Source organism: Nonomuraea sp. NPDC051941, assembly GCF_044593615.1.
The window spans coordinates 112,818-225,133 of sequence record NZ_JBIUCF010000012.1; the positions used below are offsets into that span (position 1 = coordinate 112,818).

A 112,316-nucleotide genomic window follows, 5' to 3' on the forward strand; every position below is an offset into this window, starting at 1 on the left:
ACGCTCAAACGCAGCGGCGACGCCGTTCCCGCCCGATTGCGGGCGGAGCTGAGCGGGAGCACGTCAGGGACGCGCCGCCGCTTCCTGCTCGGCGCCGCCCGCTCCGGGGGACACGGGCACCCGCGCGGTCCGCGGATCCGCGGGCATCGGCCGGTGGATCGGCACACGCGCCTCTGAAGGATGGGGCGGGCCGGCTCACAGGGCCATGAGGTGGAGCCCGGCCGCCCCTGGCGCATACCGCAGCCGCTTCTCCAGGCAGACCACCGCGCCGTGCTCGTGCCTGTTGACGAACCGGATGTCGTCGGCGAGCGCGCGCATGATCAGCAGTCCGCGCCCGTGCTCGGAGCCCGGCTCGGGGTTGATGATCTTGTTCGGGTCGAAGCCCTCTCCGTTGTCGATGACCTTGATGACGCACCGGTCATCGAGCACGGACGCGCTGACCGTGTAGTCGTCGCTTGGCTCCGCGTGCCTGATCACGTTGGAACACGCCTCGGTGAGCATGAGTTCGATGTCGTCACGGATCTGCGGATCGACGCCGAGGGAACGCAGCGTGCCGTCCAGCATCTTCCTTATCAGGGGGACGCTCGCCGCATCCCTGGGCAGTCGGAGCGCTATCGTGGCCTCCATTCGGGGCCTCCTCCTTCCGTCCGGATGCGTGCTCAGTCCCCTTCCCCCGTTACGGTGCGTCAATCGTCCCGTCAGAGGTCCGGAGTCCGGAAGCTATGGCTCCAGCAGGCGCATGGCGACCTCCAGGGAGGCCTTGTCGACCTCGTCCTCGGACAGCCGGCCCTCCTCGATCATCCATTTCCCCGCGTGTATCGCGAACAGCGCCGTCGCCCGGCTGACGCGCTCGACGGGCGTGGCGCCGGGCTCGTTCAGCTCGGCCACGAGCTCCATCATCAGCTCGCGGGTCTTGGTGAGCGTCGGATGGTCACGCAGGGCGGTCTGGTTGCGCTCCAGGAACCTGGCCACCCCGATGTGCTGGGTCCGCCTGATCCCCGCGGCGTAGCGCTCGACCAGCTCGCGCCGCGTCTCCGGCGTCTTCGGCCGGCTCCGGGCCCAGGCGAGGAGCTCCTCGAGCTCGACCAGCCGGTTGCCGACCAGGCTCGTGACGATGTCGTCCTTCGTCTTGAAGTGGTAGTACAGGGCGGCCTTCGTCACTCCGAGCTCCTCGGCGATCTCCCGCAGTGACGTCGCCTCGTATCCCTGCTCGGTGAACAGCCGGAGCGCGATCTCCTGAATCCGGGTCCGAGTGTCTTCCCGCACTTCACACCTTTTCGACTTGACGGCCGGCAAGTAAGTATCTACCTTATTCTATGCTTGCCGGGCGGCAAGTAAGCAAGATCCAAAATGCAAATGGGGGGTGTCTGGTGGCGGAGGCAGTCGGACGACGCCGTGAGGTCATGGTCGTTCTGCCTGGACTGATGTTAGCCATGGTCCTGGCGATGCTCGACAACATGATCGTGGGCACGGCCATGCCGCGCATCGTCGGGGAGCTCGGCGGTCTGACGCATCTGTCGTGGGTCGTCACGGCGTACGTGCTGGGCACGACCGTGTCGACGCCGATCTGGGGCAAGATCGGCGACCTGTACGGTCGCAAGACCATCTTCATCATCTCGATCGTCATCTTCATGGTCGGCTCCGCGCTCTGCGGTATGGCGGGCTCGTCGCTGCTCGGCGGGCCGGAGGGTGGCATGGCCGAGCTGATCGCGTTCCGCGCGATCCAGGGGCTCGGCGCGGGGGGCCTGATCGTGAACGTCATGGCGATCATCGGCGACCTGGTGCCGCCCCGCGAGCGCGGCGAGTACCAGGGCATCATGGCCGGCGTCATGTCGCTGGCGATGATCGCGGGCCCGCTGGTCGGCGGCTTCATCACCGACAACATCGACTGGCGCTGGGCCTTCTACGTCAACCTGCCGATCGGCGCGATCGCGCTGGCCATGATCGTGACGCAGCTGCACCTGCCGAAGCTGCGCAACAAGGTGCGCATCGACTGGGCGGGCGCGGGCCTGCTGTCCGTCGGCATCACCGCCCTGGTGCTCATCACGACCTGGGGCGGCAACGAGTACGCCTGGGGCTCCTGGCAGATCCTCTCTCTCGTCGCGATCGCCGTGGTCACGCTGGCGCTGTTCGTCGCGGTCGAGCGGAAGGTCGAGGAGCCGATCATGCCGCTGCAGCTCTTCGCCAACCGCAACTTCACGCTGATCTCGATCATCGGCTTCCTGCTGGGCTTCGCCATGTTCGGCGCGATCAACTTCCTGCCGCTGTTCCAGCAGATGGTGCAGGGCTCCACGGCCACCAACTCCGGCCTGCTGATGCTGCCGATGATGGGCGCCGCGATGGTCGTGTCGCTGTTCGTGGGCAAGGCGATCACCGTCACGGGCAAGTACAAGATCTACCCGGTGCTCGGCGGGATCGGCATGGCCGTGGGCATGTGGCTGCTGTCCACGATGGACGTCCACACGGCCTCCTGGGTCACCGGCGTCTACATCGCCGTGCTCGGCCTCGGCATGGGCTTCCTCATGCAGACCACGATGCTCATCGCGCAGAACAGCGTCGAGCAGAAGGACCTGGGCGTCTCCAGCAGCGCCACCACGTTCTTCAGGTCGATCGGGGGCTCGTTCGGCGTCTCGCTGTTCGGGGCGATCTTCAACAACCACTTCCTGTCGGAGCTGACCTCCCGCTTCGGCGCGCAGGCGGCCGAGCGGGTGGCCAAGAGCGGCGGCAGGATGGACCCCGGCGCGGTCGCCCAGATGCCCGCGCAGATGCGCACCGGGCTGCTGGAGTCGCTGGCGACCTCCATCTCCGGCGTCTTCTGGTGGGCCATCCTGTTCGCGGTCGTCGTGCCCGTGCTGGCCGCGTTCGTCAAGGAGATCCCGCTGCGCGGCGGCGCCCCGGTGCCCGCCAAGGACGAGCAGGCCGTCAGCCCCGCGGCGGGCTGAGCACCCGGCCGAGCGCGCCTCCCGGTCAAAGCCGGTGGAAAATGGGAGGCGCGCGGCCGGTGTTTTGTGGACAATCCCCGCTATGCACCACACCCTCGGCCGCCCGCGCGTGGAAGACGCCGCGGCCATCCATGAGCTGATCGCGGCCTACGACACCGCGGTGATCGGCTCTCCCGACATGACGCTCGACGACGTCGCCGACGAGCTGGCCGAGCCCGGCTTCGACCGTGACAGGGACGGCTGGCTCGCCCGCGACGGCGACGGCCGGCTCGACGGGTGGGCCTGGGCGTGCCGCGTCGGCGACAGCGACACGGTGGACGTCGAGGTGATCGTACGGCCCGGCCCTGATCTGGGGCGGGCGGGCCTGGACGACCGGCTCTGGCCCCTGGTGATCGGCCGGGCCGGCGAGCTGGCCGCCGAGGCCGGCCACGACGGCGTCACCCTGCACATCGGCGTCTACCGCGCCGACACCGCCAAGCGGGCCACGGTCGAGGCACGCGGCTTTTCGCCCGGCACCAGCTTCCACCGCATGCGCATCGACCACGGGGGGCCCGTGGCGCAGCCCGCCCCGCCCGCCGGCCTGACCCTGCACACGGGGGAGAGCGACGACGCGCGGCGCGCGGCGCACCGGGTGCACCAGGAGGGCTTCGCCGAGCACTTCGGGTTCGTGCCGGTCGACTACGACGTGTGGTATTCGCGCCGGCAGGCGCAGTCGACGACGGACTGGGCCCAGCTCACCCTGGCCCGCCTCGACGGCCGCCCCGCCGGGGTGCTGATCGCCAACAACCAGTTCGTCCCGGACGAGGGCTGCGGCTACGTGGCCACGCTCGCGGTCGTCCCGGAGTTCCGCGGCCGGGGCCTGGGGCGCTTCCTGCTCCGCCACGCCTTCGCCGCCGACGCGGCGCGCGGCCGCAAGGGCACGATCCTGCACGTCGACTCCAACAACACCACCCCGGCGCTCGGGCTCTACGAGTCGGCGGGCATGCGCCCCGTCCTGGTCATCGACGTCTGGCAGCACCGCGTCTGACGGGCGGCCGGGCCCGGCGTCAGACGCGGTGGTGGGACAGGTGGTCGAGGATCGACTGGTTGGCCTCCCAGCCGTCGGGGAACTTGACCGGCACCCCCAGCTGCACCGGCTCCGCCGACGGGTGGGCGTCCAGGAGCTCGGCGATGCCCGCCCGGGCCACCACGACGCAGGCGTGCCGGTGCCGCGACGCCAGCACGCACAGCCGCCCGGACTCCAGGTGGAAGGCCGTGGCGTCGCGGCGGCCGGACAGCGGGTGCAGGACGACGGTCACGTCGTACTCGCGCCCCTGCAGGCGGTTCGCGGTGTCCACGGTGATCTCCGGCGGCACCCCGGCGGCCCGGATGGCGGCCACCTGGTCGCGGTGGGCGGCCCCGACCGCGATGCGGTCCGCCGTCACCGGCCGCTCGCCCTGCTCGGAGGAGGCCACGGCGCCGCGCTGCAGCAGGCGCTCGGCCAGCAGGGCCACCGCCTGCACGGCCTCCCCGTCGGTACGCACGGTGTGCCGGTTGGGCAGCTCCAGCAGCGCCCACCCCGACCGGGCGGCCTCCTCCAGCGCCCGGTCGTGCACGGTCCCCATGCCGCCGGTCACCAGCTCCAGCCGCCGATCGCCGTGCGACGTCCCCGACCGGAACCCGGTGAACGGGTAGAACGCCTGCGACACCACCGGCGCGGCCGAGGCCGGCAGGCGCCACGACACCGGCAACCGGTGCACCGGAATGTCCGGATTGTGGCGCAGCAGCACCGACACCGCGCTCTGCAGCGGATCCCACGACAACCCCGACCACCGGTCCCCGTCCACGATCGAGAACGGGTCGAGCTGCCCCGGATCGCCCACGAACAGCGCCCGCTCGAACAGCCCCGCGATCCGCAGCAGCTTGTCCGAGCGCATCTGGTACGCCTCGTCCACGATCGCCCACGGCCACACCCGGCCGCCGATCCAGGCCCACTTGTCGGCGGTCGCGATGACGATGTCCGGGTCGCCGAGATCCTGGATCCGGGTGCCGACCCGGACGCCGGCCAGCTCCAGCAGCCGCAGCGGCGGCACGTAGCCACCGGCCGACAGCCGTCCCACGGTCAGGTGGGGGTGCTTCTCGGAGATGCGGGTCACCAGGTCGTCGACCTGCTCGTTCGTCTGGGCGACGATCATCAGGGGCTCGCCGGTCGCCGCGATGTGCGCCGCCGCCCGCACCACCAGCGTGGACTTGCCCGCGCCGGGCGGCGAGTCGACCACGACGCCGCGGTGCCGGGGCAGGTCGGCGAGGACGTTCCTGATGACCTGCTCCGGGCTGTCGGTCACGACCACTCCTCCTGGGCGTCCTCGTCGTCGGGCACGTACTCCTGCGGCGGCCCGCCGTGCGTCCACGGCGTGGCCTCGGAGTCGGGCAGGTGGGGGGAGCCCTGGAAGTCGTCGGTCAGCGAGGTGTAGCAGACCCGCTCGCCGACCTCGGGCACCGCTCCCGGCGCGGCCGTCTTGCCCCGGCCCATGCCCTTGGTGATCTTCAGGGTGACCAGGCCCTGGCCGGCCTCCACGAGCTCGGCGCCCTGACCGCGGCGCTGCGGGGTGCCCAGCGAGGTGCCGGGCGCCAGGCGTACCGGGTCGTCGGTCTTGATCACCACCAGCGGGCGGAGCTTGCGGGAGCGGCCCTCGCCCTCGGTGTTGTCGGGGACGGTCTCGATCACCTCGCCCGCGAACGCCTCCCCGGTCAGCCGGTACTCGGCCATGACCAGGGGGTCGTCGTAGGCGCGCTGCACGTCGTACGCGGCCTGGGCCCGCTCCATGCGGGCCAGCTTGGCCGCGGCGGCCACCGCCCCGTCGCGCCTGGCCTGCGGCGGCGCCCCCTCGGCGATGTGCACCGCCATGCCGCTGAACGAGCCGCGGTCCTGCTCCCACCGCTGCGCGGCGCTCGAACCCTCCTCCAGCCCGGCCAGCAGCTCGACGGCCTGCCACATGAGCCGCCACGTGGGCTCGAGCTGGGTGCGCAGCGCCTCGGTGATGCGCTCGGGCGACTCGCTGTCCATCGCGGGCGACAGCACCTCCGCGTCGAACCCCGGATCGGTCGCGGGCCCGGCGGGCGGCCAGATCAGCGGGTCCTCGGCCTCGTCGTCCGGCCCCCTGGTGATCCAGGCCAGCAGCGCGGCCAGGTTGGCGTCCTCCAGCGAGCTCTGCCCGCTCGCCCAGTGCCGGCCCAGCTCCTCGGTCGCGGCCAGCATCATCGACGAGCCCGGGTACGCGGCCCGTTCCGCGAAGTACGTCAGCCACCGCCCCAGCAGCGGCACCGCCTCGGGCACCGGATAGGGCCCGTCGGCCCGGCGGAAGCGCGTGGAGCGGCCGAGCAGCCTGGTGAAGGCCACCCCGGTCTGGTTGGGCACGATGAGCTGCGGCGCGTCCAGCACGCGCTCGTAGGGGTCGGCGTTCTTGCGCTCCACCGTCTCGGTGTCGGCCATGAAGCCCTCGACGTACGGCAGCAGCACCCCGGCCAGCTCGGCGGCCCAGGCGAAGCGCAGGTCGCGGTTGCGCGGCTGGGTCACCACGAGCAGGCGCGGCCGTTCCCGGTCGGTGCCGAGCATGGCGGCCAGCGGCGCGGCGGCCTCGCCCGAGAGCTTGAGCGGGATGAACACCATCGGCCGCTCCGACAGATGGCAGTGCCTGACGGTCGCGACGGGCTGCGCGATGCCCTCCTCCAGGGCCCGCAGCCGCGCGAGCGAGGTCAGCATGCTCACGTGAGGCACTCCCTGCGCAGGCGTTCGGCGTTGCGGAGCAGCCGGGCGATCTCCTCCTGGCCCTCGGCGGGGTCGTGGGCGCCGTCGGCCAGCCCGAGCGCCTCCGCCACCGAGGCCACCCCGCCCAGCTCGTCGCGCACCTGCCGGCCGAGCAGGTCGGAGGCGCCCTCCTGGCGGGCCTCGTCGCGGCAGAAGAAGCACAGGTCGCACGCGGACATGCAGTCGGGCGCGTAGCGGGCGGTCGCCCTGCGCAGCGCGTCGCCCAGCTCGGCGACGGGCCGGGTGGGCCGCCCGTCCTCGCCGGGCCGCAGGTCGAACGTGAGGTCGTCGGGCAGCCCTTTGAGCAGCCGGTCGAGCGTGGTCATCCGGGTGAGCTGGCGGCGCAGCACGGCCATCTGCTTGCGCACGTCGACGAGGGTCGCGACGGGCCGGTTGGCGAAGTTCTCGGGGCAGACCAGGACCACGTCGTGCGAGACCTTGGCCGGGTCGTGGCCCAGCTCCTCCAGGAGCGTGCGCAGCGCCAGCACGTACACCGCCGCCTGCCGCGCGGCCGCGGCCACCGCCGCCGGGTCGGCCTGCCCGTCGATCACCGCGAACGACTTGATCTCCACGATGTGGAACCGGCCGCCGAGCTGGAATGCCACCACGTCGGGCTCCAGGTAGGCGGTGTGGCCGGCGATCTCCAGGGTGAGCAGCGGGTGGTCGTACAGCGTGCCCGCGTCCTGTCCGTCGCGGGCCGCGCGGTCGATCAGCGCGCGGGTGTGGGCGTGGCGCAGGTGGGCGCCGACGTTCTCGACGTCGTGGTAGGCGACCTCGGCGACCGGCAGGCGCAGCAGCTCGCGCAGCATCCGCAGCAGCTCCGCGCACCCGTCGGCCTTGACCAGCGCCTCGAACATGTTGCCGCGCGTGATCGCGAACGGCGACTGGCCGAACGGCGCCGGGAAGCCGAGGTGGCGGGCGGCGGCGTCCTTGTCGATGCCGGCGCCGTCGAGCAGAGCCCGGCGGGTGCAGCCGGGGTTGGCGGCCAGGGCCGCGATGGCGCGGGCGTCGTGCGGGCGGGGCGGCGTCGTGCCGCGCAACGCGTCAAGCCGCTGGATGTGTTCGCCCTCGCGCTTCAAGCCGCTCACTTCGCGTTCTCCTTCTTGATCGTGCTCAGCGTAGCGGCGCCGAACAGGCGGGCGGCGTCACCGAGCTGCGCCGCGGCGCGTTCTGCCAGCTCGGCGCGATCCCGCGTGTCGCGGTCGCCGTGCACGCGCAGCTCGGCGCGGGCCGCCTCGATCACCCGATCCGGGTCGGACGGGCCCAGCGTGCCGTCAGTGGCGCCGGGGATGTTCCTGGCCATCCGCAGGAGTAACCGGTCGGCCCGCCCGTCGGCCGATTCGTGCGAGGCCACCGCGATGGCGCAGGTCAGGAAGTCGACGCGAGGGCTGAGCGGACCGACCACCCGCCGCTCCAGCGGCCAGGTGCTGAGCGTGAGCAGCCCCCGGGCGGGGGAGAGGCGGTCGGTCAGCGCGGCGCACAGGTAGTACGGCCGCCCGTGCGGCGACGACCGGAACGAGCGCTCCTCGTCCCTGCGCAGGCTGGTGAGCTGGGCGCTGCGGATCGTGCCGCCGAAGAACACGTCGCTGACGGCCACGACGAGCCGCGGCTGGGCGGCCGCGCCGAGCAGCCGCAGCCCCTGGTTCACCTGCTCGCGCACGGTCACCAGGCGCGGTGGCTCCGGCTTGGCCTGAGCCGGCTCGCCGCTCACGAGGGCGTCCCATTCGCGCTCCGCGGTACGCAGCTCGGCGCGCAGGGCGCGGGCCGTGGCGCCGTCCCTGACCCGCATCGCCTTGCGCACGCCCGCCCGGAGCTCGTCGATCCGCCGTTCGAGATCGTCCAGCCGGTCACTCATGGCGCGAGCGTACCAACAGTCCCAGTATTTTCCAGTAATTTCGCGATTTCGAGGCGAACGTGTGATCTACGACGTAAAGGCGGCCGCCTTGCCAGTGGACAGCGGTCTGACGTGCGTAATCGGCGTACGAGGCGGGGACGAAGGCGGTGTGACCCGTGAGAATCGACATCTGGTGGGAGCCGCCGCAGGCGTGGCCGCCCTCGTGCCCGTCTACTACCTGACCGAGGCGGCCGCCAGAGCCCTGCGTACGAGCAGTGCCACGTTCGGGCCGTCGCCCGCGGCGCTCGGCTACCTGGTCGCGGTGGCCGTCATCGTCACCCTCCTGACCGCCTGGCCCGCGGCGGCCCTCGGCTGCGGCATCCCGCTGGCGGCGGCGGGGGCCGTGTTCGCCCTCGACCTGAACGCCGCGCTCGGCGTGGCGGGCAGCCTGCCCTGGGCGAGGGAGGGCGGCCTGCCGTGGTCGCAGCCGGACGGCGTCCCCTGGGCCGAGCTGACCGAGCCGCCCGGCACGATGGCCGGGATGACCGGCCTCTACACGATCATCGGCTCGCTCCTGGTCCTCTCGGCGCTGCTGCCCGGCCGGTTGCGGTCCGTCCTGGGCAGGTGAGGGGCGGATTCCGGGGCGGCCTATCCTGGGCGGGTGAGTGGACGGGACCCCGACCGGCGCAGAGCGCTGCTCGACGCAGCCGACCGGGTCATCCTGACCCAGGGCCCCGAGGTCTCGATGGCGGCCATCGCCGCCGAGGCCGGCATCACCAAGCCCATCCTCTACCGCCACTTCGGCGACAAGAGCGGCCTCTACCAGGCGCTGGCCGACCGCCACGTGCGCACGGTCATCGCCCAGTTGCGCCCCGAGCTCGTCGCCCCTGGCGCCGACCTGCGGGGCCGGGCGCGGGCGACCATCGGCGTCTACCTCGACCTGATCTCGGCCAACCGCAACCTCTACCGGTTCCTGTTCCACCGGGCCAGCGCCGAGGACTCCCGGTTCCGCTCCCACATGACCGCGCTCGTGCGTGGGCTGGGCGAGGAGCTCGGCGGCCTGCTGGCCGGCGAGCGCGCGGTGCCCGACCCGGTGCGGGCGCAGGTGCTGGGGCACGCGTTCGTCGGCATGGTGCAGACGACCGGCGACTGGTGGCTGGAGCACCCCGAGGTGGACCGCGTACAGGTGGTCGAGGGCCTGGTGGACGTGATCGCCGCGGCCCTCGTCCGGCAGCCCGCCGCCGTCAGTCCCCGAAACGGGAGAGCTTCCCATGCCGCCGGGCATACCTGAGCGCCCAGGCGAACAGCCCCACCGTGCCGGCCAGGTAGACCACGTTGAGCCCGCCCGCCCAGGCCAGCCGGTCCCACGGCACCGCGCCGCCGCCCATGACCGTGCGCATGCCCTCGAACACGTGCGAGGCCGGCAGCAGCCACGAGATCGTCCGCAGCGGCTCGGGCAGCACCGAGATCGGGTAGAAGATCCCGGCCAGCGGCTGCACCACGAACACCAGCGACCAGGCGATCACCTGCGCGTTCTCGCCGAAGCGGAGCACCGCCGCGATGCCGACCAGGCCCAGCGACCAGCCGAGGACGAGCAGGATCCCCATGAACGGCACCAGCCCCACACCCATGCTCGACAGCCCGAACCCGTACAGGCCGAGGGCCAGCCCGGCCATCACCGCGACCGCGAACGCCACCTTGCCCAGCGAGAACAGGACGAGCCCCGCCAGGTATTCGACGCTCGACAGCGGGCTGACCTGCACGTTGAGCAGGTTGCGCGACCAGATGTCCTCCAGGAACGCGATCGAGATCTCGTTGCTGGCCTTCTGCAGCACCTGCCAGAGCAGCACCGCCCCGAGCAGGAACGCCACCACGAACGGCACCCGCTGCGCCTGCAGGAACAGCGTCACGAAGCCCCACAGCACCAGCTCGATCGTCGGCCAGAACAGGATCTCGAACATCCTGACCGGGCTGCGCCGCAGCGCCGCGAAGTCGCGCCGGACCACGCCCATGACGCGCGTGCGCCGGGCGGCCAGGCTCAAGGGGGGCAGAGTCACCGTGGTCATCGGCGTGGTCATCCGCGTGCCACCTTCAGGAACACCTCTTCCAGGTCTTCGGCCCCGTAGTGGCCGGCCAGCTCCTTGGCGCTGCCGGCGGCCACGACGACGCCGTCCGACATGAAGTGGATCCGGTCGCACATGCGCTCGACCTCGCGCATGTTGTGCGAGGTGATCAGCATGGCGCTGCCCTCCTCCCTGGCCAGACGGGACAGCAGGCTGCGGACTCGGTCGCCGGCGTCGGGGTCGAGGTTGGCCGTGGGCTCGTCGAGCACCAGCAGCCTGGGCGCGTTGAGCAGCGCCTTGGCGAGGTGCACGCGGGTGCGCTGGCCCGACGACAGGTCCATCACCTTCCGCCTGCGCAGCGGGCCCAGCTCGAACAGCTCGATCATCTCCTCCACCCGGCGGCGCGGGTGGCGCAGCGCGTAGAGCCGGGCGAACGCGTCGAGCACTTCGTGCACGTGCAGCACGCCGGGCAGGTCCACGTAGCTGGCGGCGAAGTTGACCTGGCTGAGCGTCTCGGTGCGGTGCCGGGCCAGCTCGAGGCCGAACAGCCGGATCGTGCCCGCGTCGGGGGTGATCAGGCCGAGCAGCATGTGGAGGGTGGTCGACTTGCCCGCGCCGTTGGGGCCCAGCAGGCCGACGACCTCGCCCTCGCCCACGGTGAGGCTGAGGTCGCGCACGGCGGTGACCCCGCCGAACCGCTTGACCAGATGGGACGCTTCCAGGATGGCCACCGGTCAAGCGTGCGGGCCGGGGTCACGCCGGGGCAACGGGTTTTTCCCGGAGCATGCGCAGCAGGTCCCACTCGTTCTCGCACACGCGCCGGCCGATCGCGGCCAGCTCCACCGACCGGGCGCCGCCGCGCAGGTGCCGCATGGTCTGCATGACGCAGATGATCCCCCACTTGAGCACGCCGAACGTCTCCCACCAGCGCAGCGCGTCCCGGTCCACCGGGTGCCCGCCGGCGGCCTCGTACGCGTCGACCAGCTCGTCGTAGGCGCCGAAGCCGCCCACCGGCAGCGGCGAGCCGAACCGCCACGCCTTCACGCAGAGCCAGCCGAGGTCCTCGAGGGGGTCGCCGAGGTGGGCGAGCTCCCAGTCGAGCACCGCCCTGATGCCGTCGGGACCGACGATGAGGTTGCCGTTGCGGAAGTCGCCGTGCACGACCGTGCGCTGCGTAAAGGCAGGGCGGCCGGCGGCCAGCCGGCGCAGCGCCAGCTCGAACACCGGGTGCGGCTCGCCCAGCAGGTCCAGCACGTCCCGCCAGCGCCGCAGCGGATCCTCCGCGCCCTCTTCCGGCGCCTCCTGCTCCAGGCAGGAGGGCGGCATGCGGTGGATCGCGGCCAGGGCCCGCCCGCACTGCCCGGCCAGCAGGGGCCGCGCCGCCGCGTAGGCGTCGTCGCGCAGGATCCTGCGCGGGATGGTCTCGCCGGCCACGCGGGTCATGAGGATGTACGACTCCCCGGCGGCGACGATCGCGGGCACCGGCACCCCGGCGCCGGACGCGGCCCGCATGAGCGTGGCCTCCGACGCGAGCGGGGCGCCGGCCTCCAGCGCGGCCCCGGGGGAGTCGAGCCGCAGGATCAGCTCGTGCCGCTCGGAGCCCGTGACGACGTCGAGGGCCCAGGTCTCCCGGGACGCCCCGCCGGGCAGCCGGGCGCTGAAGGGCACGGACGCGTCTGCCCCGAACACCTCGCCGACGATCTCGTGGAGCCGGGTCATCGCAGGCCGAACTCCCAGTTGCCGCCCGCCGCGTACTCGCCCAGGATGCGCCGTCCCACCGCGTCGATGTGCACCTCGTCGGGCCCGTCGTAGATCCGCCCGGCCCGCGCGTGCCGGTACATCCGATCCAGCGGCGTGTCGGGGGTGAGCCCGGCGGCGCCGTACACCTGGATGGCCCGGTCGATCACGTTGTGCAGCGTGCGCGCCCCGACCACCTTGATCGCGCCGATCTCGACCCGGGCCTGCGAGCCCGCGTCCACCGCTTCGGCGGCGTGGAGGGTGAGCAGCCGGGCGGCCTGGATCTCGGCGTAGGAGTCGAACACGTGCTGGCGCATGAGCTGCTTCCCGGCCAGCGGCTCGCCGAACGCGGTCCGCTCCTGCAACCTGCGGCACATCAGGTCGAACGCCCGCTGCGCCTGTCCGAGCCAGCGCATGCAGTGGAAGATCCGGCCGGGGCCGAGCCGCTGCTGCGCGATGACGAACCCGTGGCCGCGCGGGCCGAGCAGGTTGGCGGCGGGGACGCGGACGTCCTCGTACCGGACCTCGCAGTGCGCCCCGTCGAGCCCCAGCACGGGCGTCTCGCGGACGATGCGGTAGCCGGGCGTGTCCGTCGGCACGAGGATCATGGAGAAGGCCAGGTGGGGCGGCGCGTCCTGCTCGGTCCGGCACATGACGGTCGTGTACGCGGCCCGCGAGGCCCCGGTCGTGAACCACTTGTGCCCGTTGATCACCCATTCGTCCCCGTCGAGCACCGCGGCGGTCCTGATCTGGGTGGGGTCGCTGCTGGAGATCGACGGCTCGGTCATGGCGAAGCTGGGCCAGATGTCGCCCCGCACCAGCGGTTCGAGGTAGCGCTCGCGCTGCTCGGGGGAGGCGTGCTCGTGCAGCATCAGCGAGTCCTGCAGCGTGAACGTGCCCAGCGCGAGCTGCCCGTACTCGCTGCGGCCCTGCACCTCGTTGACGTAGACGTAGTCGAGGAACGGCAGGCCGCCGCCGCCCAGCTCACGCGGGTGGCCGAGGGCCCACAGGCCCTCCTTCCTGGCCTCGGCCCGCAGCTCGTCCAGGGCCGCCGCGGCCTCGGGCCCGCCCGCGTGCAGCACCGGCTCGGCCGGCTCCACCCGCTCGGTCATGAACGCGTGGACGGCGTCGCGGACCGGCCGGACACCGTCGGGAACGGCGAAGCTCATGTTCCGGATCTCACCCGAAACCAGTTGCCAGGTCAACGGTTTCGGGACGGTTTCAGGGCAGCCAGCTCACGCGGCCGTGCAGGAAGGCGTACCCGACGAAGGCGACGGCGTCGATCAGCGTGTGCGCCACCACCAGCGGCATCGCGCGCCCCCAGCGCTGGTAGAGCCGCCCGAACACCAGACCCATCACGACGTTCCCGACGAACCCGCCGAACCCCTGATACAGGTGGTACGACCCCCGCAGCAGCGCCGACACCGCGACGGCCTTCCACGGCGTCCACCCGGCCTGCCCGAGCCGGTGCAGCAGGTACCCGGCGACGAGCACCTCCTCCAGCACCCCGTTCTGCGCCGCCGCGAGCAGCAGCACCGGGACCTGCCACCACACCTGGGGCAGCTGGCCGGCGACGACGGTCAGGTTCACGCCCGTGGCCCACACGACGAGGTAGAACGCCAGCCCCGTGCCGCCGATCGCGGCTGCCAGCACCGCCCCGCGCACCGTGTCGCGGCCCTTCTCCCGGAAGTCCACGCCGATCGTGCGCAGCGACTCCCCGGAGCGCACCATCAGGTACGCCACCAGCGCGACCGGCGCCACGCTGACGGCGATGTCGGCGAGCTGCAGCGCCAGGTCCAGCCACGGCCGCCCGGGCGCCATCGACCGGACCAGCACGGCCTGCTGGCCCTTCAGCTGCTCGGGCGCCGTGAGCGAGCCGATCAGCCGCAGCAGCGCCAGCAGGCCGCTGGCGCCGAGGGAGACCGAGAACACGACGAACAGCTCGGCCCGGATGAGCCGGGGCCCGAGCGCCGGGGGCGGTCCCAGAGGGGAGGCGGTGGGAGACTCTGTGCGCATGGCCGCAGGCTAGCCGTTCATCGATCGGACGCGAATAAATAGTGCCTTGAGGAGAAATCAGATGACATCTGCTCCGCACGACGTGCCCACGGCGGCCCAGCTCGTGGCCGCCGTCCGCGACTTCCTCCAGAGCGACGTGCTCCCGGCCGTGGACGGGCGGGTGCGCTTCCACGCGCGGGTGGCGATCAACGTGCTCGGCATGGTGGAACGGGAGATCACGCTCGGCCCGGAGCAGGCCCGCGAGCACGCGGCGCGGCTGGCCGCGCTCGGCATGGCCGACGACGCCGAGCTGGCCGCCGCCATCCGCGAGGGCCGGATCGAGGACGACCACGCGCTCGTCACCGCCCTGGAGCAGGCCGTACGGGCGAAGCTGGCGGTCGCCAACCCCGCCTACCCGCAAGACTGACGGCCCGCCCCGCTCGTAGCGGGACGGGCCGTCACCCGGGGGATCAGTGCGAACCGGTCAGGTCCAGGTCCTTGACCTTCGGATCGCCCTCGTCGGCGAAGTAGTCGTCGCGGGCCGTCGCGTCCTCGCCGTCCGCCACCTTGGTCGCCCGGAACAGGAGCGTGCCGAGCGCCGCCACCACCAGGTTCACGGCCAGCGCCAGGAACCCGGTGTAGATCGTCATCTTGGTGTCGAAGCCCAGGTTCGACAGCGCGAACGCCGAGCCGCCGAAGTGCTCCTGGTGCTTGGCCGGGTTCGGGGTGAGGTACAGCATCCACATGCCCGTCGCCAGGCCGGCCGCCCAGCCGGCGATCAGGCCGCCCTTGTGGAACCAGCGCGTGTACAGGCCCAGCGCCACCGACGGCAGCGTCTGCAGGATGATCACGCCGCCGATGAGCTGCAGGTCGATCGAGAACTGCGGGTCGAGCAGCAGGATGCACAGCACCGCGCCCACCTTGACCACCAGCGACACGACCTTGGAGACGTTGGCCTCCTGGGCGTCGCTGGCGTTCTTGTTGAAGTACTCGCGGTAGATGTTGCGGGTGAACAGGTTCGCCGCCGCGATCGACATGATCGCCGCCGGGACGAGCGCGCCGATGCCGATGGCCGCGTACGCGACGCCCGTGAACCAGTCGGGGAACATCTTGTCGAACAGCAGGGGCACGATCGTGTTGGTGTCGGCCGTGCCCGCCTCGTTCACCACCGGCTTGATGCCGGCCGAGATGGCCATGAAGCCGAGCAGCGCGATCAGACCGAGCACGAAGCTGTAGGCGGGCAGCGCCGACATGTTGCGCTTGATGACGTTGCGGTTCTTCGAGGCCAGCACGCCGGTGAGGCTGTGCGGGTAGAGGAACAGCGCCAGCGCCGAGCCGAAGGCCAGCGTCACGTACTGGAGCTGGTTGTTGGCGTTCAGCAGGATGCCGTCGCCCGGCGCCGGGCTGGCGTCGAACTTGGCCTTGGCCGCGTCGAAGATCGAGTCCCAGCCGCCCAGCTTGGCCGGGATGTAGATGACGGCCGCCAGGATCACGATGTAGATCAGCGCGTCCTTCACGAACGCGATCAGCGCGGGCGCCCGCAGGCCCGACTGGTAGGTGTACGCGGCCAGGATCGCGAACGCGATGACGATCGGCAGGTGCCCGGTGATGCCCATCGCCTTCAGCACCGCCTCGATGCCGATGAGCTGGAGCGCGATGTACGGCATCGTCGCCACCAGCCCGGTGATCGCGATCACCAGCGCCAGCGTCGGCGACCCGAAGCGGGCCCGGACGAAGTCGGCAGGGGTGACGAACCCGTGCACGTGCGACACCGACCACATCCGCGCCAGCACCAGGAACACCAGCGGGTACACCACGACCGTGTACGGCAGCGCGTAGAACCCGATCGCGCCGGAGCCGAACACCAGCGCCGGCACCGCCACGAACGTGTAGGCGGTGTAGAGGTCGCCGCCCACCAGGAACCACGTGATCCAGGACCCGAAGCTGCGCCCGCCGAGCCCCCACTCGTTGAGGCTGGCCAGGTCGTTCGGCCGCCGCCACCGCGCGGCCACGAACCCCATGACGGTGACCAGGAGGAACAGCAGCACGAAGACGACCAGTTCGGTCGTGTGCGCGCTCACTTGGTCATCCTGTAGACGATGGTCGTGGACACGACGCCGACCACGATGAAGGCCAGCTGGAGCCAGTAGAAGAGCGGGAAGCCGAGCAGGCGGGGCTCGTCGGCGTTGAACAGGAACGTCAGCAGCGGCAGCACGATGGGCAGGATCAGCAGCCAGTTCCAGGGGCTGCGGTCGGTGCGTGGCTGCCCGGGTTCCCCGGTAGTCATCAACCCTCCGATGAGTGGATCTGGAGCCGGCTGTGACCGGTTCCTGACGGGTAGTCAATGGAGGGAGAGTAGCTTTACGGCGGTATTAATCCAAATGTCGGCAATATTACGGTTTGGCCTAAATCTTTGGTCCCTGACAGGGGGCCACACGCGTCGCCACAGAAACCATAAACACTCACCCGCCGCACGCCTCCCCCTGATCGCCGAATGGTCCCTTCCCCGCGACGAACGGTCCCGCACCCCCACCAAGCCACCGCACCGGTGAGACCCCGGATAACGGGACCGGACGGGCCGTTGCAGGGCGGCGTGCGGGCGTGGCGCGACGTCCTGGGACCGTCGTAGGTCGGCACGTCGCGGGGATGCGCCGTGATGGGGCGGTAACTCGCGACGGTGCTTCGGAGCGCCGCGTCGGCGGGTCGGGGTGCGGTGGAGCCCGGCGCTGTCGTCGGTGCCCAGCCCTCCACGGGCGCGAGGTGCCCGCGTTCGTGGGTCAGACGGTGCGGTCGGCGGCGGTTTTGGGGTCGTGGTGGACGTCCCCCGGCTGCCCCACCCGGCGCGTCCAGGCCGCGAACTCCACCAGCACCCCATCGGGATCCTTGAAGTAGATCGACCTGACGAACACCCCGTCATGCATCTCCGGCGCCACCCCGAACTCGCTGTCGTCGTGGTTGAGCAGCACCCCCACGTCCACCCCCTTGGCCACGAGCCGTTCCCGGTACTCCTCGATCCGCTCCGGCGGCACGTCGAAGGCGATGTGGTTCATCGACCCGACCGCCGACAGCAGTTCCCCCCGATCCGGCAGGTTCTTCGGCGCCGACACCCCCGGCACGCCCTCCGGCGCGTCCGGGAACCAGAAGAACGCCAGCGCGTTCCCGCCCCCGCAGTCGAAGAAGAAGTGCTGGCCCCAGCCCATGGGCAGCTCGATCGTCTTGATCAGCGGCATGCCCAGCACGCCCGAGTAGAAGTCGACGGTCTGCTTCATGTCCGAGCAGACCAGCGCGACATGGTTGACCCCGCGGAGCTCGAATTCGCTGTTCATAGTAACTCCGTACTTATCACACGGTTATACGAAAAAACATGACACGAGATGTCGGGTATTCGGGGAACGATCGGCCACATGATTGCTTTGGTGGCGGGGGCGACCCGCGGAACGGGACGGGGCATCGCGGTGGCGCTGGGCGCGGCCGGCGCGACGGTCTACTGCACGGGCAGGAGCACGCGGGAGCGGCGTTCGGAGATGAACCGGCCGGAGACCATCGAGGAGACGGCGGAGCTGGTGACCGCGGCCGGCGGGACGGGCATCGCGGTCCAGGTCGACCACCTGGACCCCGGCCAGGTCGAGGCGCTGGCCGAGCGGGTGGAGCGCGAGCAGGGCAGGCTCGACGTGCTGGTGAACGACGTGTGGGGCAGCGACCACCTCTGGGCGTGGGACACCCCGGTCTGGAAGCACGACATGGACAAGGGCTTCCGGCTGCTCAGGCTGGCGGTCGACACGCACATCATCAGCAGCCGCCACCTGCTCCCGCTGCTGATCAGGAACGAGGGCGGCCTGGTCGTCGAGGTCACCGACGGCACCTGGGCCTTCAACGAGACCCGCTACCGCGAGAACGTCTACTACGACCTGGCCAAGGTCTCGGTGAACCGGCTGGCCTTCGCCTGGTCGCGCGAGCTGCGCCCGTACGGGGGGACCGCGGTGGCCGTGACGCCGGGGTTCCTGCGCTCGGAGGCGATGCTCGACAACTTCGGCGTCACCGAGGACAACTGGCGCGAGGCGAAGGTGGACGTCACCTGGATGGTCTCCGAGACCCCCGCGTACGTCGGCAGAGGCGTCGCCGCCCTCGCCACCGACCCCGACCGGCAGCGCTGGTCGGGCAGGTCGGTCTCCAGCGAGGACCTGGCCGGCGCGTACGGCTTCACGGACGTGGACGGCAGCCGCCCGCGGGTGTGGAGCTTCATCACGGAGGCGCGGGAGCCGGGCAAGGACACCGACCCGGCCGAGTACCGCTGAAGGCCGGTCAGGGCCGGTAGAGGGCGGACGTGCGGGCGGCGGCGTCGGCGACCAGTTCCCGCAGCTCGGGCGGGTCCAGCACCTCCGCCTCCGGCCCGAACCGCAGCACCTGCGAGTACGCCACCGGCACCGACTCCACCGCCAGCCGCACCGTCCCGTCCGGCTGGAGCGAGGCGAGCGCGTCGTCGAGCGCGGCCGGGTCGGCGATGTGCCGCAGCATCCGCACCCCGTGCTCGCTGAGCCGCAGCGTGACCACGTCCCGCAGCAGCGACCGGCTGAACTCCGCCGACTGCTCCGCCCAGAAGGCGGCCAGGTCGAAGGAGGGCTCCCGGTCGAACGGCTCGGCGAGCACGGACACCGCGCCGAACCGGTGCACCCGGAAGATCAGGAACCGGGTCCCGAGCCGCGCGGCCAGGTACCAGGCACCCGCCTTGAGCACCAGCCCGTACGGCTCCAGCGTGCGCACCTTCCCCTTGTAGACGGCCGAGACACGGCGGTCGTTCCACACGGCCCTGGCCAGCGGTGCGAGCGCCTCCGGCGGCGGGTCGTCGCCGACGAACCAGCCGGGCGCGTCCAGGTGGAAGCGCTGCGCCGCGACGGCCGGCGCGTCCCGCAACGCGGGGGAGAGCGCGGCGGCGGCCTTCAGCCGGGCCGTGGCCGCCACCTCCTCCAGCCCCATCTCCCGCAGCGCCGCCGGCACCCCCGACAGGAACAGCGCCTCCGCCTCGGCCCGGTCCAGCCCTGTCAGCCGCGTCCGGTACCCGTCCAGCAGCCGGTAGCCGCCGCCCCGTCCCCGGTCGGCGTAGACGGGCACGCCCGCCTCCGACAGCGCGAGCACGTCCCGGTGCACGGTCCGCTCGGAGACCTCCAGCTCCTTGGCCAGCTCGGCCGCCGTCATCCCGCCCCGGCCCTGCAGCAGCAGGACCAGCGACATCAACCGCGAGGCGCGCACAGCGGCAGCACCACGCCGGAGGGACGGTCGGGGGAGTGGAACACCTCGACGTCGGCGGGCACCATCGCGCCGTCGCCCCCGCCGAGCGGGTCGCCGTTGCCGGGGTTGCGGGCGATCGTCGGGTACGCCCCGGCCGCCACGTGCACCCTGATCCGGTGGTCGCGCCCGAACCGGTGCGCGATCGGCCACAGGTCCACGGAGACCCGCCGTACCCCGTCGAGGGAGTCCGACGCCGAAAGGCGGCGCACACCCTCGCACACGTTGAACGAGCGCCCGTCCGGGTGCACGTCGCACACCCGCACCACCACGTCCACGTACGGCGTGCTCGACCGCACGAACAGCTCGCCCCGCACCGGCCCGATCATCTCCACGTCCGACTCCAGTGCCGCCGAACTGTACACCAGCACGTCGCGCCGCTGTTCCAGGCGCCGCTGATCACGCGGCCGGGAGTCGCCGAGCAGGACCGGCCCGCCGATCACCGGCGTCGGATGGGAGGGGTTGTACCGGAACCGGTCGGGCGGGGCGTCCAGGGGCCCGTCCGTCCCCAGCCCGAAGCCGTGCTGCAGGTGCCAGCGCTGCTCCCGCATCCCCGGCGGCGGCCAGTCGGGGAGGTCACGCCACTCCTCGGCCGCCGTCACGTACAGGCGCACGGGGTCGGGCCGCAGCCCGGAGCGGTCGCCCAGCAGGTGCGCGCGGAACCAGGCCAGCGACTCGGCCATGGCGGGCCGCCCGTGCCGGGTGTCGATGTGGTACCAGGGCCCGATCGTCAGGTACGGCCGCCGCCCCGCGGCCCGCATCGCCGTGTAGTCCTTGAGCTGCCACGGCAGGAAGACGTCGTACCAGCCGCCCAGCATGGTGACGGCCGCCTCCACCTCGCCCACCCGCGGTGAGAAGTCACGTTTGTCCCAGTAGGGGACGTCCGGGTGGGCGTGGTGCATGAGCAGGTCCTGGTAGAACCGGAGCGGCCGCCCGGCCGAGGCCAGGTCCAGCTCGGCCACGGGGCGGCCGGACAGGACCGCCCTGCGGGTCAGCCGGGGCGCGGTCAGCAGGGCGGCGCCGCCGAACCGGCGCGACATGCCGTCGGTGAGCGTGGTCCAGCTCAGCGTCGACTCCAGCGCGAACGCGCCGCCCACGTACGCCGCGTCCCTGAACTGGGAGGCGGTGATCTGCGTGGCCATGGCCTTCAGCTCGGGCCCGGCGTAGGGCGCGACGGCCCACTGCGTGTAGCCGAGGTAGGAGGGGCCGAACATCGCGAACGAGCCGCCGTACCAGGCCTGCTTGCGCAGCCAGGCGATGGTGGCCAGGCCGTCGTCGTGCTCGTCGCCGAGCGGATCGAGCAGCCCGCCGGAGCCGAAGCCGCCACGGCAGCTCTGGATGACGACGTGGAAGCCGTGCCGCGCGAAGCCGCGGCCGTAGTACCAGCCGAACAGGCCGCGCCGGCCGTACGGGGAGCGCATCAGGATGACGGGTGCCCGCTCGCCGCCGGCCGGGGCGTAATGGTCGGCCAGGAGTGTCACGCCGTCGGGCATCGGAACGGGAAGATCCCGCTGGAGCCGCACGCGTCTCATGTACTAACCAGTAACAGATGCCCCCGGGCCGTGACAGCCCGGGGGCACCCGTGGGCCGCTACGGGGTCGCCCGGTCGGGGCGCTCCGAGATGCGGACGGCGTTCACGATCGTGGCGCCCTGCCGGGTGGCGAAGCGCACGTTGAGCTGGCCGTCGGTGACCTTCACCGTGTACTGCCTGCTCACCGCCGTGTACGTGCCCGCCTCCAGGGCCAGGTCGAGCGCCGGGATCGCCAGCTGCCCCTCGACGAGGACGTCGAAGACCCGCTTGCCCGGCTGCGTGCTCTTCAGATCGGCGAAGTCCAGCTCGACCGTGTACGTGCCGGCGGGCACGTTGTCGAAGCGGTACTCCAGCATCTTCTCCCTCGCGGTCCTGAACAGCGCCTGGTCGGCGGTGCCCGCGATGGTCCTGGACGTGCTCGACGTGCTGGTCGAGGTGGCCACGTAGCCGTAGCTCCCCGCCGCGTACTTCTTGTCCGGCGTCCAAGTGTCACCGGCGCCGTCGACCACGTTCTTCGTGGCGCCCGTGTCGATGGCGACCTGCAGCTTCGGCACCACGACCGACACCTTGATCTCGATGGTCGGCTGCCGGCCGCTGGCCGACCGGACGAGGAGCGTGCCGGTCTTGACCGTGCCGGGCGCGACGCCCGCGCTGGAGAGCGTGGCCTTCAGCGTCACCTTCTGCCCCTTGGCGAGCTCGCCCGAGGCCGGCGTCGTGGCGAACCACGGCTCCGAGGCCACCGTGTACGGCGTCGGCGCGCCCAGGTTCGTCAGCTCCAGCGTCCTGGTGCGGGTGGACCCGGCCGGCATCACCACGGTCAGCTCGCCCGCCGACGCGCTCACCTGGCCGGTGACCAGCGCCGTGTCGATCCGCGTCACCGTGGTGGGCGCGACCGTGACGGCCTTGGTGAAGGTGCCGTAGTGCTCCTTGGACACCACGACCTCGTAGTCGCCGGCCAGCACCTGCCCGTAGAACGAGCCGTCCTCGGCGGTCGTGAACGTGGCCACGTCGCCCACCTTCACCGTCGCCCCGGCCAGCGGCTTGCCGTCGTTGGCGTCGGTGACCGCGCCGGTGACCAGGCCGTGCCGGCTGGCCGTGAACGTCAGGCCCTGCCCGGTGGACACCACCGGCTCCTCGTAGGAGTAGAGCATGGCGTCGGTGCCGCCCGCGTTCTCGATGCCGATGGTGGCGCTGGAGCCCTGCTCGCGCTCGCTGTCGATGTCCTTGTACCGGAAGGCGATCGAGCCGTCCTCACCCAGCAGCGCCGAGAACGACACCCGCAGGTCGGCGGCGTTGTAGAAGCCGGCGTTGCGCCACTCCACGACGAACGTCCGGTGCGGCGCCGTGCCCGTCACCCCGGTGTAGACCCCGGCCTGGGCGTCCATGATGAGGTCGTCCCAGTACGGGTAGACCGCGTTGTTGGGCGTGGTCGTGGTCGGCAGCCGGCCGTTGCTGCCGGTGGTGACCCGGTCGGTGGCGAACGAGACGTACCCGTTCGTGCCGATCCACGCCTTGCCGTACCCCGTGCCGTAGTACGGGATCGGGAACGGCAGCGTCACCTGCACGGCCTCGTCGTCGCCGCTCAGCGCCAGCTTGTCGGTGCCCGCCACGTACGCCTGGGCGCCGCTCTTGCAGGTGTAGCCGAAGTTGTCGCCGCGCAGCGGCAGCTCGATGTCCTTGGTCACGTCCCCGGCCACCGAGACGGACGCCGTCGTGCCGCTGGAGCAGCGGGACACCGGCGTGATCCGCAGCTCGTAGTCGCCCCGCGGCAGGGTCAGGCTGTAGCGGCCCGAGGCGTCGGTCACGGTGCTCACCGGCGTGCCGGTGGCCTCCACCGTCGCGCCCGCCTCCGGCGTGCCCGCGGTGCTGACCGTGCCGGACACCACGCCGGACTGCAGCCTGGTCAGGGACACGTCCGCGGTCGCGGCCTGCCCGGCCGTGATCGTGGCCGTCGCGCCCGCCTTCTCGTAGCCGAACTTCTCCGCGCTGACCTGGTAGTCGCCCGGCAGCAGGCGCGGCACGGCGTACGTGCCGTCCTGGCCGGTCGTCACCGTACGGCTCAGCGGCCCCGAGAGCGTGATCGTCGCGCCCGCCACGGGCGAGCCGGCCGAGGTGACGGTGCCGCGCAGGTCGCCGAGGTCCTCGTGCGGCGCGGCCTGCACGGCGGCGTACGTGTCGAGCCGGCCCTCGCCCCAGACGTTGTTGTCGGCCGCGGTGCCGCCGCAGCTGGTGTCGCTGACGTCGACGGCGGTGCTGTCGAGCAGCGGCCGGGTGGCCGCCACCTTGCCCTGCAGGCCGGGCGAGCCGGACCAGATCAGCGCGACCGTGGCCGCCACGTGCGGCGAGGCCATCGAGGTGCCGGTGAAGCTTTCGTAGGAGTTGCCCGGGGTCGAGGAGCGCACGTTGACGGCCGGGGCCGCGATGTTCGGCTTGATCTCGCCGTTCTCGCCCTCGCCCTTGCTGGAGCGGTTGTACAGCGTGTTGTTGATGTCGAAGCCGCCCGCGCTGTAGCTCTCCACGTACTGGCCGGGTGAGCCGCTGGTGCGGCAGGCGGGGCCCTCGTTGCCGTTGGCGAACGCCGGGAAGATCCCGGCCGCGACCCACGCCTCGACCGTCTCCTTGTACCAGGGGTCGTACCCGTCGCCGCCCCAGGAGTTGTTGACGATGTCGGGGGCCAGGTCGGGGCGCGGGTTCTGGCCGTTCAGGTCGGTCGGCGCCAGGACCCACTGCCCGGCCGCCAGCAGGGAGGCATCGGTGCAGGTGTTGACCTCGCAGCCCTTGGCGGCGATCCACTTGGCGCCGGGCGCGACGCCGATGCCGTTCGCGCCGACCATCGTGCCCATGGTGTGCGTGCCGTGGCCGTTGTTGTCGCACGGCGCGGCGGTCGGGCAGACGTGCGCCGGGTCGAACCAGTTGTAGTCGTGCGTGAACGTGCCGTCCTGGTTCCTGCCCCGGTAGCTCTGCACCAGCTCGGGGTGGTCGAACTGGGCGCCGGAGTCGATGTGGGCGATCACGATGCCCTCGCCGCGGTTGCCCAGCTCGCTCCAGACACGAGGGGCGTTGACGCGGTCGATGTTCCACTCGACGGCGTTCACCTTGGCCTCGGCCTTGCCCGGCGTGGGGTCCGGCAACTTGACGGTGCGGACCGGCTGGATGCTCTCGACCTCGGCCAGCTTGGCGATCTCGCCCGCGAGCTTCGCGTCGGCGGTCACCCGTACGGCGTTGACGATCCAGTACGGGGTGTAGTCGGTGCGGCGGGAGTCGAGCAGCTTGCGCAGGCCCGCCTGGGAGGCGGCGGCCCGCTCGGTCTTGGCCTCGAAGACCAGCTCGGCCTTCGTGTCCTTGGCGACGGCCCGGCGGGCGCCGCTCAGGTCGGCCGCCCCTTTCAGCCGGACCCAGAAGGTGGCCTTGTCGTCCTTGTCGAGCTGCGCCTGGACGGCGGCGTCGATCTTCGCGGGCTCCGGCGCGGCCAGCGCCGGGGCCTGCGGCACGCATAAGCCTGCGATGACGGCGATCCCGGCCAGGACCGCCCGCCAGCGGGGGGTGTTGGGCACGCGACTCTCCTTCGAGTCCCTCGAGACAAGAGGTGATCTTTACGCTTCTGTCGAGAAGCGTGAAGAGATCGTGTCGGGAAAGCAAGAGGTGTCGCGAAATGTAACGTGACTGCCTGAAATGTAATCTGGTCAGCTGATATATCGCCGGTAACCGACCTGCCGCATGATCGTAAGGAAGTACGCCTTGATCTCCTCGGCGCCCTCGTCGTCGGGACGGCCGACCAGATGGCCCGTCACCGCGCTGGTCAGCAGCTCCTGCACCACGTCCACGTCGAGGTCGGGCGGGAGCTCCCCGCGCTCGCGGGCCGCGGTCAGCGCCTCGCGCACCACCGCCGCCCGCCGCCCGCCGTTGCTCTCCCGGTACGTCCGCACCAGCTCGGGATAGTCGTCGACCGTGCCGAAGACCCGCCGGAGCAGGACCCGGTTACGTGGATCGGCGAGATGCAGCGCCCATTCTTCGAACATGTGGTCCAGGTCGCGCCAGCCGGTGAGCGCCGGGTCATTGTCGTGCAAAGCCCACTTCAGGGTGCGCACCAGCAGCGCCGTCTTGTCGGTGTACCTGCGGTAGACCGTCGCCCTCGTCACGCCGGCCCGCTTGGCGACCTGCTCGATGCTGGTCTGCTGGGCGCCGTACTCGATGAGCAGGTCGAGCGCGGCCGCCAGGATGGCCGTGTCGGCCTCCTGGTTGCGCGGCCGTCCGGCCGGTCGCGCGGCTCGCGTGCCGGTCGTGCCGAGGTCGTCGGTGGTCATCATGCGCGGCGGGTCACCATCTTGTCGTAGAGGCGGTCCGGCAGGAGTCTATTGACCCACAGCAGCAGCCCGGCCAGGTAACCGACGGCGTAGCGGGGCTTCGGGTCGCGCGCGGCCACGATCCGCACGACGGCCCGGCCCACCACGCTCGGGTCCGACGCCTTGCTGCCCGGCCCGAACCCCGCCTCGGTCCGCCGCGCCATCCACTCCGCGTCGTCCGCGTATGCCCCGTGCCCCGAGATCTCCCGCAGCTCGCGCGGCGTGTCGTCGCCGAACTCCGTCTTGATGATCCCGGGCTGCACCACCACGACCCGCACCCCGAACCGCCCCACCTCCTCCCGGAGCGAGTCGGAATACCCTTCCAGCGCGTGCTTGGAGGCGTGGTACCAGGCGCCCAGCGGCAGGGCGATCTCGCCGCCGATCGAGGAGATGTTGACGATCGTGCCGGAGCGGCGCTCGCGCATGTGCGGCAGGACGAGCTGGGTCAGCCGCGCCAGGCCGAACAGGTTGACCTCGAACACCTGCCGCGCCCGCTCCATCGGCACCTCCTCGGTGGCGCCGTACACGGACGTGCCCGCGTTGTTCACCAGCACGTCGATGCGCCCCTGCTCGCCGAGGACCGTCCGCACCGCCCGCTCCAGGTCGGCGTCGCTGGTCACGTCCGCGCCGATCGCGTGGCCGCCGGCCTCGCGGAGCGCGTCCATCCGCTCCACGCGGCGCGCCAGGCCGTACACGGTGTGGCCGGCGCGCAGCAGCTCCAGCGCGGTGGCGCGGCCGATGCCGGACGACGCGCCCGTGACGAGGCAGACCCTGCCCTTGACGCCGCTCATCCCCGGACGTCCCAGGTCACCGGGAGGCTGTGGACCCCGTAGATGAGCATGTCGGTACGGAGCGGCACCTGCTCCGGCTCGACCGCCAGCCGCAGCGACGGGAACCGCCTGAACAGCGCCGGATAGCCGGCCCGCATCTCCACCCTGGCCAGCTGCTGGCCCAGGCACTGGTGCACGCCGTGGCCGAAGCCCACGTGCCCGCCGGTGTCCCGGCGCAGGTCGAGGACGTCCGGGTCGGGGAAGCGGCCCGGGTCGCGGTTGGCGGACGGCATCGAGACGGTGACCGTCTCACCGGCCCTGACCAGCTCGCCGCCCAGCTCGACGTCCTCCAGCGCCGTACGGACGAGGAAGGGGACGATCGTGAGGTAACGCAGCAGCTCCTCCACCATCTGGTCCACCCGGCCGGGCTCGTCGCGCAGGACGGCCAACTGGCCGGGGTGGCGCAGCAGCGCGAACGTGCCCAGGGCGAGCATGTTGGCGGTGGTGTCGAGGCCGGAGCCCAGGAGCAGGAACCCGATGTTGGCCAGCTCCTCGTCGGTGAGGTCGCTCCTGGTCAGGCCGCTGAGCATGTCGTCGGTGGGCTCGGCCCGCTTGGCCACGACCAGGTCGCGGATGCGCGCCTGCATCGTCAGGAACGTGGAGACCTTCCGCTCCTGCGGGGCGTCCGGGCGTACCAGCTCGGTGGCCTCGGCCATGAAGCCCGCCCGCTCCTCGTCGGGCACGCCGAGCAGCTCGCAGATCACGACCGCCGGCACCGGCGCCGCGAACGCCTCCACTAGGTCGGCCGGCGGGCCCTGCCGCTCCATGAGGTCGAGCTGTCGCTCGGTTACCTCCTCGATGCGCTCGGTGAGCATGCGCATCCTGCGCACCGTGAACTCGCCGGTGAGCAACTGGCGGTAACGGGTGTGATCGGGCGGGTCCATCCCGATGAACATCCCGGGCGGGCTCGGCCGGCCCGTGCTGGTGCTCTCGATGGGGACGTGCCGCAGCTCGGTGCGGGTGCTGAGGCGCCGGTCGGCCAGCACCTCGCGCACGAGCGCGTGGCTGGTGACCAGCCAGCCCAGGTGGCCGTCGGGGTAGGCGAGGCGGGTGATGGGGGCGGTCGCGCGCAGCTCGGCGAGGCCGTCGGGAGGGTCGAACGGGTTCGGCCGCAGGGTGGGGAGGGTGATCGCCTCGGTCTCGGACATCGTGGGTCTCCTCTCAATCCATGAATACAGTACAGCTCTGTATTCAAACTCGCGCACCCACCCCACCCTCGGCCGCTCACCGGGCGCGAGGGGGTCGGCGCGCCGTACGCCGGCAGGGGGCGGGTCGGCGTTGCGCGATCATGGTCCGCCGGTTAACCTGTTCGCATGCGAAGTCACGCTCAGCTCCAGTGGTGGCGCCGCTCCTAGGCGGCGCGTGTTTCGCATTCCTCAACGGACGGCCGCCCCGGATGGCGGCCTTTCGCGTGTCCGCCCCCGGGGCTCGATCATTTGACGTGGTAAAGGGGCAGGAAGTGGAGACGAGCGGATATACCACCGCCGGGGGCATCGGTGTCGAGCGCGAGGCGCGCGAGGTGGACGAGGCCGCACTCGAAGAGATCGTGACCTCGCTCGGGCACAGGCGCGGCGGCGCGTTCTCCTCGGGCATGGACTACCCGGGCCGTTACAGCCGATGGGCCTTCGGCTACGTCGACCCGTGCCTGGAGCTGGTCGCCAAGGGCCGCGTCATCTCGGCGACCGCGCTGAACGAGCGCGGCAGGGTCGTGCTGCCCGCCGTCGCCTCCTGCCTGCTGGCCGCCGGGAAGCCGGTCGCCGAGCCGACGCCGGACCGCGTCGAGGTGTACGTCCCCGAACCCGGTAATGATCCGGCGGACCTGCTGCCGGAGGAGATGCGCAGCCGCCGGCCCACGGTGTTCACCGCGATCCGCGAGGTCATCGCCGCCTTCAAGGGTGACGACCCGCACCTCGGCCTGTACGGCGCGTTCGGCTACGACCTGGCCTTCCAGTTCGAGCCCATCAGGCAGGAGCTCGTCCGCCCCGACGACCAGCGAGACCTCGTCCTCCACCTGCCCGACCGCATCATCGTGATCGACCGGCAGCGCGAGTCCAGCGTCGAATTCCGCTACGAGTTCACCGTCGACGGCGCCACCACCCGCGGCCTGGAGCGCACCGGCGCCACCGCCGAGCCCGTCACCCCCGGCGAGCTGCCCGAGAACCCGGAGAGGGGCACGTACGCCAAGGTCGTGGCGGCCGCGAAGGAGAGGTTCAAGCGCGGCGACCTGTTCGAGGTCGTGCCCGGGCAGGTCTTCCACTCCGTCTGCGCCGACCCGTCGGCCTTCTACCGCGGCCTGCGGCAGAGCAACCCGGCGCCGTACGAGTTCATCATCAGCCTCGGCGAGGGCGAGCACCTGGTCGGCGCCTCGCCCGAGATGTACGTCCGGGTCAGCGGCGACCGCGTCGAGACCTGCCCCATCTCCGGCACCATCGCCCGCGGCAGCAACCCGGTCGAGGACGCCGAGGCCATCCGCACCCTCCTGTCCAGCGTCAAGGAGGAGTCGGAGCTGACCATGTGCACCGACGTCGACCGCAACGACAAGTCGCGCATCTGCGTGCCCGGCACGGTCAAGGTCATCGGGCGCCGCCAGATCGAGCTCTACTCCCGCCTGATCCACACGGTCGACCACATCGAGGGGCGGCTGCGGCCGGAGTTCGACGCGCTCGACGCGTTCCTCACCCACATGTGGGCCGTGACGGTCACCGGCGCGCCCAAGACATGGGCCATGCAGTTCATCGAGGACCACGAGGCCACGACCCGCAGGTGGTACGGCGGCGCCATCGGCTTCATCGGCTTCGACGGCTCCATGAACACCGGCCTGACCCTGCGTACCGCCCAGATCAAGAACGGCGTGGCGACGGTCAGGGCCGGGGCGACGCTGCTGTTCGACTCCGACCCCGAAGCGGAGGAGCGCGAGACCGAGCTCAAGGCCAGCGCCCTGCTCGGCGCCCTGGCCGCGGTGAACCGGCCGGGCACCGTCCCGGTCCCCGAGCCCAGGCCGCAGCCGGGCCAGGGCATGAAGGTGCTGCTCGTCGACCACGAGGACTCCTTCGTCAACACGCTGGCCGACTACTTCCGCCAGGAAGGGGCCGACGTGGTGACGCTGCGCCACGGCTTCCCGGCCCACATGATCGACGAGATCGCGCCCGACCTGGTGGTGCTCTCGCCGGGGCCCGGCTGGCCGTCCGACTTCGGCATGTCGGCGCTGATCGACCAGATCTACGCCCGCGACCTGCCGGTCTTCGGCGTCTGCCTGGGCCTGCAAGCCATGGTCGAGCAGGCCGGGGGCACGCTGGAGCTGCTCGGCTACCCCGAGCACGGCAAGCGCGGCCAGGTCTCGCGGATCGCCGACAGCGCGCTGCTGGAGGGGCTGCCCGACGAGTTCACCGCGGCCCGCTACCACTCGCTGCACGCCAAGCAGCCCGGCGTCGTCGGCTTCGCCGCGACCGCGCTCACTCCCGACGGCAACGTCATGGCGATCGAGGACGTCGAGCGGCGGCGCTTCGCCGTGCAGTTCCACCCCGAGTCGATCCTCACGCAGGAGGGCGGCGCGGGCGCGAAGGTCATCGCGAACGTGCTGCGTCTGTCCCGCAGATAACTACGGTAAAACCGCCGCGGGAGCGTGCGGGGCTCCCCTAGAGTCTCCGCATGCTCCCCGTAGACCTGCCCGGCACGGTGCGTGACGCGCTGCTGGCCCCGCTCGTCGACCACCACTGTCACGGGGTGCGGCGGGACGACCTGAGCAGAGCCGAGTTCGAGCTGCTCATCAACGAGGGCGGCAGCCCGGCGCCGCCCGGCACCACCCACTTCGACGCGCCGCTCGGGGTGGCCGTGCGCCGCTGGTGCGCGCCGCTACTCGACCTGGAGCCGCACGCCCCGCCGGCCGTCTACGTCTCGCGCCGGGAGGAGCTGGGCGCGGCCGAGGTCAACCGGCGGCTGCTGGCCGGTGCCGGGGTGGTGGCGTTCCTGGTGGACACCGCGCCCGCTGACATCGGCCCGGGGGACGTCGACCTGCTGACCGCCACCGAGATGGGCCGCCACGGCGGGGCCGCCGCCGACGAGCTCGTACGGATCGAGCAGATCGAGCGGGACGTGGCCGAGGACGCGCCGCTGGCCGTGGACTACCTCGACGGCGTCGGCGAGGAGCTGACCGCCAGGGCCGCCCGGGCGGTCGGGCTGAAGACCGTCGTTGCGTCGCTGTACGGCCTCGACTTCGACCCGGCCAGGCCCACCAGGGGAGCGGTGATCGCGGCGGCCAACCGGCGGCTGTCGGACCCGAAGCAGCCGCTGACGGACGAGGTCCTGCTGCGCCACCTGCTCTGGAGCGCGGTCGACGTGGCCAGGGAACGGGGGCTGCCCGTGCAGTTCCACACCGGTTTCGGCGGCTCGGGGCCCGACCTGCACCGCACCGACCCGGGCCGGCTGGGCGCGTTCGCCAGGATGCTGCAGCCGGTTGGCGTGCCGCTCATCCTGCTGCACTGCTACCCGTTCCACCGCCAGGCCGCCTACCTCGCCGGCGTCCACCCGCACGTCTACGTGGACGTCGGCCTCGCGCTCCCGCACACCGCCGCCGCCTCGGCCAGGGTCGTGGACGAGCTGCTGGAGCTGGCGCCGTTCCACAAGCTGCTGTTCAGCTCCGGCTGCCACGGGGTGGCCGAGACCTGCTACCTGGGCGCGCTCTACTACCGGCAGGCGCTCGGCGCGGCGCTCGGGTCGCGGCTGGCCGCGGGGGAGTGGAGCGCCGCGGACGCCGCCCGGATCGCCCACATGATCGGCTCGGGGAACGCCCGCCGCGTCTACCGCCTGTGAGTCCCGGGGGGCCGACTCGCGCCGGGCGGCCCTGACCTGGTTTGCTGGGGGCCGTCACAACACCCGACCTGAGCAGGGGGGCTCTTCGTGGGCACTGTCGAACCCGAGGCCGAGATCACGTTCCGCAGCGACGTGGACGTGGAGCTGGTCAAGGCCGCCGCGTCGGACGCCGACGTGCTGTGGGCCGCGCGCGTCTCCACGAAGGGTGAGAGCTCTCTGGAGGAGATCGAGGCCGATCCCCAGCGTTCCAAGGGCCTCATCAACTACCTGATGCGCGACCGGCACGGCACGCCGTTCGAGCACTCTTCCATGACCTTCTACGTCAGTGCGCCGATCTTCGTTTTCCGGGAATTCATGAGGCATCGGACCTTTTCCTATAACGAGGAGTCCGGCAGGTATCGGAAGTTGACGCCGGTTTTCTATGTGCCCGGGCCGGAGCGGAAGCTGGTGCAGGAAGGAAAGCCCGGCAAGTACGTGTTCCTGGACGGCACCGCCGAGCAGCACAAGCTGGTGACCGAGGCGACCCAGGAGAGCTACCGGCAGTCCTATCGGGCCTATCTGGAAATGCTCGAGGCGGGGGTGGCGCGCGAGGTGGCCCGTACGGTGCTGCCGGTGGGCCTCTACTCCTCGATGTACGCCACCTGCAACGCCCGCGCCCTGATGAACTTCCTGTCGCTGCGGGTCAAGCGCGAGGACTCCACGTTCCCGTCGTTCCCGCAGCGTGAGATCGAGATGGTCGCCGAGAAGATGGAGGCCTTGTGGGCGGAGCTCATGCCTCTGACCCACGCGGCGTTCGAGGCCAACGGGCGGGTCTGCCCCTGACCTCGCCTCAGGGCAGGCGGGACGTGGTCTCGCTGATCATCTGAGTGAGGATCGACGCGGTCGCGGGGTGGGTGTCGAGGAGTTCGTCCAGGCGGGCCCGCCACGCGCCCGCCTCCGCGTAGATCGCGTCCGCCTGCGCCTGCAGCCGCAGCCGCGTCTCGCACAGCTGCGACTGGTACATGGGCCCCAGGCGGTGGCCGACCGTGTCGCTGAGCCACCAGTAGGCGTCCGTGTTCGCGGCGGAGACGAAGGTCCGGGCGCCTTCCCAGGCCACGCGCCTGGGATGGAGCGCTGCCATGGCCGGAGGGTACGCCCCTCGCGCTCGGACGGGAATGACTCCCAGCGCCAACCCCACCGGCAAATACGATTTTTCCTCGCATTTTCCGTCCGAAATTCGTATGCGAGACATAACGAGGTAACTACAGATGGTTGGCTTCGCACCGTATTGAGGAGAAACGGTTGTGACGCGTCATCAGTGGTGTAACACTCAATTTTGAGCGCATCGGTTGTACCGGGGAGGGGCCGCGCGCTCAAGACCCGGAGCCGTCAGGGAGGTGAACGACACGACCGGAACCCGATTCCGGTCCATAGGTGGGGTTGGTAAATGTCGTTGAATCCGCGCCTGGTAAAAGAGAGTTTCTCCGTCATCGAACCGGTGGCCGACAAGGCGACGGCCTACTTCTACGGCCGGCTGTTCGCCGAGAGCCCGCATCTGCGGGGCATGTTCCCGCCCGCCATGGACGTCCAGCGGGACCGCCTGTTCAGCGCATTGACCCGCATCGTGTGGAGCCTGGACAGCCCGGGCAGCCTCGCGACGTACCTGGGCCAGCTGGGGAGGGACCACCGCAAGTACGGCGTGATCGCCGAGCACTACACCGCCGTCGGCAACGCCCTGCTCGCCACCATCCGCCGCTTCGCCGCCGAGATCTGGAACCACGAGATCGAGGCCGCCTGGGTCGCCGCCTACACGGCGGCCGCCAAGCTCATGATCGAGTCGGCCGCGTCCGACTCCGGGGTCTCGCCCGCCTGGTGGCCGGCGGAGGTGATCGACCATGAGCGGCGCCATCTCGACATCGCGGTCCTCACGCTGCGGCCGGCCGAGCGGCTGCCGTACACGCCGGGCCAGTACCTCAACGTGCAGACCCCGCGCTGGCCGCGGGTCTGGCGCACGTACTCCATCGCGAACGCGCCGCGCGCCGACAACACGCTCAGGCTGCACGTCCGCTCGGTCCCCGGCGGCTGGGTGTCCAGCTCGCTCATCAGGCACACCCGCATCGGGGACACGCTGCTGCTGGGCCCGCCGATGGGCACGATGGGGCCGTGCGAGAGCAGCCTGCGCGACGTCTTGTGCGTGGCGGGCGGCACGGGCCTGGCCCCGCTGAAGGCGATCATCGAGCACATCATCGCCTCGGGCCGCCGGCCCAACATCCACCTGCTGTACGGCACGCGCACGGTCGAGGAGCTCTACGACCTGCCCGACCTGATCAGGATGGAGTCGTCGTTCCCCTGGCTGCGGGTGCTGCCCGTGGTGTCCGGCCAGCCGGGGTACGGCGGGATGCGCGGCCACCTGCCCGAGGTCGTGCAGCGCTTCCACTCCTGGGCCGAGCACGACGTGTACGTGTGCGGCCCGCCCGGCATGGTCAACGAGACCGTACGCCGCCTCCAGATCGACGGCGTGCCTCTGTCACGCATTCACCGGGACATCGTCCAGGCCGAACGCTGACAGATCTTGACACTTCGGGTCGAAAGGTGCGAGGTGGAGGATGACACGCCAACGTGGAGGTGGACTGTGCCATCCCCCGCCCGGCGCCGAGGAATCGGCGGGCTGCTGACCCTGGTGCTCCTCCTGATCCCGCTGCCCGCCCTGGCGTCGTCGCAGGCCCTCCCGCTGACGGAGCTGGGGACCGCCCCGCAGGCGGGGCCCGACACGTTTCAGGCGGGCACTCAGGCTGGGCCCGACACCTTCCAGGCGGGCACGACGATCGTGGCCGCCCAGCAGATCGGCAGGTTCTTCGACGGCGGGGCGTCCGGCATCGCGTACGCGACCTCGGCCGACAACGGCGCCACCTGGGCCACGGGCGTGCTGCCGGGGATCACCACGTCCGGCGGCGGCGGGTACGGGCGGGCCAGCGACCCGTCGGTGGCCTACGACGCCCGGCACGGCGTCTGGCTGATCTCCTCGCTGGCGCTCACCGACCAGGACGGGGTCACCGGGGCGGCGGTGCTCACCAGCCGCTCCGCCGACGGCGGCCTGACCTGGGGCGATCCCGTCACGACCGCCGTCGCGGGCGGGGGTGACCTGGACAAGAGCTGGGTCGCCTGCGACAACGGCGCCCGCAGCCCGTACTACGGGCGCTGTTACGCGGTCTACGACGACGTCGCCGCGGGCAACGCGATCAAGGTGGCCCGCTCCTCCGACGGCGGCCTGACCTGGGCCGAGACCGGCACGTCCGCGACCGGGCAGGGCGGGCAGCCGGTCGTGCGGCCGGACGGCGCCCTCGTCGTGCCGTACCTGAGCGACGAGGGCCAGATCCGCTCCCTGCGCTCCCGCGACGGCGGCGAGAGCTGGGGCCGCAGCGTGCTCGTCGCCACCGTGCAGCGGCACAAGGTCGCGGGCGGGCTGCGGGCCGCGCCCCTGCCCTCGGCCGAGGTGGACGCCGCCGGCACCGTGTACGTCGCCTGGTCCGACTGCCGCTTCCAGCTCAGCTGCGGCGGCAACGACATCGTCATGAGCACCTCGGCCACCGGCGCGGAATGGAGCCACATCCTGCGCGTCACGGACGACGGCGGCGACCACTTCATCCCCGGCCTCGGCGTCGACCCCGCCGGTGCGGGCGAGACGGCCAGGCTGGCGCTCGCCTACTACCGCTACCCGTCCGCCGCCTGCACGGCCGCCACCTGCCGCCTCACGGTCGGCTACACCTCCTCCGCCAACGGCGGGGCGAGCTGGTCGCCCCCCGCGGAGCTGCACGGGCCGATGGAGCTCGACTGGCTCGCCGACTCCGCGCACGGTCGCATGGCGGGCGACTACATCTCCACCTCGGTCGTCCCCGGCGGCAACGCCCACGTGGCCTTCACCGCCGCGGAGGCGCCGGCGGGCGGGGCGTTCGACATGCGTACCTACACCGTCACGGGCGGGCTGCCGATCACCGGCGGAGGCCGCCCCACGCTCGCCATCGAGGCGCCGATCGCGGCCGGCGAGGAACCGCCCGGCCCGCCCGCCCCCGCCCGCTGAGGCGCCCGGTCCGCTCGCTGGGGCGCCCGGCCCGCTAACCCCGCAGGCCCTGGTGGAACGCCGCGGCGGTCTCTTCGTCGTTCGGCCAGAACGTCTCGATGGCCAGCTCGGAGACCGTCACGTCCACCGGCGTCCCGAACGTCGCGATCGTCGTGAACATCGACAGCACCCGGTCACCGGCCGCGATCCGCAGCGGCACCAGGATGTCGGCGGGGCCCGGCACGTGCGCCACGTTCAGGTCCACCCCCGGATACTCGTACGAGGCCAGTTCGTCGTGCAGCGCGGCCAGCCGCGCGTCGCCCGACCCCTCGGCCTGCCTGCGCAGCTGGTAGAGCAGGTGCGCCCGGACCTCGGCCAGGTTCAGCAGCCGGCCGCCCATCGCGTCGGGGTGCAGCGAGAGCCGCATCACGTTGATCGGCTCCTTCAGCAGCTCGGCGGGCACCCCGTCCATGAACATCGCGGCCGCCGAGTTGGCCGCCACCAGGTTCCAGGCCGCGTCCACCACGACCGCCGGGTACGGCTCGTGCCCGGCCAGGATCTTGTCCAGCGCCTGCCGTACGACCTCCATCTCCGGGGCGCGGACCTCGCGTTCCGGATAGACCGGAGCGAACCCGGCGGACATCAGCAGCCTGTTGCGCTGCCGTAGCGGCACATCCAGCTCCTCGGCCAGCTTCATCACCATCTCGCGGCTCGGCCGGGCGCGCCCGGTCTCCAGAAAACTGATGTGGCGGGCCGAAACGTCGGCCTCGATGGCCAGGTCCAGCTGGCTCACCCGCCGCCGCTGCCGCCACGAACGCAACAACTCACCAAATGTCTCTTCTTTTACGGCTACTGCTCCCATGCCCGGCACAGTAGCCGCTGGAGGGAAGCGTCACGATTACCCGCCAGGTAATGCGGCTTCGCGGGCCGAAAACTCCCAGTCCTCTGAGACTGTCGGCCCTGCGTGGCACGATGGCGGCAGACCAACAAGGGAGCACGCCATGAGTGACACACTGCTCGCGATCGGCACCCGCAAGGGCCTCTTCCTCGCCCGCTCCACCGGCGGCGGTCCGTTCGACGTCGAGCCGATCCAGTTCTCGACGGTCGGGGTGCACTCGGTGGCGATCGACACGAGAGGCCCTTCGCCCCGGCTCCTGGCCGGGATCGAATACGGTCATTTCGGTCCGTCCGTCACGTATTCGGATGACCTCGGGAAGACGTGGAAGGAGGCGGAGCAGCCGCCCATCGCCTTCCCGGAGAAGGCCGAGGCGACCCTGACCAGGGTGTGGCAGCTCGCGCTCTCGCCGTCCGAGCCGGGGGTGGTGTGGGCCGGGGTCGAGCCGGGCGCGCTGTTCCGCTCGGAGGACGGCGGCGTCACGTACCAGCTGGTCGAGGGCCTGTGGGAGCACCCGCACCGGCCGCAGTGGCAGCCGGGCGGCGGCGGCCTGTGCCTGCACACCATCGTCCCGCACCCGACCGACCCGCGGATCGTGGGCGTCGCGATCTCCACCGGCGGCTTCTACCGCTCCTTCGACGGCGGGCTGTCGTGGGAGGCCGCCAACCGCAACATCCGGGCCGCGTTCCTGCCCGAGGGGGCGCAATATCCGGAGTTCGGGCAGTGCGTGCACAAGGTCGCCATGCACCCCTCCCGGCCCGAGCGGCTCTACCTCCAGCACCACTTCGGCGTCTACCGCAGCGACGACTTCGGCGGGGCCTGGCACGACATCGGCTCCGGCCTGCCGTCCGACTTCGGCTTCCCGATCGCGGTGCACCCGTCGCGGCCCGACACGGTCTTCGTGCTGCCCCTGACGGCCGACATCGACCGCACCCCGGTCGGCCACCGCTACCGCGTCTTCCGCAGCGACGACGCGGGCGCGACCTGGCAGCCGTTCGCCTCGGGCCTGCCCGAGGGCCCCGTGCACGCGGCCGTGCTGCGTGACGCGATGACGGCCTCGGAGGCGGGGGTGTTCTTCGGCACGCGCGACGGCGAGGTCCACGGCTCGCGCAACGGCGGCGAGACCTGGTCACCGGTCGTCCGCCACCTGCCCGACGTGCTCACCGTGCGGGCGGCGGTGCTCTAGCCGATGGTCACGATGGTCGTCTTCGTGCTCCCGGGCATGCTGCGGCGCTGGGTGAGCGGGCGCTCGGAGGTCAAGGTCTTCGCCGTGGCCGCCGACCGCGACTCACCGCCCACCCTGGGAGCGGCCCTCGACATGCTCCGGCGTACGCATCCGCTGCTGGAGGAGCGGCTACGCGACGAATACGGGCGGATCCGCCGGCACATCAACATGATCGTGTGCGGCGAGAACGCCCACGGACTCGGCTACCTCGACTGCGCCCTCCCCCCGGGCGCCGAGATCTACGTAACCCCCACCCTCACCTGACCCACCACCCCACCCGCCCCAGCCCCGGGCTCACGCAGCTCCGCCACCCCTGCACCTCAACACCCCATGCCTCACCCGCACCCGCCCTGGCCCGACCCCCACCCCGGGCCACCCAAGTGCGCCACACCGGCACCGCAACATCCCACCCCCCAACCGCACCCGCCCCCGAGGTGCCCCGCCTCGCAACCCAGCGCCCCACGGCCGCACCCGCCCTCGCGGGAGCGCCGCCAGGACCGCGGTGTGGGGCGGCTGGAGGCGAGGTGGGTGCTTGAGTGCGGACGCCCGAAGGCGCACCACGCCGCGCCCGCACCGGCCCGTTGCGTCGTGCGGGTGGAGGGGGCGGGGCGTCGGGGTGGGGACAGAAGTGGTAGATCTTTGGGAGACCTGACATATCGGAAAGACCTTGCGCCATGATGGGGCGTGCGGCCGTCATCTTGACAGGCTGATGGCGGCACGGACTCCACCTTGCCCCCTGGAGATCGCATGTCCCGACCGCTCATCGGTATCACCGCCTACTTCGAAGCCGCCCGCTGGAGCGACTACGTACGCGAGGCCGTACTGTCGCCCCCCTCCTACGCCAGGGCGGTCGGGCGGGCCGGGGGCGCTCCCGTGATGCTCCCGCCGATCGGCACCCCCGCCATCGAGGACTACATCAGCGGCCTGCAGGGCATCGTCCTGGCCGACGGTGTGGAGCTCGGCGCGGGCAACTACGGCGGCGAGCCTGACGAGCGGGTGGCCGAGCCACAGCAGCACCGCGACCGGTTCGAGCTGGCCCTGGCCAGGGCCGCCGTCCGCGCCGACCTGCCGATCCTGGCCATCGCCAGGGGCATGCACGTGCTCAACGTCGCCCAGGGCGGCACGCTGATCCCCTGGCTGCCCGAGGTGCTCGACAGCGACCGCCACGGCGAGCCGGGCGCGACCCACACGATCCAGGTCAGCGTCTCCAGCAAGCTCGGCAAGGCGGTGGGCGACCGGGTCGAGGTCAGCGCCCCCCACCACCAGTCCGTACGCCGCCTCGGCACCGGCCTGCTGGCCGTGGCCTGGGCCGAGGACCAGATCGTGGAGGGGATCGAGTTGCAGGGGCACAGGTTCGGTGTGGGTGTCCAATGGCATCCGGAGCGTGACGGAGATACACGGATCTTCGATGCGTTCATCGAGGCGGCCCGATAGGCTGCGATCATGCCGCTGCATCCCCAGGCGCGGGACTACCTCGCCCGTTACGTGCCGGACGCGGGCACCGACTACGACGCGTTCGGCCCGGAAGAGATCCAGGAGACGCGCGCGCAGCCCGACCGGGTGGCGATCCACCGCGGCCCGCTCACCAAGCTCCCCTTCGTCCGTGACGAGCAGGCCGAGGGCGTGCCCATCAGGATCTACCGCGCCGACCCCGGCGACGGCGCGCTGCCCGTCGCGGTCTTCTTCCACGGCGGCGGCTGGGTCTACGGCGGCGTCAAGCGGAGCGACCGGCTCTGCCGCGACCTGGCGATCCGCACGGGCGCGGTGGTGGTGTCCGTGGACTACCGGCTCGCCCCCGAGCACCCGTTCCCGGCGGCCGCCGACGACGCGTGGACCGTCGTGCGCGACCTGTTCACCCGGCCGGCCTTCTACCAGGGCAACGGCGGCGTCGCGGTCGTCGGCGAGGGCGCGGGCGGCAACCTGGCCGCCGTCGCCGCCTGGCAGGCCCGCGACGCCGGGCTGGGCCTCACGCACCAGGCGCTCGTCTGCCCGGTGCTCGACCTGGCCATGGACACGCCCAGCCACGCCGAATACGCCAAGGGCTACGCGCTCGGGGCCGCCGAGCTGGCGTGGTACGCCCGGCAGTACGCCGGTGACGCCAACCTCGCCGACCCCGCCGGCCCGCGGCTGTCGCCGCTGCGGCTGCCCGACGTCGCCGGCCTGGCGCCCGCGACCGTGGTGACGGCCGAGTACGACGTGCTGAGAGACGAGGGCGAGCACTACGCCCGGCGCCTGGCGGAGTCGGGCGTGCCGGCGGAGAGCCGCAGGTGGGACGGCGCCGTGCACGGCTTCTTCGGCCTGCCGGGCCTGTTCGACCAGGCGGTCGAGGCCCGCGAGTACGTCGCGGAGCGGCTGCGGGGGTCATGGTGACGTACGACAAGCTCAAGATCGACACCCCGGCCGACGGCGTCCTGCGGGTCACGATCAGCGAGCCGGGCCGGCTCAACGCCGTGGATGCGACCGCCCACCGCGAGCTGGGCGAGATCTGGCGCGACGCCGACCGGGACGACAGCGTCAGGGCCGTCGTCGTCAGGGGAGAGGGCGAGGCGTTCTCCGCGGGCGGCGACCTGTCCATGATCGAGGAGATGACCCGCGACCACGCGACCAGGCTGCGCGTGTTCGCCGAGGCCCGCGACATCGTCTACAACGTCCTCAACTGCTCCAAGCCGATCGTCTCGGCGATCCAGGGGCCGGCGGTCGGCGCGGGGCTCGCCGTGGCCCTGCTGGCAGACATCTCCGTCGCGGGCCGTACGGCGCGGATCATCGACGGGCACACCAGGCTCGGCGTCGCGGCCGGCGACCACGCGGCCATCGTGTGGCCGCTGCTGTGCGGCCTGGCCAAGGCGAAATACCACCTGCTGCTGTGCGAGCCCGTCACGGGCGAGCAGGCCGAGCGGATGGGGCTGGTCAGCCTGTGCGTGGACGACGACCAGGTGCACGACAAGGCCATGGAGATCGCGGTCAGGCTCGCCTCCGGCTCTCAGGAGGCGATCAGGCTGACCAAATACTCGCTCAACAACTGGCTGCGCCTGGCCGGGCCCTCGTTCGACGCCTCACTGGCCATGGAGTTCCTCGGTTTCACCGGCCCCGACGTGGTCGAGGGCGTGCGCGCGGTGCGGGAGAAGCGGCCGCCGTCGTTCGGCTGATCCGCGGGTGTGCTTCCCCCGCGTCCGGGTAGCGGGGGGTGGACGGGGACGGCCTGGTCGCCGCGCGGATGCCGAGGGCTTGTTCACCGAGGCCGAGAACGTTGCTCCGGGGACGAGGCAGAGACTCACCCCGGCCTGCGCGCACCACGGCCGCCTCCGCCGAAGCTTTGCCAGAGATTTACAGGCCCTCTTATGGGCGGGGCCGGCGCGCGTGGAAGACGAAGGCGGGCGGAGTGTTGCGCCACACCGTACGCCCCGGCACGACCTCCTCGAACCGCTCGGCCAGCAGCGCCCGGAACCGGCGCGCCGAGCTCAGCGGGATGGCGTGAATGTAGGAGAACGTCGTGAACGCCGCACCAGGGCTCATCACCGACGTCACCGCACTCAGCAGCGCATGCTGCAACTCCTGCGGGAACGCCGCCCACGGCAACCCGCTCACCACCACGTCCGCCTGCTGCAACCCGCGCTCGGCCAGCAACTCGCCCAGCCGCGCCGCATCGGCGTTCACCACGTCGACGGCCGGGAACCGGGCCGCCAGGAGCCGCGCCATGGTCTCGTTGACCTCCACGGCCAGGTGGTGGCCACGCCCGCCCAGCCGCTGCTGGATCTCCGCCGTGAACGGGCCCGTGCCCGGGCCGAGCTCGACCACCGTCGGTTCGCCGCGCTCGGGGATCGGGGCGCAGACCGCCGAGGCCAGCCACCGCGAACTGGGCGCGACCGCCCCGATCGTGGTCGGCGCCCGGAAGAACTGGCCGAGAAAAAGTGCGGAGTCATTGGGCATGCCCCGAACCTAAGGCAAGATCGCGGGTGGACGCTCCGCCCTCCGGGCGGACCTCCGGCCACTTGGAGGAGACGGGGTCCTCCGCAAGGAGGACCCCCGCCGACAAGCTCCACGGATACCGTGAGTCCATGCGTTGGCGTGGTTTGCCGCTGGATGTCCTGCTCGCGGTCTCAGGTGTGGGCCTGGACCTGTTGACTACGGCGCACGCGGGCGACACCAGATACCTGCCCGCCGCGATGAACATCCCGATGGCGCTGCTGGTGGGCCTGCCCATGGGGCTCGTCCGGCGGCGGCCGGTGCCCGTCGCGCTCTACCTGGCCGGGCTCCTGGTGGTGACCGACCAGCTCGGGTCGTTCACGTCCAACACGGCGCAGATCCTGGTCTGCGTGGCGCTCGGAGTCGTGGGATACCGCTCCGGCTGGCGGGGCACCGTGCTCGCCGTGGCCGCCGCGATGGTCGCGACCGCGTTGAACATCGTCGACCCCGGCATCCCGGTCGTCATGAACACCTGGGTGTACTCGGTCTTCCTGGCGGTCTTCCCGGCCGTGCTCGGGGCCTACCTGCGCGGCTCGGCTGGGCCGCTGGAGGAGCGGGACGTCACCCCCGACGCGCTGCTGGCGGCGGGCGGGGTGGCGATCACCGTGCTCAGCACCTGGACCTCCTGGCACGCGGGCACCCAGCCCGTCTGGGTGGTCGGCCTGCTCGCCGTGGTCGGCGGCCTGTCGCTGGGCATCGCCCGGCGGCTGCCCGGGGTGGTGCTCCTGCTGCAGGGCGCGCTGCTCGTCTCCGCCGACACCTATCTGAACCAGGTCGTCAACACCTGCGTGATCCTCACGCTCATCGCGATCGGCGTGTTCGCGATGCGGGTGACCTCCTGGGCGTGGACGATCATCGCCTACGCCGCCGGCTGCATGCTGACCGCGATCGCCGTCGTCGGCCAGGAGACCCAGACCACGCCGTTCCGCGTCGGCATCCTCATGACGCTGGTGGCCACGCCGATCGCCATCGGCCGCTACCTCGGCATGCGGCAGGCCGCGGCGGCCGCCGAGCGGCTGCGCGCCGAAGAGGCGGCCCGCGCGGCCGTCGCCCAGGTGCGCGCCGACCAGCTCGCCGAACGCGAGCGCATCGCCCGCGACGTGCACGACATCGTGGCCCACCACGTGGGCGCCATGGTCCTGCGGGCCAGCGCCGCCCGCTACACCGCCCCCGACGGCCCCGTCGCCGACGCGCTCACCGACATCCGCGAGACGGGACACCAGGTGCTGCAGGACCTGCGCGACCTGCTCGACCTGCTGCGCGACCCCGAACGCCAGCCCGACCTGCTGGCCAACCCCGCCGACGTGGTCCGCGAGTCCGCCGAACGCATGGCCGCCGCCGGGCTCGTCGTCGACCTCGAACTCGACCCCGCCACCGACCGGGCGCCCCTCATCGCCCGGGCCTCCGCCGCCCGCATCGTCCAGGAAGGACTCACGAACGTGCTCAAACACGCCGGCCCCGGCACCGAGGTCCGGGTCAGCGTCACCCCCTCGGCGGAGGGCCTGTCCGTACGGATCCGCAACGGCCGCCCGCCCACCGTCGTCGAGCGCCTGCCCTCGTCCGGGCGCGGCCTGGCCGGCATGCGCGAACGCGTCCGCACCCTCGGCGGCACCCTCTCCGCCGGGCCCGACGGAGAGGGCGGCTGGCTCCTGGCCGCCAGCCTCCCGGCCAGGAGCGTCGCATGATCCGCGTGCTGGTGGCCGACGACCAGGCGCTCGTACGGGCGGGCGTGCGGATGCTGCTGCAGGCCACGGGCGACATGGAGGTCGTGGGGGAGGCCGTGGACGGGGCCGAGGCGGTCCGCCTGGCCGAGCGCCACCTGCCCGACGTGATCCTCATGGACCTGCGCATGCCCAGGGTCGACGGGCTGGAGGCGATCAAACGCGTGCTCGCCGCCCGGCCGGGCGCCCGGATCGTGGTGCTGACGACGTTCGCGGAGGATGCCAACGTGTACGCGGCGCTGCGGGCCGGCGCGGTCGGATTCCTGGTCAAGGACGACGAACCGGAGCGCATGGTGGACGCCGTGCGCCGGGCGGCGGCGGGGGAGCAGCTCCTGGCGCCGTCGGTGCTGCGCCGGGTCGTGGAGCGGTTCCTGGACGCCGAGGAGCAGGCCGCCGCGCCCCCGCCCGCAGGGCTGACCGAACGCGAGCTGGAGGTGCTCGCCCTGGTCGGCACCGGGCTGTCCAACGCGGAGATCGCGGAGGAGCTGCACGTGGGCGTGACGACGGTCAAGACCCACATCGCGGCGGCCATGGAGAAGCTGGGGCTGCGCAACCGCATCCAGGCTGCCGTCGTGGCCCACCGCACCGGCCTCGTGGACGCCTCCTTCCGCCCGGTACGCCTGCCGCGCCCCTGACCCCGCGCCCCTGACCCCGCCCCTGACCCCGCCCCGCTCGTCCGCCGGACGGGGGACGGCCGCTCATCCTCCGGGTGGACCGGCGTGGGCATGGTCACCGGCGGCCCCCGCCGCCGCTAGGGTCGGGGGTGTGGTGTATGTGAAGATCTGCGGGTTGAGCGAGCCCGAGCATGTGACCACCGCCGTCGAGGCGGGCGCGGACGCGATCGGGTTCGTCATGACCCGGAGCCCGCGCAGGATCGCGCCCGAGCGGGCCGCGGAGCTGGCCGCGCTGGTGCCCGCCCATGTGCTGACCGTGGGGGTGTTCCGCGGCGAGGACCCTGACACGGTGCGCGCGGCCGCGCTGGCGTCCGGCGTACGGGCCATCCAGCTGCACGGCAAGCACCCGCACGGCGACTTCACCGCGCTCAAGGACCTCGGCCTCCGGCTGATCAGGGCCGTCGACGCGGAGGCCGATCTGCGCTGCGGGGCCTACGACGAGGACCTGCTCCTCGTGGACGCGCCGCACGCCGGGTCCGGGCAGGCGTGGGACTGGGCGGCCGTCCGCGGCCGCGCGTCGGGGCAGTGGCTGCTGGCCGGCGGGCTCGCCCCGTCGAACGTGGCGGAGGCGATCGCGGCGGCCGCCCCGTGGGGCGTCGACGTGTCCAGCGGCGTGGAGACCTCGCCCGGGGTGAAGGACTCGGCGCTCATCCGGGCGTTCCTCGAGGCGGCGCGGCGTGCCGGCTGAGCCCGCCGCAGACCTGGACGCGGACCTGGACGCGGGCCTGGACGCGGGCCTGGACGCGGGCCTGGACGCGGACCTGGACACCGGCGCCGCGGACCTGGCTCGCGCGGTGGGCTTCCAGCACGCCTTCGCGCGCCGCAGGGCGCCGCGGGAGGTGGCCGTCCCGGGCGGGTTCGCGGTGATCGACGGGCGCTATCCCGGCTCCCACGACGACAACAAGCTCATCGTCGGCCCCGGGCCGGTCCCGGAGACGCCGGAGGAGGCCCGGGAGGCGGCGGAGCGGCTGCTGCGGGCGGCCGACGAGATGCTCGCGGAGCGGGAGCACCGGCTGGTGTGCGTGGACGACGACCGGCTCGGTACGGCGCTCGCGCCCGCGTTCCTCGCCGCCGGCTACGAGCACGAGACGAACCTGATCATGGCCTTCCGCGGCGCGACCCCGCCCGGCTCCGCGCCGGCCGGGCAGCTCTCCCTGGCCGAGCTGCTGCCGGTGCTGCGGCGCGACTGGCGCCACACGCTGCCGCAGGCGCCGGACGAGGTGATCGACAGGCTCGCCCTGCGGGTGGAGGGCCGGCTGCGCGGCGCCGACGCGGTGAGCTTCTGGGGGGTACGCGCCCCGGACGGGGAGATCGCCGCCAGGGCCGACCTGTACGAGCACGGCGGCGTGGCCCAGATCGAGAGCGTCTTCACCGGCGCGGATCATCGGGGCAAGGGGCACGCGCGCGCCCTCATGACCGCGCTGCTCGCCAAGGCGGCGGAGGCCGAGCTGATCTTCCTGGTGGCCGACGCGGCCGACTGGCCGAAGGACTTCTACGCCAAGCTCGGCTTCGAGACGCTGGGCCGCACCCACGCCTTCCTGCGCACCTGACCTCACTCCGGGGTGGGCGGGAAGGGCGGAAATGTGAGCGCCCCATGCGGGACCGCTGTGTCAGAGTTCCACGCAGTAGGGTCTGCTCGTGAGCGAAACTTCCGCCGAGGACCGTATCTGGACGGTTCCCAACCTGCTGAGCTTCCTGCGACTCCTCGGCGTCCCCGTCTTCCTCTGGCTGGTTCTCGGGCCCAAGGCGGACGGATGGGCCATCGTGATCCTCGCGGTGGCCGGTTTCACGGACTGGCTCGACGGAAAGATCGCCCGCGCCTTCAACCAGACCAGCAGGCTCGGCCGGATCATCGACCCCGCCGCCGACAAGCTATACGTCTTCGCCACCATCATCGGCCTGCTGCTACGCGACGTGATCCCGTGGTGGCTGGTCGTGGTCATCCTGGGGCGCGAACTCTTCGTCGCCTGTTTCATCCCCGTACTTCGCAAACATGGCTACAAGGCACTTCAGGTGCATTACCTGGGCAAGGCTGCCATGTTCAACCTCATGTACGCCTTCCCTCTCCTCTTCCTTGCCTCCCATACGGGGTGGTATGCCGATATAGCACGAATTGTCGGGTGGGCATTCGCGCTTTGGGGAACGGGCCTGTACTGGTGGGCAGGCGTGTTGTATGTGGTACAGGTGCTGCAACTCGTAACCTCGGCCAAAAAGGAGTGATCGGGTGAAGGCGGTCGTCATGGCAGGCGGAGAGGGAACTCGGCTGCGTCCCATGACCGCCAACCAGCCCAAGCCCCTGCTGCCCGTGGTCAACCGCCCGATCATGGAGCACGTGCTGCGCCTGCTGAAGCGCCACGGCATCACCGAGACGGTGGTCACGCTCCAGTTCCTGGCGGCGCTCGTCCGCAACTACTTCGGCGACGGCGACGAGCTCGGCATGAGCCTCCAGTACGCCACCGAGGACGTGCCCCTCGGCACGGCGGGCAGCGTCAAGAACGCCGAGGACCGGCTCCGCGACGACCGTTTCCTGGTGATCTCCGGCGACGCCCTGACAGATATCGATTTAACCGACATGATCCGGTTTCATCGTGAAAATTCGGCACTTGTGACAATCGGCCTCAAGCGCGTCCCGAACCCTCTCGAATTCGGGATCATCATCGTGGACGACGGGGGACGCGTTCAGCGCTTTCTCGAGAAGCCCACCTGGGGCCAGGTCTTCTCCGACACCGTCAACACCGGCATCTACATCATGGAGCCGGAGGTCCTCGCCACCGTCGCCGCGGGCGAGCCCGTCGACTGGTCCTCCGACGTCTTCCCCGCCCTCCTCGACAGCGGCGCCGCCATCTACGGCTACGTGGCCGACGGCTACTGGGAGGACGTCGGCACCCACGACAGCTACCTCAAGGCCCAGGCCGACGCCCTGTCCGGCCGGGTCGACCTGGAGATCGGCGGTTTCGAGCTCTCGCCGGGCGTCTGGGTCGCCGACTCGGCCTCGGTCGACCCCGACGCCGTGCTCAAGGGCCCGCTGCTCATCGGCGACTACGCCAAGGTCGAGGCGGGCGCCGAGTTGCGCGAGTACACCGTGCTCGGCAACAACGCCGTCGTCCGCGAGGGCGCCTTCCTGCACCGCGCGGTCGTCCACGACAACGTCTACCTCGGCCCCGGCGCCCACCTGCGCGGCTGCGTCATCGGCAAGAGCACCGACATCATGGCCGGCGCCCGCATCGAGGAGAACGCCGTCATCGGCGACGAGTGCGTCATCGAGCCCGAGGCGTACGTCTCCAGCGGCGTCAAGGTCTACCCGTTCAAGACCATCGAGGCCGGCGCGGTCGTCAACACCAGCGTCATCTGGGAGTCGCGCGGCCAGCGCAACCTGTTCGGCCCGAGGGGCGTCAGCGGCCTGGTCAACGTCGAGATCACCGCCGAGCTGTGCGTCCGGCTGGCCAGCGCGTACGCCACCACGCTCAAGAAGGGCGAGTACGTCGTCACCTCCCGCGACTGCTCCCTGGCCGCCAGGGCGCTCAAGCGGGCCGTCATCGGCGCGCTCACCGCGGGCGCGATCAACGTCCTGGACCTGGAGGCCGCCCCGCTGCCGGTCACGCGCTTCCACACGGCCCGCGAGTCGGCCGCGGGCGGCATCACCCTGCGCACCACCCCGGGCGATCCGCAGAGCGTGGACATCGTGATCATGGACGGCCGCGGCGCTGACCTGCCCCCGGCTGCGCAGCGCAAGCTGGAGCGGGTCTTCTCCCGGCAGGAGTTCCGGCGCGCGTTCCCGGGGGAGATCGCCGAGCTCACGTATCCGGCCAGGGCCGTCGAGGACTACACCCACGAGCTCCTGCGGCACGTGGACGTGGGCGACGTCAGGGACATGAAGGTCGTCGTGGACTGCGCGGGGGGCACCTCCTCGCTGGTGCTGCCCACGCTGCTCGGCCGCGTCGGGGTCGAGGTGCTCACCGTCAACGCCCGCCTCGACGACGTCTCGCCCACCGAGACGCTCGCCGAGCGCCGCCGCGACCTGCAGCGCCTGTCGGAGCTGGTCAGCTCGTCACGGGCGGCGTTCGGGGTCCGCTTCGACCCGGTGGGCGAGCGCATCGCCCTCGTGGACGAGATGGGCCAGCTCATCAACGACGAACGCTCCCTGCTCGTCGTCCTCGACCTCGTCGCCGCCGAGCGCAGGGGCGGCCAGGTGGCCCTGCCGGTCACCACGACCAGGGTCGCCGAGCAGGTCTGCCGCTTCCACGGCGTACAGGTGCAGTGGACCTCCACCGCGCTCGACGCCCTCACCTCGGCCGCCGCCGGCCCCGACATGATCTTCGCGGCGGACGGGCGCGGCGGCTTCGTGGTGCCGGAGTTCAGCCCGGCCATCGACGGGCTGGCCTCGTTCATGCGCCTGCTCGGGCTGGTGGCCCGCACCCGCCTGTCGCTCAGCCAGATCGACGCCAGGATCCCCGAGGTCAAGATGCTCAAGCGCACGATCCCCACGCCGTGGGCGGCCAAGGGGGCCGTCATGCGCTCGGTCATCGAGGCGGCGGAGGCCGAGCACGAGGGCCGGCGCATCGACACCACCGACGGCGTGCGGGTGGCCCACGACGACGGGAGCTGGGTGCTCGTGCTGCCCGCGGCCACCGAGCCCGTGACCGATCTGTGGGCCGAGGCGGGCGACATGGACGGCGCCCAGGCCCTGCTCGAACGGTGGGCCCGCATCGTGGAGCAGGCCGCCATGTGAACAATCGTCGCGGAGGGTGAGGAAAAAAGCCATTAGGGTTGACGTGCCCAGACAGTGCCGCAAGATCGTAATGTAGAAACGCGCGGCGGCATGGACCACGGGGCGGAAGCGGCGGTAACTTTGTCTGCGTCCAAACCACAGTCCAGTGCCCCGCCTTGACCTTTGCCGCTGATCAGCGTATCTTGCGGCATTCGCAAACTTGAAAAAGCGAAGCGAGGCGCGTCTTTGAGCACCGTCGCCGCGTCTTCGCGGTAGGAGGCCGAGCCGATCGATGCCGAGCGTCTACTGCACGCAGTGCGGGCACGCCAACCCCGAGGATGCCCGTTTCTGTTCCCGCTGTGGGTCACCGCTGACCAGACCCGAGGTCTCCGGGGACACCACGTCGACGATCTCCATCGCGGGAATCGAGGCATACGAGGCTGAGGCAGGCGACATGCTCCTGGCGGAGCGGGCTCTGGTCGAGCAGCTGCCGCCCGGCACGGCGCTGCTCACGGTGACCAGGGGCCCCAACCAGGGGAGCCGTTTCCGGCTGGACAAGAACCTCACCACGACCGGGCGCCACCCGGAGAGCGACATCTTCCTCGACGACATCACGGTCTCCCGCCGCCACGTCGAGTTCTACCGCCACCCCGGCGGTCAGTTCTCCGTGCGCGACGTGGGCAGCCTCAACGGCACCTACGTCAACAGGGAACGCATCGAGGAGGTTCCCCTGCACTCCGGAGACGAGGTGCAGATCGGCAAGTTCCGCCTCGTCTTCCTGATGCGGACCCACGCCGGCGCATGATCGAGCCGAGCGAGCGACTCGTGGACGCGCCGTCCCGGGAGGTCACATGACCTCCCAGGCGGCACGCTCTCACATGAGCATCGGGGAGGTGCTCGCGCTCCTGCAGGGCGAGTTCCCCGATGTGACGATCTCCAAGATCCGCTTCCTGGAGGGTGAGGGGCTGATCGAGCCGGAGCGCAGCCCGTCCGGCTACCGCAAGTTCACTCACCTGCACGTGGAGCAGCTGCGCTTCATCCTGCGCGAGCAACGCGACCATTACCTGCCGCTGCGGGTGATCAAGGACAGGATGGCCGAGAGCTTCGGCCGTCCGCGCGCCGTACAGGAGAAGACGGAGGTCCGGCTCAGCCGGGCCGAGCTGCTCGAGGCGGCGGAGATCGACGACGAGACGCTCACCGAGCTCGAGGACTACGGCCTGCTCGCCCCGGTGGCCAGGCGCTATGACGAAGAGGCGCTCAACGTGGCCCGCAGCATCGGCGCGCTGGCCCGTTTTGGCCTGCGCGCCCGCCACCTGCGGGCGGTCAAGGCCGCGGCCGAGCGCGAGTGCGGGCTCGTCGAGCAGGCGGTCGCGCCCATACTCAAACGGCGGGCCCCCGGCGCCATCGGGGAGGCCGACGAGGTCGCCAGGGAGCTTTCCACACTCCTGCTCGACCTGCACGCATCCCTTGTGCGGTCGGGGATCCGGTCCGTACTGGGGCGTTGAGACCCTGGCGAGCTGGGAGGCGGAGGCGCATTCCATGCCCGCCGGGTGTTACGTTGAATTGCAGTAGCCAGTCAGCAGTAGCGACCCGCAAACAGCTGTGCCGGGTGACCGGTCAGGAATACGGAGCAGCCCGTGTTGCAGATGGAGGTCGTGGGCGTTCGAGTCGAAATGCCCACAAATCAGCCGATCGTCTTGCTCAAGGAGGCACACGGGGAGCGGTTCCTTCCTATATGGATTGGCATGACCGAGGCGACGGCCATCGCGCTGGCCCAAGCGGAGGAGCCACCGCCGCGTCCGCTCACCCACGACCTCTTCCGAGACGTGCTGAGCGCTCTGGGCGTCGGCCTGCGAGCGGTCAACATCGTCGCCTTGCGCGACGGCATCTTCTTCGCCGATCTGGTCTTCTCCAACGGCGTGGAGGTGAGCGCGCGGCCGTCCGACTCGATCGCGCTCGCCCTGCGCACCGGAGCGCGCATCTTCGCCAGCGAGGAGGTCGTCCAGGAGGCCGGGGTGATCATCCCGGACGACCAGGAAGACGAGGTGGAGAAGTTCAGAGAGTTCCTTGACACGATCACTCCCGAAGACTTCGGCAGGGCGGGGTAGGTATTTCGGTGCATTTACGCTTCACGACGCGCCGAGCCGGATCGTTGACTGAGCATGGTCACGGTCCTACGGTGCAAGTGAAACCCGTGGTCGCCCTTTACGAACCCCCAGATCAGGCCGCGGGATGAGAGAAAGCCGGAGGTCCGCGTGGCGGTCAGCAGCGGCGAGGGAAAGACGGCCGGCCAGGAAGATCCGGTTCGGCGCGAGAGCGCGCGGCAGCGTGCCGGAGAGCAGGGCCTGCTCTTCGACGAACAGCCGGCGTCGCTGCCGGCGGACATCGGATACCGCGGGCCGACGGCCTGCGCGGCGGCCGGCATCACCTACAGGCAGCTCGACTACTGGGCGCGCACGGGCCTCGTGGAGCCCACGATAAGAGCCGCGCAGGGCTCGGGCTCCCAGCGGCTCTACAGCTTCCGGGACATCCTGGTGCTCAAGGTCGTCAAGCGGCTCCTCGACACCGGGGTGTCGCTGCAGCAGATCCGTACGGCCGTCCAGCATCTGCGTGACCGCGGGGTCGCCGACCTCGCGCAGATCACGCTCATGAGCGACGGCGTCAGCGTCTACGAGTGCACCTCGGCCGACGAGGTGATAGACCTGCTCCAAGGCGGTCAGGGCGTGTTCGGCATCGCGCTCGGCCGGGTCTGGCGAGAGGTCGAGGGCTCCCTCGCGGAGCTGCCGGGGGAACGAGCGGCGGTCGAGGACAGCGTCCCGGCCGACCACCCCGCTGACGAGCTCGCCCGCCGTCGCCGCGCGCGGCGCCTCAGCTAGCACACCCCCTTCTGCCGTGGGCCGCCGGACGCGGCCCACCGGGCAATCCGCACATAACGCATCGACGGGGAAATTCATGCGTAACGCGGAGGGTTGTAATCTAGGACAGCAAGGCTGATGACCCCGTGCGGGAGAGTCCCTGGGACCCGCGGGTCTCAGGGCGCCGAAGGAGCAACCCTCCCCGGAATCTCTCAGGCACCCTGTACCGCTCGGGTGAGGCAACTCTGGAAAGCAGGCGCGCCCGCCAGGCGCGCCTCACCGACGGTGCAAGCCCCATTCCCGGGGTGAAGCTCTCAGGTCGCGGCGTCGCCGCGCTGACAGAGGGGGAGATCCGGCACTCGCCCGCGCCACGGCGCCGGTCTCCATAGCCTCGGGAGGCACTGTCCATGACCGACCTGTCAGCTCCGCCGTTCTCGTCCAGGCACATCGGCCCATCCGCGACCGAGCAGCAGCGCATGCTCGAGTCCGTGGGCTTCGAGTCCGTGGCGGATCTGGTGGCCGTGGCCGTCCCCGAGGCCATCAGGGCCAAGGACCGGCTCCAGCTGCCCGCCGCCGTCGGCGAGGCCGAGGCCATCGCCGAGCTGCGCGCCCTGGCCGGCCGCAACCGCGTGCTCACCTCCATGATCGGCCTGGGCTACCACGACACGATCACCCCCGCCGTCATCCGGCGCAACCTGCTGGAGAACCCGGGCTGGTACACCGCCTACACCCCGTACCAGCCGGAGATCTCGCAGGGCCGCCTCGAGGCGCTGCTGAACTTCCAGACCGTCGTCTCCGACCTGACGGGCCTGCCCGTCGCGGGCGCCTCCCTCCTCGACGAGGCCACGGCCGCCGCCGAGGCGATGACCCTGGCCCGCCGCTCGGGCAAGTCCAAGAGCAGCGTGTTCGTGGTGGACGCCGACGCGCTGCCGCAGACCAAGGCCGTGCTCGCCACCAGGGCCGAGCCCCTGGGCATCACGCTGGTGGAGCACTCCCTCGAGGGCGGGCTGCCCGAGTGTTTCGGCGTGCTCGTCCAGTACCCGGGCGCGTCCGGGCGGCTGCGCGACTTCCGCGCCGTGGCCGCCGCCGCGCACGAGGCGGGCGCGCTCGTCGTGGCCGCCGCCGACCTGCTGGCCCTCACCCTCGTGGCCGCGCCCGGCGAGCTGGGCGCCGACATCGCGATCGGCTCCTCGCAGCGGTTCGGGGTGCCGTTCGGGTTCGGCGGGCCGCACGCGGCCTACATGTCCGTACGCGAGGGCCTGCAGCGCCAGCTCCCCGGCCGCCTGGTGGGCGTGTCGGTGGACGCCGACGGCGACCCCGCGTACCGGCTGGCCCTGCAGACCCGCGAGCAGCACATCCGCCGCGAGAAGGCCACCAGCAACATCTGCACCGCGCAGGTCCTGCTCGCCGTCATCGCGAGCATGTACGCCGTCTACCACGGCCCCGAGGGGCTGCGCCGGATCGCCCACCGGGCGCACCGCCACGCCGTGGCCCTGGCCGATGGGCTGCGCCAGGCGGGCCTGGAGGTCGTGCACCGCGAGTTCTTCGACACCGTGCTCGTACGCGTGCCCGGCCGGGCCGCCGAGGTGGTCACCGCCGCCGTCGAGCAGGGCGTGAACCTCTGGCGGGTCGACGACGACCACGTGTCGATCTCCTGCGACGAGAAGACCGGCGCCGCCGAGGTCGCCAAGGTGTGGGCCGCCTTCGGCGTCGAGCGGGCCGACGTGGCCCTGGACGCGGACGCGCTGCCCGCCTCGCTGGCGCGCGAGTCCGGCTACCTCACCCACCCGGTCTTCCACAGCCACCGCTCCGAGACCGCCATGCTGCGCTACCTGCGCAAGCTGCAGGACAAGGACATCGCGCTCGACCGCTCCATGATCCCGCTCGGCTCCTGCACGATGAAGCTGAACGCGACCACCGAGATGGAGCCGATCACCTGGCCCGAGTTCGCCGCGATCCACCCGTACGCGCCGGACGACCAGGCCGAGGGCTACCGCGAGCTGATCGGCACGCTGGAGGGCTGGCTGGCCGAGGTGACCGGCTACGACCGCGTCTCCATCCAGCCGAACGCCGGCTCGCAGGGCGAGTTCGCCGGACTGCTGGCCATCCGCGCCTACCACCGAGCCAACGGGCACGGCGAGCGCGACGTCTGCCTCATCCCGTCCTCCGCCCACGGCACCAACGCCGCCAGCGCGATCATGGCGGGCATGCGGGTCGTGGTCGTGGCCTGCGACTCCGACGGCAACGTGGACCTGGCCGACCTCGACGCCAAGATCGACAAGCACCGGGACGCGCTGGCCGCGATCATGGTGACGTACCCCTCGACGCACGGCGTGTACGAGGAGACGATCACCGAGGTGTGCGCCAAGGTGCACGAGGCCGGGGGCCAGGTCTACGTGGACGGGGCCAACCTCAACGCGCTGGTCGGGCTGGCCAAGCCGGGCGAGTTCGGGGCCGACGTGTCCCACCTCAACCTGCACAAGACGTTCTGCATCCCGCACGGCGGCGGCGGGCCGGGCGTCGGCCCCGTCGCGGTCCGCGGCCACCTGGCGGCCTTCCTGCCCGGCCACCCGCTGTACGACGGCACGCCGGTGGGTCCCGTCTCGGCGGCCCCGTACGGCTCGGCGGGGATCCTGCCGATCTCGTGGGCGTACATCAGGATGATGGGCTCCGAGGGCCTCACGGCGGCCACCGAGCAGGCCATCCTGTCGGCCAACTACCTGGCCAGGCGGCTCGCCCCGCACTTCCCCGTGCTCTACACGGGGCGCGGCGGGCTGGTGGCCCACGAGTGCATCGTCGACCTGCGGCAGATCACCAAGGAGACCGGGGTCACCGTGGACGACGTCGCCAAGCGGCTCATCGACTACGGCTTCCACGCGCCGACCATGTCGTTCCCCGTGGCGGGGACGCTGATGATCGAGCCGACCGAGAGCGAGGACCTCGGGGAGCTCGACCGGTTCGTGGACGCGCTGATCGCGATCCGCGGCGAGATCGACAAGGTGGCGTCGGGGGCCTACGACCCGGCGGACAACCCGCTGCGGAACGCGCCCCACACGGCCGAGTCGGTCAGCGCCGACGAGTGGACCCACCCGTACACGCGTGGTGAGGCCGCCTATCCGCTGCCGTCGGTGCGGGACGGGAAGTACTGGGTGCCGGTGCGCCGGATCGACCAGGCCTACGGGGACCGGAACCTGGTCTGCTCCTGCCCGCCGCTGGAGGCTTACGAGGACTAGGAGCTCCCCGCGGGCTCTCCTGCCGGGCGGGCGTCCGTCGTCCGTCCGGTTGCCCTCGGCGTCGCATGCCCGCGTCGGGCGCCGGAAGCGGGCATCGCGGGAGTCGGGTTGGCGTGGGATCATCGGCTGGGAGGCCGGTGATGGGCGACGGCGTGGTGGGCGACCTGGTCAAGGGGCAGGTGTCCCTGTTATCCGGGCTGACCGTCTGCCTGGTGATCATGCCCGGGTGCTTCTCCTTCAACTGCGGGATGAGCGACTTCGGCGTCCACTGGCGCACGGTCGTCCCGTACGCCGTCGGGTTCCTCGGCGCGGCCCTCTACACCCGGAGAGCGCTGCGGGCCGCCGCGCCCGCCCTCCCCGCGCCGCGGTTCGTGGCGGTGGCCGGGGACTCGTTCGCGGTGCTGCTGGTCGGGATCCTGCTCACGCCTTACACCCTCGGGAGCGGCGTGCATTGGGTTCACAGGTCGTTCGGGGCGGCGTTGTTCCTGCACGAGCTGGTGCTGGCGGTGCGCATGGTGTCGTGGGCGTCCACCGGGGCGGCGCTGGTCGGCTTACAGGTGGCCGCCGGGGTGGCCTCCGGCGTGTCGGTCGTGCTGGCCGAAGGGCCGCTGGTGGTGGGGCAGGCGGTGTTCCAGCTCGCGTTCGGGCTGGTCATGATCAGGACCGTACGCCTGCTGCTGCGCAGGGGTCCGAAGCCGGTCAGTCCTTCCGCGTCAACTGAGCAGACATGATCGACAGAAATGGTTAGGCTCGGTGCGACCGTCGCCAGAAGGAGCTCTCTTGACGTCCTCAGAGCTGGAGACCCCGCCCCTCGACGCCGCCCGCCGCCTGGCCGAACGCGGTGATCTCGACGGCGCCGCCGCCATCCTCGCCGAGCTGGCCGCCGACCCCCACGGCCCGGACCGGGCCCAGGCCGCGGTGGGGCTCGCCGTGGTGCTTGAGGAGCGCGGCGACGTGGAGGCCGCCAGGGCCGCCGCCAGGACCGCGCTGGCCACCGGGCACCCCGAGTACGCCGCCCAGGCCGCCTGCCACCTGGCCCAGGGGTTCGAACGGGAGGGCCGCGCCGAGCAGGCCAGGGCCGCCTGGCAGGCCGTCCTGGGGGTCGGAACGGCCGCATATGTGCCGCTGGCCCACCTCGCGCTGGCCCGGCTCGCGACGGCCGTCGGCGACCTGGACGAGGCCGAGAAGGAGCTGCGGGCCGCCATGGAGGGCGGCGACCCGGGCGTCGGCGCGCGGGCGGCCCAGGAGCTGGCCGACCTGCTGCTGGAGCACGGGGAGCCGGCGGCGGCGGCAGACGTGCTCCTGGACGCGCTGGAATACGCACCGGCCGAGGAGGTGCCGGGGCTGCGGGTCCAGCTCGGGATCACGCATCTGGAGCTGGCCTGCGCGGAGTTCGCGGAGACCGTCGAGTACGGAGCGGACCCGCAGACCAGCGCCCTGGCCATCGAGCTCCTGGCCCGGACGCTGCCGCTGCGGGGGCGCGCCGACGACGCGGGGCGGGTGTGGTCGTACGGGCTGGAGCACGAGGACGAGACCCTCGCCGCCGAGGTCCGCCTCCGCTACCACCGCGACGCCTGACGCGCCGGCCGGCTGTGCCCGCCTGACGCACGCCCGACTGCTGAGCCCGTTCGGCGCCCCCGACCGGAGAGAGGCGTCCGGGCAGGGGAAAGGGCGGGGGCGCTCCCGTAGGCCTCCGCCGTGCTTCCGCCGGGTTTCCGCCGAGGTCAGTTGCGGCGCATGATGGCCGCGGCCGAGGCCACGTTGATGACCACGATCGCGATCCACGTGATCGTCAGTCCCACCAGCCCCGCGTTGCCGGCCGCGATGGCCGTCAAGGGGATGCCGATGCCCATCGAGCCCAGCGCGATCGGGATCATCGCCGCGCCCGGAGGGCTCTTCTGCCGGTGCGGCGTGGCGCCGTGGTGGTCCAGCTCGGAACGTACGCGGGCGGAGATCGTGGCGTCGAGTCGCTCCACGAACGACTCGACGAGCGCGGCTTCGTACTCGGGACCGAGGTCCCGGCGGGCGTCCAGGGTCGCCTGGAGATCATCCCGGATGGGGCGCTTATCTGGCATGACAGCAATCATCCATCGCCGGCGCCACGCCGTCATCCAACCTGAGGGCTAGGGCGCGATCCTCCCCAGGTACGGTGCTGGCATGGAGGTCATGACCCCGCGAGGGCCCGCGCTCGTCCAGGTGGACGAGGTGGCGGACCCGCGGCTGCTGCTGGTGCTCACCCACGGTTCGGCCGGGGGAGTGGACGCTCCCGACCTGCTCGCCGTACGGGACGCCGCGCTCGAGTCCGGGGCCGTCGTGGCCAGGGTGACGCAGGCGTTCAGGGTGGCGGGGGCGCGGGCGCCGGGGTCGGCGGTCAAACAGGACGAGGCGTGGGAGATCGTCCTCAAGGAGGTGCGTACGCTCTGGCCGGGGCTGCCGCTGGTGCAGGGAGGGCGGAGCAACGGGGCGCGGGTCGCCTGCCGTACGGCCGGGGCGGTCGGCGCGGCGGCCGTGGTGGCGCTGGCCTTTCCGCTGCACCCGCCCGGGAAGCCGGAACGCTCCAGGGCCGACGAGCTACGCGGCGCCGGAGTGGACGTGCTGGTGGTCAACGGGGACCGGGATCCGTTCGGCGTGCCGGACGCCGCTGACGCGGCACGCCTGGTGGTGCTGCCGGGGGAGGGACACGACCTCAAGAAGGACCCCGCCCGAGTGGGCGAGGTCGTGGCGGAGTGGATAGTCCACTACGCCTAGTTCACGCCGCGCCGACCACGGGTCGGTGTGGTGCGATGGCGGCGCCGCTGGGCAGCAGCTCCCCGGTGTCCTCGAACAGGACGACACCGTTGCAGAGCAGGCTCCACCCCTGTTCGGGGTGGCAGGCGAGAGTGCGTGCCTTCTCGCGGTCGGGCGCCTCGGCATCCGGACAGGCCGGGTCGTGCGGGCACATCGGCGTGCCTCCGATATCTCGTGGGATGCTCCCGTTGGGAGGGGCGGGAGCCGGCTCGGGTAATTGTTCTGGCAAGTGTGCGACGGATGTCACACTCCCGGACATAGTCCATCAGGACTGTTACAGAAGGGATCCCCGTTCGTGTGACCTTCGACACAGCGTGCCGTATGCAGGATAACGGTCCAAGCGCGACACGCGCACTACGTTTGCAATCCCTTGAGCAGAGCGTCGAGTCCGCGCTCGAAATCGATATCGGCCCTTTCGTCCCGCCTGACCCATTCATCAACCTCAGGATCGGCCCAGCCCGACTGCTGCACCTCGACGGCCACGCTGCCGAAGACGAAGGCTCTCAGCGCCCGCACGGCCTCCGCCGCGTCGGTCAGCCCGCCGTCGGCGAGCTGCTCGGTCTGGTCCCTGATGGCGATGGCCGTGGCGCCCTTGGGGGGCTTGGTCAGGGCCAGCGCCAGCACGCCCGGATGCTCGCGCAGCAGCTCCCGCCCCGCCCGGCACCAGGCCTTGGCCGTCTCCTGCCAGGTGGCCGCCTGCTCGACGCGGACCGCGGTGACGTGCTCGGCCAGGGCGTCCATCAGCGCCTCCTTGCCCCTGGGCAGGTGGTGGTAGATGGCCATGGCCTCCACCTCCAGGGCGTCGCCCAGGCGGCGCATGGTGAGCCGGCGCAGGCCCTGGCTGTCGGCGATGTGGAGTGCGGCCTCGATGATGCGCTCGCGGGAGAGCGGGACGGGCGGTCTCTTGGCGGGCATGGAGATCATCTTACTTCGTAAAGCCGGTCGCGCCGGGTCGATTTCCCGCTGTGTCGTACGACGGCGTACCCTTGGCGGTTGAACGAGTACCGGCAGTGTGAAAGGGCAGGGTCGATGGCGTTTTTCCGTCCGCGGGTGAGCCGGGAGGCCGAGGTTCGCTACCACGCGGACCAGGAGATCTCCAAGAGCTTCCCCGAGTTGCTCGACAAGGCCCGGGAAGCCGAGGAGACGCTGCGTGTGCTGCGCGCCGCGGCGGCGGATGAGATCGAGCTGATGGCAGCAGGGCGGGCCTTCGACCGCGCGCTGACCGACGCCCTGCGCGCCGCCGAGGCGGGGCAGCGGGCCACGTTCGGGGTGAAGGCCTACGACGACCGGATCGCGCGCCGCAAGGCCAAGGCGACGCCCGCCGGGTCGATGTGGACGGCCGAGGTCGACCGGCTGCGCACGCTGCGCGAGGACAACCGGATGTGGGGGATCCCGCGCGTGCCGCGCCCGGTGCCCGCGACCCTCTGACGCTTTGCCCGTCCCACGGGCATAAAACCCACGGGCATAAGACCCCCGGGCATGAACACGGGCATGAAGAAGCCCCGGCACAGCCTCCCTCGTTGTGCCGGGGCTTCGGTTTTCAGCTCGCCCAGTCCAGCAGCGGGCGGGTGTTGCTGGGGTGGCGGAGCTTGGAGAGCGACTCCTTCTCCAGCTGGCGGATCCGCTCCCGGGTCAGCCCCAGGTGCTTGCCGATCTCGTCCAGCGTGTGGGGCTTGCCGTCCACCAGGCCGAAGCGGAGCGCCATGATCCTCGCCTCCCGGGGCGAGAGGTTGTCGAGCACGCCGCGCAGCTGGTCGCCCAGCAGCTGACGGTCGACGATCTCCGAAGCCTCGGGCGAGTCCACGTCCTCGATGAGGTCGCCGATCGTGGTCTCGCCGTCCTCGCCGATCGTGGCGTTGAGCGAGATCGGCTGGCGGCTGGTACGCAGCAGCTCCTCGATCTGGTCGGGCGTCTTGTCCAGCTCGACGGCCAGCTCCTCGGGCGTGGGCTCGCGGCCCAGGCGCTGGTGCATGTCACGCTCGACGCGCGACAGCTTGGACAGCATCTCCAGCACGTGCACGGGCAGCCGGATCGTACGGGCCGAGTCGGCGAAACCACGCTGGATGGCCTGCCTGATCCACCACATGGCGTACGTGGAGAACTTGAAGCCCTTGGTGTAGTCGAACTTCTCCACGGCCCTGATCAGCCCCAGGTTGCCCTCCTGGACCACGTCCAGCAGCGACATGCCGCGGTCGGTGTACTTCTTGGCGACCGACACCACGAGCCGGAGGTTGGCCTCCAGCATGTGGTCCTTGGCCCGCTTGCCGTCCTCGATCACCAGGAGGAGGTCATCCTGGGCGGAGACGGACAGGTCGGGCTCGGTCTCCAGCTTGTACTCGGCGTACAGGCCCGCCTCGATCCGCCGGGCCAGCTCGACCTCCTGCGCCGCGGTGAGCAGCGTGCGGCGGCCGATGGACTTGAGGTAGGTGTGCACGGAGTCGCCCATGGCCGACTGGGTGTCGTCCAGGTCGATCTGCTCGTTCTCGATCTCGGAGTCCTCGGCGCTCAGCTCGAGGTCCTCCGGCACGTCCTCCTCGTGCTCCGGCTTGGGCTCGGGGCGGGTCACGGCCTTGGCGGCCGCCTCTGTGGGGTTGACCGGGGCGCTCTTCACCGTGCCGTTCCTGGACGGGGCGGTTTTTGCCTCCGCCGCCTTGCGGCCGGTAGTCTTTGCACGCGCGGGCTTCCTGGGGGTCTTCCTCGGGGCGGTCTTGCTGAGAGACGGCTCGTTCTCGGCGGCCAGGCTCACACCGCTCTCCGAGAGCTCGCGCAGGATCGTGCGGCCTTCAGAGGGGCTGATGCCGGCGTCGGCGAACGCGTCACGCAGCTCCGCGAGAGAAAGGTGACCCTGGGCTCGCCCTCGTTCAATGAGTTGGTCGAGAGTCGCAGATGGGGTCGCTACGGCGGTTCTGGGCATGAGGACACCTCCTCCGTACGGAGTCGAAGCGATCAGGCAGGTTGTGGTGGGGCGGCTTCGGTCCGCACGGCGCACCAGTATCAATAACGCCAATCGCTGTCATTTGTTCCCGGTGGGACGAAAAAGGGGCGGATCGCCCGATAGACGAACCGCCCCTCCCGTCAGTCCTATTCCCGGATCTTGATCTCCCCGGCCGACACCTCGGGCATGGGCATCGGCTGAGCGTCCTGCAGACGCTGGTCCGTCCAATAGTCGACGACCGCGTCGGGGTCAGGGTTGACATCGCGGGAGACCACGATGCCGTCGTCGCTGGTCGTGGGCGTCGGGCTCGAAGTCGACGGTGCCTTCTCCACCACGGCTCGGGTCTCCTTCGCGACCTGGTCGAGCTTGCCCGCCGAGGCGGCCGCCGCGACTGAGGCGCCTCCGACGACGATGACGCCGACGACGGCCGCGGATGCCCACATCTTGCGGGTCTGATCCATGAAGGCTCCCTCCCTCTCCCCAACTAAGACGCAGCCGCAACTCATCAGGTTCCTGCCCGGAGCCGGACGAAGTCGGTCTTCCCGTTCGGCAGCAGCGGCAGCTGGGGCACCAGGCGCAGGCTGCGCGGGGCGGCATGAGGGGGAAGCCTATCGCGGCAGAACGCCCTCAATTGAGGAAGCGTGAGTGGCGTGTCGGGATTGGCGGGCACCACGATGGCGGTGACCAGTTCGCCCCACTCGGCGTCGGGCGTGCCGATCACGGCCACGTCGGCCACCTCCGGGTGGGTGCCGAGCACCTGGGCCACGGCGCCGGCCACCACCTTCTCGCCGCCGGTGTTGATCACGTCGTCGGCCCGGCCCAGCACGCGCAGCCGGCCGCCGGCCATTTCGCCCAGGTCGGAGGTGCGGAACCAGTCGCCGTCGAACGGGTCGGCGGCACCGAAGCGATAGCCGGAGAACAGCACGGCGCCGGAGATCCTGATCAGCCCGTCCTCGCCGATCTTGACCTCCACGTTGTGAAGGGGCCGGCCGTCATAGACGCAGCCGCCGCACGTCTCGCTCATCCCGTACGTCGTCACGATCCGGGCGCCGAGGCCCCGGGCCCGCTCCAGCAGCCCGGGCCGGGGCGCGGCGCCGCCGAGCAGGATCGTGCGGAACACCGAAAGGTCCGCCCCCAGTTCGACCAGCCGGTGCAGCTGGGTGGGGACGAGGGAGACGTGGTCGGCCCCCGAGCCGAGCACCTCGTGCGGGTCGAACCTGGCGTGGATGATCGGCTCGCTCTCCGACAGCAGGGCGCGTACCAGGACCTGGAGGCCGGCGATGTGGGAGACGGGCAGGCAGCACAGCCAGCGCTCACCCTTGGAGGCCGCCACGTGGCGCAGGGAGGCGGCGGCCGAGGCGCGCAGGGCGGCGGCCGAGAGCATCACGCCCTTGGGGGCGCCGGTGCTGCCGCTGGTGGCGATCACGACCGCCACGTCGGAGGGGACGCCCTCGCCGTCGCTCTGGAGCGCGCCGTCGGCGTGCGTGGGGCGCAGAGCGGCCAGGGCGGCCTCGGACTGGCCCGGCGCCAGGGGGAGCACGGCGGGTCCCTCGCCGCTCAGCGCGTCGCAGATCGCCGTGTACAGGGCGGGTCCGGGAGGCTGCACAATGGCATGCAGCGGACGGTCCGGATGCGACGGGTTCCTCCACATGCTCGTAAGGTTAGTGGCGACAGGTCGGACAGAGGCGCAGGGAGGGTCGTGACGCGTTCTCCCGTGGTCTTCCGCATCCCCATGCGCACCCGGTTCCGTGGACAGACCGTCAGGGAAGGCGTGCTGCTGCACGGTCCCGCCGGGTGGGGGGAGTTCTCCCCGTTCCCCGAGTACGGCCCGCGCGAGTGCGCCCGCTGGCTGGCATGCGCCCGCGAGGCGGCCTTCGAGGGATGGCCGGAGCCGGTGCGCGACAGCGTCCCCGTCAACGCGACCGTGCCCGCCGTGGGGCCCGAGCAGGCCCATGACATCGTCCGGCGCTCGGGCTGCGGCACGGCCAAGGTCAAGGTGGCCGAGCGGGGCCAGACCTTCGACGACGACGTGGCCAGGGTGGAGGCCGTACGCGACGCGCTCGGGCCGGGCGGCCGGCTGCGGATCGACGCCAACGGCGCGTGGGACGTGGACGAGGCGGTGCGGCGGCTGAAGCGGCTCGACCGGTTCGACCTGGAATACGCGGAGCAGCCGTGCGCCACGCTGGAGGAGCTGGCGGCGGTGCGGCGGGCCTGCGACGTGCCGATCGCGGCCGACGAGTCCATCCGCAGGGCGGAGGACCCGCTGCGGGTGCGGGCGGCCGAGGCGGCCGACATCGCGGTGGTCAAGGTGCAGCCGCTCGGCGGGGTGCGCGAGGCGCTCAAGGTGGTGGAGGCGTGCGGGCTGCCCGCCGTGGTCTCCAGCGCCGTGGAGACGTCCGTCGGGCTGGCCGCGGGGCTGGCGCTGGCGGCGGCGCTGCCGGCGTTGCCGTACGCGTGCGGGCTGGGCACGATGGCGTTGCTGGCGGGCGACGTCGTGGACGACTCCCTGGTGCCGGTGGAGGGATCTCTGACGGTACGGCGCCCCCCGGTGGATTTTCAGCATTTGTCGGCTTTTGAGATTGAATCTCCCCAGTGGCTTCGCCGGATGCAGGAGGCGTCACTTTGAACCCCGCTACCGCACTGGCCACAGTCCTGGTCGACGAGCTGGTGCGCTGCGGCCTCACCGACGTGGTGCTGGCCCCCGGCTCGCGCTCCGCCCCGCTGGCGCTGGCGCTGCACGCCGAGTCGCGGGTGCGCCTGCACGTGCGCATCGACGAGCGGTCGGCGTCGTACCTGGCGCTGGGGCTGGCCAAGCGCGGCGAGCGGCCGGTGGCGCTGATCTGCTCGTCCGGCACCGCCGTCGCGAACTTTCACCCCGCCGTGATCGAGGCGAGCGAGTCGGGCGTGCCGCTGCTGCTGCTGACCGCCGACCGGCCGCCCGAGCTGCGCGGCACGGGCGCCAACCAGACGATCGACCAGATCAAGCTGTTCGGCTCGTCGACCCGCTGGTTCGCCGAGGTGGGGGTGCCGGAGGACCGTCCCGGGCAGGTCGCCTACTGGCGCTCGCTGGCCTGCCGCGCCTACCAGCGCGCGTCGGGCCCGTCCGACCCCGGTCCCGTGCACCTCAACCTGGCCTTCAGGGAGCCGCTGATCCCCGACGGCGACACCGCCTGGTCCGAGCCGCTCGACGGCGGCGGCAACGGCCCGTGGGTGCGGGCCAGGGTCGCGCCCCCGCCCGTCGCCCTGCACATCGCGCCGACCAGGCGCGGCGTGCTGGTGGTCGGCGACGGCGCGGCCAACGTGCGCCGGTACGTGGCGGCGGCGGGCATGGCGGGCTGGCCGGTGCTCTCGGAGCCCAACGGCGGCGGCCGCTACGGCGACCACGCGATCTCCACCTACCACTACCTGCTGGGCATGCCGGAGTTCGCGGACACCCACCGGCCCGACGTGATCGTGACGCTGGGGCGGCCGGGGCTGTCGAGGCCGCTGCTGTCGTGGCTGAAGCGGGCCGGCGAGCACATCGTGGTGGCGCCCGACCTGGGCCGCTGGCCCGATCCCACCCGCTCGGCCACGCAGGTGGCGCAGGCCGTGGAGATCCCGGTGGCGGCCGGAGACGACTCGTGGCTGCACGCCTGGCGGCAGGCGGACGCGGTGGTCCGGTCGGCCACGGACGCGGTGCTGGACGCCTCGGGCACGAGCGAGCCGCGCCTGGCCAGGGACCTGGTGGACGCGCTGCCCAACGGCGCGCTGCTGTTCTGCGGCTCCTCGATGCCGATCCGCGACCTCGACCAGGCGATGCGGCCGCGGCGCGGCATCAGGTTGATGGCCAGCAGGGGCGCCTCCGGCATCGACGGCGTGGTGTCCGCGGCGATGGGGGCGGCGCTGGCGCACAACGGCCCCTCCTACGCGCTGATCGGCGACCTGTCGTTCCTGCACGACCAGAACGGGCTGATCCTCGGGCCCCGCGAGCCCCGGCCCGACCTGTGCTTCGTGGTCGTCAACAACGACGGGGGCGGGATCTTCTCGCTGCTGCCCCAGGCGGCGGTGCGCGATCCGTTCGAGCGGGTGTTCGGCACGCCGCACGGGGTGGACCTCGCGTACGTGGCGGCGGCCACGCGGACGCCGTACACGCTGGTGGAGGACATCTCCGACCTTTCCAAGGCGATGCGCGGCGAGGGGCCGCGCATCGTCGAGGTGCGCACCGACCGCGAGCAGAACGTCATCATGCACGCCCGCCTGCGCGAGGCCGCGCAGGAGGCCGTCCGTTCCTACCTGGAGAGCTAGCGGCCCAGCACGTCGAGCAGGCGGTTGAGCGGGCCGTCGAGGCCGTGGCGGTCGGCGAGGGCCACGAGGGCCTCGGGGTCGCGCGGCTTGGCCGGCAGGGTGAGGTCGGCGTCGGGCAGCGGCGCGTCGGGGGCCACCTTGACGACGGCGGGGGCGGCGCTCAGGTAGTCGCGGGCGGCGCCCAGCTTGGTGCGGGCGCCCGCGGGGAAGCCGTCGGTGACGCCCGCGTCGAGGGCCTGCAGCAGCGCGTCGAGCGAGCCGAAGCGGGTGATGAGGGCGGCGGCGGTCTTCTCGCCGACGCCGGACACGCCGGGCAGGCCGTCGCTGGGGTCGCCGCGCAGGGTGGCGAAGTCGGCGTAGGCGCGCCCGGGGATGCCGTACTTGGCGGTGACGAACGCCTCGTCCACGATCTGCAGGTTGCGGATGCCGCGGGCGGTGTAGAGGACGCGCACGGGACGGGCGTCGTCGACGAGCTGGAACAGGTCGCGGTCGCCGGTCACGATGTCCACGGCGCCCGGGGCCCGGTGGGTGAGGGTGCCGATGACGTCGTCGGCCTCGTAGCCGGCCGACTCCAGGCGGGCGATGCCGAGCGCGTCGAGCACGTCCTGGATGACGGCGATCTGCGGGACGAGCGCCTCGGGGACCTCCTCGGTGTCGCCGTGGGCGACGCGGTGGGCCTTGTACGTCGGGATCGCCTGGACGCGGAAGGCGGGCCGCCAGTCGGCGTCCATCGTGGCCGCGAGCTCGGTGGGGGAGTGCTGGCGGACAAGAGTGGCGATCATGTCGATGAGTCCGCGCACGGCGTTGACCGGAGAGCCGTCCGGGCCCTTGATCGACTCCGGTATGCCGAAGAAGGCGCGGAAGTAGAGCGACGGGGTGTCGAGAAGCATCAGCACGGGTCTATGGTCGCACTCTTGACGAGCGGTTCCGTGCTCTGTGCCGGTATGGAGACCGCCAGCAGGCAGGCGTCGTCCTCGGGGTTCGGGCCGCCGATGTCGGCCAGGAGGTGGTCGAGCCCGGCGTCCAGGTCGCGGGCGGGCACGTCGCGGGCGGCGGCCAGGACCAGGTCGAGGCCGACGTCGATGTCGCGGGTGCGCCGCTCGACCAGCCCGTCGGTGAACAGCAGCAGCAGGTCCCCGGGCAGCAGCCGGGTGGTGGCCAGCTCGTACGGGCGGCCCGAGGCGGCGCCGAGCAGCACGCCGCGCGGCTGGTCGAGCTGGCGGGCGACGCCGTCGCGCACGAGGATGGGCGCCAGGTTGCCCGCCTGGCCCCAGGCGAACACCCGGGTCTCCGGATCCAGGTGGCCGATGATCGCGGTGGCGGTGGTCTCCTTGAGCTGGTGCATGGCGAGGTCGTTCAGCCAGGTGAGCAGCCGGTGGGCGGGCTGGCCGGTCATGGCCAGGCCGACGAGGGCGTGGCGGAGCTGGGCCATGTGGGCGATGGCGGGCAGGCCGTGGCCGGAGACGTCGCCGATGGCCAGCAGCAGCCGGCCGTCGGGGGCGGGCGCGGCCTCGAACCAGTCGCCGCCCAGGCTCGCGGTCTTCTCGGCGGGCACGTACCGGACCGCGATGGTGGCGTACGGCAGGTCGAGGCATCCGGGGTGCTCGGGGAGGATGGCCTCGCGCAGGGCGAGCATGACGTGGAGCTCCTCGGCGGCCTGCTCGCGGGCCTCGAGGAGCTGGCGGCGCGACTCCGACATCAGGCGTTCGGCGCGGCGGCGGCCGGTGATGTCCTGGATGACGCCGTGCAGGCCGATGGGGCCGCCGGGGGCCATGAGGGGTTCGAGGACGACGCGCAGGTCGCGCAGCTCGCCGCGGCGGCGGATGCGGAACTCGGCCTGGACCGGCTCGACGCTCTCGACGGCCGACCACAGGAGCCGGTCGAGCGTGCCCATGTCCGCCTGCTCGACGTGCTTGGCCAGGTCGGGCAGGGCGATCGGGCCGTCGGCCGGGTCGCGGCCGAAGATCAGGTAGACCTGGTCGGACCAGATCGTCTCGCTGCTGTGCATGTGCCATTCCGCCCAGCCCATGTTGCCGAGCCGCTGGGCGTGCGCCAGCCGTACGGCGAGCATCTCGGCGTCGTTCTCGGAGCCCGGGTGGTCAGTGTGGCCTTTGTTGCTCTTGTGACCGAGCGGCTCGGCCGCGCCTGCGACGTCGACCATGGTCCCACTTTCAAAGATGGACAATTGACCCTACATTACGTGATCAATCTTGAACGGAGTGTAGCGGTGGCTTGCCGTGTTGTGAGAGCTTTTCGCGGATTTTAGGCGGCGCGGTCCGAGTAGATTATGGGCTGTGACGTCCTCAGATCTGTATCCCGTGTCCCGTCTCACCGCCGTCCAGGAGGCCACCGCCAAGGCCGGTCTCGACGCCCTTTTGCTGACGCCCGGCCCCGACTTGCGCTATGTGAGCGGATACGAGGCCAAGCCGCTGGAGCGGCTGACGTGTCTCGTGGTGCCCGCCTCCGGCGAGCCGTACATGATGGTGCCCCGGCTGGAGCTGCCCGCGGCGCAGGCGTCGCCCGCCTCGCGGCTGGGGCTGGAGTTCGTGGCGTGGGACGAGACCGACGACCCGTACGCCATCGCGGCGGCGCGGCTGGGCCAGGTCGAGAAGGTGGGCCTGGCCGACCGGATGTGGGCCATGTCGTCGCTGCGCTTCCGCGAGGTGCTGCCGGGCGCGGAGCAGGTGCTGGCCGGGACCGTGCTGCGTGAGCTGCGCATGCGCAAGTCGGCCGCCGAGGTGGCGGCGCTGCGCGAGGCGGGGGAGGCGATCGACGCGGTGCACCGGCGGGTGCCGGAGTTCCTGCGCGCCGGGCGCACCGAGCGCGAGGTGGGCCGGGACATCGCGGAGGCGATCATGGCGACGGGCCACGCGACCGTCGACTTCGTCATCGTCGCCTCCGGGCCCAACGGGGCCAGCCCCCACCACGACGTCTCCGACCGGGTGATCCAGTCCGGGGAGCCGGTCGTGGTGGACATCGGCGGGCAGCTGCACAACGGCTACTGCTCCGACTCGACGCGCACGTACAGCGTCGGCGAGCCGCCCGCGGACTTCGCCGCGTACTACGAGGTGCTGCGGCGAGCCCAGGACGCGGCCTGCGCGGCGGTGCGGCCGGGCGTCTCCTGCGAGTCGATCGACGCCGCCGCCCGCGACATCATCGCCGAGGCGGGATACGGCGACTACTTCATCCACCGCACCGGCCACGGCATCGGGATCGAGACGCACGAGGAGCCGTACATCGTCTCCGGCAACGGCGAGCCGATGGAGGCCGGCTTCGCGTTCTCCGTGGAGCCCGGGATCTACCTGCCCGGCAGCCACGGGGCGCGGATCGAGGACATCGTGGTCTGCACCGACACGGGCGCCGAGCGGCTCAACAACACCCCGCGCGACCTCGTCATCGTGTAGGAGGCCGTGTTCGCGGAGGTCGCCTGCGCCAGCAGGCCCGGGTCCGGGCGGCCGAACGAGGACCTGGTGATCGCGGGGCCGTCGTGGATCGTCGTGCTCGACGGGGCGACGGCCTTGCCTGGGATCGCCGGCGGATGCGCGCACGACGTGCCGTGGCTGGTGCGGCGGCTCGGGGACGCGCTGGCGGCGGGGCTGAGCGCCGATCGCGACTCGCCGCTGGCGGAGATCCTGGAGGCGGCCATCGGGACGACGATGGCCGCCCACTCCGGCACCTGCGACCTGGACGATCCCGACTCGCCGTCCTCGACGGTGGCCATGGTGCGGACCAGCCGGAACGGGGTCGAATATCTCGTGCTGGGCGATTCGCCCGTCGTCTTCTCGCTGGCGGACGGCGGGGTCCGGGTGGTGAGCGACGACCGGGTCGAGGGCCTGCCGGGCGGGCGGCCGTACACGGTGGAGCTGGTGCGGCGGATGCGCAACGCGCCCGGCGGGTTCTGGGTGGCCGGCAGCCGCCCGGAGGCGGCTCGGCAGGGGCTGTGCGGCGTCGTGGCCGACGCGCGCGGCGTGGGCGCGCTCACCGACGGGGTGTCGCGGCTCGTCGACTGGTACGGGTGGAGCTGGCGCGACCTCGTGGCGGCGCTGGACGGGCAGGGGCCCGAAGCGGTGATCGCGGCGGTCAGGGAGCTGGAGCGGGACCGTGGGCCCGTGTACGGGAAACGGCACGACGACGCCACCGCCGCCTGGACCCGGGTCGGCGCCCGGCCCTGAGGTGTATCAGGGCCCGCCGCCCGCCCTCTGGGAATGCGAGGGCGGCGGAGGGAGTGCTCATGTTCGTCGGCAGGACAGCGGAGCTCGCCCTGCTGGGCGCGGAACTGCGCGCGGCAGACGGGGGATCCGCCCGGAGAGCGGTCGTCGAAGGGCCCGAGGGGATCGGCAAGACGGCGCTCATCCACCGGCTCGTCGCGTCCGGGGGCGCGCGGGTGCTGGCGGCCAGCGGCGAGGAGAGCGAACGGGAGCTCCACCTCGGCGTCGTGCGCCAGCTCCTGGACGAGGCGGCATATCTGGGGGTGCCCGCGGCGGCGGGGCCGGACCCGTGTGCCGCCGGGCAGGCGCTCTGCGAGGCGATCGACGCGCTCCAGGCGCAGGGACCCCTGGTGGTGCTGGTCGACGACGCGCAGTGGGCGGACGGCCCCTCCTTACGGGCCCTGTCCTACGTGCTGCGGCGGACGCGGGCCGGGCGCGTGCTCGTGCTGCTCGCCTGCCGCGACGTCGCCGGTCCGTGGCTGCCGGAAGGGCTGCGGCGGCTCCTGACCGGCGACGACACGCTCCGTATCACACTGGGCGGCCTGAGCACCGCCGACCTGACCGAGCTGGCATCCGGGCCGGGATCCGAGCTGGTATCCGGGCCGGCATCTGGCGCGGAGAACACCGAGACGGGCGCAGCGACGGGCCGGGCCGCCGCGCGGCTGCGTGACCACACGCTGGGCAACCCGCTGCACGCCCGCGCACTCCTGGCCGCCCTTCCCGTCCACGTCCTGGCCGACCCCGGTACGCGGCTGCCCGCCCCGGGCACGTACCTGCGCTCCTTCGCCCGCCGCCTGCACGCCTGCACCCCCGCCACCCGCCGGCTCGTCGCCGCGTGCGCCATCCTGGGCGAGAAATGCCCGCTTCACGTAGCGGTGTCCGTCGCGGGCGGGGTGGACGAGCCGCTGGACGCGCTGGAGGAGGCCGTCGGCGCCGGGCTGCTGCGCGAGCTGCCCGGACGCCTGGTCGGCTTCACCGAGCCGCTGGCGCTGGCGGCCGCCTACGACGGGCTCGGCGCCGGCGTCCGGGCGCGGCTGCACCTGGCCGCCGCCCGCCTGGCCGAGGAGACCGGTACGGCCCTGCGCCACCGGGCGGCGGCGGCCGGTGGCCCCGACGAGGCGCTGGCCGAGGAGCTGGCCGGCTTCGCGGCCAAGGCCGCCCAGCACGGGCAGTGGCAGGAGGCCGCCGCCCATCTCGACCTGGCCGCCGGGCTCACCGAGTCGGCCGCCCGCCGCGACGAGCTGGCCACGGCCGTCCTGGAGCACGTCCTCGTCGGAGGCGACGTGGTCCGCGCCACTGAGCTCGCCGCCACCCGCAACGCCGATCCGCGCCCGGTGCGCCGCTACGTGCTGGGCCGGCTCGCGCTGGCCTCGGGACGCTTCGACGAGGCCGCCGAGCTGCTGGCCGAGGCGTGGCGGCACCGGGAGCCCGGGTTCGCCGCCGACGTGGCCGAACAGCTCGCCTGGCTGCACCTGGTCAACGGAGACCGGGAGGCGGCGGTGAGCTGGGCGGGCCTGGCGATCGGACAGCCCATCGCGGGCGCGGTCGCCAGGCCGTACGACGTGCTGGCGCTGGGAGGGGCACCCGGCGCCGGCGCGCCGCCCGGCGGCCTCACCGCGGCGCTCGCGCACCTGGCCGAGGGCGCCCCCGAACAGGCGTGCGCGGTGCTCAGACGGGTCGAGAGCGCCACGGCGAAGGCCGGGCTGCCGCACCACCGCCTGCTGGCCGCCGCGCTGCTGGCCGTCGCCGAGCACCGCAGCGCGCGCTGGGACGAGGCCGCCGCCCGCGCGGAACAGGCGCTCGCCGAGGCGCGGGCGCTCGGGCAGCGGTGGCTGCTGCCGTGCCTGGAGGTCGCGTGCGTGGCGCCGCTGGCGGCCCGCGGCGAGCACGAGCGGGCGCTCGCGCACGCCAGGGCCGCCCGCGCCACCGCCCGCCGCCTGCGCCACGCGATGGGGGAGCGGCAGGCGGAGCTGGCCCTGACCCTCATCGGAGCCGAGCCCGCCCGCACTGTGGAGGGGCCGGGTGATGTGTTCGTGCCCGACCCGCGGCCGGGACGGATCGAGGCGCTGGTGGCCGACGGGCGGCTGGAGGAGGCGGAGCGGACGCTGGTGGCGTTCGGCGGGAGCGGCCCGCAGGCCGCCCGGCTCAGGCTGGAGGGCCTGCTGCTCGCCGCCAGGAACGTTCCAATCGAGGCCGAGCAGCGCTTCGTCCGCGCGCTCACGCTGGTGGAAGGGGTGTGCCCGCTGGAGGAGGCGCGCGTGCTGCTCGACCTCGGCAGGCTGCTGCGCCGCACCGGGCGGCGCCGAGCGGCCGCGGACCGGCTCGGCGCGGCCCGCGCGATCTTCCATCGGCTGGGGGCGCGCCCGCTCGTGGACCGCTGCGCCCAGGAGCTGGCGGCGTGCGGGCTGGAACCGCCCGCGACGGTACGGCTCGGGCTCACGCCCCAGGAGCTCAGCACCGCCACGCTGGTGGCCGGCGGGCTGACGAACCGGCAGATCGCCAGAGAGCTGCTCATCAGCGTCAAAACCGTCGAGTACCACCTCGGCAAGATCTACGCCAAGCTCGGGATCGGCTCCCGGGTGGCGCTGGCCGCCAAGTTGGGCGACCTGACGACGGTCAGATGAGGATCCAGGTGGTCACCACCGGGCCGCCGCAGTCGGGGCTGACCCGCAGCCGCAGCGGGCCGGGCGCGAGCTCGCCCGTGGTGAACCGGCCCAGCTCGTCCGCGCACACCGGCGTGCCACCGTCCCGCCGCTGCACCACGATCTCGGCGGGCGTACCGCCCGACACCCGCCCCACCAGCCGCCGGCCGGTCACCTCCAGCTCCACGACGACCTCCCCGGCGGCGAACGACAGCAGCCGCGCCCGCCCCCCGCCGCGCACCCGGGTGGCCGACAGCTCCTCCCACGAGTCGAACGTCAGCTCGGCCAGCTCCGCGTCCAGGGACCTGAGCGCGTAGGCCAGCATCGCCTCCTCGAACAGCCCCGCCGGGACCGGGTCGAGCCGCTCGGCCGCCGCCCGCAGCCGTTCCTCCAGCTCCAGGTCCCCATCATCCATGGCGTCATTTATGGCGTCGTCCACGCCGTTCACCCCCTGATGCCGTTCACGCCTCGCCGGTTCATCAGGGCGGCCAGCCGCTTGAGGCAGCGCCCCCTGTTCGGGCCGATGCTGCCGACCGGCATGTCCAGCCCGTCCGCGATCTCCTGGTAACTCGGCCGCGGCTCGGCGATGAGGACGCGCAGCAGCCGCCTGCAGCGCTCCGGCAGCTCCTCGAACGCGCTCCACAGCTCCTGCTCGCGCTCGGCCTGCTCGTTCGCCTCCTCCGCCTCCAGCAGCAGGAACTCGGGCGAGCGATCGTCGGCGTCGAGGCCCATCAGCTCCAGGTCGCCGACCGGCAGGGCCCTGCCGCTGGTGCGCAGGACCCGCAGCGCCTCGTGCCTGGCGGTGCTGGCCAGCCAGGAGCCGGCCCGCTCGGGCTCCCGGAGCCTGGTCAGGTGCTCGGCGAAGCGGTACCACGTCGTCTGGCACACGTCCTGGGCGTCGGAGTCGTTCACGAGGTAGCCTCGCGCCACGGCCCACACCAGCCCGCTGTAGCGCTGGTAGAGCTCCTTCCACGCCCCAGCGTCGCCGTCCGCGGCAGCCGCGACCAGGGTTGCGGTGTCGTCCACTGCGGCGGCTCCCTATATCTGGGCGGGAAGCCCAATATATTTCGCATATCGCCGCCGGGCGGGTAACTCGCCATCATCGGAGGAAACCGCTCAGATCCGGTACGGCCAGCCGCCCCGCGAGAAGCTGCGCCGCGGCCTCCCTCGCCGACACCTGCTCCTGCGCTATGCGGGCCGCGATCATCCCGGCCACGATCGGCGTGGCGAACGACGTGCCGCTCCAGGCCGCCAGGCCGGTGAAAGTGGCCTTGTCGCCCTCCTGCAGCGTGGCCATGCAGGTGCAGCCGGGGTAGTGGGCCGGGTCGGCGAAGCGGCAGGTGGTGCGGTGCGGGTAGCCGTACTGGTAGGGGCCGGAGGTGAAGGCGTTGACCAGGCGCTCGCCCGGCGCGTACACCGTGACCCAGTCGCCGTGGTTGCTGAAGCAGGCCCGGCCGAGCCCGTCCTCGCGCAGCGCGCCCACCGACAGCACCACGTCGCCGGAGGCGTTGACCGGCTCCGCGGCGAACGCGGCCGGCCAGAACGGCAGCGTCTCGCCGTCGTTGCCGGCCGCGGCCACCAGGAGCGTGCCGGGGTGGGCGGCCAGCTCGTCCACGAAGTCGGCCAGGCCGAGCAGCGCGCTCGCGTCGGCGGTCCTGGTGCCGGCCGACAGGGAGACGATGTCCGGCCAGCCGTGCTCGTCCAGGATGTGCAGCAGGGTCTGGCCCAGCTCGTCCTCCAGGGCGGCGCCCGCGTACGGGAAGGCGTTGTAGACGCGCACGTCGGCGGCGGGCGCCACGCAGCGCAGCACGCCGGCGATGAACGTGCCGTGGCCCACGTACGGCTTGATCAGGCCGTCGGGGTCGAGCTCGTCGCCGGGGGCGGTGACGTCGCCGTCCACCTTGGGGATGTTCGGGATGCCCGAGCTCTCGGCCAGCCACTGGTGGTCGAGGTAGTCGTGGACGAGGCCGGTGTCGAGGACGGCGACGCTCACCCCCGCGCCCCGGTCGCGGCCGGACAGGGGCGGGTTGAGCGGCCCGGCGCTCGGGACCGGCTCGTCGCCGGGGCACAGGTTGACGCCCGCGACGGTGACGAAGTGGACCAGGCTCGACGCGATGTCCTCGCGGGCCAGGTGCTCGACGGTCCGGTGCAGGTTCCTGGAGCCGACGGAGAGCCGGCGCATGGAGGTGCGGCCGACGGTCCTGGCCCCGGCCACGCGGACCGTGTCGGGGCCCGGCTGCAGGCGCTGGACGGTCGCGGCGGCCCGGCCCGCGTCGGCGTCGCGCACCAGGACGTGCCCGGCGAGGTGGGCGAACCGCGGCTGCACCGCGGATCCCGGCGCGGCCCCTTCGGGGCCCGCGACCGCGCGCATGCCGTCCGGCAGCGCCGCGTTGAGTATCTCCAGCTGCTCCCAGAACCGGCTGTCCGATGGGGTCATTCTCTGCGTCCCTCCCTGTCCCTCCCTGCGATGTACGTATGTAGGAGCCATCACCGGAGCCGCTGATACAGCAGGGGTCTACGATCGTTCCGTGTCCCGGGAAGATCCGCACGACCTGCTGGCCATGGTCTTCGCGAGACCCCGGGAGGCCCTGGCGGCCGCCAGGGCGCTGCTGGCCGACGGGAGGGGCCCGTACGAGTCCTCGATCGCCAGGCAGGCGCTCGGGATCCTGCACCGTGAGTTCGGCGACCTCGAGGCGGCCATCGGGGAGCTGCGCCATGCCGTGCGCCTGGCGCGGCGCTCCGGCTCGGCCGACCGCGAGACCGACGTGCTGGCCACGCTGGGCATCGCGCTGCTGCAGTCAGGACGTACGCGGGCGGGCCTGTCGGCGCTCGACCAGGCCGCGACCCGGGCGGACGGCACGACGCGGGCGCGGGTGCTGTTCCGCCGCGCGGGCGCCCGGTGGATCCTGGGCCGGCACGGGCCGGCCCTCGACGACCTGCGGGACGCGGTGCCCGCCCTGCTGGGGGCGCGCGACACGGTGTGGGCGGCGCGGGCGCTGACCCTGCGCGGGCACGTCCAGCTCGCCCTGGGCGCCGTCCAGGCCGCCGACGCGGACTTCCGCACGGCGCAGGACATGCTGGGCCCGACCCGGCAGGAGCACGACTCGGCGGTGGCCGTGCAGAACCGGGGGGTGGCGGCGTTCCGCACGGGCGATCTGCCCGCGGCGCTCGCCCTGCTGGACGAGGCGGAGCGGAGCTTCCACTCACTCGGCACGCCGATGTTCGACCTGGTCGGCGACCGGTGTGCGGTTCTGCTGGCCGCCGGGCTGGCCCGGGACGCGCTGGAGCACGCGGACGGAGGGCTGCGGCTGCTGGCCCGGCTGCGCGGCCAGGCGACCCGGCGCGCCGAGCTGCTGCTCATCGCCGCCCGCGCCGCCCTCCAGAGCGGCGACCCGGTTACCGCCGGGGAACGGGCGGGGGAGGCCCGGCGGCTGTTCGCCCGCCAGCACCGCGCGTGGTGGTCCGAGCACGCCCGCCTGATCGTCCTCCAGGCCGAACACGCCACCCCGGACGTCCCGGCGCGGCGGACCGCGCTGGGCGAGGCCCGGCGGCTCGCCGCGCGGCTGGCCGGGCTGGGGTCACCGGAGGTGTGGCAGGCCCACCTGGTGGCGGGACGGATCGCGCTCGCCCTGGGCGAACCGGGCGTGGCCGAGCGGCACCTCACCAGGGCCGCCGACGTCCGGTACAAGGGGCCCGCCACGTCCCGGGCGGGCGGCTGGCTGGCCGAGGCGCTCCGGGCGGAGGCGGCCGGGGAGCCGCGCCGCCTGCTGCACGCCTGCCGGGCCGGGCTGGCGCTCATCGAGGAGCACCGGCTCACGTTCGGCTCGTCCGAGCTGCACGCGCTGGCCACCGCCCAGGGCGCGGAGCTGGTCACGCTCGCCCAGCGGCACCTGCTGCGCGAAGGGCGGCCCCGCCGGCTCCTGGCCTGGACGGAGCGGTGGCGGGCCACCTCGCTCGCCGTGCCCGCCGTGAGCCCGCCCGAGGACGGCGAGCTCCTGGCCAGGCTCGCCGCCCTGCGGCAGGCCGAGCACCTGCTGGCCCAGGCCCGCCAGGACGGCGCCGCCTCGGCCGCGGCCCTGGAGCGCGACCGCAGCCGCCTGGAATCCCGCGTACGCTCCGCCACGCTCCATGCCAAGGGGCGTTCGCGCGGCGGAGGCGAGCGCCGCGACCGCGACGACGACCGGACCGGGCGGCTCCTGGACGCCCTCGGCGGGGGCCGGCTGGCGGAGCTGGTCGCCGTGGACGGCACGCTGCACGTCCTGCTCTGCGGCGACGGGACCGTGCGCCGCCACACCGCCGGGCCCATGGACCGGGCCGTCGCGGAGGTCGAGTTCGCCCGCTCCAGGCTGCGCCGCCTCGCCTACGAACGCGACCCCGACCAGGGCGAGCTCCACGACCTGGGCGCCCAGCTGGAGCGGGCGGTGCTCGGACCGGTGGCGGGCCTGCTCGGCGAGGAGGGGCCCCTGGTCGTGGTGCCCCCCAGCACCCTGCACACCACCCCCTGGGGCCTGCTGCCGTCCCTGCGCCGCCGGCCCTTCACCGTCGCTCCCTCCGCCGGGGCGTGGCTGCGCGCCAGGTCGGCGCCGCGCCCCGACGGCGGCCGCATCGTCCTCGTCCGCGGCCCGGGCGTCGCCCACGCCGACCGCGAGGTACGCGAGATCGCCGGCCTGTACGCCCAGGTCGACGGTGACATGCCCTGGGACGTGTCCCTCCTCGAGGCGGGGCGGTCCACCGCGCCCGCGGTGCTGGCGGCCATCGACGGCAGCCTGCTCGCCCACCTGGCCGCGCACGGCACGTTCCGGGCCGACAGCCCGCTGTTCTCCTCGCTCCACCTCGACGACGGCCCCCTGACCGGCTACGACCTCGAACGCCTGCGCCGCGCCCCCCACCACCTCGTCCTGTCGAGCTGCGACTCCGGCCAGATGGCGGCCGTCGGCGCCGACGAGCTGCTGGGCCTGGCCACCGCCCTGCTCCGCCTCGGCACCGCCGGGATCGTCGCCAGCGTCGTCCCCGTGAACGACGAGACCGCCGTGCCCGTCATGCTCGGCCTGCACGACGGCCTGCGCCGTGGGCTCGGCCTGGCCGAGGCGCTCTGCCGGGCCAGGGGCGACGACGTGTCGTTCATCGCCATCGGGGCAGGCTGAACGGGCCATTGATGGGAAGCGCGCGATCATGAAACAATTCCCCAACAGATGGATATCGGGGTTTGGGGGACGGTCGCCCATGATCCGCGAGCTGATCGAGCGGCCCTAGGATGCCGGACGACGGGCTGGACGAGGCGTTCGAGCTCGGCAGGACGTGCGCGCTGGCCGCCGAATGCGGCAGGGACCTGCGGCGCTGCGCCCAGATGTACAGCGGGCTGTTCCCCGCGGCGGCCTTCGGCGCCGAGTCCTACGCCGCCCTGACCCTCTCCACGGCCTTCAGCGCCCCCTGGGCCAGCGCCGAGCACCTGAAGGTGGCCAACCGGGCCGCCCTGTGGGTCCTGGCCGTGGACCGTCTCGTGGACCACACCGCCACCACCCGCGAGCAGGTCGACCGGCTGATCCGCGAATGCCTGTCGGTCGCCGACGGCGCCGTGCCCCGCTCGGCGGCGACCCGGTTCCTGGCCGACCTGCGGGACGAGCTGGGCACCGTCAAGGAGTTCGACGACCTGCGGTGGATCTGGCGCGACCAGCTCGCCGAGACGCTGACCGGCATGGGCAGGGCGTGGGTGTGGCGGGATACGCGGGCCGTCCTGACGCTGGAGCGCTTCCTCGACAACGCCGACAGCCGCGGCTCGTGCTTCGTGGACGTCTCGCACTGGATCTACACCGCCGACGACTGGGCCAGGACCCATTTGGACGACCTGCGGGCGGTCAGCAGGCAGGTCCAGCGCTACCTGCACCTGCTCGGCGACGTGGCCTCCTACCGCAGGGACATGAGCTGGGGCGACCTGAACGTCCTGGCGCTCGGCGTCAGCCGCGCCGAGGTCACCGGGGCGATGGCCGCCCTGGCCCGCGAGGCCGCCGGGCTCATCGAGCCGGTTGGGGCCGGCAGCCCCCGAACCGCCGCCTACCTGCGCAGACAGATCGGGTTCAACGCAGGTTTCGTCGGTATTTCGGGCTGAGGACCGGCCGTTAAAGTGCTTGTCGGATTACCTGACACATTGGCTTGACACCTTGACTGTCAGATCCGCGAATAAGAGCGCGTCGCACGACAAACCGTGACATTTTGATTCTTGTAAAAGATTGCGGCTTGAGTGGAAAATGTGGCGTTGCTAGGGTGTCTGGATGCCAGGCATGTGGAGCGACCTTCTCAATGCACCTTGACAGGTACCACTGACCACGGCACCTCAGGGGCGGGGTTGTGCATGCGCGGGAGAGGTACAGGCGGTGCTGGATGGAATTCGGTCGCTCTGACCGTTGGCGGCTGCCGACAGCGATCAAGATCCTGATCGCGGGTGGTTTCGGTGCGGGCAAGACCACCATGGTCGGCGCCGTGTCCGAAACCCGGCCATTGCGTACGGAAGAGGCGCTCACCCAGGTAGGGACCCACGTCGACGACCTGTCGGGCGTCGAGAGGAAGCTCACCACCACCGTGGCCATGGATTTCGGCCGCATCACCATCGCCAACGACTACATGCTCTACCTGTTCGGGACGCCCGGCCAGGAGCGCTTCTGGTTCGTGTGGGACGAGCTGGCCATGGGCGCCCTCGGCGCCGTCGTGCTGGCCGACACCCGCCGCCTCGACGACTGCTTCCCGGCCGTCGACTACTTCGAGAAGCGCGAGCAGCCGTTCATCGTGGCGCTCAACTGCTTCGAGGGCTCGAGGCCGTTCACGGTCGGCGAGGTGCGCTCGGCGATCGGCCTGGAGCCGGACATCCCCATCGTGCGCTGCGACGCCCGCAAGAAGGACTCGGGCCGGGAAGTGCTCATCACGCTCGTCGAGCACGCGATGCGCATGGGGGCCTCGCCCGTCGGGACCATGTCGTGACCATGACCGGCTAACCTTTTGGCGATGGAGGAGATCGACCGCCGGATCGTCACGCTGCTCGCCCGCGACGGCCGGATGAGCTTCACCGACCTGGCCAGGGAGACCGGGCTCTCGGTCTCGGCGGTGCACCAGCGCGTACGCCGCCTGGAAAAGCGCGGGGTCGTGCGCGGATACGCCGCGATCATCGACCATGAGGCGGTCGGGCTGCCGCTGACCGCGTTCGTGTCGATCAAGCCGATCGACCCGGCCGCGCCCGACGACGCCCCCGAGCGGCTGGCCCACCTGACGGCCATCGAGGCGTGCCACAGCGTGGCGGGCGACGAGAGCTACATCCTCAAGGTCCGGGTGGGCTCGCCGACGGCGCTGGAGGACCTGCTGCAGCAGATCCGCGCCTCGGCCAACGTCTCGACCCGCACCACGGTGGTGCTGAGCACCCCGTACGAGCATCGGGCCCCCGAGGTGGCCGGCGAGCTCCCCGCCGGCCCGGACGCCTGACCACCCACCCCGGAGGCCGCCCCGGAGCGGCCGCCGGGGTGCTCAACCACCCTTGAGCGCTCAGCCCCGGCCAGGCGGCTCGTAGCGGGCGCGCAGGCGGGCCTTGGCGCTCTCCGCCGCCCCGAGGTGCTCCAGGCCGAGCAGCCCCGCGCCCACGATCGGGGGCACGTCGGCCAGCACCGGCTTCGCCCGCGGCGTCCGTACCGCGAAGGAGGAGTCCAGCAGCGACGTCAGCAGCGGATCCCGGGCCGTCAGCAGGCCCCCGCCCAGCACCACCTCGGTCGGCGTCTCCAGCAGGCCGAGGCGGCGCAGGCACACCTCCGCCATCACCGTCACCTCCTCCGCCTGCCGCTCCACCAGCGACCTGGCCACCGCGTCCCCGTCCCCGGCCGCCGCGAGCACGCCCGGCGACAGCTCGTGCAGGCGTTCCTCGCTCAGCCGGCCGAAGTGCACCTCCAGCACGAGCTCCTCGACCGTCGCCGTGCCGAAGTAGGACGTGATCAGCCCGGTCAGCGCGGTCGGCACGCCGCGCCCGTCCTCGGCGCGGACCGCGTGCCACAGCGCCTCCTCCGCCAGGCCCTGGCCGCCGCCCCAGTCGCCGCTGATCCGCCCGAGAGCGGGGAAGCGGGCCACCGCGCCCGCGGGGGAGACGCCGACCGCGTTGATGCCGGCCCCGCACACCACCGCCACCCCCCACGCGGCCGACGCCCCGGCCCGCAGGAGCGCGAACGTGTCGTTGCGCACCACCACGTCCCGGCCGAACCCCCTGGCCGCGAACTCCCGCGCCAGCGCCTCCTCCTCGACCGGCAGGTCCGCCCCCGCCAGGCAGGCCGACACGTGGTCGAACCCGCCCTCAGGCCCTGCGTCGGACCACGCCTCCGCCCCCAGGGCGGCGAGCGCGTCCCGCACCACGCCCACCGCCGCCGCCGCCCCGTCGCGCTGCGGCGCGAACGGCCCCGAGCGGCCCGTGGCGAGCACCTCGCCGTGCTCAGAGATCACCGCCACGTCGGTCTTGCTGTTGCCGCCGTCCACCGCCAGCACGAGCCGCGGGCGCCCCACTAGCCCACCGCCCACGGCAGATGCGCGCGGTTCGCCTCGAGGAGCAGGCCCGTCAGCTCCTCGGCGATCTCGTCCTGCCCGACCAGCGGATGGGCGAGCAGGGCGTCCCGCACCCGGTCCGCGCCGCCGTGCAGCGCCGCGTCCAGGGCCAGGCGCTCGTACGCGGAGACGTGCGCGATCAGCCCGGCGTACAGCGGCTCGACCGGCGGCACCGGCAGCGGCACCGCGCCCCGGGCCCCGACGGCCGCGGGCACCTCGATCACCGCCGCCTCGTCGAGGAACGGCAGCGTGCCGCCGTTCCGGACGTTCACCACCTGAGTGTCCCCCCGGTCCCCGAGCAGCGACGCGATCAGCGCCACCGCCGCCTCCGAGTAGAACGCCCCGCCGCGCTCCGACAGCAGCTCCGGCTTGGTCACCACGGCCGGGTCGGCGTACATCTCCAGCAGCCGCCGCTCCAGCGCCGCCACCTCGGCCGCCCGCGACGGCTTGGCGCGCTGCTCGCGCACCACGGCGTCGTGCGCGTAGAAGTAGCGCAGGTAGTAGGAGGGGACCGAGCGCAGCCGCTCCAGCAGCTCCGGCCGCAGCCCGAGGCTGTCGGCGATCTCCTGCCCGTGCGAGCGCAGGATGGCCGGCAGGACGTCCTCGCCGTCCAGGTGGACGGACCGCTCCCAGGTCAGGTGGTTCAGCCCGACGTGGCCGAGCGAGACCCGCGAGGGCTCCACTCCCAGCCACCCGGCGAAGCTGCGCTGGAAGCCGATCGCCACGTTGCACAGCCCGATCGCCCGGTGCCCGGCGTCCAGGAGGGCCCGGGTGACGATGCCGACGGGGTTCGTGAAGTCCACGATCCACGCCTGCGGCGCCAGCGCGCGTACCACCGAGGCGATCTCCAGCACGACCGGCACCGTGCGCAGCGCCTTGGCCAGCCCGCCCGCGCCCGTCGTCTCCTGCCCCACGCACCCGCAGCGCAGCGGCAGCGTCTCGTCCACCTCCCGAGCCGCCTGCCCGCCCACCCTGAGCTGGAACAGCACCACCTGCGCCCCCGCGACCCCCTCCTCCACCGAGGAGGTGGCCAGCACGCGCGCCGGGTGCCCCGCGTGCGCCAGCATCCGCCGCGACACGCCCGCCACCAGCTCCAGGCGCGCGGTGTCGGGGTCTATCAGTGCGATCTCCGTCACCGGCAGCTCGTCGCGCAACCGCGCGAAGCCGTCGACCAGCTCAGGCGTGTACGTCGAGCCGCCCCCGACCACGGCCAGTTTCAACCCTTCACTCCCGTCAAAGTCACGCCCTCGATGAACACTCGCTGGGCGAAGAAGAACACGATGATCACCGGTGCGGTCACCAGCAGCGTGGCGGCCATGGTGAGGTTCCACTGCACGCTGTGGAACGCCTTGAACGTGGCCAGGCCGAGCGACAGCGTCAGGTGGTCCTGTTCGACGCCGGCGTACAGCAGCGGCCCGTAGTAGTCGTTCCAGCAGTAGAAGAACTGGAACAGGGCGACCGCCGCGATGGCCGGGCGGGCCATCGGCAGGACCACCCTGACGAGGGTCGTGAAGTCGGAGCAGCCGTCCACCTTGGCCGCGTCGGTGTAGTCGCGCGGGATCGTGACCAGGAACTGCCGCAGCAGGAAGATCGAGAACGCGTCCCCGAGCAGCATCGGCAGGATCAGCGGCCACAGGCTGTCCGTCAGCCCCAGCCGCGCCCACACCAGGTAGATCGGCACCGCGATGACCTGCGGCGGCAGCATCATCGCGGTGATCACCAGCAGGAACGCCAGCCGCCGCCCGCGAAAGCGGAACTTGGCCAGCGCGTACGCCACCGGCACCGACGACACCACCGTGAACACCGTCCCGAGCACCGCGTACATGAGCGTGTTGGCCGCCCACCGCAGCAGCATCGACTTCTCGAACACCACGGCGAAGTTGTCCCAGTTCCAGCTGTGCGGCCACAGGTCGCTGGTCAGCGCCTGCTGGTCGGTCATCAGCGCGGTCAGCGCGATGAACACCACCGGCGCCAGGAACATCAGCGCCAGCGCGACGGCCAGCGCGTGCGTGGCGATCCACACCAGCACCCGCCGCCTGCGGGCCCGGACGCCGTCCCGCCGGGCGTGCGCGGCCACCGGACGGGGCGGCGCGGTGCCCGGGTCGACGATCGTGGCACTCATGACGCCTCCTCGGCCTTGCGGAACTGCCGCAGCAGGATCAGCGTGAAGATCATCGAGGTGGCGAACAGGAGCAGCGCGAGCACGCACGCGTACCCCATGGAGTAGTCGCGGAAGCCGACCTGGAACAGCCACTGCGGCAGCGTCAGCAGCGACTCGTCCGGATAGCCGGGCGAGAACGAGCTGCCCGGCGAGTCCGTCTCGCCCGAGGCCACCCGCGAGGCGATCATCGCCTGCGTGAAGTACTGCAGGGCGTAGATGACGTTCGTGACCAGGGAGAACATCAGCACGGGCGCGATCGCGGGCAGTGTCACGCTGCGGAACTGCCGCCACGCTCCCGCCCCGTCGATGGCCGCGGCCTCGTACAGGTGCCTGGGCACGTCCAGCAGCGCCGCCATGAAGATCACGACGAGCTGGCCGCAGCTCCACAGCGACAGCAGCGTCAGGCTCGGCTTCGACCAGGCCGGATCGCCGAACCAGTCGGGCCCCCGGACCCCGAACAGGGCCAGGAACTGGTTCCACGGCCCGGTCGCCGGGTTCATCAGGAAGACGAACGTGATCGTGCCGGCCGCCAGCGGCACCAGCGACGGCAGGTAGAAGATCGTGCGGAACAGCCCGACGCCGGCCTTGAGCCGCACCACGAGCTGCGCCAGCGCCAGCGAGCACAGCACGGTCGCCGGCACCATGATGAGCACCAGCCACAGCGTGTTCTTCGCCGAGGTCAGCACCCTGGGGTCCGCGAACAGGTAGCGGTAGTTGTCCAGGCCGGCGAACTCGAGGGTGTACATGTCGTAGCGGTGGAAGGAGAAGTACACCGTGGACAGCAGCGGGTAGACGAAGAAGATCGACACCCCGGCGATCCACGGCGACAGCCACACGAGGGCCCGCAGGCCCTCTCGGCGCCGCCACACGTCAGCGAGCGCGGCCACCTCAGCCCCCGGTCAGCTTCAGCTTGTCGTCGATCTGCTTGTCCACGCCTTTCAGCCCGGCGTCCAGATCGGGTACGCCGCCCTTCTCCCACTTGGTCACGAACGTGCCCATGACCTCCTGGTTGAAGACGCTGTTCACGCTGGCGGGGATGGTCGAGGTCTTCGGGTGGGCGAAGATGTTCAGGAACGTCGTGAAATTGGCGTCCTTGGCCAGCTCGGGGGACTCCATCGACGCCTTTGTCGTCGGCACGTTGCGCAGCGCGTTCGACAGCGTCACCAGCGAGGCGGTGTCCGTGGTGAGGTGCTTGACCAGCTCCCACGCCTGCTGCGGATGCTTGGCCCCCTTCGGCACGCCGATCACGGTGCCCGCGGTGAAGCCGCTGCCGTACAGGTCGGGCCGGTCGTCGGCGACGGGCAGGGGAGCGGTGCCGTAGTCGAGGTCCTTCGCCTCGTTGGCGATCATGGCGTTTCGCCACTCGCCGTCCAGGACCATGGCCACCTTGCCCTGGTAGAACGGGTGTTTGGCGCTCCACTCGTCGCCCAGGCTCTTGCGGAACTTCTCCAGGTTGGCGTAGCCGTACCAGTCGACGAGCTCCTTCTGCCAGGTCAGCAGCCGCTTCCAGGCCGGGTCGGAGCCGATGGCCGAGGTGCCGTCGTCGTTGTACCACTTGGCGCCCACCATGGGGGCCAGGTGGGTGGGGCTGTTCTCGTAGTACTGGACGCTAGGGATGAACCCGGCCACCTTGATCGTGCCGTCGGCGTCGCGCACGGTGAGCTTCTTGGCCAGCGCGGTCAGCTCGCTCAGCGTCTTGGGCGGCTGACCGCCCTTCATCAGCGCCTTGTTGTAGTAGAGCCCGTACGCGTCCGCCAGCAGCGGCAGCGTGCACTGCTTGCCCTCGAAGCCCGAGTACGAGCGCGCCACCTCGGGCAGCACCGACAGGTCGATCCCGTCCTGCTTGATCACCGGGGTGAGATCCTGGAACGCTCCCGACTTGCACCATTGGGCCACGCTGTCGGTGGTGAACGAGGCCGCCACGTCGGGCGCGTTCCCACCCCGGATGGCCTGGGTGATCTGGTCGTCCTGCACGTTCTTGACGGCCTTGACGGTGATCTGCGGGAATTTCTTATTGAAGCCCGCGATGGCCTCCTCGAACGCCTTGACCTCGGCGTCCGTGTTGAACCCGTGCCACAGCTCCAGCGTGGCCGCCGGGAGCGCCTGCGAGGCCGAGCCCGAAGGTTTGGGCTGGGCGCCGAGCGACGGCCCTGCCTGTTTGTTCGCGGTGCACCCGCTCAGAGTGCAGGCGGTCAGCGCGAGAGCCGCGGCGACCGACAGAGGGACGAAGCGCACGGGGGGTGCCTCCTGCCGTGGTGGATCATGTCGGAACGGTTGAGCTGAAAACCTCTTCGCGTACGGTGGCAAGAGCCAGATCGAGGGCGCCGGCGAGGACGGGGTTGCCCTCGACGCTCGACAGCCGGACCCGGGGCTGCGGGATGGTGAGCGCGTGCAGCTCGTGTTCGACCAGCTCGCGCAGGGTCTCGCCGCCCGACAGCACGACGCCGCCGGTCAGCACGATCAGTCCGGGGTCCACGACGGACGTGATCGCGGCCAGGCCCACGGCCAGCCGGGCGGCGATGTCGCGCAGCCCCGCCCTGGCGTCGTCGGCCTTCTGGCCCTTCCCCTCGGCCGCCCGCACGGCGTTGGCGACCGCGTGCGGGAAGTCGCCGCCGCGCACGCCGTACGAGCGCAGCAGCTTCAGCACCGCCGGGCCGCCGGTGAGCGCCTGGTAGCCGTGATTGGCGTAGCGCCCCGCCTCGCGGGCCGTCGGCGCGCCCGGGGTCGGCATGTAGCCCACCTCGCCCGCGCCGCCCGTGGCGCCCCGGTGTATCCGGCCGCCCAGCACGATGGCCGAGCCGATGCCCTCGTCGGCCCACAGCAGCACGAAGTCCTGATGGCCCTGGGCCGCCCCGTGCGCCTGCTCGGCCACCGCGACCAGGTTGACGTTGTTCTCCACGTCCACCGGCACGCCCAGGCCCGCGCTGAGGGTCGGCACCAGGTCGGGGAGCTGCCAGCCGGGCACGTCCTTGGCGGCCGCGTACCCCAGCCTGCCGGTGGACGGGTCGATGGCGGCCTGCACGCCGATCACGACCCGGCGCAGCTTGTCCGGCGGGCTCGCGCCCTCCAGAGCCGCGTTCAGGCGGTCCACCAGCTCGCCGGGGGGCCGGCGCGGGGTCGGGAGCGTGTGCTCGCCGACGATCGTGCCGGTGATGTCGGCCACCTTGGCCTCGATCCGGTCGGGCGTGACGTCCAGCGCGGCCACGTACGCCGCCGCCGGGTTGATCCGGTAGACCTCCGCCGTACGCCCCGGCAGGCCCTCCCTGATGCCGTCGAGCACCACCAGCCCGGCCTCCTGCAGCCGGGCGAGGAGCTGGGACGCCGTCGGCTTGGACAGCCCGGTGAGGGTGCCGATCTCGGGGCGGGTCAGCGGACCGCGTTCGAGGAGTGCCTGCAGGGCGGCGCGATCATTGATGGCACGTAGCAGACTGGGGGTCCCCGGTACCGGACCGCTCACGGATGGACTCCTTGCGAGTTAGGAAACTTTCCTAACTCGGAACATAGGGAGTCCGGCCCCGTGGGTCAAGAGCCGGATGCAGGTGAAACCAAGCCGTAACAAGGAAAGAGATCGGAGAGAGAAAGCAAGTGGGAGTGCCTCAACAGGCGTGCTAATGTCGTCGTTTGTCGTAACAACAAGCAGAATGGCCCGGAGTGTCTCATTAACCACAATAACGGTCAGGCGGCAACTCGTCAAACAGAGCTCGCCAGGGAGCAGGCGTACGTCACCCGACTCTACGACCGCCTCGACGAGCTGCGCGAGCGTACCCAGCGGCAGCTCAAGGAGGTGCTGGCCACGGGCGCCGTCGGCACGATGCAGAACAGGTCGGAGCGCGACACGTTCGCCGAGATGTACGCCTCCAGGCTCGCCCGGCTCTGGGCGGTCGAGCGCGGCCTGATTTTCGGTCGCCTCGATCATGTCGACGAGGGCCGGCTGTACATCGGCAAGCTCGGCATGACCGACGACGAGCAGCTGCGCCTGCTCATCGACTGGCGCGCGCCGGTCGCGCAGCCGTTCTACCGTGCCACCCCGGCCGCTCCGATGGGCCTGACCAGGCGTCGCCACCTGCAGACCAAGGGCCGCGCCGTGATCGGCGTCGACGACGACCTGCTCGACCTCGACTCGCTCACCGACGACGACCGCGCCACGCTCAACGGCGAGGCGGCCCTGCTGGCCGCGCTCGACGAGCGGCGCACCGGCCGCATGCGCGACATCGTGGCGACCATCCAGGGCGAGCAGGACCGCGTCATCCGCAGCGACCTGAACGGCGTGCTGGTCGTCCAGGGCGGGCCCGGCACCGGCAAGACGGTCGTCGCGCTGCACCGCGCCGCGTACCTGCTCTACACCCACCGCGAACGGCTCGAGCGGCGCGGCGTGCTCATCCTCGGGCCCAACCTCACCTTCCTGCGCTACATCGAGCAGGTGCTGCCCTCGCTCGGCGAGACCGACGTGCTGCTGTCCACGGTCGGGGAGCTGTACCCGGGCGTGACCGCCACCGCCAGGGAGCGGCCCGAGGTGGCCGCGCTCAAGGGCGACGCGCGCATGGCCGAGGTGATCGCCAAGGCCGTACGCGACCGGCAGCGGGTGCCGCGCAAGCCCGTCGAGCTCACCATCGGGCGCATCACGCTCACCATCGACCGTTCCATGCTCGACGGCGCGCGCAACAAGGCCACCCGCTCCCGCCGGCCGCACAACCAGGCGCGCGCCGTGTTCGTCCGGTCGCTGCTGAACGCCCTGGCCAGGCAGCAGGCCCGCAAGATCGGCAAGGGGCTCATCGGCGACGACGAGCTGGCCGACCTGCGTGAGGAGCTGCGTACCGAGCCGGTGGTCAAGTCCGCGCTCAACCGGCTGTGGCCGTACCTGACGCCGCAGCGGCTGCTGCTCGGCCTGTACGGCTCCCCGGAGCGCCTCGGCTACGCCGCCTCCGAGCTGAGCCCGCAGGAACGCGCCCTGCTGCGGCGCGACGGCGGGGAGTGGACCGAGTCGGACGTGCCGCTGCTGGACGAGGCCGCCGAGCTGCTCGGCGAGATCGACGAGCAGGTGCTGCGGGCCAGCGCGATGCAGGCCGAGGAGGAGCTGGCCGCCGCCAGGCAGGCCGAGGAGAGCGAGCGCGAGGCCGAGCTCGCCTACGCGCGCGAGGTCCTGGAGCTGACCGGGCTGTCCGACGTCATGGAGGCCGAGCGCCTGGCCGAGCGCCAGCGCGGCGAGGGCCCCTACCTCACCACCGCCGAGCGTGCGGCGGCCGACCGCACCTGGGCCTACGGGCACGTGATCGTGGACGAGGCGCAGGAGCTGTCGCACATGGCGTGGCGGGCGGTCATGCGGCGGTGCCCGACGCGGTCGATGACGATCGTCGGGGACATCGCGCAGACCGGGTCGGCGGCCGGGGCGCGGTCGTGGGAGGAGGTCCTCGACCCGTACGTGGCCGGGCGCTGGCGTCAGGAGAGGCTCACCGTCAACTACCGCACGCCGGTGGAGCTGATGGAGGTGGCCGCCCGGGTGCTGGCCACCATCGACCCCGCCCTGCAGGCGCCCACGTCCGTGCGCGAGCTCGGCGTGGAGCCGTGGTCGGCGCCGCTGCCGGCGCTGCCGGAGCTGGTCAAGGCCGAGGTGGGGGAGGGCGGCAAGGTCGCCGTGGTGGTGCCGGACGCGCTGCTGGAGTCGCTGGGGGCGGAAGTGGCCGCCACGGTGACGGGCGCGGTGGTGGTGACGCCCGGCCCGGGCCGCGCCGGGAACCCGGGATCCGGGGCGGGACGCGCGGCGGCGCGGTCCGGCACGGACCAGGCCGGGGCGGTGGCGACGGGCGTGGGGCGGGCCGGGGCGGCGGCGGCCCTCGACGCGCCGGTGGCCGTGATGGGGGTGGCGGACGCGAAGGGGCTGGAGTTCGACTCGGTGATCGTGGCCGAGCCCGACCTCATCGCCGCCCAGTCGCCACGGGGTCCGAGCGACCTGTATGTTGCTCTCACCCGCGCCACGCAAAGGCTCGGAGTGGTGCACGAGCGGCCGCTGTCGCAGGCTCTGAGGGGCTTGCCGAGCCGCTCCCAGGCGTCCTCTAATGACCTTTGACCGGCTTAAGCCCCCATGTCCTACCTGCGAAAACTTGATGTTTCTGCTGATCGGGACACGGTTGACATCTGAGGTGGAGTCGGTAGTTTGCTGCGCAGTCCAGCACGGGACTTGGCCGGTTGGCCGTCTCTGACATCGTCGGATCCTGCGTCCGTGACGGAGTGTGACTCCGTCCACACAGCCAGGTGCAGGGCCGTCGGTCCGTCGAGTCGGGGCACCCCAACCGGGCGGGGGGTTGGACCCGGGACGGGTCCGGGAGCCCAGTAGACAACGGAATTCCGAGCTCGCCGCCGACGAGACGGGTCCGGTCCGAAGGGTTTCCGGGCCCTCTTCCCGCTCTCGTGCGCAGGACCGACATGTGCGCCGGGTGGTCCCGTAGGTCGCGGGATCACCCTGCCGCCTCCCGGCGTGAAACGCCGATTCTTTCGATCTTCCGGTGCTGCGCTGGCTTCGACCGCCCCTGTGGGGCGGTAGCGTTTTCGCAAGCAGGCGTGCGATTCGGCGGAGGAGACCCCGGAGTGGTTCAGGAGAGAACGAGCCTACCGCCCACCCCCGGGCGTGAGCCGGCTCGCGCCGACGCCCCGGACGCGGCCTTCGTGGATGCGGCTCTCACGGACGCAGCTCTCACGGGCGCGGCGCCTGCGGCCGGACCCGAGCCCACGCCACCGCCCACCGCCGCCCCTGCCCGCGAAGGCTCGCCCGAAGAGACACCTTCGCCTGACACCGCATCACCCACCGCCTCCGCTCCCGACCCCGCCACGCCATCCGACGCCGACGCCGACGCCGCGCCTGCGCCCGACGCCGCACCCGCCTCCAAGGGGCCGGCTGCGTCCGAGACGGTGGGTCCAGGTGGCGCGGAGTCAGGGCGGGTGCTGTGGGCCCGTGTTGTGGCGGGTGTGGTCGGCGGGGTGGCGTTGTACACCGCGTTCCCGTCGCTCAACTGGTGGCCGGCCGCCCCGATCGGCGTCGGGCTGATCGTCGCGTCCCTCTACGGCACCCGGCCCAGGAGGGCCGCCTGGCTGGGCTACGTGATCGCCCTGGTGTTCCTGCTGCCCACCCTCGCCTGGGTGCGGCCCATCGGCGACGACGTCTGGCTGATGCTGGTCGCCACGGAGAGCGTGTTCTACGCCGTCATGGCCGCCCTGGCCGCGCTGGTGTTCAGGCTGCGCGCGTGGCCGCTGTGGTTCGGCGGGCTGTGGGTGGCCATGGAGTGGGCCCGCAGCCAGGTGCCCATCGGCGGGTTCCCGTGGGCGCGGCTGGCGTTCAGTCAGAGCGAGTCCCTGTTCACGCAGTACGCCGCGCTGGGCGGCGCGCCCCTGGTGTCGTTCGCCGTGGCCTTGTGCGGCGCCCTGCTGGCCTACGCCGTCCTGGTCCGGCCCAAGGTCGAGGGCGGGTGGCGCAGGGCCGTGCCGGCGATCCTGGCGCTGGCCGTGCCGGTGCTGACGCTGGCGCTCCCCAGGCCGGGCGACGAGGGGCGGACGGTCAACGTCGGCATCGTCCAGGGAAACGTCCCGGGAAGGGGCATGGGCTTCCTGGGGGACGAACCCGCCGTTGTCCTGAAAAATCATGCCAATGAGACGAAGCGCCTGGCCCAGGCCGTACGCGAAGGAAAACTCCCCAAACCCGACGCGGTCGTCCTCCCCGAGAACTCCACCGACATCGACCCCTACCAGGACCCGTACGCTCGCGAGATCATCCAGGACTCCGTCCGCGACGTCGGCGTCCCGACGCTGATCGGAGCGGTGGTCGCGATCGGCGAGGATTCCCGCGCCACCCGCAGCCTCGTCTGGGACCCGGTGACCGGCCCCGGCGCCTATTACGACAAGCAGCATCTGGTCCCGTTCGGGGAGTACACGCCGTTCAAGGACCTCGTCCTGGCCCTGTGGGAGCGGGCGAGCCTGGTCGGACGGCAGTCGGTCCCGGGGGACAAGCCGGGCGACCTGAAGCTGGGCCCGATCACGATCGGCGCGGTCAACTGCTACGAGGTGGCCTACGACGACACCGTGCGCGGCACCGTGCGCGCCGGGGGCACGGTCCTGGCGATGCAGGCCAACAACGCCACGTACGCGCTGTCGAATCTGCCGACGCAACAGCTGGCCATGTACAAGCTGCGCGCCGTCGAGCACAACCGGGCGGTCGTGGCCGCCGCCACCACAGGGATCTCCGCCTACATCCGACCTGACGGTAAGGTCTCCTGGCAGACCCGCGAACTGGTCGCGGACATGAACGTGGTCAAGGTGCCCGTACGCACCCAGGAAACGATCGCCACCACGGTGGGCGCGGTTCCTGAGTGGGCATTGATGATGATGGGAGCGGCGGCGGCAGGAGTCGCCGCGTGGCGGGGCAGGCGGCGAGGCGATCGGATGAGGAACGACTGATGATGGAGACTCTCGGCCGGGTGCTCGTCGTCGTACCGACCTACAACGAGCGCGACAACCTGCCCATGATCGTGGAGCGGATCCGGGCGGCGCTGCCGGAGGTCCACGTGCTCGTGGCCGACGACAACAGCCCCGACGGCACCGGCGAGGTGGCCGACGGGCTGGCCGACGGCGACGACCACGTCCACGTCCTGCACCGGGAGACCAAGCAGGGCCTCGGCGCGGCGTACATCGCCGGGTTCCGCTGGGGGCTGCGGGAGGGCTACGACGTCCTGGTCGAGATGGACGCCGACGGCTCCCACCAGCCCGAGGAACTGCCCAAACTGCTCGAGGCGCTGGCCGACGGCGCCGACCTGGCGATCGGGTCGCGTTACGTGCCCGGCGGCAAGGTCGTCAACTGGCCGCACCGGCGCGAGCTGCTGTCCAAGGGCGCCAACCTCTACACCCGGGTGATGCTCGGCCTGCCCGTGCGCGACGCGACCGCCGGGTTCCGCGCCTACCGCGCCGCCACCTTGGAGAAGGTGGGCCTGTCCGGCGTGGAGTCGCAGGGCTACTGCTTCCAGGTCGACCTCACGCTGCGCACGTCCAGGAACGGGCTACGGGTGGTGGAGGTGCCCATCACGTTCGTGGAGCGGACGGTGGGCAAGAGCAAGATGAGCGGCAAGGTCATGTCCGAGGCGCTGTGGCGCATCGGCCTGTGGGGCGTCACGGGCCTGCCCAAGCGGCTGCGCGGCGGCCCCCACTAGCGGAGCGGCGGCCCCACTAGCGCAAACGCGGGCCGAGCAGCTGCTCGCGCAGCGCGTTGAGCTGGTGGGAGTGCTCGACGGATCGCGGCTCGTCGAGCGAGTCGAGCGCCAGCAGCAGCGCGTCGGCCACGAGGATGCCGGCCAGGGGCTCGCCGGTGATGCCGGTGGGGGTGTGCGGCGCGGCCAGCACCGCGTCCACGTGTTCGGCGAACTCGCCGCCGAGCTCGTCGGAGATCAGCACGATGCCCGCGCCCACGGCGTGGGCCCGCTCGATCAGCACGGTGATCTCCTTGAGCCGCCGGCCGGGCTGGAAGATGACGAGCACCTCGTCGTGGGCCAGCGAGAGCAGGTCGTCGGCGAGCGCGAAGCCGGTGGCCGAGGTGGCGCGGGCGCGGTGGCCCCGGCGGCCCAGCTTGAGCGCCAGGTGGCGGGCCGCCGGGTCGGACGCCCCGGCACCGTAGACGAGCACTCCTGGCGCGTTGACCAGCAGCTCCACGGCCTTCTTGTACGCCTCGGGGTCGAGCAGACGGCGGCAGTGGTCGATCCGTTCGCGGGCCTCGTCGAAGACCCGCTCCCAGATGGCCGACAGGTCCTGGCCCACGTGGCCGATGCGCCGCTTGAGCCGGACGTCGGGCGCCACGGACGAGGTGAACTCGGCCGCCAGCGCCCGCTTGAGCCCGGGCAGGCCGCCGAAGCCCAGCCGTTGCATGGTGCGCACCACGGTGGCGTTGCTGGTGCCGGTCGCGCCGCCCAGCTCCTGGGCGCTGGCGAAGAGGATCTGCTCGGGCGAGGCCGAGATCAAATAGTGGCACACGGCCCGCTCGGCCGGTGACAGCTCGTCCCACAGCTGCCTGACCATGGCCCTGAGCTGCTCGATTGGGCTGTGTGTATTTTCCATTACGACTCTTGACTCCCGTGTAGCGCTCATTACTCTGTCTTTGGAAACGACCGCTACAGACTTGCCGTCCCTTGAAATGAACGTTACAGGACGCCGGCCGGTCCAAGGAGCACCATTGAGCCTCACATCCCTGCCCCTCGTCGAGATCTCCGGCGCTCCGCGTGAGCGCGGGCGCCAGTACGGCGAGCAGGCCCGCGACCGTGTGCACCGCGCGCTGGCCTACTACGCCGAGGCGTTCGCGCACTCCAGCGGCCTGTCCTGGGAGCAGGTCGGCGCGCGTGCGGCGCGCTGGGTCGAGCCCAGCAAGGAGTTCGCGCCGGAGCTGGTCGAGGAGATGGAGGGCATCGCCGAGGGCGCCGGCGTCGGCTTCCTCGACATCCTGGCGCTCAATGCCCGCGGCGAGATCATCTATGACACCACGTTCGGCTCCATGGAGCCCGACGGGTGCACGTCGTTCGCGCTGATGCCGGAGGCCTCCGGCGACGGCCACGTCTACGCGGGCCAGAACTGGGACTGGCGCGACGGCGTCTCCGACACGGTGATGGTGCTGAGGGTGGTGCAGCCCGGCCGGCCGACGGTCATCATGCACGTGGAGGCGGGGCAGGTCGGGCGGCAGGGGGCCAACTCGGCGGGCATCGCGCTCAACGCCAACGGGCTCGGCGGGCGCTTCGACGACTCGGTGGGCGTGCCGCAGACGCTGATCAGGCGCAAGGTGCTCGACAGCGGCAACCTCAACTCCGCGCTGGAGGCGCTGACCAAGTCGCGGGCCCACATCGCCAGCAACGCGCTGGTCACCCATCGCGACGGGTTCGCCATCGATCTGGAGACCACCCCCGGCGCGATCGGCTGGATGTACCCGACCGACGGGCTGCTCGTGCACGGCAACCACTACCAGGCGTTCGTGCCGCCGCAGCTGGCCGCGACCTACCGGCCCGGCTCGGCCGACTCGCTGTTCCGGGTGCCCAGGGCCGAGGGCGGGCTGCGTACCGTGGCCGAGGCGTCCGGCACCGACGAGGCCCGCAAGCGCATCAGGCTCGCCATGTCCGACCACCTGGGCTACCCCGAGTCCCTCTGTACCCACCCCGACGAGACCCAGCCCGCCGTCAAACGGTGGGCGACCCTGCTGTCGAGCTGCGTCGACCTCACCACGGGCGACTACCTGATCGCGGCCGGCACGCCCTGTGACCACGAGTACGAGCGCGTGCCCTGGAACCTCTACGACGGACCGCATGGAGAAGTGACCCCGTGAAGAAGACCCTCGCCCTGCTCGGGCTCGCCGCTCTCACCGCGGCCTGCGGCGGACCGGCGGCCACCACCAAGGCGCCCGACCCGGCCACGCTCACGCTGGTCGACCGCACGCCGAAGGCGGCAGGCCCGCTCGACAACGCCGTCTGGCTGCTCGGCCAGGAGCCCGGCACCCTCGACCTCGACCTCGACGGCGGCACCGACAACCGCACGGTCATGGCCAACGTCTGCGAGCGCCTCATGCAGACCCAGCCCGACATGACGGTCAAGCCGTGGCTGGCCGAGAAGGCCGAGCAACCCGACCCCAAGACCATGGTCCTCACGCTGCGCCAGGACGCCACGTTCCACGACGGCTCGCCGGTCACCGCCGATGACGTCGTGTGGAGCCTCAAGCGCCACTCGGGTGAGGGCAAGGACGAGTCCGACGAGTTCGAGGACGTGCAGTCGGTCACCAAGACCGGCGACCGCGAGGTCACGATCGCGTTCGAGCGGCCCAACGCGCTGTTCGTGCAGGCCCTCGCGGGCGGCGCGGGCATCGTGCTGAACCAGAAGGTCGTGGACGAGCTCGGCAAGGACTTCGGCACGCCCGGGCACGAAGACGCCTGCAGCGGGCCCTACCGGCTCAAGGAGTGGAAGTCCGGCAGCCGGCTGACGATCGAGCGCTATGACGCGTACTGGAACAAGGACGTCAAACCGCTCACCAAGAGCGTCACCTTCCAGTGGGCCGAGGACACGGCGCTGGTCAACAGCCTGGTCACGGGGGCGGCGCAGGGGGCGTACCTGTCGGACACCGGGCCCGCGGTGGCGCTGCAGAGCAACCAGGCGGTGAGCGTGGCCTACGGCGCGACCACCCGGGTGTTCGTGCTGCTGCCGACCGACCGCGGCGTGATGAAGGACGCGCGGATCCGGCGGGCGCTGTCGCTGGCGGTCGACCGGGCGGGCATCGCCAAGTCCGGGTTCGCGGGGCTGGCCAGGCCGTGGAAGGTGCCGGTCGGGGCGGGGGCGTGGTCCTACGAGAAGGAGGCGTTCCAGACGGCCTACGACCAGCTGCAGGGGTCGCCGGAGACACCGCGGCTGGAGGAGGCCAAGAAGCTCGTGCAGGAGGCCGGGTCGCCGAAGGAGCCGATCATCGTGGCGACCAACGGCGAGCAGGCCCGTACGGTGATCGCCAACGCGGTGGTCGACGCGGCGAAGAAGATCGGGCTGACCGCGCAGATCAAGACCGTCCCCGCCTCGGAGTTCGGCAGCTTCTACACCGACAAGTCGCTGCGCGCGCAGGTGGACCTGGTGCCCGACGACTGGTACATCACCAAGTCCGACCCGATCGGCTTCTACGACAACGGCCTGACCGGCTCGTCGAACAACTGGGTCAAGTTCAGCTCGCCCGAGTACGACGAGCTCGTCGCCAAGGCGCTGAGCGCCACCGACGACGCGGCCCGCGCCAAGGACGTCATCGAGCTGCAGCGCCGCTTCACCGCCGACATGGTGTGGATCTCGCTGGTCGAGGTGCCCAACGCGGTCGTGCTCGGCAGCAAGGTGACCGGGCCCCCGGCCTCGCAGGTGAACATGGGCTACCCGTGGGCGGCCGACCTCGGGGCCAAGGGCTGAGTCCATGGTGCGCAAGCTGGCCGGGCTGCTCGTCACGCTGCTCGCCACCTCGTTCGTGATCTTCGGGGCGTCCTACGCGGCGCCCGGCGACCCGGTCACGTTCCTGGCGGGCGGCAAGGAGAACCTCACGCCCGAATACCTGGCCGCCGTCCGGGCCGAATACCACCTGGACGACCCGTTCCTGGTGCAGTACGCACGATGGCTCGGTGACGCGGCGACCGGCGACCTCGGGCGTTCGACCCAGTACAACGACCAGGTCTTCGACCTGCTGATGGCGCGGCTGCCGAGCACGCTCGGGCTGGTGGCGTACGCCGCGGTGCTGTTCGTGGTGTTCGGGGTCGCGCTCGGGGTGCTGGCCGCGGTGCGCGGCGGGCGCACCGACTCGGCGGTGGTGGCGGGCACGACGTTCGCCACCTCGGTGCCGCCCTTCGTGGTGGCCACGGCGCTGATCTCGCTGTTCGGTGTGCAGCTCGGCTGGTTCCCCGTCATGGGCGGCCAGTCGCTGTGGCACCTGACGCTGCCCGCCGTGACGCTGGCGCTCGGCGCGCTGGCCATCATCAGCCGGGTCACCCGGCAGTCCATGGTGGAGCAGCGCGAGCTCGACCACGTGACCGTGGCCCGCGCGTCCGGGCTGTCCGAGCGGCTGATCGTGGTCAGACACGTGCTCAGGGGCGCGCTGGGGCCGATCGTGACCATGTGCGGGCTGGTCACGGCGGGCATGCTGGCGGGCACGGTGACCGTGGAGACCGCGTTCGGGCTCAACGGCGTCGGCTCGCTGCTGGTCAACGCGATCAACACGCACGACTTCCCGGTGACGCAGGCGGTGATGTTGCTCATGGTGAGCGCGTACATCCTCGTGACCACGCTCGTCGATCTCGCCCAGCCGCTGATCGACCCCAGGGTGCGGAGGGCCGCATGACCACGATGGTCGCCACACTCTCTCCGAAGTCCGCCCGGCCGCTCGGTTACCGGCTGGCCGGCGCCTTCCTGGTGCTGGTCGTGGTGGCTGCGGTGTTCGCGCCGCTGGTGGCCCCGTACGAGCCGGACGGGGTCGACTTCGCCGCCACGCTCGCGCCGATGTCGCCCGAGCACCTGCTCGGCGCCGACCAGTCGGGCCGCGACCTGTTCACCAGGGTCCTGTACGGCGCCCGCACCTCCCTGATCGGCCCCCTGGCGCTGCTGGCCATCGCCTCCGTGCTCGGCGTCGCGCTCGGCACGCTGGCCGCCTGGCACCGCGGCTGGGTGGACGCCGTCGTGTCCAGGCTGACCGACGTCATGTACGCCTTCCCCGGGCTGCTGTTCGTGGTGCTGGTCGTCGCGGTGTTCGGCAACGGGATGACCACGGCCGTGGTCGCGCTCGGGCTGGCGTACACGCCGACGATCGCCCGCTACACCAGGAGCGTGGCGCTGGGCGAGTGCGGCAAGCCGTACATCGACGCCTACCGGGTCCAGGGCATGGGCGGGTTCGCGATCTGCGTCCGGCACCTGGTGCCCAACATGGCGCGCTCGATCGTGGGCTACCTGGTCGTGCTGTTCGGCGAGGGGCTGATGAGCCTGGCCACGCTGAGCTTCCTCGGCTTCGGGGCGCAGCCGCCGTCGTCCGACTGGGGGCTCATGGTCAAGGAAGGGCAACCGGCGATCGTGCAGGGCGCGTTCCTGCCGGTGCTGGTGCCGGGCGCGGCCATCGCGCTGGTGGTCGTGTCGTTCAACGTGATCGGCGTACGCCTGGCCGACCGCATGGGCGTGAGGGGGACCTGATGCTGCTCTCCGTGGAGGAGTTGACGATCACGGCGGGTGGCCGGCGGCCGATCCTGCGCGAGGTGTCGCTGGCCGTCGGCAAGGGCGAGATCGTGGGCCTGGTCGGCGAGTCGGGATCGGGCAAGTCCACGCTGGCCCGGGCGGTGCTGCGGCTGCTGCCCGCCGGGGCGGCCGCCTCCGGCAGGGTGCTGGTCTCGGGCGAGGACGTGCTCGCGATGGACCCGGGCCGGCTCAGGGACCTGCGGGCCTCGCAAGTGTCGATGATCTACCAGGACCCGCGCTCCTCGCTCAACCCGGTCCGCCGGGTCGGCGACTTCCTGACCGAGCGCATGGTGCACACGCTGGGCCGCCCCAAGGCCGAGGCGCGCGCCCGGGCGGTGGAGCTGCTGGCCGCCGTCGGCCTGCGCGATCCCGAGCTGCGCATGCGGCAATACCCGCACGAGTTGTCCGGCGGCATGCTGCAACGGGTGGTCGTCGCCGCCGCGCTGGCCGCCGACCCCGCGCTGCTGCTGGCCGACGAGGCGACGAGCGCGCTCGACGTCACCACCCAGGCCGAGACGCTGGCCCTGCTGCGGGAAATCCAGGCGGAGCGGGAGCTCGGCATGCTGTTCATCACCCACGACCTGCACCTCGCGGCGTCCTTCTGCGACCGGGTGCACGTGCTGTACGCGGGCACGGTGGTCGAGTCGCGACCGGCCAAGGAGCTGTTCGAGGACCCCCGGCACCCGTACACGGCCGGGTTGCTGGCCTGCACGCCGGAGCTGGACGATCCCCGTCCCCTCCGGCCCATCCCCGGCCGCCCGCCCTCGCTGGACGACACGTTCGCCGGCTGCCCGTTCGCGCCGCGGTGCCCGCGGGCCGCGGACGCCTGCGAGGAGTGGTCGCCGCGGCCCGTGACCGTGTCCGGCGGCTCCGCCGCCTGCCGTCTGGTGGAGGCGTGATGCTCGGCGTACACGATCTGTGCAAGTCCTTCCACGGCTCGGTGGCCGCCGACCAGGTGTCTTTCGAGCTGCCGCCGGGCGGCTCGCTGGGCCTGGTCGGGGAGTCCGGGTCGGGGAAGACGACGATCGCGCGCATGCTCGTCGGCCTCGTCACCCCCGACTCCGGCACGATCACCGTGGACGGGCGGGCGCGCTCGGCCAGGGAACGCGGCCGGGCGGCGCGGCTCCGGCGGGCCCGCGAGATCCAGATGGTGTTCCAGGACCCCTATCTGTCGCTCGACCCGAGGCTCACCGCCGCCGAGTGCCTGCAGGTGGCGCTCAGGCTGCACGGCGGGGACCGCTCGCGCGTCCCCGAGCTGCTCGACCAGGTCGGGCTGGGCAGCCGCGAGGCCGGGGCCCGGCCCCACCAGCTCAGCGGCGGGCAGCGGCAGCGCCTGGCCATCGCCAGGGCGCTGGCCGTGGAACCGTCGGTGCTCGTGCTCGACGAGGCCGTGGCGGCGCTGGACGTCTCCATCCAGGCGCAGATCCTCGAACTGCTCAACCGGGTGCGCGCCGAATCCGGCGTCGCGCTGCTGTTCGTCAGCCACGACCTGGCCGTGGTACGCCACCTGTGCGAGGACACGCTGGTGCTGCACAGAGGGGTGGTCGTCGAGCGTGGGCCCGTCGCGAGGGTGCTGGCGGAGCCCGAGCATCCCTACACCAGGCTGCTGCTCGACTCGGTGCCCAGGGCGCGCTAGCAGCCTGGAACGCTTTGGGGCCGTCGGCCGTTGTTCCTGGTGTAACGCGCTGGTGCGGAATCGAGGAAACGATGCGGCTGCTGCTCTTCCTGGCCTTCCTGGTCGTCCCCGTCCTGGAGATCTGGCTGCTCATCCAGGTGGGTTCGGTGATCGGCGGGCCCGCCACCGTGGCCCTGCTCATCGCCGACAGCCTGCTCGGCGCCTGGCTGGTACGCCGCGAGGGCCGCAGGGCCTGGCGGGCGCTCCAGGAGGCGATCGGGTCCGGCCGGATGCCCGAGCGCGAGCTCGCCGACGGGGGCCTGGTCCTGGTGGGCGGCGCGCTGCTGCTGACGCCGGGCTTCTTCACCGACGTCTTCGGGTTCCTGTGCATCCTGCCGTTCACGCGGCCTCTGATGCGCCGCCTGGGCGCCTGGTTCTTCGACCGCCGGGTCAAGCGGCTGGCCGCGAGCTCCCCGTACGCGAACCTCTTCCCGCCCCACCAGGACGTGAAGGTGCCGGACGGCGGCCGGGTGGTGCACGGCGAGGTCATCCGCGAGGACCGCGACTGATCGTCCCGGTGGGGCCTGCGTTCGAGGTCTATCGGCCCCCGGGAGGGCGCATGCCGTAGGCTCGCCGAGCCATGGGGGACGCGGACGCTGTCCGGGCCCGGAGGTAGAGCCCTGGCGGGTCGGCGTCGGCTCCTTGCCCGAGAGCGGTCTGCGCGCGCAGGACGGGGAGTGCAGAGCGCGACGCTCCTGCACGGCAATGACGGCCTGGACCTCGCGGTCAAGGACGGACGCGTCGTCGGGATGCGCGGGCGCGCCGGATCGCGTCAACCACGGCCGCCTCGGGCCGAGGGACATGAACGCCTGCGCGAGAAGGCCCCGGAGCGGCTCGTCCGCCACTCCGAACCCGGCCTGCTCCTGCTGGCCGACTTGCGTTCACCTGTACCTGGCGGAGTGGAAGGTGTCCCTGGACGGGGAGCTCCTGGCGCAGGCCGCCCAGGCGGCGAAACAGAGAAAACTGACGCAACTCCGCCACCCGCAGACACCCCGGCAACTGCGTGGGCAAATGCCAGCCTCAAGGCCTCGGCCCCCAGGCCCTGCTGTCCTGACTCTGGCACCACCTTCGTGGTGTGGGCATGAAGAAACCCCCGGGCGGGTAGCCCGGGGGTTTCACCGTGAGAGGAGGTCAGGCGCTCTTACGACGCTGGGCCCGCAGAACCGCGAGCCGCTCGTTGAGCACCTCCTCAAGATCTTCGATTGACCGCCGCTCCAGGAGCATGTCCCAGTGTGTCCGCGGGGGCTTGACCTTCTTGGACTCCGGCTGCTCGCCGTCCACCCGCACCGCGGTCGCGCCGCACATGCGGCACTCCCAGGTAGCGGGGATCTCAGCCTCGGCTGCAAGCGGAACCTCGAAGCGATGGCCCTTAGGACAGGTGTAGGACACCTCCTGGCGCGGGGCCAGATCCGTGTTACGGTCGTTCTCGTAGCTGGTTGCCCCGAGCCGGGTGCCACGAAGCGCGCGCTCGCCCATGTCTAAATGCCTCCTACAGGGCCCCCTTGCGTGGGGGGTCTGTCTCCCACGGTGTCTAACGCTTGGTACCGTGATGGGATTCCCACCCGCGGGGTGATCCAATCGCGCTTGGGGCTTCGGTTCTTCACACAGTCGCCGATCGGGCCCGCGTTCCCGCCCTGACCAGGGCCGCCGCCAGCCAGACCCCGCCAATCATGATCAGCGCGCCGTGCACGATCCGCAGCGGATACGGGCCGAAGAACTGCGGGATGAACAGCACGAACCCCAGTGCCAGAGCCGTCCCGCTCCACTTGGGCAGCGTTCCGGACCGCCAGACGGCGATCGCCGCCATCACCGCGCCGACGGCCAGAACAAGGAGCCCCACGGCGAACATGGTGATCGCGACGGGCCCGTACCTGAACTCCTCGGCCAGTTCCATCAGCGCGGGCGCCTGGTCGTGGAGGGAACGCCGGGCGATCACGTTCAGGCCGAAGTCCTCGGCACCGTAGTACGGGAGCGTCAGGCCCGCGCCCACCCAGGTCACGGCGGCGGCGCGCAGGGAGAGGCGGTCGCCGAGCACCTGGTGCAGCCCGAGCACGGCCAGGCCGAGCAGCACGAAACCGAGCATGGCGGCCGCGTGCCCGGCGACCCACGCCGTAGAGGCCATGGCCGTGGCGTCGTCGCCGGAAGGGCGGATCGCGGGATAGGCGAGGAAGAGGATGCCGGCGCTGGCGAAGGCCAGGGAGGTGATCCTGGGGGCCATCAATGCTCCTTGAAGAGGGCGTTGCTCTTTAGTGAGAGCAATGCTCTCGCTTCGGGGAGGCGCTGTCAAGAGCACCGCTCTCTCTTCGGATCAGTGAACCTCCTTGGTTGGTGTGAGACCGCGACATTCCGGCCCCTCCCGCGGGCGCCCGCCGTCGGTGGCGCGGGCAAGGCAGGTCGGCCTGGGGTGGGCAGCGTGGGGCCGGGTGGGGCGGAACTGGGCATGGCGGAGCGGGGCGGAGCGGCATGAGACGGGCGCCCTCGTTGGGCTCTAGCGGGGACGCCTGCGGGTCAGGAGCGGGACCAGGGTCCTGTCGCCGAAGCGGGTCATCGCCGCCAGCGGCTTGACGGCGGCGGCAACAAGCCAAGGAAGGCCCGGTGTGCCGGTGGTGCGCGCCATGCCGGGGCCGAGCGCGGCCATCATCGCCGTCAGTCCCGGCAGGGGCCGGATCCACATGGTGATCTCCTTGATCAGCCCGTCCTCGCCCACCTCGACCAGCGCCGCCTCGTGAATCTCCTGGCGCCCCAGCCGGGCGGTCGCGGTCAGGGCCCGCGTACGTTCGTCGCCGATGTCCCTCTGATAGCGCAGGTCCGACAGCACGCCGAACACGACCGAGAACAGCTCCCGTACCGGCTCCTTGCCCTGAAAGGCGGCATTGGTGCTGAGCGGCGAGCGGAAGACCACGTCGTCGGCCAGTGTGGCGACGAGGGCGTCGACGTCGTGTGCCTCGCCGGCCCGGCGGTAGGCGGCGGCAGGTGAGTCCTGAATGTGAACTGTCATAGGTTCACTTTATCAACCCACTATCCTGGGTCCATGAACAGGTTCGGTGAGATGCACTGCTCCATCGCCCAGGCCGTCGGCGTGGTCGCCGAGCCGTGGACACCGCTGATCCTGCGTGACCTGTTCCTGGGCCTGTGCAGGTTCGACGACCTGGCGGAGGACCTGGGCATCTCGCGCAACCTCCTGACCCGCCGCCTGGAGCATCTGGTGGCGGCCGGCGTGGTGGAGAAGCGGCCGTACCAGGAGCGTCCTGTGCGCCACGAGTACGTCCTCACCGAGGCGGGCCGCGACATCGTGCCTGCCCTGCTGACGTTGATGGCTTGGGGCGATCGTTGGTCCACGCCGCCGGGCGGCCCGCCCGCTCTCCTGGTGCACTCCTGCGGAGAGCGCTTCACCCCCGTCGTCACCTGCCCACACTGCGGCGACGAGGCCACCGCGGACACGGTCTCAGCCGTACGCGGCCCGGGCGCGGCCCAGGGCCCCGGCACCATGCTCCTCGCAGCACCGTCATGACCAGGCCCGCCGCCGTCCGCCGCGACCATCCCACCGGCCGTACTGTGGTGATCGGGCACGCCGCCGTCCGCTGCGGCCAGCCCACCCAGCGCACTGCCGACCGGGCACGCCGCCCCGCCGTGACCAGCCCACCGATCGCACCGCCGTGACCGGCCTGGGCCCCTGAACCTCGTGACGAGGATGTCGGCCGCGCCGTTGCACCCGGAGGGCGTCCCGGGTCGCTGTGACCAGATCACCGGCCGCACCGCCGTGCCTGCAGTCGGTCCCTGGCTGTAGCGATCAGAGCCGCCCGGACTGCCGTGACCGGCGTGCCGCCTTGGACGGCTTCGGGGATCGGGCGTCCGCCTGTCGATGAGAGATCTCTCATCCGCCGCTAACGCAGGCGCCATCGTAGGCCCGCAGGGTGAGAACCGGCAGCGTACGGGACCTACCGACGGGAGACGCCGATGAGACGGGGACCACGATGGCTCCTGCCGGCCGTCACCGTCGCGCTCGTCCTGGGCACCACGGCGGCGCTACCAGGGCGGCGGGAGGCCCGGGCGGCGACGCCGCTCGGCGCGGTCCAGGTCGACGCCGCCTCCGTGGATGGCGACGGGGGCGATGACGATGACGGGGAGGGCGACGGTGGGGACGGCAAAGCGGCGCGCACGGGTCCGGCGAGGGACCACCCAGGCGCCGGATCAGGCGGGAGCTCAAGACCGGGCAAGGGCTCGCAGCCTCGCTCGGATGACGGACGATCACAGGGTGGGGCGGAGGCGCAACCGTCCCCCTCCAGCGGTTTGGGGGGTGGCGAGGGGCAGGATGCCTCGCACGGCCCCGGGCCCGCGGGCACCGGTGACGGGACACGCACCTTCCGGGGTGTCGCAGGTCCGTCAGCACCGCGTGCCGGCGGAGAGCCGCAGAAGAGCGATGGACGCTCACCGGCGCGAGGCGGGCCGGATTTACACCCCCGAGGCGGATCGGATTCACAGGCGTCGGGCGGCCCCACTTCACCGACCTGGAAAGGGGGGAGCGGACCCGCGCAACGCGGCGCTGGCAGCTCACAGACGCCGCCCAACGGGGTTCCGCCCCCTGGCGTGGACTCGCCGTCTCGAGACGCCGCAATGTTTCCCCAAGAACCTGGCCATTCCGACAGTTCGACCACGCAGCCCGGCACAGGCTCGCCGCCTGCCGCCGCAGGCTGGTCGCCTGGTGGTGCCGGTTCGCCGTCTGGTGCCGCAGGCTGGTCGCCTGGTGGGGGAGGCTCGCTGTCTGTCAACGGGGGCTGGTCGCCTGGCGGCGGGGGCTGGTCGTCGGACGCTGGGGCTTGGGGGTCGCTTGAGGGCCATGGAAGCTGGTCGTCCCTCGATGGAACCGAGGGGTGGCCGCCCTCGCACGACGTTGACGACGCGGCGACTCGACGCGGCGACGGCGGCTCGTCCGTTCTGCCCGATACCGGCGGCCCATCAACCTCACCTGGCGATGGCGCCTCGTCGCTCCCGGGCGGATCCCCGCCGCGCGGTACGGGCGCGCCAGGCGGTACTGGCACGCCGGATGGTAGAGGCGTGCCGGGTTCCGATGCCGGGCGCACCACCGGCGACTCGTACGGCAACGGTCATCGGGGGTGGTGGGTGCTGTTCGCCATCGTGGGCACGGCCGCTCTCGCAGGGACGGCGTTCTGGATCGCCCACAAGCTCGGCCCGTGCCCTGACGCTCCGGCCGACTCGAGTTCTGAACCCCTGCCTGACTCCAGCCCCGATCCGCCACACAGCCCAAACGACTGAACCCTCCTGCCTGGCCGCCCGCTGGAAGCCTGCGGCGAGTTGCCGTGATCGGCGCGAGCGCTTGAACGAGCCGCCCAACTGCTCGTTTCGTCGCGAGCACGTGGACGATCCGCCCGCCCGCTCGTTTTCGTCGCGAGCGCTTGGTTGTACCGTCTGGTGGTCCGTTCCGGTGCGAGCGCCTCACGATCCGCGCGGCTGCTCACTTCGGCGCGAGCGCTTGGATGTGCCATCTGGCGGTACGCCCTGGTGTGAGCGCTTGGATGTGGCGTCTGGTTGCTCGTCTCGGTGCGGGCACCTGGACGAGCCGCCTGTGTGCTCGTCCAGGAAACCGCTGGGAGTGCAGCCGCCGAACGCCAGGGGCGCGCCGGGAGTTAGGCTGCCGAACGCCGGGACGACCCCGGAGGCCGGTCGCCCACGGCGGCGGGAGGTTGCGGACCGGACCACCAGCGCGTGTCCACGTGGGATGGCGCCTCATGCGGCTGCTCTCCCGGTGAACGGGCGCGAGGGGTTTGCCCGGGGGATGGGGTCAGATGCGGTCGGGGACCTCGTTGCCGGCTTGGCGGATCGCCCTGGGAAGGTTGGTCAGGGCCAGGAGGACGAAGCCGATGATGAAGAAGATGATCATGGAGACGATGGCGATCCGGTAGCTGTTGCTCAGATTGAGCGCGATCGTCACCGTCAAAGAGCCGATGAACGCCGAGCCCTTGTCGCTGATCTGCAGCAGGCTGAAATACTCGGCCTCCCGCCCCTTCGGGATCACCTGCGAGAACAGCGAGCGCGACAGCGCCTGCGTGCCCCCCAGCACGATCGCGATCGCGAACGCCATCAGGTAGAACTGCAGCTCCTGCCCCTCCTGGACGAACAGCGCCGCCACCACGATCGCCGTCCACAGCACCAGGCTGGCCAGCACCGCGCGCTTGGTGCCGATGCTGCGGGCCAGCCGGCCCAGCAGCAGCGCGCCGAAGAACGCCACGAACTGCACCATCAGGATGGCCGTGATCTGCACCGTCTTGTCGAGCTTGAGGGCCTCGGAGGCGAAGGCCGCGCTGTTGCCGATCACCGTCTGCACGCCGTCGTTGTAGATCAGGTACGCCACCAGGAACAGCAGCGTCAGCGGATAGCGGCGCAGCTCGGCCAGGGTGCGGCCGAGCTGGCGGAAGCTGCCGCCGACCGAGCGCAGCGCCGTGTTCTCGTGGGCGGGCACGGGACGGTTGCGCAGCCGCAGCAGCGGGATGATCGTGAAGATCGCCCACCACAGGCCGGCCGACATCATGCTGATGCGCACCGCCATGCCCTCGGCAACCCCCAGGGCCTCATGCTGGGTGTAGAGGACGAGGTTGAGGGCCAGCAGCAGGCCGCCGCCCAGATAGCCGATGGCCCAGCCGCGCGAGGACACCCTGTCGCGCTCGGCCGGGGTGGAGATCTGCGGCAGGAACGAGTCGTAGACCACGACCGAGGAGCCGTAGGCGAGGTTGGCCAGGATGAACAGCACCCCGCCCAGCATGTAGCGGTCGCCCTCGACGAAGTACAGGGCCATCGTGGCCAGCGCCCCGACGTAGGCGAAGCCGCCGAGCAGCTCCCGCTTGCGCCCGGTGTGGTCGGCCAGCGCGCCCACCACGGGCAGCACCACGATCTGCAGGAACACCGCGATCGTCAGCGTCAGCGCGAAGAACGCGGCCGGCCTGATGTCGGCGCCGAGCACGTCGACGTATCCCAGGCCCGGGTTGCTGTCGACCAGCTTGTCGAAGTCGGCCACGCACGTGTCGGAGACGATGTTCGGGAAGTCCTTGGCGCAGGCCGCGGTCTTGGCGACCGGGATGAGGTACGGGCCGAGGAAGACCGAGATGATCGTGGTGTAGAAGGCGGAGTTGGCCCAGTCGTAGAAGTACCAGCCACGCTGCTCGCGCCTGCGGGCTGCGGGGGAGTCGTCGAGGGCCGCGGGGGGTGCGGGTACGGGCATGGTGTCGAGTCGCTCCTATGCGGCCGGGCGACCCGGCCTGCAGGCTTATGGGACTTTCTTGGCTTCTTGGGGCTGGTACGCCGTGCTCTCGATGCTCGCTCGTGCCGCGGAGCCCGGGCAGTCCGGCCGGATCACGCGGCCAGGCTGCCGGGATGCCATTGGCCGCGGCGCTCCAGGACGGTACGCAGGCCGGAGACGTTGTCGGTCATGAGGCCGTCCACGCCCAGGTCGAGCAGGTGTTCCATGCGTACGGGGTCGTTGACGGTCCATACGTGCACCTGCATGCCGATGGCGTGTGCCGTACGTACCAGACTCCGGGTGGTCACCCGCAGCCCGCGGAAGCCCACCGGCACCTGCGCGCACGGGACGCCGGCGCGCGACAGGCGGGTCAGCAGGCGGCCGTAGCCGGAGGTGGACGCGGCGGCGCGCAGCGCGGCGACGCCGCGCGGGCCGAGCGCCGAGCAGACCTCCCTGCCCATCGCCGCCCTGGCCAGCGTCAGCCGCTCGTCGGAGAAGGAGGTCAGGCAGATGCGGTCATAGGAGTTGGTACGCCGGATCGCCTCGGCCAGCGGCGCGATGGCGGCGGCCTCCTTGACGTCGATGTTGAAGCGGACCTCGGGCCAGGTGCCCAGCAGGTCCTCCAGCAGCGGGATCTCGTGAACCCCGCCGATGCGGGCCTGCCTGACCGCCCGGTAGGGCAGCTCCGAGATGCGGCCCCGCTGGTCGGTCACCCGGTCGAGCGTGTGGTCGTGGAAGGCGAGCAGCACGCCGTCGGAGGTGGCGTGCGCGTCGGTCTCCAGATAGGTGTAGCCGAGCCCGACCGCCCGTTCGAAGGCTGCGATGGAGTTTTCCGCGCCCTCGGCGGCGCCTCCGCGATGCGCGAAGGCCAGCGGGCCCGGATGGTCGAGAAAGGCGAATCGACGGCTCAGCACGTCCTGAGTATGCCTTCCGTGGGTGAACGGTTCGGTTACGGTTCGAGGAGATTCTCCCACTCTTGGCGGCGAGCCTCGGACAGCGCGATGGCGGCGGCCACCGCCACGTTGAACGACCCGACCCGCCCGACCTGCGGGATGTAGCAGACGCCGTCCACGGCCTCGAGCAGCGCGGGGGAGCAGCCGTGATCCTCGCTGCCGACCACCAGGCACACGTCGCGGCCCAGGTCGGCGCGGTGCAGCGGCACGGCCTCGGCGGTCAGCTCGATGGCGTGCACGGTGTAGCCCCCCGCCTTGGCGGCCTTGACCGCCTCGGTGGCCAGGATTGGCTCGTGCCAGGTGACCAGGCGTTCGGTGCCGAGCGCGGTCTTGCCCGCTTTGGGGTTGGTCGGCGGGGTGGCGTTGCCGGCGAGCCAGATCTCGTCCACGCCGAACGCGGCGGCGCTGCGGAAGATCGAGCCGATGTTGAACGGGCCGGTGACCGACTCGATGATCATGGCGAGGCGGTTCTGGGTGTTCCTGCGCCAGGTGCGGTTGAGCCGCTTGACGTCGGTGGGGCGCAGTTGCCTTCTCATCGGGTCACCTTCAGGATGCGGTAGGCGGCCCGGCTGGCCTCGCGGGAGGCGTGCCAGCCCTGCTCGCCGAGCCAGCGCTGCAGGGAGTCCGAGCCGAGGTGTTTCTGGACGACCAGGTAGGCGACGCCGTCGGGAGTGAGCCGCGTCAGCCACCTGGTGAGCATGTCGTGGAGGGCCTGCTTCCCAATACGGATCGCAGGATTAGACCAGATTGCCCGAAATTTCACGTCATCTGGTACTTCGTCGATATGTGCTGACCGTACTTTGTAAAGGCCCGCGGCTTGGGCGTTTCTGGTGGTCAGCTCCAGGCTTCGCCGGTTCACGTCGACGGCCCATACGGTCGCCTCGGGCGCCCGGGAGGCCATGGTCAGCGCGATCGGCCCGTACCCGCAGCCCAGGTCGAGCAGATCGCCCTCCTGCGGTGGCGGCGGGACGGTCTCCAGCAGGATGCGCGTGCCCACGTCGACCCGTTCCGGCGAGAACACGCCGCTGTCGGTCTCCAGCCGCAGGTGCAGATCGGGCAGGACCAGGTCGACGGAGCCCGGCCTGCTCGCTGCCTTCGGCTGTTCGGAGAAGTAGTGGGCCACGTCGCAAAACGTTACCGGACCGGCCCGGATCCCCGACGCACGCGGCCGACCGGGCCCGGCCGTCGCGGCTGCCACGGGTGGGGCTGGTTCGTGGCCGGCGTGGGTCAGGCGTCCGTGGTGCGGGGCTGGTCGCTTTCCCGAGCTGGTTCGGCCTGTTCGAGTGTGGAGGCCCAGCTGGCGAGGAGGGTGAGCGCGTCGTGGGCCGGGGTGCCGGGTTCGGCGCTGAAGGCGGTGAGGGTCAGGCCGGGGTCGGCGGGCAGGGGCATGGCTTCGAAGGGGAGGCTGAGGTCGCCGACGATGGGGTGGTGGAAGTTCTTGACGCCGGTGTGGTGCAGGCGGACGTTGTGGGCGGCCCACAGGGCGCGGAATTCCTCGCTGCGGGTGGCGAGTTCGCCGACGAGGTCGGTCAGCGCCCGGTCGTAGGGGTCGCGGCCTGCTTCGGTACGCAGCAGGGCCACGGTCGTGTGGGCGGATTCGTCCCAGTCGGGGTAGAAGTCGTGGGCGCGGGGGTTGAGGAAGCGGAACCGGGCGAGGTTGACGGGCCGGACCGGATCGTCGAAGACGGGTGCGTAGAGGGCCCGGCCGAGCCGGTTGGCGGCCACGATGTCCAGGCGTCCGTTGCGGACATAGGCGGCCGCGTCGGTCATGGAGTCCAGGAGGCGCTGGATGCCGGGCCGGATCTGCTGCTGGGTGGGGCGACGGCGGGTGCGGGGGCCGGCGTTGGCGGTTCGGGCCAGGTCGAACAGGTGGGCGCGTTCGGCTTCGTCCAGCTTCAGGGCGCGGGAGAGGGATTCCAGGACGCTTTCGGAGACGCCGCTGAGATTGCCCCGTTCTAGGCGGGCGTAGTATTCGGCGCTGACGCCGGCGAGCATGGCGACCTCCTCGCGGCGCAGCCCGGGGACGCGCCGGTGGCCGCCGTAGGCGGGCAGCCCGGCCTGCCGCGGGGTGATCTTGGCTCGCCGCGAGATCAGGAACTCGCGGACCTCACTGCGGTTGTCCATGTCTTCGCAGGGTAGGCCGGATCTCGGTGCCGTGGGGTGTTCTGCCAGTACAGGGAACAGCAGGAACTCTTTGCGGCCGTCTCACCAGCGCTTTCCCGGCTGGTGCCGGTCGTACGTGCTGCCCGCCGCCATGGTGGACACACCTTGCTGGACTCGGTGTTCAACAACGCTGGCACCCAGAAGCGCGGCGGCCGTCCCGAGACCGGGTGTTCGTCGCGGGAGCGGTGCAGGGCTTGCCGTCGTACGGGATGCATCCGGCCGGTTCAAACCCGGCGTGGGGTGTTCTGCCAGTACAGGCAACGACAGGGACTCCCTCACCGCGCCCACCTGCGGTTTCCTGGTTGATGCCCAGGTCCTGAGGAGCGGCTGCCCGCCTTGGCCCCGCCTTTCCGCCAGGCCGGCGAGACGTACCGCGCCATCAATGTACGGCGCGCCCGTCACCATGTGGCCGCAGCCCTGAGCAGCCCGTCCGTTTGCCCGCTCCGCATTGCGAAGAGATCACCGCTGATGCCCACCACGCGCACCGCCTGCCCGACCATCGCCGCCGGCGCCGACCGGCCGCGTGCCGTTGCCGGCCGCGCGCTGGCCGCCGCCGTGCTCGGCTTCTTCGTCATCACCCTCGACGCGGTCATCGTCAACGTCGCCCTGCCGTCGATCCGGTACGACGTCGGCGGTGGCATCACCGGGCTGCAGTGGGTCGTCGACGGCTACACGCTGATGTTCGCCGCACTGCTGCTGTCCTCGGGTTCTCTGACCGACCGCGTCGGAGCGCGCCGCGCCTTCGGCATCGGGGTGACGATCTTCGCCCTGGCCTCGGCGGCCTGTGGTCTGGCGCCGAACCTGGGCGCGCTGGTGGCCGCCCGCCTCGTCCAGGGCGCGGCGGCCGCCGTGATGATGCCCTCCTCGATGGCGCTGATCGGCCACGCCTACCCGGACGCGGTCCGGCGGGGACGGGCGGTCGCGGTGTGGGCGATGGGCGGCGCCGTCGCCTCCTCGTGCGGTCCCGTCCTGGGCGGACTGCTGACCATGCTCAGCTGGCGGCTGATCTTCTTCATCAACCTGCCCGTCGCCGCGGCGGCCCTGATCCTGCTCGTCCGCACCCAGCGCTCGCCCCACCGGCGTGTCCCCTTCGACTGGCCGGGCCAGGTCAGCGCGGTCCTGGCGATGGGCGGGCTGACCTACGGCGCGATCGAGGCCGGCGCCGCCGGGTTCGCCGAGCCCCGGGTGATCGCCGCGTTCGCGGTGGCGGGCGTGGCGCTCGCCGCCTTCCTCGCGGCCCAGGCGCTCCGCACCCACCCGATGGTGCCGCTGGACCTGTTCGCCTCCCGCACCGCGACGGTCAGCGTCGTCGTCGGCTTCGCGTTCGTCGTCGGCTATTACGGGCTGCCGTTCGTGATGAGCCTGTACCTCCAGCAGTTGCGGGGCCTGTCCGCCCTGGCCGCCGGAGCGGCGTTCGCCCCGATGATGCTCGTCGGCGCCATTCTGACCCCCTTCAGCGCGCGTATCACCGAAAGGATCGGCACGCGGGCACTCATCACCACCGGCCTGGCCCTCATGGCGGCGGGCCTGGCGATCCTCGCCCTCGCGCCCGCCTCGACCCCGGTCTGGGCCCTGGCCGCCCTGATGGTCCCGATCGGACTGAGCGGTCCGCTCGTGATGCCGCCGATGACCGCCGCCCTGCTGGACGCCGTCCCGCCCCACCGTGCCGGGGTCGCCGGCGGCGTGTTCAACACCAGCCGGCAGGTCGGCGGTGCCCTGGCCGTCGCGGTCTTCGGCGCGCTGCTCGCCCAACCGGCCGGTTTCCTGCACGGCCTGCGTACCAGCCTGCTCATCGCCGCCGCGGCCACGCTGGCCGCCGCGGCCGCAAGCCGGCTGCTCGGACCCGCCCTCACGGCGACGACGGGACGTACGCGCCCGGACTGCGATGCGACGGACGATCATGATCAGCGGTGAAACGATCGACGAAGGAGCCGACCATGGACAAGCGAACTCTCGGCCGTGATCTCGAGGTCTCGGCGATCGGCCTCGGCTGCATGGGCATGAGCCAGAGCTACGGCCCCAACCCCGGCAGCCGGGAGGAGATGATCGCGCTCATCCGGGCAGCGGTGGAGCGCGGCGTCACGTTCTTCGACACCGCCGAGGTCTACGGGCCGTTCCGCAACGAGCGGCTGGTCGGCGAGGCCCTCGCCCCTGTCCGCGATCAGGTCGTGATCGCCACCAAGTTCGGATTCGCGTTCGACGCCGAGGGCCGCCAGACCGGGCTGTCCAGCCGGCCCGAGCACATCCGGCAGGCCGTCGACGGCTCGCTCCAGCGGCTCGGCGTCGACGTGATCGACCTGTACTACCAGCACCGCGTCGACCCGCAGGTGCCGATCGAGGACGTCGCCGGAGCGGTCAAAACGCTCATCCAGGACGGCAAGGTCCGGCACTTCGGCATGTCCGAGGCAGCCGCCGGCACCATCCGCCGCGCCCACGCCGTCCAGCCCGTGACCGCCGTGCAGAGCGAGTACTCCCTGTGGTGGCGCAGGCCCGAACAGGAGGTCCTGCCGGTCCTGGCAGAACTCGGCATCGGCTTCGTCCCCTACAGCCCGCTCGGCAAAGGATTCCTCACCGGCACCGTCGATGCGGCCACCACCTTCGACCGCGCCGACATCCGCGCGAGCATCCCGCGCTTCACCGCCGAGGCGAGGAAGGCGAACCAGGCGCTCGTCGATCTCCTGGGCGCCATCGCCCGGCGCAAGGGCGCCACACCCGCACAGATCGCGCTGGCGTGGCTGCTGGCCCAGCAGCCCTGGATCGTTCCGATCCCCGGCACCCGCAGATCGGAGCGACTGGCGGAGAACGTCGCCGCCGCCCACGTCGAGCTCACCACCGACGACCTCGAACACATCGACGCCGCCGCCGCGAAGATCGACATCCAGGGCGCCCGCTATCCCGAACACCTGGAACGCATGACCGGCCTGTGATCGGCCACCACCACAGGAAAGGACATCCGCCATGACTTCATGGACCAGCGACGAGCTCGCCCGTATCGGCACCGCGGAGGAGCTGCGGATCGCGCCCGTCCGCGACGACGGCACGCCGCGCACACCGGTGCCCATCTGGGTCGTCCGTGACGGGGACGATCTTTACATCCGCTCCTACCGAGGCAGCGACGGGGCCTGGTACCGGACTGCCCGGGCCGGCCACCACGCCCACATCACCGCCGGCGGCATCGACAAGGACGTCGCCCTGGCCGAGGAGAACGATCCCGGTATCAACGACCGGATCGATGCTGCGTACCGCACCAAGTACCGCCGTTACGGCAGCACCTACGTCGTCCCCATGGTCGCCGCCCAGGCCCGAGCCACGACCCTGAAGCTCCTGCCGCGACCATGACCGCCGCCGTGGGGCACCCGCCTCACGGCGCGTCGGCCGGAGGTGTGGGTGTTTGGACGCGGGGCCTTCGGAGGCGACCCCGCCGGTACCATCACCCCGCTCCCGGTCCCGGTTCCTACCTCCGGCCTGGACCCCTGGCCCCCGGCTCC

Annotated in this window: 105 protein-coding genes and 1 riboswitch (1 of these 106 only partly in view); of the genes, 56 read left to right on the plus strand and 49 right to left on the minus strand. The window is 71.8% G+C overall.

Annotation, left to right across the window (positions count from 1 at the left end; translation table 11 throughout):
• Positions 1-177 carry the 3' end of a hypothetical protein gene (locus ACIHFD_RS21425; RefSeq protein WP_397368396.1) on the plus strand. The gene continues 183 nt to the left of window position 1, outside the view, so only the last 177 of its 360 coding nucleotides appear in the window; its start codon lies off the left edge, out of view; its stop codon occupies positions 175-177.
• Between the two features lie 18 nt (positions 178-195).
• On the opposite strand, the gene ACIHFD_RS21430 is transcribed toward ACIHFD_RS21425, so the two are convergent.
• On the minus strand, positions 196-627 hold the full coding sequence (locus ACIHFD_RS21430) for an ATP-binding protein (protein WP_363968800.1): 432 nt from the start codon (positions 625-627) through the stop codon (positions 196-198).
• A gap of 93 nt (positions 628-720) precedes the next feature.
• Positions 721-1,266: a helix-turn-helix domain-containing protein gene (locus ACIHFD_RS21435; protein ID WP_350734725.1), complete on the minus strand. Its 546-nt coding sequence runs from the start codon at positions 1,264-1,266 to the stop codon at positions 721-723.
• Positions 1,267-1,316: 50 nt separating this feature from the next.
• Here ACIHFD_RS21435 and ACIHFD_RS21440 point away from each other — a divergent pair, with 50 nt between their 5' ends.
• Complete coding sequence (locus ACIHFD_RS21440; RefSeq protein ID WP_397368397.1) at positions 1,317-2,942, plus strand: MDR family MFS transporter; 1,626 nt, start codon at positions 1,317-1,319, stop codon at positions 2,940-2,942.
• Between the two features lie 82 nt (positions 2,943-3,024).
• Positions 3,025-3,969 carry a GNAT family N-acetyltransferase gene (locus tag ACIHFD_RS21445; RefSeq protein ID WP_397368398.1) on the plus strand — a complete coding sequence of 315 codons (945 nt, stop codon included), beginning with the start codon at positions 3,025-3,027 and terminating at the stop codon, positions 3,967-3,969.
• Between the two features lie 19 nt (positions 3,970-3,988).
• Here ACIHFD_RS21445 and ACIHFD_RS21450 read toward each other — a convergent pair whose 3' ends face one another.
• From ACIHFD_RS21450 to ACIHFD_RS21465, 4 genes are read right to left on the minus strand one after another with little or no spacing between them, the layout of a single operon-like run.
• The gene (locus ACIHFD_RS21450; protein ID WP_350734720.1) at positions 3,989-5,266 is read right to left on the minus strand and encodes an AAA family ATPase; all 1,278 of its coding nucleotides are present in this window, start codon (positions 5,264-5,266) and stop codon (positions 3,989-3,991) included.
• Positions 5,263-6,684, minus strand: a complete 1,422-nt coding sequence (locus ACIHFD_RS21455; protein WP_397368500.1) for a hypothetical protein — start codon at positions 6,682-6,684, stop codon at positions 5,263-5,265. Before ACIHFD_RS21455 ends, ACIHFD_RS21450 begins: the two co-directional genes overlap by 4 nt.
• A gap of 2 nt (positions 6,685-6,686) precedes the next feature.
• Positions 6,687-7,817: a hypothetical protein gene (locus tag ACIHFD_RS21460; RefSeq protein WP_397368399.1), complete on the minus strand. Its 1,131-nt coding sequence runs from the start codon at positions 7,815-7,817 to the stop codon at positions 6,687-6,689.
• Positions 7,814-8,584, minus strand: a complete 771-nt coding sequence (locus tag ACIHFD_RS21465; RefSeq protein WP_350734717.1) for a hypothetical protein — start codon at positions 8,582-8,584, stop codon at positions 7,814-7,816. The genes ACIHFD_RS21460 and ACIHFD_RS21465 overlap by 4 nt, the downstream gene beginning before the upstream one ends.
• A 148-nt stretch (positions 8,585-8,732) precedes the next feature.
• On the opposite strand from ACIHFD_RS21465, the gene ACIHFD_RS21470 reads away from it, so the two are divergent.
• The gene (locus tag ACIHFD_RS21470; RefSeq protein WP_397368400.1) at positions 8,733-9,191 is read left to right on the plus strand and encodes a hypothetical protein; all 459 of its coding nucleotides are present in this window, start codon (positions 8,733-8,735) and stop codon (positions 9,189-9,191) included.
• A gap of 33 nt (positions 9,192-9,224) precedes the next feature.
• Positions 9,225-9,854 carry a TetR/AcrR family transcriptional regulator gene (locus ACIHFD_RS21475; RefSeq protein WP_350734713.1) on the plus strand — a complete coding sequence of 210 codons (630 nt, stop codon included), beginning with the start codon at positions 9,225-9,227 and terminating at the stop codon, positions 9,852-9,854.
• Here the strand turns inward: ACIHFD_RS21475 and ACIHFD_RS21480 are convergent.
• Genes ACIHFD_RS21480 through ACIHFD_RS21500 form a run of 5 tightly spaced genes read right to left on the minus strand, consistent with a single transcriptional unit; the run spans position 9,808 to position 14,379 of the window.
• Complete coding sequence (locus ACIHFD_RS21480; RefSeq protein ID WP_355199005.1) at positions 9,808-10,641, minus strand: ABC transporter permease; 834 nt, start codon at positions 10,639-10,641, stop codon at positions 9,808-9,810. The two genes, ACIHFD_RS21475 and ACIHFD_RS21480, sit on opposite strands and share 47 nt — an antisense overlap.
• On the minus strand, positions 10,638-11,357 hold the full coding sequence (locus ACIHFD_RS21485; RefSeq protein WP_397368401.1) for an ABC transporter ATP-binding protein: 720 nt from the start codon (positions 11,355-11,357) through the stop codon (positions 10,638-10,640). The genes ACIHFD_RS21480 and ACIHFD_RS21485 overlap by 4 nt, the downstream gene beginning before the upstream one ends.
• 22 nt (positions 11,358-11,379) lie before the next feature.
• Complete coding sequence (locus ACIHFD_RS21490) at positions 11,380-12,345, minus strand: phosphotransferase family protein (RefSeq protein WP_397368402.1); 966 nt, start codon at positions 12,343-12,345, stop codon at positions 11,380-11,382.
• Complete coding sequence (locus tag ACIHFD_RS21495; protein ID WP_397368403.1) at positions 12,342-13,532, minus strand: acyl-CoA dehydrogenase family protein; 1,191 nt, start codon at positions 13,530-13,532, stop codon at positions 12,342-12,344. The genes ACIHFD_RS21490 and ACIHFD_RS21495 overlap by 4 nt, the downstream gene beginning before the upstream one ends.
• Before the next feature lie 52 nt (positions 13,533-13,584).
• Complete coding sequence (locus ACIHFD_RS21500; protein WP_363968781.1) at positions 13,585-14,379, minus strand: CPBP family intramembrane glutamic endopeptidase; 795 nt, start codon at positions 14,377-14,379, stop codon at positions 13,585-13,587.
• Positions 14,380-14,440: 61 nt separating this feature from the next.
• On the opposite strand from ACIHFD_RS21500, the gene ACIHFD_RS21505 reads away from it, so the two are divergent.
• Complete coding sequence (locus ACIHFD_RS21505) at positions 14,441-14,785, plus strand: DUF6285 domain-containing protein (RefSeq protein ID WP_350734703.1); 345 nt, start codon at positions 14,441-14,443, stop codon at positions 14,783-14,785.
• A gap of 43 nt (positions 14,786-14,828) precedes the next feature.
• On the opposite strand, the gene mctP is transcribed toward ACIHFD_RS21505, so the two are convergent.
• The 3 genes from mctP to ACIHFD_RS21520 form a co-directional block, all read right to left on the minus strand.
• Complete coding sequence (gene mctP, locus ACIHFD_RS21510) at positions 14,829-16,439, minus strand: monocarboxylate uptake permease MctP (protein ID WP_397368404.1); 1,611 nt, start codon at positions 16,437-16,439, stop codon at positions 14,829-14,831.
• The gene (locus ACIHFD_RS21515; RefSeq protein WP_350734699.1) at positions 16,436-16,645 is read right to left on the minus strand and encodes a DUF3311 domain-containing protein; all 210 of its coding nucleotides are present in this window, start codon (positions 16,643-16,645) and stop codon (positions 16,436-16,438) included. Before ACIHFD_RS21515 ends, mctP begins: the two co-directional genes overlap by 4 nt.
• 490 nt (positions 16,646-17,135) lie before the next feature.
• On the minus strand, positions 17,136-17,684 hold the full coding sequence (locus ACIHFD_RS21520; RefSeq protein WP_355198992.1) for a VOC family protein: 549 nt from the start codon (positions 17,682-17,684) through the stop codon (positions 17,136-17,138).
• Between the two features lie 78 nt (positions 17,685-17,762).
• Between ACIHFD_RS21520 and ACIHFD_RS21525 the strand changes: the two genes are divergently transcribed.
• A complete protein-coding gene (locus ACIHFD_RS21525; protein ID WP_355198990.1) occupies positions 17,763-18,653 on the plus strand; it encodes an SDR family oxidoreductase in 891 nt (296 codons plus the stop codon).
• A gap of 7 nt (positions 18,654-18,660) precedes the next feature.
• Here ACIHFD_RS21525 and ACIHFD_RS21530 read toward each other — a convergent pair whose 3' ends face one another.
• From ACIHFD_RS21530 to ACIHFD_RS21555, 6 genes are all read right to left on the minus strand, one after another.
• A complete protein-coding gene (locus tag ACIHFD_RS21530) occupies positions 18,661-19,605 on the minus strand; it encodes a helix-turn-helix transcriptional regulator (protein ID WP_397368405.1) in 945 nt (314 codons plus the stop codon).
• Positions 19,587-21,173 carry a CocE/NonD family hydrolase gene (locus tag ACIHFD_RS21535; RefSeq protein ID WP_397368406.1) on the minus strand — a complete coding sequence of 529 codons (1,587 nt, stop codon included), beginning with the start codon at positions 21,171-21,173 and terminating at the stop codon, positions 19,587-19,589. Before ACIHFD_RS21535 ends, ACIHFD_RS21530 begins: the two co-directional genes overlap by 19 nt.
• Positions 21,174-21,231: 58 nt before the next feature.
• The gene (locus tag ACIHFD_RS21540; protein ID WP_397368407.1) at positions 21,232-24,726 is read right to left on the minus strand and encodes a S8 family serine peptidase; all 3,495 of its coding nucleotides are present in this window, start codon (positions 24,724-24,726) and stop codon (positions 21,232-21,234) included.
• A 129-nt stretch (positions 24,727-24,855) separates the two neighbouring features.
• The gene (locus ACIHFD_RS21545; RefSeq protein ID WP_397368408.1) at positions 24,856-25,479 is read right to left on the minus strand and encodes a TetR/AcrR family transcriptional regulator; all 624 of its coding nucleotides are present in this window, start codon (positions 25,477-25,479) and stop codon (positions 24,856-24,858) included.
• Positions 25,476-26,306 (minus strand): oxidoreductase, encoded by an 831-nt coding sequence (locus ACIHFD_RS21550; RefSeq protein WP_397368409.1) that lies wholly within the window; start codon positions 26,304-26,306, stop codon positions 25,476-25,478. The genes ACIHFD_RS21545 and ACIHFD_RS21550 overlap by 4 nt, the downstream gene beginning before the upstream one ends.
• Positions 26,303-27,493, minus strand: coding sequence for a cytochrome P450 (locus ACIHFD_RS21555; RefSeq protein ID WP_397368410.1), 1,191 nt, complete (start codon positions 27,491-27,493; stop codon positions 26,303-26,305). The genes ACIHFD_RS21550 and ACIHFD_RS21555 overlap by 4 nt, the downstream gene beginning before the upstream one ends.
• Before the next feature lie 311 nt (positions 27,494-27,804).
• Between ACIHFD_RS21555 and ACIHFD_RS21560 the strand changes: the two genes are divergently transcribed.
• The 3 genes from ACIHFD_RS21560 (at position 27,805) to thyX (ending at position 31,976) form a co-directional block, all read left to right on the plus strand.
• The gene (locus tag ACIHFD_RS21560) at positions 27,805-29,943 is read left to right on the plus strand and encodes an anthranilate synthase component I (RefSeq protein ID WP_364241494.1); all 2,139 of its coding nucleotides are present in this window, start codon (positions 27,805-27,807) and stop codon (positions 29,941-29,943) included.
• A 50-nt stretch (positions 29,944-29,993) separates the two neighbouring features.
• Complete coding sequence (locus tag ACIHFD_RS21565) at positions 29,994-31,154, plus strand: amidohydrolase family protein (RefSeq protein ID WP_350734684.1); 1,161 nt, start codon at positions 29,994-29,996, stop codon at positions 31,152-31,154.
• An 87-nt stretch (positions 31,155-31,241) separates the two neighbouring features.
• Positions 31,242-31,976 (plus strand): FAD-dependent thymidylate synthase, encoded by a 735-nt coding sequence (gene thyX, locus ACIHFD_RS21570; RefSeq protein WP_350734682.1) that lies wholly within the window; start codon positions 31,242-31,244, stop codon positions 31,974-31,976.
• Positions 31,977-31,983: 7 nt separating this feature from the next.
• Here thyX and ACIHFD_RS21575 read toward each other — a convergent pair whose 3' ends face one another.
• A complete protein-coding gene (locus ACIHFD_RS21575) occupies positions 31,984-32,274 on the minus strand; it encodes a hypothetical protein (protein WP_397368411.1) in 291 nt (96 codons plus the stop codon).
• Positions 32,275-32,580: 306 nt separating this feature from the next.
• On the opposite strand from ACIHFD_RS21575, the gene ACIHFD_RS21580 reads away from it, so the two are divergent.
• The gene (locus tag ACIHFD_RS21580) at positions 32,581-33,699 is read left to right on the plus strand and encodes a globin domain-containing protein (RefSeq protein ID WP_397368412.1); all 1,119 of its coding nucleotides are present in this window, start codon (positions 32,581-32,583) and stop codon (positions 33,697-33,699) included.
• 66 nt (positions 33,700-33,765) lie between these two features.
• Positions 33,766-35,211: a sialidase family protein gene (locus tag ACIHFD_RS21585; RefSeq protein WP_397368413.1), complete on the plus strand. Its 1,446-nt coding sequence runs from the start codon at positions 33,766-33,768 to the stop codon at positions 35,209-35,211.
• Positions 35,212-35,245: 34 nt separating this feature from the next.
• On the opposite strand, the gene ACIHFD_RS21590 is transcribed toward ACIHFD_RS21585, so the two are convergent.
• Positions 35,246-36,013 (minus strand): helix-turn-helix domain-containing protein, encoded by a 768-nt coding sequence (locus ACIHFD_RS21590; RefSeq protein ID WP_397368414.1) that lies wholly within the window; start codon positions 36,011-36,013, stop codon positions 35,246-35,248.
• Positions 36,014-36,191: 178 nt separating this feature from the next.
• Between ACIHFD_RS21590 and ACIHFD_RS21595 the strand changes: the two genes are divergently transcribed.
• From ACIHFD_RS21595 to ACIHFD_RS21615, 5 genes are all read left to right on the plus strand, one after another.
• On the plus strand, positions 36,192-37,271 hold the full coding sequence (locus tag ACIHFD_RS21595; protein ID WP_397368415.1) for a WD40/YVTN/BNR-like repeat-containing protein: 1,080 nt from the start codon (positions 36,192-36,194) through the stop codon (positions 37,269-37,271).
• A gap of 3 nt (positions 37,272-37,274) precedes the next feature.
• Entirely contained in the window at positions 37,275-37,574 is a 300-nt protein-coding gene (locus tag ACIHFD_RS21600; protein ID WP_192783282.1) for a molybdopterin synthase sulfur carrier subunit, read from the plus strand.
• Between the two features lie 483 nt (positions 37,575-38,057).
• Positions 38,058-38,744, plus strand: coding sequence for a gamma-glutamyl-gamma-aminobutyrate hydrolase family protein (locus tag ACIHFD_RS21605; protein WP_397368416.1), 687 nt, complete (start codon positions 38,058-38,060; stop codon positions 38,742-38,744).
• A gap of 9 nt (positions 38,745-38,753) precedes the next feature.
• Positions 38,754-39,680 (plus strand): alpha/beta hydrolase, encoded by a 927-nt coding sequence (locus tag ACIHFD_RS21610; RefSeq protein ID WP_397368417.1) that lies wholly within the window; start codon positions 38,754-38,756, stop codon positions 39,678-39,680.
• Entirely contained in the window at positions 39,674-40,456 is a 783-nt protein-coding gene (locus tag ACIHFD_RS21615) for an enoyl-CoA hydratase/isomerase family protein (protein WP_350734667.1), read from the plus strand. Before ACIHFD_RS21610 ends, ACIHFD_RS21615 begins: the two co-directional genes overlap by 7 nt.
• A 190-nt stretch (positions 40,457-40,646) precedes the next feature.
• On the opposite strand, the gene ACIHFD_RS21620 is transcribed toward ACIHFD_RS21615, so the two are convergent.
• Positions 40,647-41,237, minus strand: a complete 591-nt coding sequence (locus ACIHFD_RS21620; RefSeq protein ID WP_397368418.1) for a class I SAM-dependent methyltransferase — start codon at positions 41,235-41,237, stop codon at positions 40,647-40,649.
• Positions 41,238-41,365: 128 nt separating this feature from the next.
• Between ACIHFD_RS21620 and ACIHFD_RS21625 the strand changes: the two genes are divergently transcribed.
• From ACIHFD_RS21625 to ACIHFD_RS21685, 13 genes are all read left to right on the plus strand, one after another.
• Entirely contained in the window at positions 41,366-42,958 is a 1,593-nt protein-coding gene (locus ACIHFD_RS21625) for a sensor histidine kinase (RefSeq protein WP_397368419.1), read from the plus strand.
• Positions 42,955-43,629 carry a response regulator transcription factor gene (locus ACIHFD_RS21630; RefSeq protein WP_192783287.1) on the plus strand — a complete coding sequence of 225 codons (675 nt, stop codon included), beginning with the start codon at positions 42,955-42,957 and terminating at the stop codon, positions 43,627-43,629. Before ACIHFD_RS21625 ends, ACIHFD_RS21630 begins: the two co-directional genes overlap by 4 nt.
• A gap of 130 nt (positions 43,630-43,759) precedes the next feature.
• Positions 43,760-44,356 carry a phosphoribosylanthranilate isomerase gene (locus tag ACIHFD_RS21635; RefSeq protein WP_355198959.1) on the plus strand — a complete coding sequence of 199 codons (597 nt, stop codon included), beginning with the start codon at positions 43,760-43,762 and terminating at the stop codon, positions 44,354-44,356.
• Positions 44,346-45,218, plus strand: coding sequence for a GNAT family N-acetyltransferase (locus ACIHFD_RS21640; protein WP_397368420.1), 873 nt, complete (start codon positions 44,346-44,348; stop codon positions 45,216-45,218). Before ACIHFD_RS21635 ends, ACIHFD_RS21640 begins: the two co-directional genes overlap by 11 nt.
• A gap of 88 nt (positions 45,219-45,306) precedes the next feature.
• Positions 45,307-45,888: a CDP-alcohol phosphatidyltransferase family protein gene (locus ACIHFD_RS21645; RefSeq protein ID WP_364241458.1), complete on the plus strand. Its 582-nt coding sequence runs from the start codon at positions 45,307-45,309 to the stop codon at positions 45,886-45,888.
• 4 nt (positions 45,889-45,892) lie between these two features.
• Positions 45,893-48,397, plus strand: a complete 2,505-nt coding sequence (locus ACIHFD_RS21650) for a sugar phosphate nucleotidyltransferase (protein WP_397368421.1) — start codon at positions 45,893-45,895, stop codon at positions 48,395-48,397.
• A 271-nt stretch (positions 48,398-48,668) separates the two neighbouring features.
• The gene (locus ACIHFD_RS21655) at positions 48,669-49,181 is read left to right on the plus strand and encodes an FHA domain-containing protein (RefSeq protein ID WP_185074355.1); all 513 of its coding nucleotides are present in this window, start codon (positions 48,669-48,671) and stop codon (positions 49,179-49,181) included.
• A 46-nt stretch (positions 49,182-49,227) separates the two neighbouring features.
• Positions 49,228-49,881, plus strand: coding sequence for a MerR family transcriptional regulator (locus ACIHFD_RS21660; protein ID WP_363968731.1), 654 nt, complete (start codon positions 49,228-49,230; stop codon positions 49,879-49,881).
• A gap of 132 nt (positions 49,882-50,013) precedes the next feature.
• Entirely contained in the window at positions 50,014-50,484 is a 471-nt protein-coding gene (locus ACIHFD_RS21665; protein WP_090771501.1) for a bifunctional nuclease family protein, read from the plus strand.
• 147 nt (positions 50,485-50,631) lie between these two features.
• Entirely contained in the window at positions 50,632-51,252 is a 621-nt protein-coding gene (locus ACIHFD_RS21670; protein WP_350734655.1) for a MerR family transcriptional regulator, read from the plus strand.
• Between the two features lie 118 nt (positions 51,253-51,370).
• A riboswitch (glycine riboswitch) is annotated at positions 51,371-51,470 on the plus strand.
• A gap of 168 nt (positions 51,471-51,638) precedes the next feature.
• Complete coding sequence (gcvP, locus tag ACIHFD_RS21675; RefSeq protein ID WP_397368422.1) at positions 51,639-54,464, plus strand: aminomethyl-transferring glycine dehydrogenase; 2,826 nt, start codon at positions 51,639-51,641, stop codon at positions 54,462-54,464.
• A gap of 140 nt (positions 54,465-54,604) precedes the next feature.
• Complete coding sequence (locus ACIHFD_RS21680; protein ID WP_397368423.1) at positions 54,605-55,195, plus strand: hypothetical protein; 591 nt, start codon at positions 54,605-54,607, stop codon at positions 55,193-55,195.
• A 49-nt stretch (positions 55,196-55,244) separates the two neighbouring features.
• Positions 55,245-56,042, plus strand: coding sequence for a tetratricopeptide repeat protein (locus tag ACIHFD_RS21685; RefSeq protein ID WP_397368424.1), 798 nt, complete (start codon positions 55,245-55,247; stop codon positions 56,040-56,042).
• 146 nt (positions 56,043-56,188) lie between these two features.
• Here ACIHFD_RS21685 and ACIHFD_RS21690 read toward each other — a convergent pair whose 3' ends face one another.
• On the minus strand, positions 56,189-56,539 hold the full coding sequence (locus ACIHFD_RS21690; RefSeq protein WP_363968722.1) for a hypothetical protein: 351 nt from the start codon (positions 56,537-56,539) through the stop codon (positions 56,189-56,191).
• 82 nt (positions 56,540-56,621) lie between these two features.
• Between ACIHFD_RS21690 and ACIHFD_RS21695 the strand changes: the two genes are divergently transcribed.
• Positions 56,622-57,212 carry an alpha/beta family hydrolase gene (locus ACIHFD_RS21695; protein ID WP_363968720.1) on the plus strand — a complete coding sequence of 197 codons (591 nt, stop codon included), beginning with the start codon at positions 56,622-56,624 and terminating at the stop codon, positions 57,210-57,212.
• A gap of 1 nt (position 57,213) precedes the next feature.
• Here ACIHFD_RS21695 and ACIHFD_RS21700 read toward each other — a convergent pair whose 3' ends face one another.
• Together ACIHFD_RS21700 and ACIHFD_RS21705 are read right to left on the minus strand one after the other, a co-directional pair.
• A complete protein-coding gene (locus ACIHFD_RS21700; protein WP_185074362.1) occupies positions 57,214-57,405 on the minus strand; it encodes a DUF5999 family protein in 192 nt (63 codons plus the stop codon).
• A gap of 200 nt (positions 57,406-57,605) precedes the next feature.
• Positions 57,606-58,166 (minus strand): TetR/AcrR family transcriptional regulator C-terminal domain-containing protein, encoded by a 561-nt coding sequence (locus tag ACIHFD_RS21705; protein WP_397368425.1) that lies wholly within the window; start codon positions 58,164-58,166, stop codon positions 57,606-57,608.
• 114 nt (positions 58,167-58,280) lie between these two features.
• Here ACIHFD_RS21705 and ACIHFD_RS21710 point away from each other — a divergent pair, with 114 nt between their 5' ends.
• The gene (locus ACIHFD_RS21710) at positions 58,281-58,679 is read left to right on the plus strand and encodes a hypothetical protein (RefSeq protein ID WP_363968718.1); all 399 of its coding nucleotides are present in this window, start codon (positions 58,281-58,283) and stop codon (positions 58,677-58,679) included.
• A 112-nt stretch (positions 58,680-58,791) separates the two neighbouring features.
• On the opposite strand, the gene ACIHFD_RS21715 is transcribed toward ACIHFD_RS21710, so the two are convergent.
• From ACIHFD_RS21715 to ACIHFD_RS21725, 3 genes are all read right to left on the minus strand, one after another.
• A complete protein-coding gene (locus ACIHFD_RS21715) occupies positions 58,792-60,165 on the minus strand; it encodes an RNA polymerase sigma factor (protein WP_397368426.1) in 1,374 nt (457 codons plus the stop codon).
• A 167-nt stretch (positions 60,166-60,332) separates the two neighbouring features.
• Entirely contained in the window at positions 60,333-60,647 is a 315-nt protein-coding gene (locus ACIHFD_RS21720) for a hypothetical protein (protein ID WP_397368427.1), read from the minus strand.
• 44 nt (positions 60,648-60,691) lie between these two features.
• Entirely contained in the window at positions 60,692-61,837 is a 1,146-nt protein-coding gene (locus ACIHFD_RS21725; protein WP_397368428.1) for an AMP-binding protein, read from the minus strand.
• 81 nt (positions 61,838-61,918) lie between these two features.
• Here ACIHFD_RS21725 and ACIHFD_RS21730 point away from each other — a divergent pair, with 81 nt between their 5' ends.
• Both ACIHFD_RS21730 and menD read left to right on the plus strand, forming a co-directional pair.
• On the plus strand, positions 61,919-62,812 hold the full coding sequence (locus ACIHFD_RS21730; RefSeq protein ID WP_397368501.1) for an o-succinylbenzoate synthase: 894 nt from the start codon (positions 61,919-61,921) through the stop codon (positions 62,810-62,812).
• Positions 62,809-64,470 (plus strand): 2-succinyl-5-enolpyruvyl-6-hydroxy-3-cyclohexene-1-carboxylic-acid synthase, encoded by a 1,662-nt coding sequence (menD, locus tag ACIHFD_RS21735; RefSeq protein WP_363968709.1) that lies wholly within the window; start codon positions 62,809-62,811, stop codon positions 64,468-64,470. Before ACIHFD_RS21730 ends, menD begins: the two co-directional genes overlap by 4 nt.
• On the opposite strand, the gene ACIHFD_RS21740 is transcribed toward menD, so the two are convergent.
• Both ACIHFD_RS21740 and ACIHFD_RS21745 read right to left on the minus strand, forming a co-directional pair.
• Positions 64,467-65,360, minus strand: a complete 894-nt coding sequence (locus ACIHFD_RS21740; RefSeq protein ID WP_397368502.1) for a 5'-3' exonuclease H3TH domain-containing protein — start codon at positions 65,358-65,360, stop codon at positions 64,467-64,469. The two genes, menD and ACIHFD_RS21740, sit on opposite strands and share 4 nt — an antisense overlap.
• A complete protein-coding gene (locus ACIHFD_RS21745) occupies positions 65,360-66,631 on the minus strand; it encodes a PP2C family protein-serine/threonine phosphatase (protein WP_397368429.1) in 1,272 nt (423 codons plus the stop codon). The genes ACIHFD_RS21740 and ACIHFD_RS21745 overlap by 1 nt, the downstream gene beginning before the upstream one ends.
• Positions 66,632-66,764: 133 nt before the next feature.
• On the opposite strand from ACIHFD_RS21745, the gene ACIHFD_RS21750 reads away from it, so the two are divergent.
• Genes ACIHFD_RS21750 through ACIHFD_RS21760 form a run of 3 tightly spaced genes read left to right on the plus strand, consistent with a single transcriptional unit; the run spans position 66,765 to position 71,302 of the window.
• A complete protein-coding gene (locus ACIHFD_RS21750; protein WP_397368430.1) occupies positions 66,765-67,874 on the plus strand; it encodes a M24 family metallopeptidase in 1,110 nt (369 codons plus the stop codon).
• Between the two features lie 6 nt (positions 67,875-67,880).
• A complete protein-coding gene (locus tag ACIHFD_RS21755; protein WP_397368431.1) occupies positions 67,881-68,642 on the plus strand; it encodes a protein phosphatase 2C domain-containing protein in 762 nt (253 codons plus the stop codon).
• Between the two features lie 59 nt (positions 68,643-68,701).
• Positions 68,702-71,302 (plus strand): AAA family ATPase, encoded by a 2,601-nt coding sequence (locus tag ACIHFD_RS21760; protein ID WP_397368432.1) that lies wholly within the window; start codon positions 68,702-68,704, stop codon positions 71,300-71,302.
• Here the strand turns inward: ACIHFD_RS21760 and ACIHFD_RS21765 are convergent.
• The 3 genes from ACIHFD_RS21765 to ACIHFD_RS21775 form a co-directional block, all read right to left on the minus strand.
• Positions 71,295-71,735 carry a hypothetical protein gene (locus ACIHFD_RS21765; protein ID WP_397368433.1) on the minus strand — a complete coding sequence of 147 codons (441 nt, stop codon included), beginning with the start codon at positions 71,733-71,735 and terminating at the stop codon, positions 71,295-71,297. The two genes, ACIHFD_RS21760 and ACIHFD_RS21765, sit on opposite strands and share 8 nt — an antisense overlap.
• A 29-nt stretch (positions 71,736-71,764) precedes the next feature.
• Positions 71,765-72,346: a sigma-70 family RNA polymerase sigma factor gene (locus ACIHFD_RS21770; protein ID WP_363968697.1), complete on the minus strand. Its 582-nt coding sequence runs from the start codon at positions 72,344-72,346 to the stop codon at positions 71,765-71,767.
• A 73-nt stretch (positions 72,347-72,419) separates the two neighbouring features.
• Positions 72,420-73,757, minus strand: coding sequence for a S8/S53 family peptidase (locus tag ACIHFD_RS21775; protein ID WP_397368434.1), 1,338 nt, complete (start codon positions 73,755-73,757; stop codon positions 72,420-72,422).
• A gap of 91 nt (positions 73,758-73,848) precedes the next feature.
• On the opposite strand from ACIHFD_RS21775, the gene ACIHFD_RS21780 reads away from it, so the two are divergent.
• From ACIHFD_RS21780 to ACIHFD_RS21795, 4 genes are all read left to right on the plus strand, one after another.
• Positions 73,849-76,464 carry a CHAT domain-containing protein gene (locus ACIHFD_RS21780; protein WP_397368435.1) on the plus strand — a complete coding sequence of 872 codons (2,616 nt, stop codon included), beginning with the start codon at positions 73,849-73,851 and terminating at the stop codon, positions 76,462-76,464.
• Between the two features lie 110 nt (positions 76,465-76,574).
• Entirely contained in the window at positions 76,575-77,426 is an 852-nt protein-coding gene (locus tag ACIHFD_RS21785) for a terpene synthase family protein (protein WP_397368436.1), read from the plus strand.
• A gap of 272 nt (positions 77,427-77,698) precedes the next feature.
• Positions 77,699-78,292, plus strand: a complete 594-nt coding sequence (locus ACIHFD_RS21790; RefSeq protein ID WP_350734616.1) for an ATP/GTP-binding protein — start codon at positions 77,699-77,701, stop codon at positions 78,290-78,292.
• Between the two features lie 24 nt (positions 78,293-78,316).
• Complete coding sequence (locus ACIHFD_RS21795; RefSeq protein ID WP_350734614.1) at positions 78,317-78,787, plus strand: Lrp/AsnC family transcriptional regulator; 471 nt, start codon at positions 78,317-78,319, stop codon at positions 78,785-78,787.
• A gap of 60 nt (positions 78,788-78,847) precedes the next feature.
• On the opposite strand, the gene ACIHFD_RS21800 is transcribed toward ACIHFD_RS21795, so the two are convergent.
• Genes ACIHFD_RS21800 through ACIHFD_RS21825 form a run of 6 tightly spaced genes read right to left on the minus strand, consistent with a single transcriptional unit; the run spans position 78,848 to position 85,503 of the window.
• The gene (locus tag ACIHFD_RS21800) at positions 78,848-79,846 is read right to left on the minus strand and encodes an N-acetylglucosamine kinase (RefSeq protein WP_397368437.1); all 999 of its coding nucleotides are present in this window, start codon (positions 79,844-79,846) and stop codon (positions 78,848-78,850) included.
• Positions 79,846-81,105, minus strand: coding sequence for a 6-phospho-beta-glucosidase (locus ACIHFD_RS21805; protein WP_397368438.1), 1,260 nt, complete (start codon positions 81,103-81,105; stop codon positions 79,846-79,848). Before ACIHFD_RS21805 ends, ACIHFD_RS21800 begins: the two co-directional genes overlap by 1 nt.
• Positions 81,102-82,007, minus strand: a complete 906-nt coding sequence (locus tag ACIHFD_RS21810; protein WP_397368439.1) for a carbohydrate ABC transporter permease — start codon at positions 82,005-82,007, stop codon at positions 81,102-81,104. The genes ACIHFD_RS21805 and ACIHFD_RS21810 overlap by 4 nt, the downstream gene beginning before the upstream one ends.
• Positions 82,004-82,933, minus strand: a complete 930-nt coding sequence (locus tag ACIHFD_RS21815) for a sugar ABC transporter permease (RefSeq protein WP_355198912.1) — start codon at positions 82,931-82,933, stop codon at positions 82,004-82,006. Before ACIHFD_RS21815 ends, ACIHFD_RS21810 begins: the two co-directional genes overlap by 4 nt.
• Before the next feature lies 1 nt (position 82,934).
• Entirely contained in the window at positions 82,935-84,281 is a 1,347-nt protein-coding gene (locus ACIHFD_RS21820; RefSeq protein WP_397368440.1) for an ABC transporter substrate-binding protein, read from the minus strand.
• Positions 84,282-84,306: 25 nt separating this feature from the next.
• A complete protein-coding gene (locus tag ACIHFD_RS21825) occupies positions 84,307-85,503 on the minus strand; it encodes an ROK family transcriptional regulator (RefSeq protein ID WP_397368441.1) in 1,197 nt (398 codons plus the stop codon).
• Between the two features lie 327 nt (positions 85,504-85,830).
• On the opposite strand from ACIHFD_RS21825, the gene ACIHFD_RS21830 reads away from it, so the two are divergent.
• From ACIHFD_RS21830 to ACIHFD_RS21840, 3 genes are all read left to right on the plus strand, one after another.
• The gene (locus ACIHFD_RS21830; protein ID WP_397368442.1) at positions 85,831-88,110 is read left to right on the plus strand and encodes a HelD family protein; all 2,280 of its coding nucleotides are present in this window, start codon (positions 85,831-85,833) and stop codon (positions 88,108-88,110) included.
• A gap of 908 nt (positions 88,111-89,018) precedes the next feature.
• On the plus strand, positions 89,019-90,488 hold the full coding sequence (gene lnt / locus ACIHFD_RS21835; RefSeq protein ID WP_397368443.1) for an apolipoprotein N-acyltransferase: 1,470 nt from the start codon (positions 89,019-89,021) through the stop codon (positions 90,486-90,488).
• Complete coding sequence (locus tag ACIHFD_RS21840) at positions 90,488-91,234, plus strand: polyprenol monophosphomannose synthase (RefSeq protein ID WP_363968680.1); 747 nt, start codon at positions 90,488-90,490, stop codon at positions 91,232-91,234. Before lnt ends, ACIHFD_RS21840 begins: the two co-directional genes overlap by 1 nt.
• Positions 91,235-91,250: 16 nt before the next feature.
• On the opposite strand, the gene ACIHFD_RS21845 is transcribed toward ACIHFD_RS21840, so the two are convergent.
• On the minus strand, positions 91,251-92,093 hold the full coding sequence (locus tag ACIHFD_RS21845; RefSeq protein WP_397368444.1) for a MurR/RpiR family transcriptional regulator: 843 nt from the start codon (positions 92,091-92,093) through the stop codon (positions 91,251-91,253).
• A gap of 154 nt (positions 92,094-92,247) precedes the next feature.
• Between ACIHFD_RS21845 and ACIHFD_RS21850 the strand changes: the two genes are divergently transcribed.
• The 7 genes from ACIHFD_RS21850 to ACIHFD_RS21880 all read left to right on the plus strand — a co-directional run bounded on the left by ACIHFD_RS21850 (position 92,248) and on the right by ACIHFD_RS21880 (position 98,969).
• On the plus strand, positions 92,248-93,381 hold the full coding sequence (locus ACIHFD_RS21850) for a C45 family peptidase (RefSeq protein WP_350734594.1): 1,134 nt from the start codon (positions 92,248-92,250) through the stop codon (positions 93,379-93,381).
• Positions 93,378-94,985, plus strand: a complete 1,608-nt coding sequence (locus ACIHFD_RS21855; RefSeq protein WP_397368445.1) for an ABC transporter substrate-binding protein — start codon at positions 93,378-93,380, stop codon at positions 94,983-94,985. Before ACIHFD_RS21850 ends, ACIHFD_RS21855 begins: the two co-directional genes overlap by 4 nt.
• A gap of 4 nt (positions 94,986-94,989) precedes the next feature.
• The gene (locus ACIHFD_RS21860) at positions 94,990-95,904 is read left to right on the plus strand and encodes an ABC transporter permease (protein ID WP_397368446.1); all 915 of its coding nucleotides are present in this window, start codon (positions 94,990-94,992) and stop codon (positions 95,902-95,904) included.
• Entirely contained in the window at positions 95,901-96,743 is an 843-nt protein-coding gene (locus ACIHFD_RS21865) for an ABC transporter permease (protein ID WP_397368447.1), read from the plus strand. Before ACIHFD_RS21860 ends, ACIHFD_RS21865 begins: the two co-directional genes overlap by 4 nt.
• On the plus strand, positions 96,743-97,684 hold the full coding sequence (locus ACIHFD_RS21870; protein ID WP_350734587.1) for an ABC transporter ATP-binding protein: 942 nt from the start codon (positions 96,743-96,745) through the stop codon (positions 97,682-97,684). The genes ACIHFD_RS21865 and ACIHFD_RS21870 overlap by 1 nt, the downstream gene beginning before the upstream one ends.
• Positions 97,684-98,421 (plus strand): ATP-binding cassette domain-containing protein, encoded by a 738-nt coding sequence (locus ACIHFD_RS21875; protein ID WP_355198898.1) that lies wholly within the window; start codon positions 97,684-97,686, stop codon positions 98,419-98,421. Before ACIHFD_RS21870 ends, ACIHFD_RS21875 begins: the two co-directional genes overlap by 1 nt.
• Before the next feature lie 71 nt (positions 98,422-98,492).
• Positions 98,493-98,969 (plus strand): FxsA family protein, encoded by a 477-nt coding sequence (locus tag ACIHFD_RS21880; RefSeq protein ID WP_397368448.1) that lies wholly within the window; start codon positions 98,493-98,495, stop codon positions 98,967-98,969.
• Positions 98,970-99,591: 622 nt separating this feature from the next.
• Here the strand turns inward: ACIHFD_RS21880 and ACIHFD_RS21885 are convergent.
• The 3 genes from ACIHFD_RS21885 to ACIHFD_RS21895 all read right to left on the minus strand — a co-directional run bounded on the left by ACIHFD_RS21885 (position 99,592) and on the right by ACIHFD_RS21895 (position 101,458).
• Positions 99,592-99,936, minus strand: a complete 345-nt coding sequence (locus tag ACIHFD_RS21885) for an RNA polymerase-binding protein RbpA (protein ID WP_185074387.1) — start codon at positions 99,934-99,936, stop codon at positions 99,592-99,594.
• Between the two features lie 124 nt (positions 99,937-100,060).
• On the minus strand, positions 100,061-100,678 hold the full coding sequence (locus ACIHFD_RS21890) for a hypothetical protein (protein WP_397368449.1): 618 nt from the start codon (positions 100,676-100,678) through the stop codon (positions 100,061-100,063).
• Positions 100,679-100,948: 270 nt separating this feature from the next.
• Positions 100,949-101,458, minus strand: coding sequence for a nuclear transport factor 2 family protein (locus ACIHFD_RS21895; protein ID WP_397368450.1), 510 nt, complete (start codon positions 101,456-101,458; stop codon positions 100,949-100,951).
• A 33-nt stretch (positions 101,459-101,491) separates the two neighbouring features.
• On the opposite strand from ACIHFD_RS21895, the gene ACIHFD_RS21900 reads away from it, so the two are divergent.
• Both ACIHFD_RS21900 and ACIHFD_RS21905 read left to right on the plus strand, forming a co-directional pair.
• On the plus strand, positions 101,492-101,971 hold the full coding sequence (locus ACIHFD_RS21900) for a helix-turn-helix domain-containing protein (RefSeq protein WP_350734578.1): 480 nt from the start codon (positions 101,492-101,494) through the stop codon (positions 101,969-101,971).
• Positions 101,968-102,120: a hypothetical protein gene (locus ACIHFD_RS21905; protein ID WP_397368451.1), complete on the plus strand. Its 153-nt coding sequence runs from the start codon at positions 101,968-101,970 to the stop codon at positions 102,118-102,120. Before ACIHFD_RS21900 ends, ACIHFD_RS21905 begins: the two co-directional genes overlap by 4 nt.
• A gap of 2,140 nt (positions 102,121-104,260) precedes the next feature.
• On the opposite strand, the gene ACIHFD_RS21910 is transcribed toward ACIHFD_RS21905, so the two are convergent.
• The 5 genes from ACIHFD_RS21910 to ACIHFD_RS21930 form a co-directional block, all read right to left on the minus strand.
• A complete protein-coding gene (locus ACIHFD_RS21910) occupies positions 104,261-105,694 on the minus strand; it encodes an MFS transporter (RefSeq protein ID WP_350734574.1) in 1,434 nt (477 codons plus the stop codon).
• 131 nt (positions 105,695-105,825) lie between these two features.
• Positions 105,826-106,623: a glycerophosphodiester phosphodiesterase family protein gene (locus tag ACIHFD_RS21915; protein ID WP_397368503.1), complete on the minus strand. Its 798-nt coding sequence runs from the start codon at positions 106,621-106,623 to the stop codon at positions 105,826-105,828.
• Between the two features lie 38 nt (positions 106,624-106,661).
• Complete coding sequence (locus ACIHFD_RS21920; protein WP_350734572.1) at positions 106,662-107,201, minus strand: TrmH family RNA methyltransferase; 540 nt, start codon at positions 107,199-107,201, stop codon at positions 106,662-106,664.
• Positions 107,198-107,788 (minus strand): class I SAM-dependent methyltransferase, encoded by a 591-nt coding sequence (locus ACIHFD_RS21925; RefSeq protein ID WP_397368452.1) that lies wholly within the window; start codon positions 107,786-107,788, stop codon positions 107,198-107,200. The genes ACIHFD_RS21920 and ACIHFD_RS21925 overlap by 4 nt, the downstream gene beginning before the upstream one ends.
• Before the next feature lie 104 nt (positions 107,789-107,892).
• Complete coding sequence (locus ACIHFD_RS21930) at positions 107,893-108,789, minus strand: helix-turn-helix transcriptional regulator (protein ID WP_397368453.1); 897 nt, start codon at positions 108,787-108,789, stop codon at positions 107,893-107,895.
• A gap of 507 nt (positions 108,790-109,296) precedes the next feature.
• Here ACIHFD_RS21930 and ACIHFD_RS21935 point away from each other — a divergent pair.
• The 3 genes from ACIHFD_RS21935 to ACIHFD_RS21945 are packed head-to-tail and all read left to right on the plus strand — an operon-like array spanning position 109,297 to position 112,167.
• Positions 109,297-110,742 carry an MFS transporter gene (locus tag ACIHFD_RS21935; RefSeq protein ID WP_397368454.1) on the plus strand — a complete coding sequence of 482 codons (1,446 nt, stop codon included), beginning with the start codon at positions 109,297-109,299 and terminating at the stop codon, positions 110,740-110,742.
• A gap of 23 nt (positions 110,743-110,765) precedes the next feature.
• Complete coding sequence (locus tag ACIHFD_RS21940; protein ID WP_397368455.1) at positions 110,766-111,755, plus strand: aldo/keto reductase; 990 nt, start codon at positions 110,766-110,768, stop codon at positions 111,753-111,755.
• Between the two features lie 31 nt (positions 111,756-111,786).
• On the plus strand, positions 111,787-112,167 hold the full coding sequence (locus tag ACIHFD_RS21945; RefSeq protein ID WP_397368456.1) for a DUF2255 family protein: 381 nt from the start codon (positions 111,787-111,789) through the stop codon (positions 112,165-112,167).
• The last annotated feature ends 149 nt before the right edge of the window (positions 112,168-112,316 follow it).

Excerpts from the sequence above, each read along its gene's own strand:
- ACIHFD_RS21430 (WP_363968800.1), bottom strand. The coding sequence starts at position 627 with ATGGAGGCCACGATAGCGCTCCGACTGCCCAGGGATGCGGCGAGCGTC.
- ACIHFD_RS21440 (WP_397368397.1), top strand. The coding sequence starts at position 1,317 with ATGCTTGCCGGGCGGCAAGTAAGCAAGATCCAAAATGCAAATGGGGGG.
- ACIHFD_RS21445 (WP_397368398.1), top strand. The coding sequence starts at position 3,025 with ATGCACCACACCCTCGGCCGCCCGCGCGTGGAAGACGCCGCGGCCATC.
- ACIHFD_RS21455 (WP_397368500.1), bottom strand. The coding sequence starts at position 6,684 with ATGCTGACCTCGCTCGCGCGGCTGCGGGCCCTGGAGGAGGGCATCGCG.
- ACIHFD_RS21465 (WP_350734717.1), bottom strand. The coding sequence starts at position 8,584 with ATGAGTGACCGGCTGGACGATCTCGAACGGCGGATCGACGAGCTCCGG.
- ACIHFD_RS21480 (WP_355199005.1), bottom strand. The coding sequence starts at position 10,641 with ATGACCACGCCGATGACCACGGTGACTCTGCCCCCCTTGAGCCTGGCC.
- ACIHFD_RS21490 (WP_397368402.1), bottom strand. The coding sequence starts at position 12,345 with ATGACCCGGCTCCACGAGATCGTCGGCGAGGTGTTCGGGGCAGACGCG.
- ACIHFD_RS21495 (WP_397368403.1), bottom strand. The coding sequence starts at position 13,532 with ATGAGCTTCGCCGTTCCCGACGGTGTCCGGCCGGTCCGCGACGCCGTC.
- ACIHFD_RS21500 (WP_363968781.1), bottom strand. The coding sequence starts at position 14,379 with ATGCGCACAGAGTCTCCCACCGCCTCCCCTCTGGGACCGCCCCCGGCG.
- ACIHFD_RS21505 (WP_350734703.1), top strand. The coding sequence starts at position 14,441 with ATGACATCTGCTCCGCACGACGTGCCCACGGCGGCCCAGCTCGTGGCC.
- ACIHFD_RS21515 (WP_350734699.1), bottom strand. The coding sequence starts at position 16,645 with ATGACTACCGGGGAACCCGGGCAGCCACGCACCGACCGCAGCCCCTGG.
- ACIHFD_RS21520 (WP_355198992.1), bottom strand. The coding sequence starts at position 17,684 with ATGAACAGCGAATTCGAGCTCCGCGGGGTCAACCATGTCGCGCTGGTC.
- ACIHFD_RS21525 (WP_355198990.1), top strand. The coding sequence starts at position 17,763 with ATGATTGCTTTGGTGGCGGGGGCGACCCGCGGAACGGGACGGGGCATC.
- ACIHFD_RS21535 (WP_397368406.1), bottom strand. The coding sequence starts at position 21,173 with ATGAGACGCGTGCGGCTCCAGCGGGATCTTCCCGTTCCGATGCCCGAC.
- ACIHFD_RS21545 (WP_397368408.1), bottom strand. The coding sequence starts at position 25,479 with ATGATGACCACCGACGACCTCGGCACGACCGGCACGCGAGCCGCGCGA.
- ACIHFD_RS21550 (WP_397368409.1), bottom strand. The coding sequence starts at position 26,306 with ATGAGCGGCGTCAAGGGCAGGGTCTGCCTCGTCACGGGCGCGTCGTCC.
- ACIHFD_RS21555 (WP_397368410.1), bottom strand. The coding sequence starts at position 27,493 with ATGTCCGAGACCGAGGCGATCACCCTCCCCACCCTGCGGCCGAACCCG.
- ACIHFD_RS21565 (WP_350734684.1), top strand. The coding sequence starts at position 29,994 with ATGCTCCCCGTAGACCTGCCCGGCACGGTGCGTGACGCGCTGCTGGCC.
- ACIHFD_RS21575 (WP_397368411.1), bottom strand. The coding sequence starts at position 32,274 with ATGGCAGCGCTCCATCCCAGGCGCGTGGCCTGGGAAGGCGCCCGGACC.
- ACIHFD_RS21580 (WP_397368412.1), top strand. The coding sequence starts at position 32,581 with ATGTCGTTGAATCCGCGCCTGGTAAAAGAGAGTTTCTCCGTCATCGAA.
- ACIHFD_RS21595 (WP_397368415.1), top strand. The coding sequence starts at position 36,192 with ATGAGTGACACACTGCTCGCGATCGGCACCCGCAAGGGCCTCTTCCTC.
- ACIHFD_RS21600 (WP_192783282.1), top strand. The coding sequence starts at position 37,275 with ATGGTCACGATGGTCGTCTTCGTGCTCCCGGGCATGCTGCGGCGCTGG.
- ACIHFD_RS21605 (WP_397368416.1), top strand. The coding sequence starts at position 38,058 with ATGTCCCGACCGCTCATCGGTATCACCGCCTACTTCGAAGCCGCCCGC.
- ACIHFD_RS21610 (WP_397368417.1), top strand. The coding sequence starts at position 38,754 with ATGCCGCTGCATCCCCAGGCGCGGGACTACCTCGCCCGTTACGTGCCG.
- ACIHFD_RS21615 (WP_350734667.1), top strand. The coding sequence starts at position 39,674 with ATGGTGACGTACGACAAGCTCAAGATCGACACCCCGGCCGACGGCGTC.
- ACIHFD_RS21620 (WP_397368418.1), bottom strand. The coding sequence starts at position 41,237 with ATGCCCAATGACTCCGCACTTTTTCTCGGCCAGTTCTTCCGGGCGCCG.
- ACIHFD_RS21625 (WP_397368419.1), top strand. The coding sequence starts at position 41,366 with ATGCGTTGGCGTGGTTTGCCGCTGGATGTCCTGCTCGCGGTCTCAGGT.
- ACIHFD_RS21630 (WP_192783287.1), top strand. The coding sequence starts at position 42,955 with ATGATCCGCGTGCTGGTGGCCGACGACCAGGCGCTCGTACGGGCGGGC.
- ACIHFD_RS21655 (WP_185074355.1), top strand. The coding sequence starts at position 48,669 with ATGCCGAGCGTCTACTGCACGCAGTGCGGGCACGCCAACCCCGAGGAT.
- ACIHFD_RS21660 (WP_363968731.1), top strand. The coding sequence starts at position 49,228 with ATGACCTCCCAGGCGGCACGCTCTCACATGAGCATCGGGGAGGTGCTC.
- gcvP (WP_397368422.1), top strand. The coding sequence starts at position 51,639 with ATGACCGACCTGTCAGCTCCGCCGTTCTCGTCCAGGCACATCGGCCCA.
- ACIHFD_RS21680 (WP_397368423.1), top strand. The coding sequence starts at position 54,605 with ATGGGCGACGGCGTGGTGGGCGACCTGGTCAAGGGGCAGGTGTCCCTG.
- ACIHFD_RS21690 (WP_363968722.1), bottom strand. The coding sequence starts at position 56,539 with ATGCCAGATAAGCGCCCCATCCGGGATGATCTCCAGGCGACCCTGGAC.
- ACIHFD_RS21695 (WP_363968720.1), top strand. The coding sequence starts at position 56,622 with ATGGAGGTCATGACCCCGCGAGGGCCCGCGCTCGTCCAGGTGGACGAG.
- ACIHFD_RS21700 (WP_185074362.1), bottom strand. The coding sequence starts at position 57,405 with ATGTGCCCGCACGACCCGGCCTGTCCGGATGCCGAGGCGCCCGACCGC.
- ACIHFD_RS21705 (WP_397368425.1), bottom strand. The coding sequence starts at position 58,166 with ATGCCCGCCAAGAGACCGCCCGTCCCGCTCTCCCGCGAGCGCATCATC.
- ACIHFD_RS21710 (WP_363968718.1), top strand. The coding sequence starts at position 58,281 with ATGGCGTTTTTCCGTCCGCGGGTGAGCCGGGAGGCCGAGGTTCGCTAC.
- ACIHFD_RS21715 (WP_397368426.1), bottom strand. The coding sequence starts at position 60,165 with ATGCCCAGAACCGCCGTAGCGACCCCATCTGCGACTCTCGACCAACTC.
- ACIHFD_RS21720 (WP_397368427.1), bottom strand. The coding sequence starts at position 60,647 with ATGGATCAGACCCGCAAGATGTGGGCATCCGCGGCCGTCGTCGGCGTC.
- ACIHFD_RS21725 (WP_397368428.1), bottom strand. The coding sequence starts at position 61,837 with ATGTGGAGGAACCCGTCGCATCCGGACCGTCCGCTGCATGCCATTGTG.
- ACIHFD_RS21730 (WP_397368501.1), top strand. The coding sequence starts at position 61,919 with ATGCGCACCCGGTTCCGTGGACAGACCGTCAGGGAAGGCGTGCTGCTG.
- ACIHFD_RS21740 (WP_397368502.1), bottom strand. The coding sequence starts at position 65,360 with ATGCTTCTCGACACCCCGTCGCTCTACTTCCGCGCCTTCTTCGGCATA.
- ACIHFD_RS21745 (WP_397368429.1), bottom strand. The coding sequence starts at position 66,631 with ATGGTCGACGTCGCAGGCGCGGCCGAGCCGCTCGGTCACAAGAGCAAC.
- ACIHFD_RS21760 (WP_397368432.1), top strand. The coding sequence starts at position 68,702 with ATGTTCGTCGGCAGGACAGCGGAGCTCGCCCTGCTGGGCGCGGAACTG.
- ACIHFD_RS21765 (WP_397368433.1), bottom strand. The coding sequence starts at position 71,735 with ATGGATGATGGGGACCTGGAGCTGGAGGAACGGCTGCGGGCGGCGGCC.
- ACIHFD_RS21775 (WP_397368434.1), bottom strand. The coding sequence starts at position 73,757 with ATGACCCCATCGGACAGCCGGTTCTGGGAGCAGCTGGAGATACTCAAC.
- ACIHFD_RS21785 (WP_397368436.1), top strand. The coding sequence starts at position 76,575 with ATGCCGGACGACGGGCTGGACGAGGCGTTCGAGCTCGGCAGGACGTGC.
- ACIHFD_RS21790 (WP_350734616.1), top strand. The coding sequence starts at position 77,699 with ATGGAATTCGGTCGCTCTGACCGTTGGCGGCTGCCGACAGCGATCAAG.
- ACIHFD_RS21795 (WP_350734614.1), top strand. The coding sequence starts at position 78,317 with ATGGAGGAGATCGACCGCCGGATCGTCACGCTGCTCGCCCGCGACGGC.
- ACIHFD_RS21810 (WP_397368439.1), bottom strand. The coding sequence starts at position 82,007 with ATGAGTGCCACGATCGTCGACCCGGGCACCGCGCCGCCCCGTCCGGTG.
- ACIHFD_RS21840 (WP_363968680.1), top strand. The coding sequence starts at position 90,488 with ATGATGGAGACTCTCGGCCGGGTGCTCGTCGTCGTACCGACCTACAAC.
- ACIHFD_RS21845 (WP_397368444.1), bottom strand. The coding sequence starts at position 92,093 with ATGGTCAGGCAGCTGTGGGACGAGCTGTCACCGGCCGAGCGGGCCGTG.
- ACIHFD_RS21860 (WP_397368446.1), top strand. The coding sequence starts at position 94,990 with ATGGTGCGCAAGCTGGCCGGGCTGCTCGTCACGCTGCTCGCCACCTCG.
- ACIHFD_RS21865 (WP_397368447.1), top strand. The coding sequence starts at position 95,901 with ATGACCACGATGGTCGCCACACTCTCTCCGAAGTCCGCCCGGCCGCTC.
- ACIHFD_RS21870 (WP_350734587.1), top strand. The coding sequence starts at position 96,743 with ATGCTGCTCTCCGTGGAGGAGTTGACGATCACGGCGGGTGGCCGGCGG.
- ACIHFD_RS21875 (WP_355198898.1), top strand. The coding sequence starts at position 97,684 with ATGCTCGGCGTACACGATCTGTGCAAGTCCTTCCACGGCTCGGTGGCC.
- ACIHFD_RS21880 (WP_397368448.1), top strand. The coding sequence starts at position 98,493 with ATGCGGCTGCTGCTCTTCCTGGCCTTCCTGGTCGTCCCCGTCCTGGAG.
- ACIHFD_RS21885 (WP_185074387.1), bottom strand. The coding sequence starts at position 99,936 with ATGGGCGAGCGCGCGCTTCGTGGCACCCGGCTCGGGGCAACCAGCTAC.
- ACIHFD_RS21890 (WP_397368449.1), bottom strand. The coding sequence starts at position 100,678 with ATGGCCCCCAGGATCACCTCCCTGGCCTTCGCCAGCGCCGGCATCCTC.
- ACIHFD_RS21895 (WP_397368450.1), bottom strand. The coding sequence starts at position 101,458 with ATGACAGTTCACATTCAGGACTCACCTGCCGCCGCCTACCGCCGGGCC.
- ACIHFD_RS21900 (WP_350734578.1), top strand. The coding sequence starts at position 101,492 with ATGAACAGGTTCGGTGAGATGCACTGCTCCATCGCCCAGGCCGTCGGC.
- ACIHFD_RS21905 (WP_397368451.1), top strand. The coding sequence starts at position 101,968 with ATGACCAGGCCCGCCGCCGTCCGCCGCGACCATCCCACCGGCCGTACT.
- ACIHFD_RS21910 (WP_350734574.1), bottom strand. The coding sequence starts at position 105,694 with ATGCCCGTACCCGCACCCCCCGCGGCCCTCGACGACTCCCCCGCAGCC.
- ACIHFD_RS21920 (WP_350734572.1), bottom strand. The coding sequence starts at position 107,201 with ATGAGAAGGCAACTGCGCCCCACCGACGTCAAGCGGCTCAACCGCACC.
- ACIHFD_RS21930 (WP_397368453.1), bottom strand. The coding sequence starts at position 108,789 with ATGGACAACCGCAGTGAGGTCCGCGAGTTCCTGATCTCGCGGCGAGCC.
- ACIHFD_RS21935 (WP_397368454.1), top strand. The coding sequence starts at position 109,297 with ATGCCCACCACGCGCACCGCCTGCCCGACCATCGCCGCCGGCGCCGAC.
- ACIHFD_RS21940 (WP_397368455.1), top strand. The coding sequence starts at position 110,766 with ATGGACAAGCGAACTCTCGGCCGTGATCTCGAGGTCTCGGCGATCGGC.
- ACIHFD_RS21945 (WP_397368456.1), top strand. The coding sequence starts at position 111,787 with ATGACTTCATGGACCAGCGACGAGCTCGCCCGTATCGGCACCGCGGAG.